General features: G+C 66.4%; 106 protein-coding genes and 2 pseudogenes (1 of these 108 cut by a window edge). 58 read left to right on the top strand and 50 right to left on the bottom strand.

All coding sequences use genetic code 11. The features are described from left to right. Positions 1-178, bottom strand: the start of a protein-coding gene (locus tag ABD231_RS38250; RefSeq protein WP_344163967.1) for a phytanoyl-CoA dioxygenase family protein. It extends 569 nt beyond the left edge of the window; only the first 178 of its 747 coding nucleotides appear in the window; the start codon lies at positions 176-178; its stop codon lies beyond the left edge, outside the window. Between the two features lie 69 nt (positions 179-247). Between ABD231_RS38250 and ABD231_RS38245 the strand changes: the two genes are divergently transcribed. Further along, positions 248-1,048 carry a helix-turn-helix transcriptional regulator gene (locus ABD231_RS38245; protein WP_344163965.1) on the top strand — a complete coding sequence of 267 codons (801 nt, stop codon included), beginning with the start codon at positions 248-250 and terminating at the stop codon, positions 1,046-1,048. On the opposite strand, the gene ABD231_RS38240 is transcribed toward ABD231_RS38245, so the two are convergent. Further along, on the bottom strand, positions 1,027-1,902 hold the full coding sequence (locus ABD231_RS38240; protein WP_344163963.1) for a DinB family protein: 876 nt from the start codon (positions 1,900-1,902) through the stop codon (positions 1,027-1,029). The genes ABD231_RS38245 and ABD231_RS38240 overlap by 22 nt on opposite strands. A 43-nt stretch (positions 1,903-1,945) precedes the next feature. On the opposite strand from ABD231_RS38240, the gene ABD231_RS38235 reads away from it, so the two are divergent. Beyond that, the gene (locus ABD231_RS38235; RefSeq protein ID WP_344163960.1) at positions 1,946-2,908 is read left to right on the top strand and encodes a helix-turn-helix transcriptional regulator; all 963 of its coding nucleotides are present in this window, start codon (positions 1,946-1,948) and stop codon (positions 2,906-2,908) included. Positions 2,909-3,009: 101 nt separating this feature from the next. Here the strand turns inward: ABD231_RS38235 and hrpA are convergent, their stop codons facing one another. The 5 genes from hrpA to ABD231_RS38210 form a co-directional block, all read right to left on the bottom strand. After that, on the bottom strand, positions 3,010-6,942 hold the full coding sequence (gene hrpA / locus ABD231_RS38230) for an ATP-dependent RNA helicase HrpA (RefSeq protein WP_344164229.1): 3,933 nt from the start codon (positions 6,940-6,942) through the stop codon (positions 3,010-3,012). Positions 6,943-7,294: 352 nt separating this feature from the next. Next, positions 7,295-7,702, bottom strand: a complete 408-nt coding sequence (locus ABD231_RS38225) for a universal stress protein (RefSeq protein WP_344163957.1) — start codon at positions 7,700-7,702, stop codon at positions 7,295-7,297. 34 nt (positions 7,703-7,736) lie between these two features. After that, positions 7,737-9,299: a tripartite tricarboxylate transporter permease gene (locus ABD231_RS38220; RefSeq protein WP_344163954.1), complete on the bottom strand. Its 1,563-nt coding sequence runs from the start codon at positions 9,297-9,299 to the stop codon at positions 7,737-7,739. Further along, on the bottom strand, positions 9,296-9,796 hold the full coding sequence (locus ABD231_RS38215) for a tripartite tricarboxylate transporter TctB family protein (RefSeq protein ID WP_344163951.1): 501 nt from the start codon (positions 9,794-9,796) through the stop codon (positions 9,296-9,298). The genes ABD231_RS38220 and ABD231_RS38215 overlap by 4 nt, the downstream gene beginning before the upstream one ends. After that, positions 9,793-10,806, bottom strand: a complete 1,014-nt coding sequence (locus tag ABD231_RS38210) for a Bug family tripartite tricarboxylate transporter substrate binding protein (RefSeq protein ID WP_344163948.1) — start codon at positions 10,804-10,806, stop codon at positions 9,793-9,795. Before ABD231_RS38210 ends, ABD231_RS38215 begins: the two co-directional genes overlap by 4 nt. 131 nt (positions 10,807-10,937) lie before the next feature. Between ABD231_RS38210 and ABD231_RS38205 the strand changes: the two genes are divergently transcribed. The 3 genes from ABD231_RS38205 to ABD231_RS38195 are packed head-to-tail and all read left to right on the top strand — an operon-like array spanning position 10,938 to position 13,730. Next, positions 10,938-11,708, top strand: a complete 771-nt coding sequence (locus tag ABD231_RS38205) for an IclR family transcriptional regulator (protein ID WP_344163945.1) — start codon at positions 10,938-10,940, stop codon at positions 11,706-11,708. 28 nt (positions 11,709-11,736) lie between these two features. Further along, positions 11,737-12,942, top strand: a complete 1,206-nt coding sequence (locus ABD231_RS38200) for a CaiB/BaiF CoA transferase family protein (RefSeq protein ID WP_344163943.1) — start codon at positions 11,737-11,739, stop codon at positions 12,940-12,942. After that, positions 12,939-13,730, top strand: a complete 792-nt coding sequence (locus ABD231_RS38195; protein WP_344163941.1) for a citryl-CoA lyase — start codon at positions 12,939-12,941, stop codon at positions 13,728-13,730. The genes ABD231_RS38200 and ABD231_RS38195 overlap by 4 nt, the downstream gene beginning before the upstream one ends. Before the next feature lie 72 nt (positions 13,731-13,802). Here the strand turns inward: ABD231_RS38195 and ABD231_RS38190 are convergent, their stop codons facing one another. Both ABD231_RS38190 and ABD231_RS38185 read right to left on the bottom strand, forming a co-directional pair. Next, positions 13,803-14,999, bottom strand: a complete 1,197-nt coding sequence (locus ABD231_RS38190) for an RNA polymerase sigma factor (RefSeq protein WP_344164226.1) — start codon at positions 14,997-14,999, stop codon at positions 13,803-13,805. 32 nt (positions 15,000-15,031) lie between these two features. Next, complete coding sequence (locus ABD231_RS38185; RefSeq protein ID WP_344163938.1) at positions 15,032-15,397, bottom strand: YciI family protein; 366 nt, start codon at positions 15,395-15,397, stop codon at positions 15,032-15,034. Positions 15,398-15,540: 143 nt separating this feature from the next. On the opposite strand from ABD231_RS38185, the gene ABD231_RS38180 reads away from it, so the two are divergent. Continuing rightward, positions 15,541-16,911: an alpha/beta hydrolase family protein gene (locus ABD231_RS38180; RefSeq protein ID WP_344163935.1), complete on the top strand. Its 1,371-nt coding sequence runs from the start codon at positions 15,541-15,543 to the stop codon at positions 16,909-16,911. Between the two features lies 1 nt (position 16,912). Here the strand turns inward: ABD231_RS38180 and ABD231_RS38175 are convergent, their stop codons facing one another. The 5 genes from ABD231_RS38175 to ABD231_RS38155 all read right to left on the bottom strand — a co-directional run bounded on the left by ABD231_RS38175 (position 16,913) and on the right by ABD231_RS38155 (position 22,964). Continuing rightward, positions 16,913-18,469 (bottom strand): AMP-binding protein, encoded by a 1,557-nt coding sequence (locus tag ABD231_RS38175; RefSeq protein WP_344163932.1) that lies wholly within the window; start codon positions 18,467-18,469, stop codon positions 16,913-16,915. Further along, positions 18,466-19,356 (bottom strand): SDR family NAD(P)-dependent oxidoreductase, encoded by an 891-nt coding sequence (locus tag ABD231_RS38170; RefSeq protein WP_344163929.1) that lies wholly within the window; start codon positions 19,354-19,356, stop codon positions 18,466-18,468. The genes ABD231_RS38175 and ABD231_RS38170 overlap by 4 nt, the downstream gene beginning before the upstream one ends. A gap of 123 nt (positions 19,357-19,479) precedes the next feature. Next, entirely contained in the window at positions 19,480-20,007 is a 528-nt protein-coding gene (locus tag ABD231_RS38165) for a ferritin (protein ID WP_344163926.1), read from the bottom strand. 51 nt (positions 20,008-20,058) lie between these two features. Further along, positions 20,059-21,951 (bottom strand): DUF2264 domain-containing protein, encoded by a 1,893-nt coding sequence (locus ABD231_RS38160; protein ID WP_344163923.1) that lies wholly within the window; start codon positions 21,949-21,951, stop codon positions 20,059-20,061. Next, positions 21,948-22,964 (bottom strand): hydroxyacid dehydrogenase, encoded by a 1,017-nt coding sequence (locus ABD231_RS38155; RefSeq protein ID WP_344163920.1) that lies wholly within the window; start codon positions 22,962-22,964, stop codon positions 21,948-21,950. The genes ABD231_RS38160 and ABD231_RS38155 overlap by 4 nt, the downstream gene beginning before the upstream one ends. 74 nt (positions 22,965-23,038) lie before the next feature. Between ABD231_RS38155 and ABD231_RS38150 the strand changes: the two genes are divergently transcribed. Beyond that, positions 23,039-24,073 (top strand): proteasome assembly chaperone family protein, encoded by a 1,035-nt coding sequence (locus ABD231_RS38150; protein ID WP_344163917.1) that lies wholly within the window; start codon positions 23,039-23,041, stop codon positions 24,071-24,073. 345 nt (positions 24,074-24,418) lie between these two features. On the opposite strand, the gene ABD231_RS38145 is transcribed toward ABD231_RS38150, so the two are convergent. Beyond that, the gene (locus tag ABD231_RS38145; RefSeq protein ID WP_344163914.1) at positions 24,419-24,856 is read right to left on the bottom strand and encodes a DoxX family protein; all 438 of its coding nucleotides are present in this window, start codon (positions 24,854-24,856) and stop codon (positions 24,419-24,421) included. Positions 24,857-25,066: 210 nt separating this feature from the next. On the opposite strand from ABD231_RS38145, the gene ngcE reads away from it, so the two are divergent. The 4 genes from ngcE (at position 25,067) to thrS (ending at position 31,405) form a co-directional block, all read left to right on the top strand. Further along, on the top strand, positions 25,067-26,479 hold the full coding sequence (gene ngcE, locus ABD231_RS38140) for an N-acetylglucosamine/diacetylchitobiose ABC transporter substrate-binding protein (protein WP_344163911.1): 1,413 nt from the start codon (positions 25,067-25,069) through the stop codon (positions 26,477-26,479). Next, a complete protein-coding gene (locus ABD231_RS38135; protein ID WP_344163908.1) occupies positions 26,479-29,118 on the top strand; it encodes a right-handed parallel beta-helix repeat-containing protein in 2,640 nt (879 codons plus the stop codon). Before ngcE ends, ABD231_RS38135 begins: the two co-directional genes overlap by 1 nt. Before the next feature lie 33 nt (positions 29,119-29,151). Beyond that, a complete protein-coding gene (locus ABD231_RS38130; protein ID WP_344163905.1) occupies positions 29,152-29,991 on the top strand; it encodes an acyl-CoA thioesterase in 840 nt (279 codons plus the stop codon). Positions 29,992-30,127: 136 nt separating this feature from the next. Further along, complete coding sequence (thrS, locus tag ABD231_RS38125; RefSeq protein WP_344163902.1) at positions 30,128-31,405, top strand: threonine--tRNA ligase; 1,278 nt, start codon at positions 30,128-30,130, stop codon at positions 31,403-31,405. A gap of 44 nt (positions 31,406-31,449) precedes the next feature. On the opposite strand, the gene ABD231_RS38120 is transcribed toward thrS, so the two are convergent. The 4 genes from ABD231_RS38120 to ABD231_RS38105 are packed head-to-tail and all read right to left on the bottom strand — an operon-like array spanning position 31,450 to position 35,669. Next, on the bottom strand, positions 31,450-32,304 hold the full coding sequence (locus ABD231_RS38120; RefSeq protein ID WP_344163899.1) for a MaoC/PaaZ C-terminal domain-containing protein: 855 nt from the start codon (positions 32,302-32,304) through the stop codon (positions 31,450-31,452). 1 nt (position 32,305) lies between these two features. Beyond that, the gene (locus ABD231_RS38115; protein WP_344163896.1) at positions 32,306-33,652 is read right to left on the bottom strand and encodes a 3-oxoacyl-ACP reductase; all 1,347 of its coding nucleotides are present in this window, start codon (positions 33,650-33,652) and stop codon (positions 32,306-32,308) included. A gap of 11 nt (positions 33,653-33,663) precedes the next feature. Continuing rightward, positions 33,664-34,941, bottom strand: coding sequence for an acetyl-CoA C-acetyltransferase (locus tag ABD231_RS38110; protein WP_344163893.1), 1,278 nt, complete (start codon positions 34,939-34,941; stop codon positions 33,664-33,666). Next, on the bottom strand, positions 34,938-35,669 hold the full coding sequence (locus ABD231_RS38105) for a TetR/AcrR family transcriptional regulator (RefSeq protein WP_344163890.1): 732 nt from the start codon (positions 35,667-35,669) through the stop codon (positions 34,938-34,940). The genes ABD231_RS38110 and ABD231_RS38105 overlap by 4 nt, the downstream gene beginning before the upstream one ends. Positions 35,670-35,773: 104 nt before the next feature. Here ABD231_RS38105 and ABD231_RS38100 point away from each other — a divergent pair, with 104 nt between their 5' ends. The 4 genes from ABD231_RS38100 (at position 35,774) to ABD231_RS38085 (ending at position 39,694) form a co-directional block, all read left to right on the top strand. Further along, on the top strand, positions 35,774-37,108 hold the full coding sequence (locus ABD231_RS38100; RefSeq protein ID WP_344163887.1) for an acyl-CoA dehydrogenase family protein: 1,335 nt from the start codon (positions 35,774-35,776) through the stop codon (positions 37,106-37,108). 275 nt (positions 37,109-37,383) lie between these two features. Then, a complete protein-coding gene (locus ABD231_RS38095) occupies positions 37,384-37,692 on the top strand; it encodes a hypothetical protein (protein ID WP_344163884.1) in 309 nt (102 codons plus the stop codon). A 94-nt stretch (positions 37,693-37,786) separates the two neighbouring features. After that, positions 37,787-39,331 carry a DUF6119 family protein gene (locus ABD231_RS38090; protein ID WP_344163881.1) on the top strand — a complete coding sequence of 515 codons (1,545 nt, stop codon included), beginning with the start codon at positions 37,787-37,789 and terminating at the stop codon, positions 39,329-39,331. A gap of 90 nt (positions 39,332-39,421) precedes the next feature. Then, positions 39,422-39,694 (top strand): hypothetical protein, encoded by a 273-nt coding sequence (locus ABD231_RS38085; RefSeq protein WP_344163878.1) that lies wholly within the window; start codon positions 39,422-39,424, stop codon positions 39,692-39,694. 78 nt (positions 39,695-39,772) lie between these two features. On the opposite strand, the gene ABD231_RS38080 is transcribed toward ABD231_RS38085, so the two are convergent. Continuing rightward, positions 39,773-40,387: an HD domain-containing protein gene (locus ABD231_RS38080; protein WP_344163875.1), complete on the bottom strand. Its 615-nt coding sequence runs from the start codon at positions 40,385-40,387 to the stop codon at positions 39,773-39,775. Beyond that, positions 40,362-41,486: a helix-turn-helix domain-containing protein gene (locus ABD231_RS38075; RefSeq protein WP_344163871.1), complete on the bottom strand. Its 1,125-nt coding sequence runs from the start codon at positions 41,484-41,486 to the stop codon at positions 40,362-40,364. The genes ABD231_RS38080 and ABD231_RS38075 overlap by 26 nt, the downstream gene beginning before the upstream one ends. A gap of 689 nt (positions 41,487-42,175) precedes the next feature. Here ABD231_RS38075 and tgmA point away from each other — a divergent pair. The 6 genes and pseudogenes from tgmA to ABD231_RS42295 form a co-directional block, all read left to right on the top strand. Further along, positions 42,176-42,553: a putative ATP-grasp-modified RiPP gene (gene tgmA / locus ABD231_RS38070; protein WP_344163867.1), complete on the top strand. Its 378-nt coding sequence runs from the start codon at positions 42,176-42,178 to the stop codon at positions 42,551-42,553. Between the two features lie 16 nt (positions 42,554-42,569). Then, positions 42,570-43,502 (top strand): ATP-grasp ribosomal peptide maturase, encoded by a 933-nt coding sequence (gene tgmB, locus ABD231_RS38065; RefSeq protein WP_344163864.1) that lies wholly within the window; start codon positions 42,570-42,572, stop codon positions 43,500-43,502. Between the two features lie 179 nt (positions 43,503-43,681). Beyond that, the gene (locus tag ABD231_RS38060; protein WP_344163861.1) at positions 43,682-44,656 is read left to right on the top strand and encodes a methyltransferase domain-containing protein; all 975 of its coding nucleotides are present in this window, start codon (positions 43,682-43,684) and stop codon (positions 44,654-44,656) included. Continuing rightward, on the top strand, positions 44,653-45,135 hold the full coding sequence (locus ABD231_RS42300) for a methyltransferase domain-containing protein (protein WP_425554245.1): 483 nt from the start codon (positions 44,653-44,655) through the stop codon (positions 45,133-45,135). The genes ABD231_RS38060 and ABD231_RS42300 overlap by 4 nt, the downstream gene beginning before the upstream one ends. After that, entirely contained in the window at positions 45,128-45,640 is a 513-nt protein-coding gene (locus ABD231_RS38055; protein WP_344163860.1) for a methyltransferase domain-containing protein, read from the top strand. The genes ABD231_RS42300 and ABD231_RS38055 overlap by 8 nt, the downstream gene beginning before the upstream one ends. A gap of 250 nt (positions 45,641-45,890) precedes the next feature. Further along, positions 45,891-46,175 (top strand): annotated as a pseudogene (locus tag ABD231_RS42295) (alpha/beta fold hydrolase); the annotation flags it as partial. Here ABD231_RS42295 and ABD231_RS38050 read toward each other — a convergent pair. After that, positions 46,127-46,555: pseudogene (locus ABD231_RS38050) on the bottom strand (LLM class flavin-dependent oxidoreductase); the annotation flags it as partial. The pseudogenes ABD231_RS42295 and ABD231_RS38050 sit on opposite strands and share 49 nt — an antisense overlap. Before the next feature lie 240 nt (positions 46,556-46,795). Between ABD231_RS38050 and ABD231_RS38045 the strand changes: the two are divergent. The 4 genes from ABD231_RS38045 to ABD231_RS38030 all read left to right on the top strand — a co-directional run bounded on the left by ABD231_RS38045 (position 46,796) and on the right by ABD231_RS38030 (position 50,471). After that, on the top strand, positions 46,796-47,266 hold the full coding sequence (locus ABD231_RS38045; RefSeq protein ID WP_344163854.1) for a DUF6326 family protein: 471 nt from the start codon (positions 46,796-46,798) through the stop codon (positions 47,264-47,266). Between the two features lie 164 nt (positions 47,267-47,430). After that, positions 47,431-47,817 (top strand): DUF4234 domain-containing protein, encoded by a 387-nt coding sequence (locus tag ABD231_RS38040; RefSeq protein ID WP_344163851.1) that lies wholly within the window; start codon positions 47,431-47,433, stop codon positions 47,815-47,817. A gap of 735 nt (positions 47,818-48,552) precedes the next feature. Beyond that, entirely contained in the window at positions 48,553-49,566 is a 1,014-nt protein-coding gene (locus ABD231_RS38035; RefSeq protein ID WP_344163848.1) for an EcsC family protein, read from the top strand. Positions 49,567-49,595: 29 nt separating this feature from the next. Further along, entirely contained in the window at positions 49,596-50,471 is an 876-nt protein-coding gene (locus ABD231_RS38030; RefSeq protein ID WP_344163845.1) for a 1-aminocyclopropane-1-carboxylate deaminase/D-cysteine desulfhydrase, read from the top strand. A 90-nt stretch (positions 50,472-50,561) separates the two neighbouring features. On the opposite strand, the gene ABD231_RS38025 is transcribed toward ABD231_RS38030, so the two are convergent. Next, entirely contained in the window at positions 50,562-52,373 is a 1,812-nt protein-coding gene (locus ABD231_RS38025) for a helix-turn-helix domain-containing protein (RefSeq protein ID WP_344163841.1), read from the bottom strand. A gap of 68 nt (positions 52,374-52,441) precedes the next feature. On the opposite strand from ABD231_RS38025, the gene ABD231_RS38020 reads away from it, so the two are divergent. Next, a complete protein-coding gene (locus ABD231_RS38020) occupies positions 52,442-53,395 on the top strand; it encodes a TauD/TfdA family dioxygenase (protein ID WP_344163838.1) in 954 nt (317 codons plus the stop codon). Between the two features lie 49 nt (positions 53,396-53,444). Here the strand turns inward: ABD231_RS38020 and ABD231_RS38015 are convergent, their stop codons facing one another. The 6 genes from ABD231_RS38015 to ABD231_RS37990 all read right to left on the bottom strand — a co-directional run bounded on the left by ABD231_RS38015 (position 53,445) and on the right by ABD231_RS37990 (position 62,180). Next, positions 53,445-53,927, bottom strand: a complete 483-nt coding sequence (locus ABD231_RS38015; protein WP_344163836.1) for a hypothetical protein — start codon at positions 53,925-53,927, stop codon at positions 53,445-53,447. After that, positions 53,924-55,087, bottom strand: a complete 1,164-nt coding sequence (locus ABD231_RS38010) for a hypothetical protein (RefSeq protein WP_344163833.1) — start codon at positions 55,085-55,087, stop codon at positions 53,924-53,926. Before ABD231_RS38010 ends, ABD231_RS38015 begins: the two co-directional genes overlap by 4 nt. Before the next feature lie 114 nt (positions 55,088-55,201). Further along, positions 55,202-56,746: a glycoside hydrolase family 88 protein gene (locus tag ABD231_RS38005; RefSeq protein ID WP_344163830.1), complete on the bottom strand. Its 1,545-nt coding sequence runs from the start codon at positions 56,744-56,746 to the stop codon at positions 55,202-55,204. A 556-nt stretch (positions 56,747-57,302) separates the two neighbouring features. Then, positions 57,303-58,583, bottom strand: a complete 1,281-nt coding sequence (locus ABD231_RS38000) for a glycosyltransferase (protein WP_344163828.1) — start codon at positions 58,581-58,583, stop codon at positions 57,303-57,305. Then, positions 58,580-60,787, bottom strand: a complete 2,208-nt coding sequence (locus tag ABD231_RS37995; RefSeq protein WP_344163825.1) for a glycoside hydrolase domain-containing protein — start codon at positions 60,785-60,787, stop codon at positions 58,580-58,582. The genes ABD231_RS38000 and ABD231_RS37995 overlap by 4 nt, the downstream gene beginning before the upstream one ends. A gap of 79 nt (positions 60,788-60,866) precedes the next feature. Continuing rightward, complete coding sequence (locus ABD231_RS37990) at positions 60,867-62,180, bottom strand: phospholipase D-like domain-containing protein (RefSeq protein ID WP_344163822.1); 1,314 nt, start codon at positions 62,178-62,180, stop codon at positions 60,867-60,869. Positions 62,181-62,291: 111 nt separating this feature from the next. Here ABD231_RS37990 and ABD231_RS37985 point away from each other — a divergent pair, with 111 nt between their 5' ends. The 3 genes from ABD231_RS37985 to ABD231_RS37975 are packed head-to-tail and all read left to right on the top strand — an operon-like array spanning position 62,292 to position 66,291. Then, positions 62,292-62,807, top strand: coding sequence for a hypothetical protein (locus ABD231_RS37985; RefSeq protein WP_344163817.1), 516 nt, complete (start codon positions 62,292-62,294; stop codon positions 62,805-62,807). Positions 62,808-62,824: 17 nt separating this feature from the next. Then, positions 62,825-63,424: a hypothetical protein gene (locus tag ABD231_RS37980; RefSeq protein WP_344163814.1), complete on the top strand. Its 600-nt coding sequence runs from the start codon at positions 62,825-62,827 to the stop codon at positions 63,422-63,424. A 53-nt stretch (positions 63,425-63,477) separates the two neighbouring features. Beyond that, positions 63,478-66,291, top strand: coding sequence for an AfsR/SARP family transcriptional regulator (locus ABD231_RS37975; RefSeq protein ID WP_344163811.1), 2,814 nt, complete (start codon positions 63,478-63,480; stop codon positions 66,289-66,291). A gap of 17 nt (positions 66,292-66,308) precedes the next feature. On the opposite strand, the gene ABD231_RS37970 is transcribed toward ABD231_RS37975, so the two are convergent. Beyond that, positions 66,309-66,905 (bottom strand): TetR/AcrR family transcriptional regulator, encoded by a 597-nt coding sequence (locus ABD231_RS37970; protein ID WP_344163808.1) that lies wholly within the window; start codon positions 66,903-66,905, stop codon positions 66,309-66,311. Positions 66,906-66,990: 85 nt separating this feature from the next. Here ABD231_RS37970 and ABD231_RS37965 point away from each other — a divergent pair, with 85 nt between their 5' ends. The 3 genes from ABD231_RS37965 to ABD231_RS37955 are packed head-to-tail and all read left to right on the top strand — an operon-like array spanning position 66,991 to position 69,518. Beyond that, positions 66,991-68,403 (top strand): MFS transporter, encoded by a 1,413-nt coding sequence (locus tag ABD231_RS37965; RefSeq protein WP_344163805.1) that lies wholly within the window; start codon positions 66,991-66,993, stop codon positions 68,401-68,403. Between the two features lie 14 nt (positions 68,404-68,417). After that, entirely contained in the window at positions 68,418-68,840 is a 423-nt protein-coding gene (locus tag ABD231_RS37960) for a DUF6153 family protein (RefSeq protein ID WP_344163802.1), read from the top strand. A gap of 57 nt (positions 68,841-68,897) precedes the next feature. Further along, on the top strand, positions 68,898-69,518 hold the full coding sequence (locus ABD231_RS37955; RefSeq protein WP_344163799.1) for a DUF305 domain-containing protein: 621 nt from the start codon (positions 68,898-68,900) through the stop codon (positions 69,516-69,518). A gap of 954 nt (positions 69,519-70,472) precedes the next feature. Here the strand turns inward: ABD231_RS37955 and ABD231_RS37950 are convergent. After that, a complete protein-coding gene (locus ABD231_RS37950; protein WP_344163796.1) occupies positions 70,473-71,060 on the bottom strand; it encodes a TetR/AcrR family transcriptional regulator in 588 nt (195 codons plus the stop codon). A 53-nt stretch (positions 71,061-71,113) separates the two neighbouring features. Here ABD231_RS37950 and ABD231_RS37945 point away from each other — a divergent pair, with 53 nt between their 5' ends. From ABD231_RS37945 to ABD231_RS37930, 4 genes are read left to right on the top strand one after another with little or no spacing between them, the layout of a single operon-like run. Next, positions 71,114-72,529 carry an MFS transporter gene (locus ABD231_RS37945; RefSeq protein ID WP_344163793.1) on the top strand — a complete coding sequence of 472 codons (1,416 nt, stop codon included), beginning with the start codon at positions 71,114-71,116 and terminating at the stop codon, positions 72,527-72,529. 1 nt (position 72,530) lies between these two features. Continuing rightward, entirely contained in the window at positions 72,531-73,715 is a 1,185-nt protein-coding gene (locus tag ABD231_RS37940; RefSeq protein ID WP_344163790.1) for an MFS transporter, read from the top strand. After that, positions 73,716-74,114 (top strand): nuclear transport factor 2 family protein, encoded by a 399-nt coding sequence (locus tag ABD231_RS37935; RefSeq protein WP_344163787.1) that lies wholly within the window; start codon positions 73,716-73,718, stop codon positions 74,112-74,114. It abuts the gene before it with no gap. 46 nt (positions 74,115-74,160) lie between these two features. Continuing rightward, the gene (locus ABD231_RS37930) at positions 74,161-74,520 is read left to right on the top strand and encodes a VOC family protein (RefSeq protein ID WP_344163764.1); all 360 of its coding nucleotides are present in this window, start codon (positions 74,161-74,163) and stop codon (positions 74,518-74,520) included. On the opposite strand, the gene ABD231_RS37925 is transcribed toward ABD231_RS37930, so the two are convergent. Both ABD231_RS37925 and ABD231_RS37920 read right to left on the bottom strand, forming a co-directional pair. Further along, positions 74,513-74,641, bottom strand: coding sequence for a hypothetical protein (locus ABD231_RS37925; protein ID WP_344163784.1), 129 nt, complete (start codon positions 74,639-74,641; stop codon positions 74,513-74,515). The two genes, ABD231_RS37930 and ABD231_RS37925, sit on opposite strands and share 8 nt — an antisense overlap. 129 nt (positions 74,642-74,770) lie before the next feature. Beyond that, on the bottom strand, positions 74,771-75,967 hold the full coding sequence (locus ABD231_RS37920; protein WP_344163781.1) for a helix-turn-helix domain-containing protein: 1,197 nt from the start codon (positions 75,965-75,967) through the stop codon (positions 74,771-74,773). A gap of 72 nt (positions 75,968-76,039) precedes the next feature. Here ABD231_RS37920 and ABD231_RS37915 point away from each other — a divergent pair, with 72 nt between their 5' ends. The 6 genes from ABD231_RS37915 to ABD231_RS37890 all read left to right on the top strand — a co-directional run bounded on the left by ABD231_RS37915 (position 76,040) and on the right by ABD231_RS37890 (position 79,839). Next, positions 76,040-76,222 (top strand): hypothetical protein, encoded by a 183-nt coding sequence (locus ABD231_RS37915; RefSeq protein ID WP_344163778.1) that lies wholly within the window; start codon positions 76,040-76,042, stop codon positions 76,220-76,222. Positions 76,223-76,240: 18 nt separating this feature from the next. Then, on the top strand, positions 76,241-76,549 hold the full coding sequence (locus ABD231_RS37910) for a hypothetical protein (RefSeq protein WP_344163776.1): 309 nt from the start codon (positions 76,241-76,243) through the stop codon (positions 76,547-76,549). 221 nt (positions 76,550-76,770) lie between these two features. Continuing rightward, on the top strand, positions 76,771-77,763 hold the full coding sequence (locus ABD231_RS37905) for a radical SAM/SPASM domain-containing protein (RefSeq protein WP_344163773.1): 993 nt from the start codon (positions 76,771-76,773) through the stop codon (positions 77,761-77,763). Positions 77,764-77,782: 19 nt separating this feature from the next. Beyond that, positions 77,783-78,640, top strand: a complete 858-nt coding sequence (locus ABD231_RS37900) for a hypothetical protein (RefSeq protein ID WP_344163770.1) — start codon at positions 77,783-77,785, stop codon at positions 78,638-78,640. Next, the gene (locus ABD231_RS37895; RefSeq protein WP_344163767.1) at positions 78,637-79,380 is read left to right on the top strand and encodes an AAA family ATPase; all 744 of its coding nucleotides are present in this window, start codon (positions 78,637-78,639) and stop codon (positions 79,378-79,380) included. Before ABD231_RS37900 ends, ABD231_RS37895 begins: the two co-directional genes overlap by 4 nt. Positions 79,381-79,479: 99 nt before the next feature. Further along, entirely contained in the window at positions 79,480-79,839 is a 360-nt protein-coding gene (locus tag ABD231_RS37890) for a VOC family protein (protein ID WP_344163764.1), read from the top strand. 3 nt (positions 79,840-79,842) lie between these two features. Here ABD231_RS37890 and ABD231_RS37885 read toward each other — a convergent pair whose 3' ends face one another. The 11 genes from ABD231_RS37885 to aztA all read right to left on the bottom strand — a co-directional run bounded on the left by ABD231_RS37885 (position 79,843) and on the right by aztA (position 90,527). Beyond that, positions 79,843-82,686 (bottom strand): KAP family P-loop NTPase fold protein, encoded by a 2,844-nt coding sequence (locus tag ABD231_RS37885; RefSeq protein WP_344163761.1) that lies wholly within the window; start codon positions 82,684-82,686, stop codon positions 79,843-79,845. A gap of 32 nt (positions 82,687-82,718) precedes the next feature. Next, positions 82,719-83,441, bottom strand: coding sequence for a hypothetical protein (locus tag ABD231_RS37880; protein ID WP_344163758.1), 723 nt, complete (start codon positions 83,439-83,441; stop codon positions 82,719-82,721). Further along, on the bottom strand, positions 83,441-84,580 hold the full coding sequence (locus ABD231_RS37875; protein WP_344163756.1) for a hypothetical protein: 1,140 nt from the start codon (positions 84,578-84,580) through the stop codon (positions 83,441-83,443). Before ABD231_RS37875 ends, ABD231_RS37880 begins: the two co-directional genes overlap by 1 nt. Then, positions 84,577-85,839: a hypothetical protein gene (locus ABD231_RS37870; RefSeq protein ID WP_344163753.1), complete on the bottom strand. Its 1,263-nt coding sequence runs from the start codon at positions 85,837-85,839 to the stop codon at positions 84,577-84,579. Before ABD231_RS37870 ends, ABD231_RS37875 begins: the two co-directional genes overlap by 4 nt. Before the next feature lie 18 nt (positions 85,840-85,857). Then, positions 85,858-86,730 carry a phage distal tail protein gene (locus tag ABD231_RS37865; protein ID WP_344163750.1) on the bottom strand — a complete coding sequence of 291 codons (873 nt, stop codon included), beginning with the start codon at positions 86,728-86,730 and terminating at the stop codon, positions 85,858-85,860. Then, a complete protein-coding gene (locus tag ABD231_RS37860) occupies positions 86,731-88,218 on the bottom strand; it encodes a hypothetical protein (RefSeq protein ID WP_344163747.1) in 1,488 nt (495 codons plus the stop codon). A gap of 20 nt (positions 88,219-88,238) precedes the next feature. Further along, positions 88,239-88,388 carry a hypothetical protein gene (locus ABD231_RS37855; RefSeq protein WP_344163744.1) on the bottom strand — a complete coding sequence of 50 codons (150 nt, stop codon included), beginning with the start codon at positions 88,386-88,388 and terminating at the stop codon, positions 88,239-88,241. 59 nt (positions 88,389-88,447) lie between these two features. Next, positions 88,448-88,843, bottom strand: a complete 396-nt coding sequence (locus ABD231_RS37850) for a hypothetical protein (RefSeq protein ID WP_344163742.1) — start codon at positions 88,841-88,843, stop codon at positions 88,448-88,450. Further along, positions 88,840-89,322, bottom strand: coding sequence for a phage tail tube protein (locus ABD231_RS37845; RefSeq protein WP_344163739.1), 483 nt, complete (start codon positions 89,320-89,322; stop codon positions 88,840-88,842). Before ABD231_RS37845 ends, ABD231_RS37850 begins: the two co-directional genes overlap by 4 nt. Before the next feature lie 12 nt (positions 89,323-89,334). Then, complete coding sequence (locus ABD231_RS37840) at positions 89,335-89,754, bottom strand: minor capsid protein (protein WP_344163736.1); 420 nt, start codon at positions 89,752-89,754, stop codon at positions 89,335-89,337. Between the two features lie 83 nt (positions 89,755-89,837). Then, entirely contained in the window at positions 89,838-90,527 is a 690-nt protein-coding gene (aztA, locus tag ABD231_RS37835) for a zinc ABC transporter ATP-binding protein AztA (protein WP_344163733.1), read from the bottom strand. A 47-nt stretch (positions 90,528-90,574) separates the two neighbouring features. Here aztA and aztB point away from each other — a divergent pair, with 47 nt between their 5' ends. The 7 genes from aztB (at position 90,575) to ABD231_RS37800 (ending at position 97,310) form a co-directional block, all read left to right on the top strand. Continuing rightward, on the top strand, positions 90,575-91,411 hold the full coding sequence (aztB, locus tag ABD231_RS37830) for a zinc ABC transporter permease AztB (protein ID WP_344163730.1): 837 nt from the start codon (positions 90,575-90,577) through the stop codon (positions 91,409-91,411). Next, entirely contained in the window at positions 91,408-92,574 is a 1,167-nt protein-coding gene (locus ABD231_RS37825; RefSeq protein ID WP_344163727.1) for a hypothetical protein, read from the top strand. The genes aztB and ABD231_RS37825 overlap by 4 nt, the downstream gene beginning before the upstream one ends. Beyond that, positions 92,571-93,488 (top strand): zinc ABC transporter substrate-binding protein AztC, encoded by a 918-nt coding sequence (gene aztC, locus ABD231_RS37820; RefSeq protein ID WP_344163725.1) that lies wholly within the window; start codon positions 92,571-92,573, stop codon positions 93,486-93,488. Before ABD231_RS37825 ends, aztC begins: the two co-directional genes overlap by 4 nt. A 29-nt stretch (positions 93,489-93,517) precedes the next feature. Continuing rightward, entirely contained in the window at positions 93,518-94,669 is a 1,152-nt protein-coding gene (gene aztD / locus ABD231_RS37815; RefSeq protein ID WP_344163723.1) for a zinc metallochaperone AztD, read from the top strand. 194 nt (positions 94,670-94,863) lie between these two features. After that, positions 94,864-95,241, top strand: coding sequence for an RNHCP domain-containing protein (locus tag ABD231_RS37810; RefSeq protein WP_344163721.1), 378 nt, complete (start codon positions 94,864-94,866; stop codon positions 95,239-95,241). A 17-nt stretch (positions 95,242-95,258) separates the two neighbouring features. Continuing rightward, a complete protein-coding gene (locus ABD231_RS37805; protein ID WP_344163719.1) occupies positions 95,259-96,029 on the top strand; it encodes an SDR family NAD(P)-dependent oxidoreductase in 771 nt (256 codons plus the stop codon). Positions 96,030-96,077: 48 nt separating this feature from the next. After that, positions 96,078-97,310 carry a serine hydrolase domain-containing protein gene (locus ABD231_RS37800; protein WP_344163717.1) on the top strand — a complete coding sequence of 411 codons (1,233 nt, stop codon included), beginning with the start codon at positions 96,078-96,080 and terminating at the stop codon, positions 97,308-97,310. On the opposite strand, the gene ABD231_RS37795 is transcribed toward ABD231_RS37800, so the two are convergent. Next, positions 97,291-98,187 (bottom strand): AraC family transcriptional regulator, encoded by an 897-nt coding sequence (locus tag ABD231_RS37795; RefSeq protein ID WP_344163715.1) that lies wholly within the window; start codon positions 98,185-98,187, stop codon positions 97,291-97,293. The genes ABD231_RS37800 and ABD231_RS37795 overlap by 20 nt on opposite strands. A gap of 71 nt (positions 98,188-98,258) precedes the next feature. Here ABD231_RS37795 and ABD231_RS37790 point away from each other — a divergent pair, with 71 nt between their 5' ends. Next, positions 98,259-99,611: an FAD-dependent oxidoreductase gene (locus ABD231_RS37790; protein ID WP_344163713.1), complete on the top strand. Its 1,353-nt coding sequence runs from the start codon at positions 98,259-98,261 to the stop codon at positions 99,609-99,611. Positions 99,612-99,683: 72 nt separating this feature from the next. Further along, entirely contained in the window at positions 99,684-99,941 is a 258-nt protein-coding gene (locus ABD231_RS37785; protein ID WP_344163711.1) for a WhiB family transcriptional regulator, read from the top strand. Positions 99,942-100,157: 216 nt separating this feature from the next. On the opposite strand, the gene ABD231_RS37780 is transcribed toward ABD231_RS37785, so the two are convergent. Beyond that, positions 100,158-101,489: a glycoside hydrolase family 27 protein gene (locus ABD231_RS37780; protein WP_344163708.1), complete on the bottom strand. Its 1,332-nt coding sequence runs from the start codon at positions 101,487-101,489 to the stop codon at positions 100,158-100,160. Positions 101,490-101,621: 132 nt separating this feature from the next. On the opposite strand from ABD231_RS37780, the gene ABD231_RS37775 reads away from it, so the two are divergent. The 3 genes from ABD231_RS37775 to ABD231_RS37765 are packed head-to-tail and all read left to right on the top strand — an operon-like array spanning position 101,622 to position 103,926. Further along, positions 101,622-101,795, top strand: a complete 174-nt coding sequence (locus ABD231_RS37775; protein ID WP_344163705.1) for a CsbD family protein — start codon at positions 101,622-101,624, stop codon at positions 101,793-101,795. A 58-nt stretch (positions 101,796-101,853) separates the two neighbouring features. After that, on the top strand, positions 101,854-103,326 hold the full coding sequence (locus tag ABD231_RS37770; RefSeq protein WP_344163702.1) for a carboxylesterase/lipase family protein: 1,473 nt from the start codon (positions 101,854-101,856) through the stop codon (positions 103,324-103,326). A 30-nt stretch (positions 103,327-103,356) separates the two neighbouring features. After that, positions 103,357-103,926, top strand: coding sequence for a DUF1684 domain-containing protein (locus ABD231_RS37765; RefSeq protein WP_344163699.1), 570 nt, complete (start codon positions 103,357-103,359; stop codon positions 103,924-103,926). Here the strand turns inward: ABD231_RS37765 and ABD231_RS37760 are convergent. After that, positions 103,910-104,257, bottom strand: a complete 348-nt coding sequence (locus ABD231_RS37760) for a YciI family protein (RefSeq protein WP_344163696.1) — start codon at positions 104,255-104,257, stop codon at positions 103,910-103,912. The two genes, ABD231_RS37765 and ABD231_RS37760, sit on opposite strands and share 17 nt — an antisense overlap. Before the next feature lie 113 nt (positions 104,258-104,370). On the opposite strand from ABD231_RS37760, the gene ABD231_RS37755 reads away from it, so the two are divergent. Next, positions 104,371-104,733 (top strand): STAS domain-containing protein, encoded by a 363-nt coding sequence (locus ABD231_RS37755; protein ID WP_344163693.1) that lies wholly within the window; start codon positions 104,371-104,373, stop codon positions 104,731-104,733. Here the strand turns inward: ABD231_RS37755 and ABD231_RS37750 are convergent. Together ABD231_RS37750 and tsaD are read right to left on the bottom strand one after the other, a co-directional pair. Then, positions 104,730-106,973 (bottom strand): DEAD/DEAH box helicase, encoded by a 2,244-nt coding sequence (locus tag ABD231_RS37750; protein WP_344163690.1) that lies wholly within the window; start codon positions 106,971-106,973, stop codon positions 104,730-104,732. The two genes, ABD231_RS37755 and ABD231_RS37750, sit on opposite strands and share 4 nt — an antisense overlap. Positions 106,974-107,325: 352 nt before the next feature. Next, complete coding sequence (gene tsaD / locus ABD231_RS37745) at positions 107,326-108,366, bottom strand: tRNA (adenosine(37)-N6)-threonylcarbamoyltransferase complex transferase subunit TsaD (RefSeq protein WP_344163687.1); 1,041 nt, start codon at positions 108,364-108,366, stop codon at positions 107,326-107,328. 52 nt (positions 108,367-108,418) lie between these two features. Here tsaD and ABD231_RS37740 point away from each other — a divergent pair, with 52 nt between their 5' ends. Genes ABD231_RS37740 through ABD231_RS37730 form a run of 3 tightly spaced genes read left to right on the top strand, consistent with a single transcriptional unit; the run spans position 108,419 to position 111,737 of the window. Continuing rightward, positions 108,419-109,120 carry a lysophospholipid acyltransferase family protein gene (locus ABD231_RS37740; RefSeq protein WP_344163684.1) on the top strand — a complete coding sequence of 234 codons (702 nt, stop codon included), beginning with the start codon at positions 108,419-108,421 and terminating at the stop codon, positions 109,118-109,120. Beyond that, positions 109,110-110,054: a TIGR03621 family F420-dependent LLM class oxidoreductase gene (locus tag ABD231_RS37735; protein ID WP_344163681.1), complete on the top strand. Its 945-nt coding sequence runs from the start codon at positions 109,110-109,112 to the stop codon at positions 110,052-110,054. The genes ABD231_RS37740 and ABD231_RS37735 overlap by 11 nt, the downstream gene beginning before the upstream one ends. Positions 110,055-110,075: 21 nt before the next feature. Then, positions 110,076-111,737, top strand: a complete 1,662-nt coding sequence (locus ABD231_RS37730) for an FAD-binding oxidoreductase (RefSeq protein ID WP_344163678.1) — start codon at positions 110,076-110,078, stop codon at positions 111,735-111,737. Here the strand turns inward: ABD231_RS37730 and ABD231_RS42290 are convergent, their stop codons facing one another. Continuing rightward, a complete protein-coding gene (locus ABD231_RS42290) occupies positions 111,738-113,102 on the bottom strand; it encodes a glycoside hydrolase family 9 protein (RefSeq protein ID WP_425554247.1) in 1,365 nt (454 codons plus the stop codon). It abuts the gene before it with no gap. Between the last annotated feature and the right edge of the window lie 358 nt (positions 113,103-113,460).

The raw sequence follows: 113,460 nt of genomic DNA, 5'->3' as shown, positions 1-113,460 counted from the left end.
GATCATCACTCACCAGCCGCAACCAGAACGGGTCGTCCCGCAGATAGATGTGGCCGAGTTGTTCGGGCCGGACGTCGGGATGGCGTGCCTGCAACCACTCGACATGATCATTCACTTCCTTGATCAGGTCGGAGTCGATGACATTGCGGAAGATGACATAGCCGTCTGTTTCGTACATGCCTCAATGCTCGGGGCGCTCACGACGACGCACTAGCAACGAGCTGCCGAGAATTTGTACTGTGTTGATGTGATCCCGGTACTGCGTTTCGAGCCGCACGCACTCGGTCGTCCGTTCCACGCGGCCCGGGTGCGGATCCCGGCCAGGTCGCGCGACACCGAGTTGCACACGCACGCGGACTTCCACGAATTCATGGGCGTGGTCTCGGGGCGTGGCGAGCATCTGCTGATCACCGGCGCCGAACCGCTCGCGCCGGGCGACGTCGTACTGGTTCGTTCGCAGGATCAGCACGCGATCCGTGGCGCTGCACCGGATGGTCTGGAGTTCATCAACATCGCGTTTCCCAGTTCGGCCTGGCAGGGGTTTCTGGATCTCACGCGCACAAGTTGCCCGACCAGGTTCCACAGTCAGAGAGCGCTCTCCGCGTTCTCGCGGGCGCTGGAACGCTTCCAGGACGAACCGACGTCGTACGATCTGCTCCGGTTCTGGATCGATGTCCTGGAGCAGGTGGTGCCCGATGCTCCGGAGCGCGGGGTTCCCGACTGGCTCGGGAAGGCCTGCACGGCAATGCGTTCCGAAGCCAACCTTCGGGCCGGCCTGCCGCGACTCCTTGAGTTGGCAGCGGTCAGCCCCGCTCACCTGTCCCGCTCGATGCGCAGCAGGTACGGCCTGACCCCGACGGAATTCGTCACCGATCTCCGTCTGGAACACGCCGCCTCGTTGCTAGCAGCAACCAACCTCACGATCGCCGTCATCGCCGACCGCTGCGGGTACACCAGCCAGTCGTACTTCACCCGGTGCTTCACCACCGCCCACGAGATCTCACCCAGAGACTTCAGAAACCGCTCTCAGCGGGCGTTCGTGCCCTGACCCTCGAGATACGCGATCGCATCAGCCTGGTGGAACCACTTCGCCCACCCCAGGACATCGGCATTGAAGCGCGCGTCGGTGATCGACAGATCGGCCCCACGCTCAACCAGGAACCGCAGCGTCGCCAGCGCGCCGTTCCCCGCCGCTAGATGGGCCGCTGTGAATCCGTTGGCCGTCTTCTCATCGAGCCCGAAACCCAACTCAGCCAGCATCGGAACCAGTTCCCATCGCTGAGCCGCCGCAGCCTCAGCCACCAGCGTCGGCTGCTCGGCCGGCGTGATCTCGCCGGAGAGCGCTCCCTCGAACGGATCTTCGGGGTGCAGCCCGCGGTAGAAGTCGCGCAGCGTCCCGACCTCGGCCCCGTGATGGATGAGCTCGTCCAGGATGTGCAACGCGAACGCCGTCCCGTCGTCCTCGGCATGCTGACTCGCGATCGCACCCATCGGCCGATCCAGGTCCTCCTGGCTCAACGAAGCCAGTCGCCGCCGCCACACGTCGTACGAGTGATCCAGCGCAGTCAACGCCTCAGCCGCCGACCCTGGTACCGGCGGCTGCCCGTCCGCAGGATCCACCTCATGCCCGAACCAGGTCGCCGTCCGATCCTCCTGCAGGATGTCGACGATATGCGTGATCCGCCAAGCAAGCGTCGTGAACGGCGGCGGCTCCGGCGCGATCACCAGCCCGTCCTCCGCGAACCCATCCATGGCGAGGCCGTCGGCCGTTTGGCGAACGCTCCAGGTGACGTCGAACGGCTCCCAGAAGTACTCCGCGTCGGTCAGCCCCTGGACCCGGTCCCGCAGCCGTCCCCACGCGAAGTCGGACAAGCTCAGCAAGTTCTGCAATGTCGTGGTCATGAATTCACCGTAGAACGACCTGCGGACAGGATCGGTCCGCAGAATGCGGCAAACTGAAGAAACCATGGACACCGCGACCAGATTGCTCCGCCTGCTGTCGCTCCTCCAGTCGCGCCCGCAATGGGACGGCGCCGAGCTCGCCACCAGGCTCGACATCACGCCCCGCACAGTACGGCGCGACGTCACCAGACTGCGCTCTCTCGGCTACCCGATCGACGCCGAAGCCGGCACCGGCGGCGGCTACCGCCTAGGCCCCGGCGGCCGCCTCCCGCCCCTCCTCCTGGAAGACGAAGAGGCAGTAGCAGTCGCCATCGGCCTCCGCTCCACAACCACCACAACCGTCTCCGGCGTAGAAGAAGCAGCCGTCTCCGCCCTGGCCAAACTGAACCAGGTCCTCCCCGTCCGCCTCCGCGAACAAGTCGGCGCCATCAGCGCCCAAGTAGCCCAGCTACCCCAGGGCGACCTCCCCACCATCGACCCCGACGTCCTCACCACCCTCGCCGCCGCCTGCCGCGACACCGAAGGCCTCCGCTTCGCCTACCGCACCCACGACGGCACCGACTCGATCCGCAGCGTCGAACCCCTCCGCATAGTCCACACCGGCCGCCGCTGGTACCTCGTAGCCCGAGACCGCGACCGCGACGCCTGGCGCACCTTCCGCGTCGACCGCATCACCAACCCCCAACCAACCGGCCAGCGCTACCACTTCGACAACCCGCCCGACCCCCTCGCCTTCATCACCGAAAGCACCGGCATAGCCCCCTGGAACCTGCTAGCCCGAGTCCGAGTCGAGGTGGACGCGGAGACCGCCCGCCAACACCTCCCACCCACAGAGGTAGTAGTCGACCTCGTCGACGCCACCTCTTGCGAGCTCCGCTACGCCGCCAACGACCTAGGCCCCCTCGTTTTCCAAACCACCCGCATCCCGTGGCCGTTCGAAATTCTCGAACCACCCGAGCTCCGAGCCGCCGTCCACGCCATCGGCCGCCGGTTGCTCGACTCCTAACCCCACTGCGGACCCAGATGCCATCACAACTGCGCGTGGATCGTGCGGCCCCCGCTCAACAAGCGGCGGAGCCGCCAATTGTGATGGCCTGCAGGTCCGGGTCAGGCCTGGGCGAGCGCCTTGCGGATGCGTTTCTCGGACACCGGGTACGGCGTGCCGATGGTTTGGGCGAAGAGGCTGATGCGGAGTTCTTCGAGCATCCAGCGGACTTCGAGGAGTTCGGGGGAGGGGTACTTGCCGGTCGGGACGGCGCGCAGGCGGTTCTGGTACTCGTCGGTGAGCGTCTGCACGATCGCCATCCCCGACCGGTCCCGCATCGCGTTCGCCCCGATCTTGTCGAGCCGCTGTTCCATCCCACGCAAATACCGCACCAAGTCCGGCAGTCGCGCAGCGCCGGTCCGGGTGATGAAGCCCGGATTGATGAGCGCCTCCAGTTGCCCCCGCACATCCGACAGCGCCGCCAGCAACGCCGGTGACGACGCCCGTGAGATCGCCTTGTCCACGGTGCGCGCGTGCCCGAGCACCTGCTCCACCTGACGGAGAATCCCGACGACCGTGTCGGCGAGATCAGACCGTACGGCGTCCCGCAGTACCGAGAACGCGGTCAGGTTCCAGGCCGGGCCGTGGGCCGCGGTCATCAGCTGATCGACTGCCGCAGAGATCGCGTCGTCGAGCAGTTCACCGACATTGCGGTGCGGACCCGCCAGGAGCGTGAGCTTCTGGGCGCTGGTCAACTGACGCTGTACGACGTCGATCACCGACGGCATCGTGAGTAGCAGCAACCGGCGGGTGCCGTTCCACATGGCGGCGGTCTGGTCGCGTTCGGTCTCGTGCAACCGGATCGCGACCGTCTTGCCCTCGTCGACCAGGGCCGGGTATCCAGCCACCGTCAGCCCATTGCGGTGTTCGGAGAAGCTCCGGGGCAGGTCGCCGAACGTCCAGTCCGTCAGCCCCGAACGCTCCAGCCCGCTGACCGCCTTCGACGCGACCTTGGAGATCGCGGCCGTCGTCTTCGGCTTCAGCCGCTCCTTCAGCTTGGCGAGATCCTTGCCCTCGGCCACTGTCTTGCCCTGGTCGTCGACCACCCGGAACGTCATCCGCAGATGTTCCGGAACCCGGCTCCAGTCCCAGTCCGTGTCCTCGATGATCACTTCGCGCAGATTCCGCAACTCATTCGCCATCGCGACCGTCAACGGGCCCGACGACGGATCCAGGAACGGCAAGATCTGCCGCGCATGATCCGGCGCCGGCACGATGTTGCGTCTAATGGCCTTAGGCAACGACTTGATCAGCGTGGTGACCAGCTCCTCACGGAACCCGGGCACGCTCCACTCGAACCCGTCCGCGGTCACCTGGTTCAGCACCAGCAACGGCAGATGCACAGTCACACCATCAGCGTCCGTACCAGGCTCGAACGCATACGTGAGATCGAAGGTCATCCCGTTCTGCGACCAGTGCAGCGGGAACTCCTCCTCGCGAACCTCCGCACCCTCGCGCACCACGAGCGACCGCTCGAAGTCGAGCAGGTCGGCATCGCGTTGCCGGGCCGTCTTCCACCACGTGTCGAAGTGGCGCCCGGTGACGACCTCCGCGCCGATCCGCTCGTCGTAGAAGGCGTACAGCGTCTCGTCGTCGACCAGCAGGTCGCGTCGCCGCGTGCGCTCCTCGAGCTCCTCGACTTCCTCGATCAGCTTGCGGTTCTCGTGGAAGAACTTGTGGTGCGTGTCCCAGTCGCCCTCGACCAGCGCGTGCCGGATGAACAGTTCCCGCGACGCCACCGGATCGACCTTGCCGTAGTTGACCTTGCGCCGGGCAACGATCGGTACGCCGTACAGGGTGACCTTCTCGTAGGCCATCACCGCACCGGCTTTGCGTTCCCAATGCGGTTCGGAATACGACCGCTTGATCAGGTGCGGCGCGAGGTCCTCGGCCCACTCGGGCTCGATCTTCGCGTTCACCCGCGCCCACAGCCGGGACGTCTCGACGAGCTCGGCCGCCATCACGAACTGCGGCGGCTTCTTGAACAGCCCCGACCCCGGGAAGATCGCAAACCGCGTTCCCCGCGCACCGAGGTACTGATGCTGGTTCGCCGGATCCTTCATCCCGAGATGCGACAGCAGCCCCGACATCAGCGCGATGTGCACGCTCTGCGGATCGGCCGGCCCACCACTGTTCAGAGTGACGCCGATCTGCGCGGCGACCTGACGCAGCTGCGCGAAGATGTCCTGCCACTCGCGCACTCGCAAATAGTTCAGGTACTCACCGCGGCACATCCGGCGGAACTGGTTCCCCGACAGATCCTTCTGCTGCTTCTTCAGATAAGCCCACAGATTCAAATACCCAAGGAAGTCGCTGTTCGGGTCGCGGAACCGCGCATGCGCCTGCTGGGCCTGGGCCTGCGCTTCGGTCGGACGCTCCCGCGGATCCTGGATCGACAGCGCCGCCGCGATCACCATCACCTCGCGGACGCATGCATGCTTGTCCGCCTCGACGATCATCCGCGCGAGCCGCGGGTCGAGCGGAATCTGCGCAAGCTGCCGACCGATCGGCGTCAGTCGCCGGTGCCGCTCACCGCTCTTCGCCGGCTCGATCGCACCAAGCTCGGTGAGCAACTGGAGACCGTCGGTGATGCTCCGCTTGTCCGGCTCATCGATGAACGGGAACGCCGCGATGTCACCGAGCCCGATCGCGGTCATCTGCAGGATGACCGACGCGAGGTTGGTCCGCAGGATCTCCGGATCGGTGAACTCGTCCCGGCTCTCGAAGTGTTCCTCGGAGTACAACCGGATGCAGATACCGTCACTCGTTCGCCCGCAACGACCCTTGCGCTGGTTCGCGCTCGCCTGCGAGACCGCCTCGATCGGAAGGTGCTGCACCTTGGTCCGATGGCTGTACCGCGAGATCCGCGCCGTACCGGGGTCAATCACGTACTTGATCCCCGGCACCGTCAACGAGGTCTCGGCCACGTTCGTCGCCAGCACGATCCGGCGGTTCCCACTCGGCTGGAAGACCCGATGCTGCTCCGCATTCGACAACCGCGCATACAACGGCAGCACCTCGACCGCGCCCGGCCGACCGCGCTGCGCGGCGTACTTGTCATTCAAAGCATCAGCAGTGTCCCGGATCTCCCGCTCACCGCTCAGAAACACCAGTACGTCGCCCGCCGCCTCGTACTCGAGTTCGCCGACCGCATCCAGGATCGCCTGAGTCTGGTCCCGATCGATCGTGCTCGGATCATCGGGGTCGTTGATCGGCCGGTACCGCACCTCGACCGGATACGTCCGCCCCGACACCTCGACGATCGGCGCCGGCGTCCCGTTGCCATCGGCAAAGTGTTCCGCGAACCGCTCCGGGTCGATCGTCGCCGAAGTGATGATCACCTTGAGATCCGGCCGGCGAGGTAGCAGCTGCTTCAGATACCCGAGAATGAAGTCGATGTTGAGACTGCGCTCATGTGCCTCGTCGATGATCAGCGTGTCGTACCGGCTGAGATCGCGATCCCGCTGCAACTCGTTCAGCAGGATGCCGTCGGTCATCAACTTCACCAACGACCGCTCGCTCACCTTGTCGGTGAACCGCACCGCGAACCCGATCGTCTCCCCGAGCTCGGTATCCAGCTCCGACGCGATCCGCTCCGCCACCGTCCGCGCAGCCAACCGCCGCGGCTGCGTGTGCCCGATCATCCCCCGGATCCCACGCCCCAGCTCCAAACAGATCTTCGGCAGCTGCGTCGTCTTCCCCGACCCGGTCTCCCCGGCCACGATCACGACCTGATGAGCCTCAATCGCCGCCGCGATCTCGTCCTTCAACTGACTGACCGGCAACTCCGCCGGATACGAGATCTCCGGTACGGCGCTCCGCCGCACCTCGACCCGCCGTTCAGCCTGCTCGATCGCCCCGATCACGCCCTGCAGCGCATCAGCCCGCTTCCGAGCCTCCTTGGTCCCCCGAACCCGCTCCAGCCGCCGCCCCAACTGCTCCCGGTCATAAGCCGTCAGTTCGTTCAACCGCGCAACCACCTCGCCGAGGTTCACCTCAGCCAAGCCGCCCGCATCGTCCTGCTCCCGGCTACCTCCGGCATCGCTCCGACGCGCCGGCTCGCTCTCACGCCCTGCACCCCCGTCGCGCGGCGCACCGCCTTTGCCGGCGGGCCTCCGTCGGCGACGCGGCCGAGAGCCGCCACCACCTTGGGCAGGCGTGGGGGAGTCCTTGGCGGGACCGGGGGCTGGGGAAGGACTCGACGACTCGGTCCGGGCATCAGGCATGGCAGGACCAAGTTTAGGCGGCCCAGCCCAGCCGCTCACGTGGTTTACCCATCCGGCGCCCGCAACCGGTCCGGAATAGCCGCCGGCACGACGCGAACCCGTCGTACCGGCGGCCCACTCGTCAGTCGTCGTGGGCGGACGGAGCCTTGACCGCGAGTACCGGGACCGGCGACTCGAGTAGCACGCGCTGGGCGGTGCTGCCGAGGATGAGTTTGCCGACGGGGGAGCGGCGGCGCAGGCCGAGGACGATCAGGCCGACGTCCTCGGCGGCGGCCGCCTTCAGGAGTTCGCCGGCTACGTCGCCGTTCGAGAGGGCTTGCTGGATGGTGACCTCGACGCCATGTTCGCGGAGTTTCGCCGAGGCGGTCTCCAGTTCCGCCTCGTTGGCGTAGCGGGCGTCGATGTAGGCGTCGCCGCGGCTGGTGTTCAGGAGCAGGACCGAGGCGCCGCGCAGGGCGGCCTCGGTACCGGCTGCTGCCAGGGCGGCCTCACCCTCGGGGGTTGGCACGTAACCGACCAGAATCTTCACGAAGCCCAGCCCTTCTCTGACAAAGTGATCAGCATCAGTCGTCCTCACCGAAGGTCAGCCGCTGGTGGGCGGGCTGGGTGCCGCGGAGGCGCGCGACGATTCTCGGCAGATACGGCACGAACAGCGCGAGCACGGTCAGCACGATGATGACCAGACTCAGCGGTCGGGTGAAGAATACGCTGCCGTCTCCGTTGGAGATGACCAGCGCCCGCCGGAACTGCTCTTCCATCGTCGGACCCAGGATCACGCCGAGGATGACCGGTGCGATCGGGAAGTCGAGTTTGCGCATGAAGAAACCGACGACACCGATCAGGAGCGCCATCAGCACCTCGTAGCCCGAGCCCGACAGCGAGTACACGCCAAGGCACGCGAAGACGAGGATTCCGGCGTACAGGAGTGGTCTCGGGACCTTCAGCACCTGCACCCAGAGGCCGATCAGCGGCAGGTTCATGATCAGCAGGATCAGGTTGCCGATGTACAGCGAGGCGATCAGTGTCCAGACAAGGGTGCTGTTGTTCTCGAACAGTTGCGGGCCGGGCTGCACGTTGAAGATCTGGAACGCCGCGAGCATGACCGCGGCGGTCGCCGAGGTTGGCAGGCCTAGCGTCAGCAACGGCACCAGGACGCCGGAGAACGAAGCGTTGTTCGCGGCCTCCGGACCAGCGACACCCTCGATCGCGCCGTCGCCGAACTCGTCGCGACCCTTCTTCCGCGCCTGCCGCCGCTCGATCGAGTACGACAGGAACGTCGGTACTTCGGCGCCGCCGGACGGGATTGCGCCGAACGGGAAACCGAGCGCCGTACCGCGCAACCAAGGCGCCCACGACCGCTTCCAGTCGGACTTGGTCAGGTACCCGGTTCGCAGCCGGCCCTTCTCCAGTACGGCGGGCCGGTCCGGAGTCGACCGCAGTTTCGATGCCACGTGCAACGTCTCGCCGATCGCGAACAACCCGACGATCACGATCACCACGTCGATTCCGTCGAGCAGTCGCAGCGAACCGAACGTGTACCGCGGTGCGCCCGAGAGACTGTCGAGTCCGATCAACCCGATGAACAGACCGACCGTCAATGACAGCAACCCGCGGACCATCGAGTGACCGACCAGCGCGGTCACCGCGACCATCGCGAGCAGCGTGACGGCGAAGTAGTCGGTCGCCTGGAAGTGACTCGCCAGACTGCCGATCGGCTTGGCCACGAACGTCAGCAGCACGGTCGAGATCGTGCCGGCCACGAACGACCCGATCGCCGCCGTCGCCAGCGCCGCTCGAGCACGACCCTTCAAGGCCATCTTGTGACCCTCGATCGCGGTCGCGACCGAGGCCGATTCGCCTGGCGTGTTGATCAGGATCGAGGTGGTCGAACCGCCGTACATCGCGCCGTAGTAGATCCCGGCGAACATGATGAACGCGCCGATCGGGTCGGAGAAGTTGAAGGTGATCGGCAGCAGCAGCGCGATCGTCAGCGCCGGGCCGATGCCGGGCAGGATGCCGACGAGCATGCCGAGGGTGACGCCGAGGACGGCCCACAGCAGGTTCATCGGGTCGAGGACGGTACCGAATCCGTGCAGCAGGTCGCCGCCGACACTCAAGGTGATCACAGGCCCAGCACCCCTTCCGGCAGCGAGATGTCGAGGAAGCGGGTGAAGGCGACGTACACGACGATCGCCAGTACGACGGCCACTACCGCGTCACGCACGAGTTGCCGGCTACCGAGCACCCGCGCCGCCGCGAACATCAGCAGCGCCGTGGCGATGACGTACCCCAAGGGCACCACCAGCAGCGCGTACAGAACCAGCAAAGCCGACACGGTCACCGGTTCGAACCAGCTCCGATCCTGAGTTCGCTGCCCACGCGGCGACCGCAGTCCCTCGATCAGATAGGCGATCGACAAGACGAGCCACGCGGCCGTCACGAGCAACGGAAAGAACCGCGGGCCGGCCGGGTCGAATCCCTTGGGACTCCGGATGTCGAAGACGCCCACCAGGAACGTCGCGCTCAGGACGATCAGCACGATCGCCGCGATGATCCGGACCAGCCTCGACGCCTCGACCTCGACGTCGGTTGCTTTCACTTCAGCAGCTTCCAGGTCGCTCATACGATCCCCAGCTCCTTCAGCAGGGCCTGCACCCGGGTGGTCTCATCGGCGATGAACTTGCTCGCGTCGTCACCGGTCTTGAAGAACTCGGTCCAGCCCTGCTTCTTGCGGATCTCGGCCCACTCCGGCGAGCTGTTCACCTTCGTCACGAACTCGACCAGCCGCTTCCGATCCGCGTCCGGGATGTCGGGTGGTGCCACGATCGCCCGCCAGTTCTGGACCTCGGCGTCGTACCCCTCGGACTTCATCGTCGGCAGTTGCTTGCCGGCGACGGTGACCGGCTCGGTACCGGTGGTCGCGAGCACCCGCATCTTGCCGGCGGTGATCTGCTCCTCGAACTCGCTCACCCCGGAGATGCCGACGGTGACGTCACCGGACAGGATCGCGGCGGTCGCCTCGCCACCACCGGAGTAGCTGATGTACTTCACCTTCGCCGGATCCAGCCCGGCGGCCTTCACCAGCGTGCCCGCCGTGATGTGGTCGGTACCGCCGATCGTGCCGCCGCCCCAGCTGACCTTCGCGGGGTCGGACTTGTAGAGCTCGACCAGATCCTTGAGGGTCTTCAGCGGAGAGTCGGCCTTGACCACGATCACCTCTTGCTCGGCGGTGACCGTCGCGATCGGGGTGGTGTCGGAGACCTTGATCTGTGACTGGTTCAGGGTCAGCGCGCCGACCATCACCAGCCCGGTGATCATCAGCGTGTGCGGGTCCTTGCGGTTCTTGGTGACCAGCTTGGAGATCCCGACCGCACCACCGGCACCGGTCACGTTCACGACCGAGACGGAACGGTCGGGCAGCAGCTTGTCCTCCTGGATCACGTGCTGGAACTGCCGCGCGGTCAGGTCCCAGCCGCCACCAGGGGCGGCGGGCACCATGATCTCGACATTGCGGCTCGGGAAGTCACCGGCGACGCTGCCGCCGTCGAGTGTCTTCGCCAGCGCCGAACAGCCGCTGAGCAACAAGCTGACGGCCAGGCCCGCGGCGACCAGCGCCGTTCTGGTTCGCGCCATGGGATGCCTCCGGAGGCGTCGGGATGAATTGGCGAAAACGTAGCAGCATTCCATCAGGAGGTACAGAGATTCCGTTCTGCGGTACGGCGGGTTATGGTCGAAGCGTCGATCCGGAGAGATGAGGGAGTGGCATGGCTGACGGTGACGGGGTCCGCAGTGTGCACCGGGCGCTGGACCTACTCGAACGCTTCGACGACGAGCACCCGAGCTGGACCCTGGCCGCACTCACCACAGCCAGCGGCCTGCCGAAGACAACCGTCCTGCGACTCGTAACCACACTCGAGCAGCGCGGGTTGGTGGCGGCGATCGGGCCCGGCAAGTACGCGATCGGTCCAGGCTTCCTGCGCTGGTCGCGCTTGAGCAGCGCAACCATGGAGATCCCGCCGGCCGTCCGGGCCGCGATGGCGCGGTTGGCCTCGGACACGGGGGAGACCGCCAACCTCTACATCCGCGTCGGCCGTACCCGCGTCTGCCTCGCCCAAGCCCTTGGCACGTTGAGCATCCGGCACTCGATCGCCGTCGGTTCGTCTATGCCGCTGTGGAGCGGCGCCGCGTCGAAGGTCCTCCTCACCGATCCGCCGGTGCTCGAGGCCGATCCGTCCGTGATCGAAGAGATCGCTCTCGAAGCACCCCGCCCACCCGGCTTCGCCAAACGCCTCCGGGCTGCGGCCGCCGACGCCGCGACCCGCGGGTTCGCGATCAGCCACGGAGAGCGCGAACTCGGCGCGTCCGGCGTAGCCGCCCCCATCCGCCGCCCCGATGGCCGCGTGGTGGCCGCCATCGCCATCGGCGGCCCCACCACCCGCTTCAGCGACGACCGCCTCCCCGCGTACATCAACGCCGTACGCCGGTGTGCAGCCACCATCAACACCACCAACTGGAGCGGCTTCAGTGCAACCTGACAGGGAAGTAACGCCGAATGATGGTTCGGTGGGTGCGGACCTGTTGGCCGGGGTTCGGGTGCTCGACCTCACCAACGTGTTGGCCGGCCCCTTCGCCGGATACCAGCTCGGTTTGATGGGCGCCGAGGTGATCAAGGTCGAGGTCCCGGGAACGGGCGATCTCGCCCGCAGCCTCGGCGGCGATCCGGAACTCTCCGCCTACGGCCTCGGCATCTCGTTCCTCGCCCAGAACGCCGGGAAGCGCTCTCTCACCCTCGATCTCAAGAACCCGGCCGGCCGCGAGATCTTCGAGCGGTTGGTCCGTAAGGCCGACGTACTGCTGGAGAACTTCCGCCCAGGCGTCCTGGCCCGGCTCGGTTTCCCGGTCGAAACCCTGCACGAACTCAACCCGAGTCTCGTGTACTGCGCGGTCTCCGGCTTCGGGCAAACCGGACCGATGCGCGGACGCCCGGCGTACGACCAGATCATCCAGGGTCTCTCCGGCATCATGAGCGTGACGGGAACACCGGAGAGCGCTCCAACGCGTACCGGCTTCCCGATCGCCGACACCCTCGGCGGGTACGCCGCCGCCTTCGCAATCTCGGCCGCCCTCGTGAAGCGCTCCCGCACCGGCATCGGCAGCTTCCTAGACGTCTCCATGCTGGAAACCGCGGTCGCCGCCATGGGCTGGGTCGTCTCCGACTACCTGATCGGCGGCCGCATCCCACAAGCCATGGGCAACGAGAACGCGACCTCGGCCCCCTCCGGCACCTTCCGCACCGCCGACGGCGCACTCAACATCGCCGCCAACAAACAGGAGCAGTACGTCGAACTCTGCCGCATCCTGGACCGCCCAGACCTACTTACCGACGACCGCTTCGCCACCCGCGAATCTCGCAAAGCCCACCGCGCCGAACTCAAAACCGAACTCGAAAAAACCCTGGAACAAGCCTCAGCCGCCCACTGGGACAACCTGCTCGCGAACACCGGCGTACCAGTCGCTCCCGTGCTCACCGTCGAGGAAGCGCTCTCTCTGGATCAGCTCGCCGAGCGCGAACTCTTCCACGAACTCCCCATGCCCGACGGCAGAGAGCGCTCTCTCCGCGTCCTAGGCAGCAGCGTCCACCTCAACGGTCAGCCCGTAGGCCCGTCAACCCGCCCACCCCTCCTAGGCGAACACACCACCCAAATCCTCACCGAACTCGGCTACACCGAAACCGAGATCGAAGCCCTAGCAGCCAAGGGAGCAACATGACCACACCCGACTCGACGGCTGCGGCGGACTGGTGGGCTACCGGAATCTCGGACATCGGTCCCGGGAGTATTCGGTTCCACGGGTATGCGATCGAAGAGCTGATCGGCGCGGTCACGTTCCCGCAGATGATCTGGTTGATGGTCCGCGGCGACCTCCCATCCCCAGGCCAAGCCCACCTGCTGGAGCAAACACTCGTCGCCGCCGTCGACCACGGCCCCCAGGCCCCCTCGATCGCAGCCGCCCGAATGGCCGCCTCCTGCGGTCTCCCGCTCAACAACGCGATCGCCACCGGCGTCAACCTCCTCGGCGACGTCCACGGCGGCGCCGGCCAACAATGCCTCGAACTGCTGTACACCCTCGCCGACTCCAACCAGAACCCCGACAACGCCGCCCGCGACCTCGTCACGTCGTACAAGTCCCGCAAGGCCTACATCCCCGGCTTCGGTCACCGCTTCCACCCGCGCGACCCCCGCCGCGACCCCCTCATCACCGCAGCCGAACAAGCAGTTGCCAAAGGCACCATCGACGGCAAGTACCTGAACCATGCCCTAGCCCTCGAGACCGCCCTAGCCCCCGTCCCCATGAACGTAGACGGCGCCACCGCCACCATCTACGCCGAACTAGGCTTCGACCCCCCACTAGCCCGCGGCCTCTTCGTCCTCTCCCGTTCGGTAGGCCTCCTAGCCCACGCCCACGAACAGTCCCAAGACCCCACCCGCATCAAAGGCCCCCTCCCCAAGACCATCCTCCCCACCTACACCGGCCCCCCACCCCGAACCCTCACCTAGAGCCCAGCTGGGACACATTCCGGGGGTGCGCACTGTCCGCGGGGGCCTTCCCCCAACAACAGAAGCGGCTCGTCACCTGCCGAGGTTGTTGCGGAGGCGGGCGGCTCGGGTGTTGAGGTAGCGCTGCTCGGGGAGGCTGGTGGTTCGGCGGGCAGCGATCAGGTACGCCTCCAGGGCCTGGGGCAGGTCGCCGGCCAGTTCGAGCAGGTGCGCGCGGGCGACGGCTACTCGGTGGTGGTTCGTCAGCCGGGGGTCGTCAGCAACTGAGTCGATGAGCGTCAAGCCGGCTCGCGGACCTTGAACCATCGCCACGGCCACAGCTCTATTGAGCAGGGCAACCGGGGTGTCGTCGAAGCGGATCAGCAGGTCATAGAGGGCGACGATCTGCGGCCAGTCGGTGGTCTCGGCAGTGACGGCTTCGTCATGCAGGGCGGCGATGGCTGCTTGGACCTGATACGGACCGAGCGCCGTACGGGTCATCGCAGCGGTGACGAGCGCGGTTCCTTCGGCAATAGCGTCCGCGTCCCACCGGGTGCGGTCCTGCTCATCCAGCCGGATCAGGTCGCCGGAGGCCGTCGTACGGGCTGCCCGGCGGGCATGGGTGAGGAGCATGAGCGCCAGGAGACCGGCCACCTCGCCGTGGTCGGGGAGCAGGCGGTAGGTCAGTCGGCTGAGCCGAATGGCTTCCTCGGCGAGGTCGACGCGGTCGATGCTCGTGTAGCCCTCGTTGAAGATCAGGTAGAGAACTTGCAGTACGGCGGCCAGTCGCGCCGGTAGTTCCGCGGCGGGCGGCGGACGAAACAATGCGCCCGAAGCACGAACCGCCTGCTTCGCACGGGTGATCCGCTTCCGCATCGTCTCCTCGGGTACCAGCAGCGCGCGGGCGATCTCATCTGTCGTCAGGCCTCCGACCGCACGCAAGGTCAAGGCGATCTGCGCGGCGCGGTTGAGCGATGGATGACAGCACAGGAAGAGCAAGAGCAAGCTGTCATCAGCATCCTGCGGAGTCCCGGAATCCCCGTCGGTCATGGGGACTTCAAGGGCGACCGTCTCTTCACGTCGCCGCCGGGCCTCTTCGCTCCGCAGGTGATCCGTCAACCGCCGCGAGGCAACGGTGATCAGCCAAGCCCGCGGCTGGTCCGGTACGCCGTCGCGCGGCCACTGCTGGGACGCCGCGAGCAGCGCTTCCTGTACGGCGTCCTCACACGCGTCGAAATGTCCGTACCGGCGGACGAGCGCGCCGAGCACCTGAGGCGCGAGCTCACGCATCAGGTGCTCGAAACCCGCGGACGTGCTCACGGTCAGGAGTCCGCCGTACCGTCCATCAGCGGGCGGACCTCGACGATGTCGCCGACCGCGTCGACGATGCGCTGGGCGATTTCGTAGGCGCGATCCGCGCTCACCACGTCGACGATGCCGAAACTGGCGAGCACTTCCTTCACTTCGGCGTACGGGCCGTCCGCGGCGACGGTGCCGCTCGGTGTCTCGCGGATCGTCCTGGTCAGCGACGGGTCACCGAGGCCGGCCGTGTAGACCGCCTCGCCGCTGGCGGTGAGGTCTTTGCCGAGCTGCTCGTAGAAGTCGCACGCCTTCTGGAACTCCTCCGGATCCCAGGTGCCTTCGACCCACGTCTGCGCGTTCGTGTAGGCCAGCATGATGAATTTCATCGGTCGCTCCTTGCCGCTGCGGTGCCCGGGACGGGCCCATTCACCCAGTAGTCGGAGCCTAAAGGCCGGGAGGGACAGAATGTCCCGCGCGTCCGGACGGCTCCGACCTCAGGGTGTATGTCCCCTCTGGAAGGAGCAAGGCGATGAAGCGATTCATCAAGATCGTGGCAGCAGTGGCGGCCCTGTCAATGCTGCTGACGCCGGCCGCAGCCGAGACGTCCGGCCGGCAGACCTACACCGGCGAGATCGACGGAGCGGCGTTCAAGGTCGAGATGCCGGAGCGGTGGAACGGCACGCTGCTGATCTTCAGTCACCCGTACTACCCCGACGGTATGCCGGCGTTCCCGCCTGGCTACGGCAATCGGGTCGACAGCGAGCGGTTCTTCCTGGAACAGGGGTACGCGTTGGCGGCCTCGGACTTCCGAGGGCGGACCGGGTTCGTGGTCAAGGAGGCGGTGCGGGATCAAATCGGCCTGCTGGACTGGTTCGAACAGCACGTCGGCCGACCTCGCCGTACGGTCGCGACCGGGTCGTCGGGCGGCGGAACGATCTCGTTGCTGCTGGCGGAGCAGTTCCCGCGGCGGATCGACGGCGTACTGGCCATGTGTACGCCGATTGATCTCTACGGGCAGCTGAACATGTCTTTGGACATCAACTTCGCCTTGAAGACGTTGCTCGCGCCGCAGGATCCCGCCATCGAGCTGGTGAATGCTCGCGATCCGAAGATGAGCGTTAGCCGACTGCAGGCCGCCATCGCAGCCGGGATCGAGACGCCTCAAGGCAGAGCCCGGATCGCGCTGGCCAGCGCCTTCGGCAACGTGACCGGCTGGAACTCTGCCCTCGATCCGAAGCCATCCTCGATCGAGGGCCAGATCAGGGCGCTCGCGGCCATCACGTCAGGAGGGTCCGTCGGCGTCTTCGGAGCAGTCGGCCAGGCGGATCTGGCGTCGCACGCGGGCGGCAACCCGTCGTACAACGTGGGCGTGGACTACGCGCGGCAACTGCTGAAGTCGGACCAGTCGGCATTCGTCCGTTCCGCGTACCGCGAAGCCGGGCTGGACCTTGGCAAGGACCTCGCCCGGCTCGCGGCAGCGCCTCGGATCAGCGCCGAACCTGCTGCCAGGCAGTGGATGCTCCGGTACGCCGTACCGCGCGGCACCGCGCCCTCGCCGGTGGTCACGCTGCACAACACCGTCGATCTCGCCGTCGCCGACCATGAGCGCTGGTACGCCGAGCAAGTCCGCGCGGAGGGAGAGCTCCGCCAACTGTTCGTCGATCGCGCGACGCACTGCGCCTTCACGGTCGCCGAAGAGTCCGTCGCCCTGGACACACTCCTGACCCGCATCGACCGAGGACGCTGGCCGACCACAGACCCGCGCCGGCTGAACGCCTCGGCCCTCGCCCTGGGCGAGGACTGGAGCCAGGTCTACGACTTCGCCACGAACACCGACGCCGTCCGGCCACCAGCCTTCGCCACCTATCGCCCGAGTCCATTACTCCGGCCGTCCCGCTGACCTAGGCGAACTTGTTGCGGAGGACTTTGCCAGTGGCGTTGCGGGGGAACTCGTCGACGACGATCACCTCACGGGGTGTCTTGTAGCGGGCGAGGTTGGCGCGGACGTGGGCGATCAGCTCGTCTGGCGTCGCCTCGCCCCGCAGTACGACGTACGCCACCAGCCGCTGGCCGAAGTCCTCGTCCGCCACACCAAGCACCGCGGCTTCCGCGACGGCAGGATGACGAGCGAGGCAGTCCTCGACCTCGGCCGGATACACGTTCTCGCCGCCGGACACGATCATGTCGTCCTCGCGACCATCGATGAACAACCGCCCGGCCCGATCGAGATGCCCCATGTCCCCGGTACTCATCCGCCGCCCGACAACCGTCTTGTTCGAACCATCGGAGTACCCGCCGAACACCAACCCGCTACTCACGAAGATCCGCCCGGTCTCGCCAACAGGCACCGACTCCCCGCTGTCAGAAAGGATCCGCACCGAGCTCCCAAGGCACGCCCGACCAACCGTCCCCGGTGCCGCGAGCAGGTCCGCCGACGAAGCGATGGTCGCGATCCCGACCTCACTCGACCCATACGCATCACACAAAACCGGCCCGAACCGTTCAATGAATTCCGCAGCCAGCGGCGCACCCAGCGCCGACGCGCCCGACAACACCACCCGCAACGACCGCAGGTCATGCTCAGTGGGACCAAGATCAAGCATCCGCCGCAACATCACCGGTACGGCGACAATCACGCCCACCCGATGGTCCGAAACTTGGCGAAGCACGGCCGCAGCGTCGAACTTCCGCGCCAGCACCAACGGCGATCCCAGAAACAACGCCAGCATGGAAGTCAGCAACCCAAGCCCGTGGAACAGCGGCGGCCCAATCACCACCGGCTCCCCGGACCGCAGCCCGCACCGCTGCAACGCACTCGCCGTCAACCCCGCGAGCCCGAGCGCGGTCGGCACCCGCGGCGCGGCCTTCGGCGTACCGGTCGTCCCGGACGTCAGGATCGTGATGTGCCCAGGCTTGTCCGGCTTCGGCGCCTCCGATGCGTCCGACGCGGCCAACTCCGAGAGATCCGACAGTACGGCGGGAATCCCAGCCGGTACGTCGAATTCCGCATCATGCACGAGCAGATCCGGCCGATGCCGCTCCAGCACCGCGGCCAGCTGCGGGGGAGCGAACTCCGTGTTCACGAACAGCACATCCGCGCCAACCCGCGACGCAGCCAATGTCGCCTCGAGAAACCCCCGGTGGTTCCGGCACAACACCGCAACCTTGCTCCCGGCAACGATCTTGTGATCCGCGTAAAGCCCAGCCGCGATCCGCGAACACCGCCGATCCAGCTCCGCGTACGTCGTCGTACCGTCCTCATCAATCACCGCCGCGCGATCGGGATACCGCACCGCCGCCACCGCCCCGAGCGCAGCCATCGACTGTCCCCAATGCCGCAACGCCCGCTCGATCCCGACGACATGCGAGGGATGCACCGGCCGCCAGATCCCCGACTTCGCCACCGCCACCGGCACCCCGCCAATCTCGGCGGCATGGCGTAACAACGAAGCGATCACGCCGAACCCCGCGGCTTCCGCGCCCGATCCGACCGCTGGAAATATGCCTCCAGCAACCGATCCGTCGGTACCCGGAACAGATTCCCCAGTACGTCGGCCGGCCGCACCATCGGCGGGGTGATGTTGTTCGGCCGCCGCGCGATCGCCGTACAGACCTGGTCCGCAGCCTGCTCCGGACTCAGCCCCGGCATCTTGTTCAGCAGTGGAGTCGGCTCGCTCATCCGCGTATGCACCAGCCCCATGTAGACGGTCGAAGTCGTCACCCCGTCGCCACGGATCTCCTGCGCCACGCACCGCAACCACACGTCAAAAGCCGATTTCGACGCCAGGTACGCCGACCAGCGCGCCGCCGGGGGCGTCCGCACTCCGGCGGTCGACACGTTGACGATGTGCCCAGAGCGCGCCGCACGCATCGACGGCAACAGCTCAAGCACAAGCTTGGCCGGCCCGAGGTAGTTGACCGCATTCGTCCGCTCGATGTCGTGGAACCGCTGGTACGAATCCGCGACCGACCGCCGGATCGACTTCCCGGCGTTGCTGACGAGCACGTCAACCCGCCCATGCTCAGCGAGAATCGTCCGAACCAGCCCCTCAACAGCCGCCGGCTCAGCCAGATTCGTGGGATAGGCGAACGCCTGACCACCCTCAGCACGGATCTCCGCAGCAACCGCGGCTAGCTGATCAGCCGTCCGCGCCACCAGCAGCACCGTCGCGCCGGCCCGCGCGAGCCGGCGTGCGGTCGCCTCACCGATCCCGTACGACGAACCTGTCACCAGCACGACGCGGTCGCGCACCGCGGCCGCGAGCTGGTCATCCGGGATCCGGGACCGGCCGTTCGTCAGAGCGACGAGTAACGACCATCCGGGCGGGCGCTTCGCGGTCACCATGTGACCGACATTACCCGCAAGTAAGCGCCAGCGACAGGGGAAAGCGTAAACCGGGTTTACAACGCGGAGCTGCCGGGGTCAACGGCCACCAGACCCCGGCCATCCCGCACGAGTTTTGCTGACTCAGACAGTCCCGCCGGCCGCGTTCGGCGCGGTCGGGTCGCTGCCGCCGTCACCGACGGTTTCGCGGGCCATGAAGTCCTCGAGGTGGAACAGGTTGTCACCGGCCCGCTTCGCGACGTTGACCAGCGTGTTCATCGCGGCGACCTCCTCGACCTGCTCCTTGAGGAACCACTGCATGAACTGCTCGCCGACGTAGTCGCTCTCGTCGCGCGCGGTCCGGGCCAGCGTCTCGATCTGCTTGGTGACGGTGATCTCCTGCTGCAGCGCGAGCTCCAGCGGCTCGAGCGCGGACTTGAAGTCCGACGCCACCTCGCCGACGCCCGGGATGTGCGGCCGGATGTCCTTGTCCAGCAGGTACTGGACCATCATCATCGCGTGGTTGCGCTCTTCCAGGGCCTGCTTGTAGAAGTGCGCGGCCAGCTGCGGAAGGTCCTGGTCGTCGAACCAGACGGCGACCGCCACATACTGCTGGGAGGCCGTGAATTCGTTGCGGATCTGCTCCTGCAATAGCTTCTCGTACGTGCTCATGCAGCCAATGTAGTAGCCCCGCGCAGATTTCTCACCGTTGGTTTGGCTCTCCTAACCACCCAGCGTGACGACCTCGGAACCCCCGCCGGGCAGGCTGATCCGCACCGTCCGCCCGTCCACCGCAACATCGATGCCTTCGGCAAGCGCTTCCGGCCGGAGCGCGTCCCGGGTCAGTACGACGGCGCTCACCAGCACGAGCGGTTCGCCCCGATGCGGAGCAGTCAGGTACGGCGTCGCCGAGTGCGGCCCGAACGCATTGGCGCCGAGACCCCGGTGCACGCCAGTGCCGTCGTACCCGTGCAGGCCGACGATCGCGGACAGTAGTCCCGCGTCGTTCCGTGCGGACGCGGCGGCGCCGGAAGCTGTTGCCTCAGGCAATGAGTCGCCCGCGACCGCGAACCCGCCGCTCCGAACGAGCGCACCGGCCGGTCCGTCGACCAATGCGCAGCGGATCTCCCACCCGCCGTGCACCACCGACGTGGTCTCGATCCGCCACGGCCCCTCGGTTCCGAGCCAGGCGTTGTGCCACGACGACGCCGTACGGGCGGTGATCCCCAACCGACGGATTCGCCCGCGTGCACTCGACTTCCCGTCGCTGACCAGCGTGATCAGGTTGTCGATCTGCGGCGCCTCATCGCTCAGCTCCGGCCCGGCGTGGTTCGCATAGGCGAACCGGTTGTAGTGCGGATCGCCGGCAGGCTCAGCACCTGAAGGCTCGGCCAGCGGCTGCTTGTCCGACCCGTGATTGATCAGCTGCACGACCTGGTCGTGCCGACTCGCGTGCACGAGCCACCCCGGCGCCGGCATCGCCCGCACCTGGTCCGCCTCGTCCAGCGGAATCGTCTCCTCGCCGTCCGCCCAGACCGGGTGCTCCGGCGGCAGGATCAGCCCGACGAAACCCTTCGAAGCCCAGTACGGCGAGCCAGGTCCGGAGTACGACTGCGTCGTCGGCAGGAATGTGTCGTACCAGCCGAGTGTCAGCAGCCCACGCTCATCCGGTACGCCGTGCTCCACGAAATGCCGCGCGATCCCGGAGCAAAGCCGCCGCGTCTGACCCGGCGACAGGGGAGTGGCGTCCAGCAGCGCCCCCATCCAGTACGGCGCCGCCGCGGCCATCCGATAAGTCAGCGAACGCCCCTGGTAGATCGGCGCCCCGTCGTTCCCGACCAGGTGAACCGCGTCTTCCAAGAAGAGCGAGAGCCGTTCCTTGTAGACCTTCAACCGGTCCTCGTACGCCGCTCCCGGGGTGGCCGCCGCCATCCGCGCCCACAGCCCCGGATACAGGTGCATCGCCCACCCGATGTAGTTGTCGAACGCCTGCCCGTCGCCATCCGAGTACCAGCCATCGCCGACGTACCAGTCCTCGATGCGGTCGAGTCCGCCGTCGATGTCCTCCTGCGAGTACGGCGCGCCGACCGACGCCAGGAACTGCTCACTCACGACCTGGAACAACCGCCAGTTGTTGTCATGCGTGGTCGACCCGATGAACCCACCGAGCCACTCGGCAACGTGCTGCTGCGCGCGGTCGTCGAGCCGCTCCCAGATCCACTCGCGCGACTCGTGCAACGCCACCGCGATCGCCGCGGCCTCCACCATCTGCTGAGAACGCGGTGTCAGCCGCAGCCACGACTCCGGGTGCTCGGGGTTGGCGCCGTTCGCGACACCCCGTGCGTACCGCTCGATCAGAGCCTCGCACCCCTTGCCCCGCACCCCGGCGATCCGGAACGCGGCCAGCATGAACGACCGCGCAAACCCCTCGAGCTGATCGGACGCCGTACCGGACCGACTCCCTCGCCCCGGCGGCGCGACCAACGCCGAACCAGGGGAGAAGTACGGCACCAGCGAGTCGAGCAAATGATCCGCCAACGCCTCCCAATGCCCTCGCGTCCACCCAGTCTGCCGGGAGAGAACACGGTCGGTGTCGGGCAGGATCAGGCGGTTCATGCGAGCCTTCCGATTTCAGACGGGCTGATGGCATGTTGAAGAGGACGGCCGGCTGCCAGGTGTTCGAGTTCGCTGACGGCCAGTTCGCCGAGGCGGGCGATCTCGTTGCCGACGGCACCGGCGACGTGCGGGGTGATGAAGACGTTCGGGAGGTCGAGCAGCCGGGAGTCCGCGGGCAGCGGCTCAGGATCGGTCACATCCAGTACGGCGTCGATCCGGCCGGACACGCATTCGGCTTCGAGCGCGGCGGCGTCGATGATCTTCCCGCGGGCCGTGTTGATCAGCACCGAACCGTCCTTCAGCAGGCCGAGCAGGTGCGCGTCGACCAGACCGGTCGTCTCCGGCAGGAGCGGTGCGTGCACGCTCAGGATGTCGCTGCGCCGGAACAGGTCGTCGTTCGAGACCAGTTCGGCGCCGAGCCCGGCTGCCTCGTCCGCGTTCAGGTACGGGTCGCTGATCAAGACCTCGAGGTCGTAGGTCTTCAGCCGCTCGGCGACCATGCGCGCGATCCGCGACGCCCCGAGCAGGCCGACCGTCGTACCGTAACTGCCCGGCATGCCGTGCGGGTCCGCCTTGTGGCGCTCGATTCGGTACTGCGCTGCCAGGCGGAAGGCTCGTTTCCCGGCCAGCACGATTGCGGCGACCGTGAACTCGGCCACCGGCAGCGCGTTGGCGAAGGCCGCCGACGAGACCTGGATCCCGCGGTCGAACGCGACCGGATCGACGATGTGCTTCACCGAACCGGCCGCGTGCAGGATCGCCTGCAGCTTCGGCGCCAGCTCCAGCACCTCGGGCCCGATCCGCGGGCAGCCCCAGCCGGTGAGCAGGACGTCCACCTCCGGCAGCGCGGCGACGATCGCGGGGTCGTCGAGGAACGACGCTCCCGGCCCGACGGGTAGCACGGTCGCGACCGCGTCCAGGCGGGCCCGGACGCGCGGAACCAGGACGCGATCGCGGCTGGCGTCGTTCATGGCCAGCATCACGGTCAGGGCAGAGGTGGGTTCGGTGCGCACGAGAGCAACTTAGCAAGCGCTTTCCCAGCCTGTCTCCCGGTGGACCGCATGCCGGGCGTGGCGAGCCTGGAATTTTGTTCAGGTTTTTCGCGCGGACCGGAATGTCCGGCCGGAGTCCGGACGTTGTCACCAGACAGGGCAAGATTGAGGCCGAGCGCCTGACCGCCCGGATGGCGACGATGAAGGAGACGACGATGCTGCGACCGGACGACCTCTACGAGATCGTCGACGAGTCGGTGGCGACCGGCCCGGCGGCGACCCCCAAGGTGCTGGTGCACTCCCTGGACGGTTTCATGGACGCCGGCCAGGCCGGCCGCGTGACCGCGGATCACCTGCTGGAGACGCTCGAGAGCAGCCTGCTGGCGCGCTTCGACGTGGACCTCCTGCACGACTACCGCGCCCGTCGGCCCGAGGTGACGTTCTCCGAGGACCACTTCACCGACTACTCGCCGCCGCAGCTCAACCTCTGGCTGCTCACCGACGACGCAGGCGTCGACTTCCTGCTGCTGGAAGGTCCGGAGCCGGACAACCACTGGAACCGGTTCGCCGGTGCGGTGCGGCAGCTGATCGAGCTCTACAACGTGAACCTGACGATCGGCGTACACGGCATCCCGATGGGCGTTCCGCACACGCGGCCGCTGGGCCTGACCGCCCACGCGACCCGCCCGGAGCTGGTGACCCGCTCGAACATCTGGGACGGCGAGATGCGCCTCCCCGCCAGCGCAGGCACGATGCTGCAGGTCCGCCTCGGCGAGGCCGGCAAGGACGCGATGGGCTTCGCGGTCCACGTCCCGCACTACCTCGCGGAGAACCGCTTCCCGGGCGCGGCCCTGGCCCTGGTCCACGCCATCTCGGCCGCGACCGGCCTGCTGCTCCCTAGCAAGGCCCTGCTCGACGAGGCCGCCGTCACCGGACGGATGGTCGACGAGCAGGTCGAGGCCTCCGAGGACGCTTCCGCAGTCGTCAACGCACTCGAAACCCAGTACGACGCCGCCGCCGGCTCAGTCAGCCGCAAAAGCCTCCTGGCCGACTCCACCCCGTCCGCCGAAGAACTAGGCGCCGAGGTAGAGCAGTTCCTAGCCGAGCTCAACCGCGAAGAAGGCAAGTAGTCCCACAAACAAGCGTCGGCCCACCCCGGGGCGGGGGTAGGCCGACGCTTTTCGTTTGCCCACCCCGCCTCCCATCCCCACCCCGCGCCCCTACCCCACCCGGGGCGGAGTAGGCCGACGCTGTCGTCTGCCCACCCCGCTCCCACCCTTGCCCCCACTTCCGCTCCCACCCCCACCCCGCGCCCAAAGAGCAGCCCTCCGCTCTTTGTGCACGCGTCGCGTCTTTGTGTATCTACCAACCACGCAGAGCGTTTGGAGATGGTTGGTGGGTTCACAAAGTTGGTGTTCGCGCCCAAAGAGCAGCGGACCCACCTTTGGGGGCTTCGGGGGATGCGGCGAGGGTGGTTAGGCGGCGACGGATTCGCGGGCTGGGGTGCGGATGATCAGGCGGTCGAGGCTGAAGCGACCCGGGCCGACCACTCCGATGGTGAGTGCGGCGAGGCCGAGGGTGGCGACCAGTTCCCAGCCGCCGTCGCTGGCGAAGACGCCGTTCGACATGTGTACGAACAGGAACGCGCCGACCATGTCGAGGGTCAGCAGGACACCCGCGATCGGCGTGAGCACACCCAGGATCAGCGCGCCGCCGGCGATGAGCTCGGCTCCGGCGGCGTAGTACGCCGAGAGGGTGGGGGACGGGACGCCCATCCCCTGGAAGGCCTGCGCGGTCGCGTCGAGCCCGTTGGTCTGGACCTTCTGCCAGCCGTGCGCGACGAACACGATGCCGACGCCGATCCGGGCGATCAGCAGGACGAGGTCCTGGGCGATCGGGGGCAGCTTCTTCACAGCGGGTCTCCTTCATTCAATTGCTTGGTTGTTGAGTGTTCAACCATAGTCTACCGAAGGTGACCGAAAGCTCGCCGAAAGCGTCCACGAACACCGCCCGTACACCGTCCTTCGACGAGACCCGAAGGGTTTGACCCCCGCTCGGTGCTGCGTGAACCTGTTCGTTCAGAGGAACTGCGCGCAGTTGAACGCGGCGGAGGTCATGGATCGATGAACAGTTCTCGCAGCACCTCGCGGCGCGTGTTCCTGCGTCAGGCGGCGACCGGTGCCCTGCTCGCCACCGGCGGGTCGTTGCTGGCCGCCTGTGCCAGTGGTGGTGGCCCGGACAGTTCCGGCGGCGGCGCCGCGAAGACGGCCGATAACCCGTTCGGGGTGAAAGCGACGGATCCGCTCGATGTCGTGGTCTTCCGCGGCGGCTACGGCGACGACTACACGAAGTTCCACGAAACCCTGTACCAGAAGAAGTTCCCGGACGCGAAGCTCTCCCACAAGGGCATCACCGACATCTCCGTGCAACTGCAGCCGCGGTTCAACGGCGGCAACCCGCCGGACGTCGTCGACAACTCCGGCGCCGCGGCGATGCCGATGTCGACACTTGCGAGCACCGGCCAGCTGGCTGACCTGTCCGAACTGTTCGACGCGCCGTCGATCGACGACCCCGCGAAGAAGATCCGCGACACCATCGCCCCAATCACCCTGGAGTCGGCTCAACTCGCCGGCAAGCCGCTCGCCCTGAACTACGTGCTCACCGTGATCAGTCTCTGGTACGACGAGACGTTGTTCCGCCAGCGCGGTTGGCAGCCGGCGACGACGTGGCAGGAGTTCCTCGACCTCTGCGAGGAGATCAAGAAGTCCGGTATCGCGCCACTCGCGCACCAGGGCAAGTACCCGTCGTACATCGGTCAACTCGTGCTCGACCTCGCGGTGAAACACGGCGGGCACGACGTCATCAAGGGGATCGACAACCTGGAGCCGAACGCCTGGAAGCACCCCTCGCTGAAGGTGGCAGCCGAGGCGCTGCTCGAGCTCAAGGGCAAGGGCTACATCCTCAAGGGCACCGAGGGGCTGGACCACATCCAGGCGCAGACCAGCTGGAACGAACGAAAGGCCGCGTTCATCCCGAGCGGTTCCTGGCTGGAGAACGAGCAGAAGCCGGTCGCGCCCAAGGATTTCCGGACCACCGCGGTGCGGTCACCGCTGCTGGACGGCGCGAAGCTTCCCGCCGACTGCGTGCAGATCAGCGCCAGCGAGGCATTCATCGTCCCCGAGCGGGCGAAGAACCGGGTCGGCGGTCTGGAGTTCCTGCGGATCATGTTGTCGAAACAAGCGGCGGGCAAGTTCACCGAGCTGACCGGCTCGCAGACGGTCGTGACGGGTGCGGCCGACGGACTCGAGCTGACACCTGGCGCCGCATCGTCGGCGGCTCTGGTGAAGAGCGGCGGGGCCGACAACTGGACGGCGTACTTCAGCAGTTGGTACGCGCCGCTAGGGGAGAAGGTCACCAGCCTGTTCGGTGAGCTGGCGGCTGCCCGGATCAGCGCGGACGACTTCTGTACGGCGGCACAGAAGGCCGCCGACGCCGTCGCCAAGGACCCACAGACCAAGAAGCAGGAGCGAGCCTGATGATGCGCATCCTTCGGTTCACCACTCTCGCAGCCCTGACGGTGCTGCTCGGCACGGCTGTTGTCACGCCGCCGACGTCGGTTGCGCAAGGCAACGACTCGGCGTACACCGTGATCGCCACCGTCAACGGCGACCAGGTCACGGCCGGTGAGCTCCGCCGGGAGATGGCGCGGGGGAGTGGAAGGGCGGCGGCACTGCAGCGGCTGACCGAGATCAAGGTGCAGCAGGCTCTGTTCCGCGCGAAGGGCATCGTGTCGGATACCAGCTACGCGGGGTCCCTCCGCCAATTCGAGCAGGAGAATCAGCGCCGGGCCGCCGCCCGCAGCAAGGGCGAGCCCGTCTACGGCCCGGCTCGCTTCGACGAGGGGCAGTATTTCCGCTATCGGTTCGACACCGAGGTCTTGCAGTTGAAGGAGAAGCTGGCCGGCCGTGAGCTACCGGTCGATGAGAAGGCCCTCCGCGAGTACTACGACTCGGCCGGGCAGAAGTTCTTCACCAAGGAGTCCCCGCGGACGCCGCTGCGGTTCGACGTGGTGCGGGACCGGGTCAAGACGCAGTACCTCGACGAGTCGTATCGCGCCCTGGTACGCCGCTTGGCCCGGCAGGCGACGGTGCAGTTCGACCGCGGTGACACCGCGCTGATTGCTGCGGCACCGGCCGCCGAAGGACCGGCGTACGCGGGATCAACGACGTACTTCGTGGACTCGGCCAGTGGCTCGGACAGCAACAACGGAACGTCGGAGAGTACGCCGTGGCAGTCGCTGGCGAAGGTGAACTCGACGGAGTTCGCGCCCGGGGACACGATCCGCTTCCGCGCCGGCGCATCGTGGAACGGCCAGCTGAGCCCGAAGGGCTCCGGGACCGGCGCCGCGCACATCGCGATCGACCGGTACGGCGAGGGGGCCAAGCCGCGGATCAACGGCGGCGGCAACGAGCAGGGCGCCGTCTACCTGCTCAACCAGCCGTATTGGGAGATCCGCAACCTTGACGTGACCAACAACCGCGGCGACGCCTCGCGCAGTCAGTTCGTCGGCATCAAGGTGCACAACGACTCCGGCGGGCTGCTCAACGGCGTGCTGATCGCGGACAACACCGTGCACGACGTCCGGGGGCTGCAGTCCGGCTTCTACGGGACGAACGGCGGGATCGCAGTCGTCTCGAAGATGAACGGTTCGCGGTGGGACGGCGTCGTCATCGAACGCAACGACATCTCGGCGGTGGACCGGATCGGCATCTTCGTCGGCCCCGCCTGGCAGGAGGGCAACCCGGCCCACTGGCAAGCGCAGGCGCATACGAGCAACGTCACCATCCAGGACAACGTCATCGACGACGCCGGCGGCGACGGCATCCTGAACTTCATCACGTCCCAGGCCGTCGTACAGCGCAACGTCGTCTCGAACAGCGGCGGCCGTGCGCACAATCTGGACTCTGCACACACCGACTACAAGAACACGGCCGCGGCCGGCATCTGGAGTGCCATCGCCGAGAACACGCTGATCCAGTACAACGAGGTCTACAACTTCCACGCGCGCGGCGACGGCCAGGGCTACGACATCGACCTCGGCAGCCATTCGACGTACGTCCAGTACAACTACAGCCACAACAATTCCGGCGGGTTCGTGCTGCTGTGCGAGATCGAGGACCAGGGCGTCGACATCAACGACGCGCGCATCCGGTTCAACATCTCGCAGAACGACGCCGCCGGAGTCGTCCTGTGCCTCTACGACTACCCAAAGGGCCCGGATCACACGGACATCATGAACAACACCGTGTACCTCGGGCCCGGCTCGACCGCGGCGATGATGCTCCGGTACAGCAATTCGGCGGCGTTCCGGCAGGCCTTCGTGTACAACAACATCTTCTACACGCTCGGGAACAACTCCTATCTGTCGCTCCCGGCCACCACCTTCGACTACAACACCTTCTACGGCAACCATCACGCCAGCGAGCCCGGGGACGCCCACAAGCAGACGGCCGACCCGCGACTGGTCCGGGCCGGTTCCGGGTACATCGGCCGGGACACTGTCGACGGGTACAAGCTCGTCGCCGGATCACCGGCGATCGGGAGCGGGACGGACACCGGCATGCTGGGCAGCTCGGACTACTGGGGCAACCCGGTGGGATCCGGCGCACCGAGCCGCGGCGCCTACAACGGGCCTGGTGTCGAGGCCCCGACGCCGAACCTCGCGTTCAACGCGAAGGTGGACTCGTCCAGCTCCGTCGAGTGCTGTGCGTTCTTCCGGCCGAAGCTGGTCGACGGTTCGCGCAACTCGATCTCGACCGAGTCGGCCGGGTTCTCCAGTGCCGTCGGCAACTTCAGCCCGCACGAGGAATGGATCACGCTGACCCTTCCCGAACGCAAGACCTTCTCCCAGATCACGCTCTACCCACGCAACGATCCGGGCGCGGTCGGCCGCGGCTTCCCGCAGAACTTCCACATCCAGGTCTGGAACGGCGCGGAGTGGCTGACCCGCCGTACTGTCACCGGTGCCGGCTCGCCCACCGGACCGCAGACCTACACCTGGGGCCGGTCCGATTTCACCGACCGCATCCGCATCATCACCGCGGGCTCCGATGGTCTGCAACTGACCTCCGAGGGCTATCTCCTGCAACTCGCCGAGATGGAGGTCACTCCTTGACGGACAGGTCGAGCTGATCTGTCAGGATGAGGCATGCCTGAGTCGCTGGAGGATCTGGTCGAGCTGCTCGACCTCGAGATGATCGACGTCGACCTGTACCGCGGGCAGCAACCGCAGACGTCGTTGCAGCGGGTGTTCGGCGGGCAGGTTCTCGGTCAGGCGCTGGCCGCGGCCGGGCGGACAGTCGACGGCGGGCGGATCGTGCACTCGCTGCACGGCTACTTCCTGCGCGGCGGCGATACCGCCGTACCCATCATCTACCGGGTCGAGGGGACGCGGGACGGCGGCAGCTTCTCGAGCCGGCGGGTTGTCGCGTCGCAGCACGGCAAGCCGATCTTCTACACGTCGGTGTCGTTCCAGAAGCCCGAGCCGGGGCTGGATCACCAGGAGCCGATCCCGGCGGACGTCGTACCGCCGGACGAGGCGCCGACGCTGGCGAGTGTGCTGGAAGCGCAGTCGGGTCGCGCGGCGGCTGATTGGGATCGGGAGTGGGCGGCGCTGGATGTGCGGCTGGCCGGGGTGACTGGGCGGCAGTTCTGGATCCGTGCCTCGGGCAAGCTTCCTGATGATCCTGCTCTGCATGCTTGTGTGCTCGCCTATGCGAGTGATCTGACGTTGCTCGGGGCAAGCTTGCTGCCGCACGGCATCGTGATCGGGGACCGGCGGATCCAGCCTGCGTCGCTGGATCACGCGTTGTGGTTCCATCGCGAGTTCCGCGCTGACGAGTGGTTGCTGTACGACCAGACCTCGCCGTCGGCCTCTGGTGCGCGCGGGTTTGCGATGGGTCGGCTCTTTACCGAGGACGGCCGGCTGATCGCTTCGGTCGCGCAGGAGGGGCTGATCCGGCCGATCGGATTGGACTTGAGCAAGTGAACGATTCTGCTAACGTAGGTGACATGTTGCAGCGCGCAGTAGTGACGACGACGCCGGAGTCTGTCCCGGCGCGCTGACACCTGACTGTCAAACCCCGGGGCGATCGCCCCGGGGTTTTTTTTATGTCTGCCTCGAGGTGCCGCCCCATCTCAACGAGGAGACCACCATGTACGACCACCGCAAACTCGGCCGCGAACTCGGCCTGTTCGACTCCGACCCGCTGATCGGCGCAGGTCTGCCGTACTGGCTTCCGGCGGGCGCCGCCGTACGGCATGCCTTGGAGAGCTACATCGCCGAAGTCGAACGACGAGCCGGGTATCAGCAGGTGTATTCGCCCGTTCTCGCCAAGAGAGCGCTCTATGAGATCTCCGGTCACTGGGAGAAGTACAGCGACGACATGTATCCGCCGATGGATATGGGCGGTGAGGAACTGGTCTTGCGACCGAGCATCTGCCCGCACCACGCGCTGATCTACCGTTCCCGGGCACACAGCTACCGTGAGCTCCCGCTGCGGTTCTCCGAGCTCGGCGGTCAGTACCGCTCGGAGCTGTCCGGCGTGATCGGTGGACTGAGCCGGGTCCGCGCGATGCAGCTGAACGACGCGCACATCTTCTGCCGTCCGGACCAGGTCGCCGAGGAAGCCCAGAAAGCGCTCTCTCTGATCAACCAGGCGTATCTCGACCTGGGAATCAGCGCAGCCCGCTATGTCCTCGCGCTCCCAGCTGAGGACGCGGACTTCGGCAGCCCGTCCAGCAAGTACGTCGGGGATGCGGCCGGCTGGGCGCACGCGGCATCCCTCCTGCGTGATGTCCTGGACAACGCCGGAGTCGAGTACGTCGAATCGCCGGGTGACGCGGCGTTCTACGGCCCGAAGATCGACATTCAGGTGATCGATTCGGCCGGCCGGGAGTACAGCCTGTCCACCATCCAGATCGACTTCAACCAGCCGGAGCGGTTCGGCCTCGAGTACATCGGTGCCGACGGCAACAAACACCGGCCGGTGATGGTGCACCGGGCGATCGTCGGGAGCATCGAGAGAGCGGTTGCTCAGGTGATCGAGGTGCACGGCGGCGCGTTCCCGGCGTGGCTGGCGCCGGTCCAGCTCGTGGTGCTCCCGATCTCCGACGACGAGGAGAAGCTCGCCGCCGAGGTCGCCCGTCGCGCCTCGTCACGAGGATTGCGAGTCGAGATCGCCCATGCGGACGAGGGCAACCTCGGAGCGCGGATCCGCGAGAACCGGCTGGCGCCGTACCAGGCCATCCTCGGCGCCCGCGAGGCCGCCGCCGGCCAGCTAGCCATCCGCGAACGCGACGGCAGCCGCCGCGACGCCGCACCCATCGGCGAGGTCCTGGATCGAATCGCGAGAGAGGTGATCCCAGGGGCCATCGCAAATGCAGGCGACGACCTCGGCTGAGCGTGGATGCGACCTTCCCACGCCAGTTGTGATGGCCTGGGGGTTCAGTCCTCCTGCAGTTGACCGATCAGGTGAGTCACCTCGTGCGTCTCGTCGTACAGAACGAAGTCGGTGGTCTTGCCACCGACGGCGTACCCGAATTGGACGCGAGAGGGGAGCAGTAGCGGCTTGCGGAAGTCGACCCGGACGGTGAACGCGTCCGGGAGCTTCCCAGCCCGCTCCAGCGAGGCGAGCGCGGCAGCCTTAGCCCACATCCCGTGCGCGATCTGACGCGGGAACCCAAAGGCCTGTGCGGTCAGCTTGAACAGGTGAATCGGATTCCGGTCGCCGGACGCAGCGGCGTACCGGCGACCGAGATTCCCTCGCAGATCCCACCACGCCTGCGGCGGCAGCTCCGGATCCGGCAGCAGATCGACATGCCCCTCCGAACCCTTCGAACGACTCAGCAGAGTCGTCAGATCGGTCCACACCACGTCACCGTCAACGAGCACCTCGCTGACGATGTCGAAGACAGTCCCCTTCGGGTGCGGGCGCTCCGGCGTACTGTGCACGCGGATCGCCGGCTCCGCATGAATCGGCAGCGGCCGCTTCTGCGTGATCGTGTTGGACAGATGCACGATCCCCATCGGTTTGTAGGGGAACGACGGATCCGACATCAAATCCAAGTGCAGCGGAAACGCCAAGACATGTGGGTACGTCGCCGGCAGCGCCGGGCCCGCCGGGAACCCGGTCACATCCCGGTACGCCGCAAGGTGATCCTGGTCGATCGCCGAATGCGGCAACTCGAGCGTCAGACCGTCCGCATCCGGCGAGTAGTCGGCACGCCGGAGCGTCGCCTTCACCGTCTTCGCGTAAAGACCGCTGAGGCTCGGGGAGTCGTCGTACCGACGGGTCGGCATGTCAGGCGCCCAGCATGCTCTGGCCGCAGACCCGGATCACGTTGCCGGTGACACCGGCCGAGGCCGGATCGGCGAACCAGGCGATCGTCTCGGCCACATCGATCGGCAGCCCGCCCTGCTGCAGCGAGTTGATCCGGCGGCCGACCTCGCGAATCGTGAACGGCACCTTCGCGGTCATCTCGGTCTCGATGAACCCAGGCGCGACCGCGTTGATCCGGATCTGCTTCTCGGCCAGCTTCGGCGCGAGCGCCTGCACGAGCCCGATCACGCCGGCCTTCGACGTCGCGTAGTTCGTCTGACCGTTGTTGCCCGCGATACCGGCGATACTCGCGACCCCGATGATGGAGCCGCCCGCCCGGATCGTGCCGCTCTCGACCAAGTGCTCGGTGATCCGCTCGGGAGCGCGCAGGTTCACATCCAGTACGGCGTCCCACGTGTCGGTGCGCATGTTCGCCAGCCGCTTGTCCCGCGTGATCCCGGCGTTGTGCACGACGATGTCGAGACCGGCGTACTGCTCCTGGGCGTGTGCGGCGATCCGCTGCGCGGCGTCGACCGAGGTCACGTCGAGCAAGAGCTCGGATCCGCCGAGCCGCGTCATCACCTTGCGCAGGGGGTCCGCGTTCTGCGCGACGTCGACCCCGAGGATGGTTGCGCCGTCCCGGGCGAGCGTGTCGGCGATCGCTGCCCCGATGCCACGGGCCGCTCCGGTCACCAGGGCGACCTTGCCGGCCAGCGGGCGATCCGGGTCGTTGCCAACCAGGGGACCGGTCCCAACCCGGGCGACCTGACCGTCGACGTACGCGGACTTGGGGGAGAGGAAGAAGCGCAGGGTCGAATCCAGCTGCTCGTGCGCATCAGGAGCGACGTACACGAGGTTGACCGTCGCGCCGCGCTTGACCTCTTTGCCGAGCGAGCGGGTGAACCCCTCGAGCGCGCGCTGCGCGATGTGCTGCTCGGTGGACGTCGCGAGCTCGGGCGTCCGGCCGACCACGATCACACGGCCGGCCGGTGCGAGCTGGCGGATGACGGGGGAGAAGAAGCGCTGGAGGCTGGTCAGGTCGGCGGTCGAGACGGCGCCGGTCGCGTCGAAGACCAGTGCCTTCGGGCGGATCTGACTCGACGCCACGCCTTCGGTCGCCGTACTGAAGGAGGCCCCGATGTCGCGCAGCAAGGCCTGGATCGCCTTGCCGGCCTCGGTTTCACCGATCGCGCCGAACACCACCGAACCGTCGATGACGCGCGAACCCTCGGTCCAGCGCTGCAGCGGCACCGGGTCGGGCAGCCCGAGGTTCTTCACCAGGGTCTGGCCGAGCGGGGTCCGGGTGAAGGTCTGGTAGCGATCCGTCATGGGTTGCTCTCCTACTTCTCGAGGATGGCGACGACACCCTGGCCGCCCGCGGCGCAGATCGAGATCAGGCCACGGCCACCGCCGTTCTCGTCGAGTTGCTTGGCCAGTGCGGCGACGATCCGCCCACCGGTCGCCGCGAACGGGTGGCCCGCGGCGAGTGAGCTGCCGTTCACGTTCAGCTTGGCACGGTCGATCTCGCCCAGCGGGGCGTCGAGGCCGAGCCGCTCCTTGCAGAAGATCGGATCCTCCCACGCCTTCAGCGTCGACAGCACCTGGGAGGCGAACGCCTCGTGGATCTCGTAGTAGTCGAAGTCCTGCAACGTGAGCCCGGCCCTGGCGAGCATCCGCGGCACGGCGTACGCGGGAGCCATCAGCAACCCCTCGGCACCCTTCACATAGTCGACCGCCGCGGTCTGCGAGTGCGTCAGGTACGCGAGCGGACGCAGGCCGTGCTCCTCGGCCCACTCGTCCGTGCTCAGCAGTACGGCGGACGCCCCGTCGGTCAGCGGTGTCGAGTTGCCGGCCGTCATGGTCGCGGTCTCGCCCTTGCCGAACACAGGCTTGAGCCTGGCCAGCTTCTCGATCGTGGTGTCCGGGCGGAGGTTCTGGTCTTTCTCGAGACCGAGGTACGGCGTGATCAGGTCCTGCTGGAAACCGCGGTCGTACGACGCCGCCAGGTTCACGTGGGACCGATACGCGAGCTCGTCCTGCGCCTCGCGGGTGATGCCCCACTCCAGCGCTGTCAGCGCGGCGTGGTCGCCCATCGACTTGCGCGTGCGCGGCTCGGCGTTCCGCGGGATCTCCGGTACGACGTCCTTCGGGCGGACCCGGGCAAGCACCTTCAACCGATCCTGGAAGCTCTTGGCCCGGTTCAGATCGAGCAGGATGTTGCGCAGCTTGTCGTTGACCGCGATCGGCGCGTCGGACGCGGTGTCGACCCCACCCGCGATCCCGGCGTCGATCTGCCCGAGCGCGATCTTGTTGCCGACCAGGATTGCGGCCTCGAGCCCGGTGCCACACGCCTGCTGGATGTCGTACGCCGGAGTGGTCGCGGCGAGCTTCGATCCGAGCACGACCTCGCGCACCATGTTCCAGTCGCGGGCGTGCTTGAGCACCGCACCGGCGACCACCTCACCGACCTCCTGCCCACCGAGCCCGGTCCGGTCGACCAGTCCGTTGATCGCGGCGGTCAGCATGTCGGAGTTCGACGAGTGCCGGTACGTCTTGTCCTGGCGCGCGAACGGGATCCGGTTGCCGGCGACGACAGCCACTCTGCGGGGCTCGGTCATGATCTGTCTCCTGCTCTCCGTGCTTTCTTCGGACCTTCGTAGGCGAAGCGCCCCACTGCCGTCGCCAATGTCGCGGTGATCGCGGTCGCCCGCACCGTCGCCACCTCGGCATGATGCACCACCGGATGCCCCGGCTTCCCGCTCGACACGATCAGCCCGACCCTTGCCATGTGCAACGACCCGAGCGTCTGCGTGTACAGATGATTGGCCAGGTAAGCGGTGTCCGCCTTCGCGAAGGCACCCGTCCGCTGGCCCGCTTCCAGTACGACGGCTATCCGGCCAAGGGCCGCGGCCATCGCCGTACCGAGGGTGATCATCACCGGCTCGGTGATCTCGCCGAACAACTCCTCACCGGTCCTGCGCAGCAGGCTCATCGCGCAATCGGTGAAGGCCGGGAATTCGAGACAGAAGTCGACGAACACCTCACTCAGCGCCTTGAGCCGGTTGAGCGGCGCCCGCCGCGGGTTGTCGACCGCGCCGAGCCGGTCGTCCAGCTCGCCGAGGTAGTCGACCAGGGTGAGCGCGAACAGCTCCTCCTTGCCGGCGAAGTGCCGGTAGATCAGCGCCTTGTTGATCCCGACCCGCTTGGCGATATCGTCGATCTGAGCGTCGATCGTGCCCCGCTCGTCGAACAACTCCCGGGTCGCCCGAATGATGTCCCGCTCGCGGTCGCGCCGACGCTCCGCCGTGGTCCGGCGGCGTCCGAGCGCGAGCAACGCGGAGCTCATGCCACGATCTTAGCCATACCGGTACCCCTTGGTGCAAACGACGGTTACACTCATCGGTAACATATGCTTCTCGGTACCCCTGTTTTGTATGCCGGAGGATGTTGATGACGATGACCGACCCCAAGCCCGCCGTCTCCACCGACGTGATGAGTCTGGCCGGCGAGCTAGGCGCCGAGCGGTCCAAGCCAGGCTGGAGCCCCTTCTCGTTCGCCCTGAACGACGAACAACGCGAGATCCGCGACTGGACCCACGCCTTCGCCGCCGACGTGATGCGCCCCGCCGCCGCCGAATGGGACGAGCGCGAAACCACCCCCTGGCCGGTCATCCAGGAAGCCGCCAAGATCGGCCTCTACGGCCTCGACATGAACATCAACCTCTTCGTCGACCCGTCCGGCCTGCTGATGCCACTCGTCCACGAAGAACTCTTCTGGGGCGACGCCGGCATCGGCATGTCGTTGAAGGGCACCGGCCTGGCCTCCTCCGCCATCTTCTCCAACGGCACCCCCGAACAGTGGTCCCAATGGATGGCCCGCTGCTACGGCACTCCGGACGACGTTAAGGTCGCCGCCTTCTGCTCCTCCGAGCCAGGCGCCGGCTCCGACGTCTCCGCGATCCGCACCAGAGCGACGTACGACGAAAAAACCTCCGAGTGGGTCATCAACGGCCAGAAGGCCTGGGCCACGAACGGCGGCATCGCCGACATCCACGTCGTAGTAGCCACCGTCGACCCCGCCCTGGGCACCAAGGGCCAGGCCGCGTTCGTCGTACCGAAGTCCGAGGTAACCGGCCTGGAGCAAGGCACCAAGCTCCGCAAGCACGGCCTCCGCGCCTCCCACACCGCCGACGTCTTCTTCGATAACGTCCGCATCCCCGCCGCCAACGTCCTAGGCGGCAAGGAAAAGCTCGACGAACGCCTGGCGCGCGCCCGCGCCGCTGCCTCGGATCCCAGCTCGGCGAAGGTCCGCAACGCCTCCATGGCCACCTTCGAAATGACCCGCCACATCGTCGGCGCCCAAGCAGTAGGCATCGCCCGCGCCGCCTACGAGTTCGCCCTCGACTACGCCAAAGGCCGCGAACAGTTCGGCCGCCCCATCATCGACAACCAAGGCATCGCCTTCAAACTCGCCGACATGGCCATGGAAATCGACGCAGCTAGGTTGTTGGTCTGGCGAGCCGCCAACATGTCAGCAGCCCTCATGCGAGGCGAAACCCCCGACTACCGCCACGGCGAAGGCTCCATGGCCAAGTTGAAGGCCGGCGAAGTAGCCGTCAAAGTCACCGAAGAAGCCATCCAAATCCTCGGCGGCAACGGCTACACCCGCGAGTACCCAGTAGAACGCATGCACCGAGACGCCAAGATCTACACGATCTTCGAAGGTACGTCGGAAATCCAGCGACTGGTCATCGCCCGAGCCATCTCCGGCATGCGCATCAGGTAGGTACAGCCCCCGCACGCGGACCGGCCGCTCCGTTCGTCGCGACGCTCCTCACCGCGCCCGCTCCGCGTGCCCCCACCCACCCCCGGCTACCGCCGTACTTCCCCCAGCCGGCTACCGCCGGCACCAGCGCGCTACCGCGCGCAACCAACGACCCGTGCCTGGCGTGGTCCCGTACCAACCGTGGTCAAGTCGGCCGGTGTCGTCCTCCCGTCCGTTACATCCCCACCTCGGCCCTTAGCCCACGCGACCCTCAATGCGACGCCGTGGTCTGCGACATGGCAGCCACGTCGCCGACGCTCACCTTCGAGGCCGATCCCCAACTCGCCATCCTGAGCACCCTCTCCGACGGCTCTCTCGATGCGGCGCTCGTCGGCCAGGTGGTAGAACGCGTCATCCTCGAAGCCAGCACCCAGAACGTCTCCACCTCGCTGCTCGACCAGGTCAGCGAGCACTCCCACCTGCACTGGCTCATAAACGACCCGCTCGGCCAGTGGCATCGCCCCCAAGCCGTCATCCGCTTCGGCTACGACCCCGCCGTACCGCCCACGCCGCGTCGTCCACGCGGTGACGTTCTGTTGCCCTGAGGGCTTGGCAACACAGAGTGACCACGGCATCCTTGCTGGTTCAGGCAGGTCATCTGGGGGGAACTCACCGCGGACCATCCGTGGTGAGCCAGGTGTGACACTGCCCGAATTGGGGGCACACGTGAAGCTCAACATCTTCAAAATTCCACTCGACCAGCTGGCGCCGCTTCGCGAAGCGCTCGACTCCGCCAAACTCGTGCAAACCAACGCCGTGACCTTGGGCAAATGGACGGGAGAGTTCTACTTCTCCACGGAGCCCAAGCTGAGTCCGGTCCCATGGGTACAGACGTTCGCGGAGTTCATCGGCGACGGAACCTACCTGAATCGGAACTACTTCGGCGCGATGGTCCTCGCTGACGAGACATCGGCCTACGCGATCAGTTTCGGTAAGGCGCACTTTCACATCAGGCCGCATTGTGATTACGACTTCGGAGTCGAGCTCGCGAAACGAATCGCCGACGAGGACGACGTCACCCAGACTGCATCCCGCCGCTACCAGGGCAAGCGCAAGCGGGACATCCAGAGCTACATCGGCCAGTCGAAACTCAGTATTCCGCCGGGGAGTTCTGTCGACTTCCTTCAGTGCCGAGTAGTCGCTGGCAAAATCGCCACCTTCGGGCCCAGCGGCAAATTCGGCACTTCTTGCCTGCTCACACCCGACATCGGTCCTCATCAGATCGGCTCGTTCCTGTCGCAGATCGAGACCGAGTTGGATGTCTCGCCTCGTTTCAAGCTGCCCCGGACACTGGAGCTGAAGGAAGAGGGCGAGATCGCGAAGTATGACGAGAAGCTGATCGACGAGCTGCTGTCTCCGGTCGGCGTCTCCGATATCGCGGTCGACACGTTCGATCTGTTCGGGGTCGATTTCGTCTTCAGCAGTGTCGGCAGCTTCACGGTCCGGTGCGGTCACTATGCGAAGATCGAGGTCGAGCAGCTGACGATGAAGACTATTAAGGACTACCTCAAGGCCCGAGGTGTTCCACGAGACAAGGTCCTCCAGCTGAAGATCAAGCATCATCGCGAAGGTGAGCCCGACTTCACGCAGTCCATCAAGGAAGCCGTGGACTTCATCTCGGACGACGACCACGTCGTGTTGCGCGGCGGGAAGTGGCTCAAGTTCAACCAGGACTACCTGGAGGCGCTGGACGACGCCATCCGGGGTATCGAGGTCGAGCCGACCGAGGCCGGGCTGGAGGCTACGACGTCCGAAGAAGGCGACTTCAACAAGGACCTGAAGAAGCACGGATACATAGTCGCCGACAAGAACTTCGACATCCTGAAGGTGAAGAGTGGTACGCCGGTCGAGGCCTGGGATCTCCAGCGCGGTGACACCGTGTACGCCGTGAAGTTTGGCACGCCACAGAAGCTGAACTATGTCGTCGACCAGGCGACCAACGTCCTGGATTTGATCAGCACAGGTGGATACTTAGGCACGGCTCCGGCCTTCCGGCGGTACTGCCTCTGGTTCGGCTATCGGGCCGCGAAACCAATGCCCAGTGTGGCGGATTCCGGCTCCATCATCTTCAAGCAGAAGATTGAAGCGTGGGCTCGTCGCTGCCGTGAGGCCGGGAAGATCCCGGTGCTCAAGCTGTCACACAAGATTCACGTGAAGAAGAAGGCTGCCGAGCCGACTGACTAGGCCCTTTGGCTCGTGTACGGAGTGAGGAACTCTGCTGGCGCGGAGTGTGGAGGCGGACGATCGACGTGGACCTAGTGAAGGCCGACGACGATGAGCAGCACTCCGCGGCAGGACGAACCGAGCCGACCCAAGGTCTACACAATCTTCGAAGGCACCTCAGAAATCCAGCGCCTCGTCATCGCCCGAGCCATCTGTACCCACCCGAGTGCTGTCCTACTTTCCCGGCCGGCTATCGCCGCCATCAGCGCGCTGCCGCGCGCGACCAACAACCCGCGGCTGGGCGTGGTCCCGCCGGCCGAAGGTGCCACCAGTTGTCGCCCGGAGCCCGAGCGCAGCCGCGCCCGTCGAATGACCCGTGGTTGACGTGATCGCGAATCGACCGCGTTCGGGTCGCCGAGCGACGTCGTGGTCGACTGTCTTGGGAGCTGGGCTAACTGCTTGCTACCGATTCCGCCAGGCGAGGGGTGAGACGGAAAGAGCCGCCTCGGCGAGGCGTTTTCCGAAGGGGGTTTGGATCTTCGCTCGGGAGGATTCGATCCAGCCGTCTACTCGGGTGTAGCCGTACTCTCGGTATTCGACGGCTTGCATGAGGCATTCGAGACGGTCCGCGTCTTTGGCGCAGCGGGCTTCGAGGCTGTCTTGGGCTTCGTATTCGGTTACTGCTTCGCGGATGCTCTTGGCGGCGTTGTCGGGGAGGCCAGCGACCTGGTCTTCGGTGATGCGTTCGTTGGAGGCGACCTCGACGTAGGGGCGGGCGCTGTGGGGGATGTCGCCGATGCGGGTTTCTTGGGAGTCGTGCCACATGCCTAGGTAGGCGGCACGGGCCGGGTCGGCGCCTTCTTCGGCGGCGATGAGGGCTGCGAGTTGGGCTACGCGGAGGCTGTGTTCGGCGACTGATTCGGGGTCGCGGACGCCGGCGTGCCACCAGCCGGCTCGGCGGAGGCGTTTGAGGACGCCCATTTCGTAGGCGAAGGCGATGGTGCCTGCGGCGTCCTTGTCGGTGATGTCGTCGGCCACGGGGGTCCCTTCGTCAGCGGTCAGCGAGTTGTACTGCACATCGCAGGTTAATCAACTCGTCTCTGGTCTGACCGGTGAACCCCGCGTCCAGGGCTTGCTCGACGCGCTTTTGAGTCTGCGCCCGCAGGTTGTGGTGTCGTTTGAGGAGGTCTGGTTTGGCGAGGACAAGGGTCCACATGCTGTTGATGTTGATGGGGCTGTGGACCGGATTGTCTAGATGCGCCAGTAGGTGGGTCGCGACTCGGCTGCCGGACCAGGTGTGGTCGTCGGCGGCTGCGATGAGGTAGGTGTCGTCAGCATAAAGCTCGTTAATCTCGCCCAGCCAGTACGCCCAGTAGGCCAGGTTGGCGGCGGCGTGCTGTTCGCTGCTCAGAGTGGTCTTGATGAAGTGACGAAGAGGCTCGCTGTCGCCGCGACGCGCCAATGCCAGAGTGGCGGACCGTGCTGCGATACCGCCAGGAAGGTCCGTGGTCGGGGTGGCAACCTTAAACGCCCGCTCATGCTCTGCAGCCAGCCATTGGGTGGATGTAGGCCGATGATCGAATCCCAGGAGGTACATCGCCTGTCGCCGGAGTACGGGGGAGCAGACAGCGTCGCGGTTCCCGACGGTGGCCAGCAGATGGTCGAAGAAGCGTGTCTGATCTGTGTGGGCCAAGGTTGGCCGTTTGGCGACCGGGCCTCGACCGGGGGCCTGGGACAGCTCGCGCAAAGGTAGAGGTGAGATGCCGGTGAACGGCCAGGTGATCATGTTGACGAGGCTGCGTCGATGGACTGCTGCGCCGAGTGGGTTCATATCGGCGCCGACTGGACGGTCGCCGGCTGAAATCGCCATCGACAAGATGCCGTCGGCCTCGACTGCGTCCTGGAGGGTGACCACCACCGATGGAGCTGCGCCGAGGGTGATGAGGCGCGTTTTGAGACGTAAAAGGTCGGCGGCGCGCAGCGCGGTGAGGGGTCGCTTGCCGGTTTCCCAGCCTTGAACGGTGCTGATATCAACGCAGAGGCGTTCTGCAAGATCGGCTTGGGTGAGCGTGACTGATCCGCGGATCATTTTCAGGACAAACCCTGAAACCACTCCGATCTCAGAGCCAGGAGTCACCCAACCCCGCATCCCGGTCTGACTATCGGATGGCGTCATCGCCTGCGCTCAACCCTCTCCGCTCGCGAACAACGCGGAAACCCGCACTCACAGTCAGTTCAGCATAGTTCAGCTTTCCGTGATCGTTGACGCATGTCCACACGCCTTGGTGATGTCGTTGAGCCGCAGTCCGACTTGACGCGGAGTGTCTGTGTCTGGCTCGGCCAGCACCTCGTCGTCAATCACCTGACTGACCCGATGAACGCTGCCGAATTCGAGCTAGTTATGCGTCAGCGCTTCGCGAGCCTGCGTGTGACGAACGAACCCGCTGACACATCAGAGATGGCGTCGGTCCTGCCCGCCCCCAAACGAGCTGCCGATCTCGGTGAGCGAGTTGCGCTCGCACCGTCGCGATCGATCTGTCCAAGAGTTAGTGGAATCGGCACGAGATCCTGTCTGCCGCGCGGAGCGACCGCTGCGGAGTGCCCGTCCTGCATTGTTCGTCCCTGCCTGAGCGATGCGACTCCCTGTACGTCGCACAGCATTCAGGCAGGGGCCCGAGTGCCCGGCTGGCGCGGACTGCGAGACGAGTCCGGTCTGCGCCAGCCGTTTCCAAACGGAGTTGGATCCGAACGTGGGTACGGCCCCGGCCGACGCGCATCGGATGCCCTCGGCAAGCGGGAGCCTGCGCAGGTCCAACCGGGGCAGGAAATGGAGTGTGACGGCAGGAACCCTCAGACCGGCGCTCCATGCCTTCTCGGATACCACCAGGGCCCGCACCGGGATGCGGTCGACACGGAGTGGCTCGACGAATGACAAACAGCAAGTCAGCGCGACTGAGAAGAGGGGCAAGAATGACGACAAGCGCAGCTGTACGCCCGTGGGGAGTTACGCGGGTCTCGCCGGTTGAGGAACCAGATGATGGCGTAGCTCCTGCGTCGATGGAGATCGACGGGCTGACTCAAGTCACGGTCTACAGGGATGCGGGCGGGGAGCCGGTGCACGCTGGGCCGCCGAAGCACGGTACGAGTCGGGCGACATTCACGAGCAATCCGACGAGTGGTAGTGACGGCCAGAAGCAGAACTCGCCGGACGACACCAAAGTCCTGACCTACGTTCCGGACTGATGGGGTGGACAGGCCGGTGGTGGTACTGACGGGGATCGATGACCCGACTTCGGATGTGGTGATTGACGAGTTGAACGCACGCGACGTACCGGTGGTTCGGCTGGATCCGGCTGGGGTTCTGATCGGTGATGTTGAGTTGGGGGCGCACTACGGTGATGGCGTGCCGAGCCGGTTGCGTACGCCGACGCGGGAGATGGACCTTGGCGCGGTGCGATCGGTCTACTACCGCCGGCCATCGCCGTACACGGCACCTAAGATGCTTAGCGATCACGACGGCCGGTTCGCGACAGATCAGGCACGGCATGGGATGGGCGGTGTGCTGGGCAGCATCCGCTGTCGATGGGTGAATCATTTGTGGCGTTCGCTGGAGGCCGACTTCAAGCCGACGCAGCTGAGCGTCGCGGGCGTTGTCGGTTTCGACGTACCTCCGACGCTGGTCACCAACAGCCTCGACGAGGCACGGACCTTTGCGAAAGCGCATGGTGCGGTCGTGTACAAGCCACTTCATAACAGCGAGTTGCATGCACCGGATGGAACGCCGTCCGTCATTTGGGTTGGCGAGGTTGATGCGGCTGAGCTGGACGAAGGCGTTCGGAGTACGTTGCATTTGTTCCAGGCTCGGGTGAAGAAGGTAGCTGATGTCAGAACCACCGTCATCGGGAACCAGGTGTTCAGCGTGCGGATCGACTCACCGCACTTGGACTGGCGGCGGGACTACGACTCGGTGAAGTACACCGTCGTCGACACACCGACGAGAGTGATCGATGCGTGTCATCGGTACCTGGAACACTTCGGCCTGATGTTCGGAGCCTTCGACTTTGGTATCCGTGAGGACGACAAGGGCTGGGCTTGGTACGAGTGCAACACGGGTGGACAGTGGCATTGGCTCGAGTTGGAGACGGGGTTGCCGATGACCGCTGCTCTCGCCGACCTCCTGGAGATCAAGTGACTGAGCAGTCAAGTTGGCGGGCTCTCGCCGCAGCGATGGTGGGAGAGATTCAGGCGGATGGGTATCTCCGCGATGAGGCTCTCGCCAGGGCGTTCGCGTCGGTACCGCGGCATGTCCTGGTGCCTGCCTTCTATCGGCTTGAGAGCGACTCGGATGGGCGGGATGTCGTTGCCGGTGTCGTGGATGCGGCGCAGCCTGACTGGTTGTCTACCGTGTACTCGAACTCGGTGCTGGTGACGCAGGTGAAGCCGATCGCTGGGCAATCCGGCGCGGAGGGACTTACATCATCGTCGTCGATGCCCGCGTTGATGGCGGACATGATCGAGGAACTTGGCATCAAGCCGGGTATGAGGGTTCTGGAGATCGGGACTGGAACTGGTTACAACGCCGCGATCCTGTGCCACCTGCTGGGAGACGATGCGGTCACTACGCTCGACATCGACCAGGAATTGGTTGCTCAGGCCAAGGACCGGTTGGCGGGACTTGGCTATCAGCCCTCGTTCGATCCGCAGCCTGCGACGTACGACCGAATCCTCGCGACGCATGCGGTGGCCGAGATCCCTGCCGACTGGATCCGGTGGAGCAAGCCGGGTGGCGTGATCTTGACTGACCTGCGGTCTCCGGCGAACAGCATTCTTGGTGCGTGGGCGAAGCTCACGGTCTCTGACGACGGGCAGACTGCGACCGGTGTCCTGATGCCTGCGCGGGGCTTCTTTATGAGTGCGCGGGTGACGCCGGAACTCGCTGACATCGGCGAGGTCATGCCGGAGTTCACTGCGGACGAGCACGAGCGGCGAGCCGAGTCGATTGAAGCGCGGCCGACTGCTGTGCCCGCGTCGGTCTTCGACAGCGAGGCCTTTGGTCTCTACTTCTGGAGACAGTCGCCCGAGATTTCGTGGTGGGTCGGAGAGGGAACGGCTGGACTCAATGGGCGACGGGCGGAGTCTTGGGCATACGTGGAGGACCTGGTTGTCCACTACGGGGGAGTGGAAGACCTCTGGGTTCAGGTAGAGCGCGCCTTTGCGGCGTGGGCCGCTGCGGGCAAACCCGAGATGCCCACGTGGAAAGTCGTCGTCAACGCTGCAGGACGGCTCACTGTGGTTCTACCCGGCGCTGCGTTGACAGCCGTTCTGGAGAAGGGCGCGGTTGAGTGAGTGCGGCATCTGATGAAGACAGGGCTGAGAAGTTGCGGCGTCAACTGGTCGGCGAGCTGGTGTCTGGTGGGGTGTTGCCGTCGGACGGGTGGCGGGCTGCCGTTGCTGAGGTTCCACGGCATGTCTTTGTACCGACCTTCTATCGTCAGACACCTAGCGAGCAAGAGGCTGTCGATGCGAGCAGTCCTGGCGAGTGGCTTGAAGGTGTTTACGGTGATCAGCTGTTGGTTGTTTCGCCGGATGTGAAGTCGTCGAGCACGGTGCCTAGCCTGATGGCCGTCATGCTGGAAGCGCTCGATCCGGCAGACGGGCATCGGATTCTTGAGATCGGGACCGGGACCGGCTACAACGCTGCCTTGCTGTGCCACCGGCTTGGTGACGGCAATGTCGTGAGTGTCGATATCGCGGGGGGACCTTGTCGGTGCTGCGAGCGAGCATCTGGCCGGGCTTGGGTTCCATCCAGCACTTGGCGTGGGTGACGGAGCGCAGGGGTGGGCCGGCGGAGCGCCGTACGACCGCATCATCGCGACCTGTGCGCCGAATCGGGTGCCGCAAGCGTGGATTGAGCAGACCCAAGTCGGCGGGTGCATCGTGACGCCGATCGCCACAGGGATTGCCGTGATCGATGTCGATGCTGGTCATCAGGGGACTGGACGCTTCCTCCCGGGGCCAGCGTTCTTCATGCCGTTGCGGCCGACGCCGCAGCCGGCCGATCTGGGTAAGCAGATCGCTGAGATCACGTCTGCTGTCGCGACGGCGCGGTCGACCGAGCTGGACGAGTCGATCTGGTTCGACGGCGACTTCCGCTTCGTACAGGCTCTGGCCGTACCGGGTCTCCGCTTCCTGACGAAGCTGGCCGACAGCGGCATCGCGATCTTCACTGTTCCGGACGGATCGTGGGCACGGATTGACAAGGGGGGTGTCGCAGGGCGGACCGCAGATGATTTGGGATCTCCTCGGGGTGGCTCATCGGCAGTGGACTGACTATGGTCGGCCGTCGCGCGAGCAGTTCAGCTTGTCCATCGAGGTCGAGGCCCAGCACGTGCGTCTCAATGGTACAGACGCCTCCTGGCAACTGCCGGACCTCCCGTAGATGAGACTTGAGATGGATATGAGCAATGCCAGCAGTTGCGTGATCGACGGTGTGGAGCTTGCCTACGCATATTAGCCTGGTGGCGGACCATGCCTGGTCTTCATCTCTGGGTTGGGGGAGCCCGGAGCGACGTGGGACGGCGTGGTCGACCGACTGCCTTCGGGTACGGCGACTTTCGTCTACGACCGTGCAGGATGCGGCGCCTCGGGTGCGCTTCCTGTGGACGTTGTTTCCGAGGAACGACCGGTTGTGTGGGGCGCAGCGCAGTTGTTGAAGCTGCTCGAAGTGGTGAACGTGCCGCGTCCCTGGGTTCTTGTTGGGCACTCGATCGGCGGGTTGGTTGCCGATGCGTTTGCGCGACGCTGGCCCGACTCTGTGGCTGGCATGGTGCTGGTGGATGCCACGGCGTACCAGTCACCGTCGGCCGTCACCTCCGCGTCCGCTCTCCACAACTGCCGCAGCAGTGCGATTGCTTCTTCCAGCGCAGCCAACGACTGTGCGGGCGCGAGTCGCTCGACCCCCATCGAAGTCATCGCGTCCCAGACCCCGCCAGCCCCCAACCCCAGCTGAAACCGCCCACCCGACAGCAAACTCAACGAGCTGGCCGTGCGCGCCAACCCCGCCGCCGGCCGCAACGGCAACGGCACCACATCGGGAAACACCTGAATCCGCTCGGTCCTGGTCAGCAGATCAGCAATCAACGCGAACGCGTCCACCAGATGCCCGAAGTACGGCTCATCCTGGATCCCGATCAGATCCAGCCCAGCCCGATCGGCTGCCACCGCCGCGGCCCGCACCTCCGCCACCGCTGTCGTCGACACCCCAAGAACCACGTCCACCTGTTCCTCCTCCACGAGCCGTCATTGACAACCGTGAAGACAGAACACGCCCCTCATCTGTGACCAGAACCAGCGCGTACCGGCCGAAAGTACGAGGGACGGGCCGTGCCATTGGCCAGGTCAACTCCAACCTTCGGGCCGAGGTGTCGGCCGCTGGGGCTCGGCGATGGTGGAGCTACCGATCTTCATCACATAACGGAGCCCATGATGAGTGCACGTGCCACACTGCAGGACCAGCCGATCTCGGTGCGAGCCAAGCTCGCCGCGACGTGGACGAGCTTCATGTTCTTCTACGCCTACGTGGACATTCTGAACTTCTACACGCCCGGCGTCGTCCAAGACATCCTCGACGGCAAGGTCTTCGAGTTCGACCTCTCCCAGACCTTTTCGACCGCGGCGCTGACCCTCGTGGGGATTCCGACCCTCATGGTCGTGCTGTCGGCGACGCTGCCCGCCAGGGCGAACCGCATCACGAACCTCATCGTGGCTGCGCTCTACATCCCCGTCACGGCATTCAATGCGCTGAGCGAGTCGTGGCTGTTCTTCTACGGCCTCGGCATCGTCTTGGAACTGGCCCTTCTCGCCCTCATCATTCGACTCGCCTGGACCTGGCCCCGCACCGCATCGTCGGCGACGAGCCTGGACCGTGAGACCGCACGCGCCCAGCAGCGAGCGTAAACCCAACAGCAGTCGATGTAACGCTCGGTGACTCCGCCGCGATAGACGCAGCAACGCAGATGGTGGCAGGGGGGAACTTGCCACCAGGATGGTGGGGGAGAGCTATGTCGCAAGAAATGGTCGTGCCCGGACGCGTCGGACTGCCGGTGGCCACAGGCCTGCAAATGAAGACCCGTAATCCCGTCGGGGTCTGGATCGGGCTGCCCCTGATCACCTTGGGCATCTACCACCTCGTCTGGTACTACAAGATTCACGCCGAGATGGCGCAGCTTGATCGGCGCCGCGTCGTTCCGGTAGCTGGACCGATGTTGGTGTTGTTGCTGCTGGGATGGACTTTTGTGGCACCACTGGTGTCGTACTTCGGCACTGGTCGGCGAATCGCGAACAGCCAGCGCTCGGCAGGCATCCCGGTGACCTGCAGTCCAGGCGTCGGTCTGTTGCTGATGTTCGTGTTCGGTCTCGGCACCTTGTATTACCAGTCCGAGCTGAACAAGATCACCGCCTCTTACGGCGCCACACCGGTCGGTGCACAGGTCAATCTGTTCGCCTGATCCACGATGAGGCTCCTTCGCCGTCCGCGGGCTGGGCGGCGGAGAACCTTGAGACGTATGGAGAATCTTCTGTGAGTGCCGACTCAACGGTGGCCCCCGAGGTATCGCGCCCGCCGGCCGTGCCCCGTGTCGAGCGAGCGCTGGCGGGAACCGCGGGAGTGGTTACGACACTCGCCAGCGTGTGGGCCCGCCGCTCAGGAGGCTATCGTCGACAGGTTCGAGGAGGAGTTCGAAGCGCGTGGTGTCAGACGGGATCCCAGTGACGCAGTGGAATCGATGTTGGTTCGCTTCGAGCGGTACTCCGGGTTGTCCAACGCTCGTGAAGTGCACGATGCGCTGGTGGCCATGGGCTGGCGGCCCTCGGTGGCCCCCGAAGAGCACCTACATTCGATGGTTCTACACCGGCAGGAAGACGATCAGTCTGTTCCAGCGGAGCGGCTCGCTGGCCGTTGCGACGGTTCAAGCTCGCGACTATGCAAAAGGCCTCCCAGGTGCCACTTCTGGTTCGAAAGACGAAGCCGTCTTCGTTTACGCCGGTGATCCCGGCGTCGCGATCGAGGCTGCTGCCGCCATACTCCGGTTTGCCGACGGCCCGGACCGACAGTCGACCTAGTGGGCTTGGATCGAGTAGCGGCCGGGCTGCCGATCAGTGGGGCGTTGGCGGACGTTCTGCACAAGGGCGCAGCACGCAAGCCTGGTCAACGTTGCTCAGTGTGCGCGAGACGAAGGGGCACTATGGGTTTTGAGGACATGCCGCCGTACGAGCAGGCTGCCTGGAAGCACTCGCTTGCTGTGCTGCACGAATCGGGAAGCCGCGTGACGGTCCCGAAGAAGCTGCGTGAACGGGTGTCGTCGGCTGCTTCCTGGGTCGGTGGCAAGGTTGTCGAGCTTCCCGGGGCTGATGCTGCGCGGGGGATCGCGGAGCGAGTGTTCGAGGGAACGCTGGCATTGACCTTCCAGCCTGCGCTGCGCAGCACGCGACCTGGGTCGATTGCGAAGCGCTATGCCAAGAGACATCCGCAGGTGGTCAGCTACGAGCAGATCCGAGCGTTGCCGCTGAAGGATCGCGACGCGATGCTGCCGCCGAAGTTGGGCTATACCCTGGGCTCCGCTGGTCAGGGCGCCGCGACCGCTCTGGCTGTCACTGGCGCAGAGGTGGCTACGACTGTTACTGCGGGGACGACTGCGGTGGTCGCGATCGGTGCGGTCGCTGCCGACGCAGTGGCCTCGATGGCCATCATGGGGCGGACCATCGGCGCGGTGGCGACACGCTATGGGTACGACGTTCAGCTCCCTGATGAGGAGCTCTTCGCGATGGGTGTGCTTTCGCTCGGGGTGGCCGGGTCCGTGAGTGCAAAGACCCGAGCTCTGGCGGCGCTGTCTCGCTTGACTCAGGAAATGATGCGCCAAGCTACCTGGAAGCAGCTGAACGAGCACCTGTTCGTTCAGGCCATCTCCAAAGTCTATGAACTCCTTGGCCTGCGACTCACCCACAAGAAGCTTGCACAGACCGTTCCGTTGGTGGGCGTTGGGTTGAACGCGGCGCTCAGTGCGGGGCTGACTGAGCGCACCTTTCGGCGCGCCCAGGCGGTCTACCGGCTCCGGGCTCTGTCAGAGATCTATGGAATCGATCCAAAGGAATGGACGATGGGGTCCCCGGTCTCCTCTGCGGACGACGATGAGTCGAGGGAGGGTGCCGTAGACGTGATGGCGATGCTCGATGCCGAGCGGGATCGGCCGGACAGATAGCCGAGCGAAATCAGTACGTGATCGACGCCATGGTGGCAGCGACACGTGATGCTTCGAGCTTCGGCATGTGGTGGATCGCCCGCGGCTGTCATCCTGGTGGTGTGGAGGATGGGCTGATCGGGGCGCTTCGGTTGCCGTCGCCGGTTGTTGAGCTTGAGGACGACCGGCTGACGGCCGCGCGCGTCCGGGTCCTCCTGAAACGGGAAGACCTGATCCATCCTGAGGTGCCCGGCAACAAGTGGCGGAAGCTGAAGTACAACATCGCCACCGCCCGCGAGCTGGGGTTCGGAACACTGCTGACCTTCGGTGGGGCGTACTCGAATCACATCAGGGCGACGGCTGCTGTGGGGGAGTACTGCGGATTCAAGACGGTCGGCGTGATCCGGGGTGAGGAACATCTGCCGCTGAACCCGTCGCTCCGGTACGCCGCCTCCCGCGGGATGCGGCTGACGTATCTGGACCGTACGTCGTACCGGGCGAAGACCTCGGATGCGGTGGTCGATGCGCTGCAGGAAGAGTTCGGCGAGTTCTATCTGATCCCGGAGGGCGGCAGCAACGCTGAAGCCGTTCGCGGGTGTGCGGAGTTGGCGGATGAGCTCGATCCGGCCGTCGACGTAGTGTTCTGCGCGGTGGGAACCGGCGGGACGCTGGCCGGCATCGCGGCGGGCGTGAAGTCGCATCAGTCGGTGATTGGGGTTCCGGTGCTGAAGGGTGGTGCGTTCCTTGAGGACGAGATCGTCCGGTTGCAGAAGCAGGTGTACGGCGTGCGGACCGGATCGTGGCGGCTCGAGGGTGATTACCACTTCGGTGGGTACGCCAAGCGGACTCCGGAGCTCGACGCGTTCATCCACGACTTCGAGCAGAGGCACGGGTCCGCCTCGACTGGGTATGTGAGGCGAAGATGATGTACGCACTTCTCGACCAGGTCGGGCGTGGTGCGTTCCCGCCGGGCAGGACGATTGTGGCCTTGATCAACGAGGCGTCGGAGCAGGCATTCAGGTCCTAGCGCTGGCTCTTCTGTGCTGAGATATGCCGAGCCACCAGACTGCCGCTTTGCGAGCGGCGACGGGATAGCGGGGGTCGTTGGAGATCGGTGCCAGGATGTCTCGGCGATTCTCCACGCCAAGTCCGTAGATGAGACCGCTCAGGGTTTGGTCCGCGAGGCGGCTGGGGGTACTTCGCGACGCCGCCAGGTGTGCCGTGAGGGCTTGTTGCCAGAACGTCGTACGGCCGCGTCCTTCCATGTGTGCGTAGGCCCACACAGCAGCGTTCGCGATGTCGGTCGGCAGCCGGCCGTGCAGAGCCAGCCGTTCCACGATCAGGCGGTGTTTGGCTCGGCCGACGAACGGCAGCGCGCCGAGTATCGCTGTTCCGAGGACAGGTGATGCGACTGTCTCCCGGTTGCTCAGCTCCAGCATCAGGCCGTCTGCGACTGGATACCGGAAGGGTGTTGCTGCGATGGTCTGGGCGGCCATCAGGCGGATGTCGCTGATCGGGCTGTGCAGCATCTCGTCCACGAGGGCGGCCAGGACACTCTCCAGCTTCACGGTCGGCAGGTCGCCTGACATCGAGCCGATCGCCGCAGCGCAGACACGGTTGACCGTGGCGGCAGTGACGTGAGCCTGGGCAATCCGACCCGATCGCAGTACCTGGCTCAGAACGCGGTCGTCGCGTAGTGCTCGTTCGAGGGCTCGACTCCGGTGCGATGTCACTTCGGCCGGCATCATGCGAAGGATTTCGCTCGCCAACGGACGTGCACTCAGGTGGCTGCTCTCATCCGACACATGCTGTACGAGGATGTCGAACAGGTAGGTCAGGTCACTGTCGTCGAAGTGATGATCGCGAACTTTGCGTACGGTGGCCAGCAATGCGCCACGCAGGGCCTGACTGTTGGTCGGATTGATCAGCTGCGATTTGATATGCCCGTTTGCATCGCGGTGGCGAGTGCAGTCGAGGACGGACAGGGGCTCCATGAACACCTGATTGGTCGGGTCATTGGCGAGTGCGACGCAGGCGGCGATAGCTGCTTGTTGACCGCGGGGATGGCCCATGATCCGGCTGAGAGCCTCGAAGCGCTGAAACCAAGCGATGCCTTCGGCAATGATCACCTCCGACAGCAAGCGCTCGGTCATGGCCACCCACACGCCACGCGGCAGGAAGATCGACGGGTGCGTGATCAGGTGGTACGACAACTCGTCCCACGTCGAACCACTCATGTGAGCGTTTGACAGCAGCAGATCAAGCAGAATGTCGAGACGATCGTGGACATCGTCTTCGGACAGTACCTGCGCCTTTTCCAGGGCTGTCGCACCGACTCGAGATCCGGAGTACCGCAGCAATGCATGGGCGAGGCTGGAGAGTAGTGCCGGCTGCAGTCCGAGCATCTCCTCGTATCGAGCGAATACCTCCGCGCTGATCCGGGACTGTCCTGTTTCCCACCGGCTTACTTGGCTGGCGCTGATGGTTCCGGACCGGGAACCACCGGCGAAACCTCGTGCAAACGTTTGGAGGCTGCGGAAGTCGATGGCGCTTGCATACGCACGATTCGCACGCAGTATCCAGGCCAAGCGGTCGCGGCTGCGATAACGAGTCCCATCCGCGACGACCGGCGTACTGTCCCACCCTGCCCCCACTCTCCATGGATACCAGCGAGCGGAGCCGGGGCCCAGTCCCTGCGGACTGTAGCTCGAATTCGAACTCTCGCGGCGGGCATTGCATCGCTGGACGAGTGATGCAAACGGCGGGCGCGGGCGCGTACTTGCCTTCACCCTGAGGCAAATGCCTCGCGACAGGATCGCCGGCGCCATTGGAGGTCACGATAATGCAATCGCTTGTGGAAAAACATCAGTCTCAGGTAGTTCCCGGAGTGCTTACCTTGACTCTCGCAGAGCAGCGGCAGACTGCGCTGCTGGCTCGCTCACTGCACCTCGATCCGACAGGGCAGCCTGAGCTGTACTGTGTCGCCGCGCGGCGCGCTGCGCAGCAACTTCCCGAGCGAGTGCATCATGCGCTGCACAGCTTTGGCCGTTGGGGCAGCGACACCGGCACCCTGCTGATCGAAGGCATCCCGTTGGGACGGATTCCTGCGACACCTGAAGACAACAAACAACACGTCGGTGAGGCCACACTGCTCGCGCGCGTTCAAGCGATGTTCGGGGAGTCGCTCGGTCACCTGATCGCTTATGAGGCCGAAGGCTCCGGCAGGCTCTTCCAGGACATGGTGCCGGCTCGCGCGGCCGCCCGGACCCAGACCAGTCTGAGCTCGCTGACTGAGCTGGAACTTCACACAGAACAGGCGTTCAGCGCTCTGAAGCCCGACTACATCAGTCTCGCCTGCCTGCGTGGAGATCCCGATGCAAGGACGTACACCCTGACCGCGAAACAGGTCAGTGCGCACATCAGTGGTGCCGACCTCGCAGTACTTCGGGAACGACTGTGGATGACCGGGGTCGACGAGTCGTTCCGGGTCGGTGGCCAGCAGTTCGATGACGGTGACGTCCGCGGACCGATGCCGATCATCAGTGGTGCGGCAGGGGATCCGTACATCGTCTTCGACCAAGACCTCATGGCCGGCCGCACGCCGGAGGCGGACGCTGCCTTCGAGAGGGTGCTGAGAATCTACCGAACCCATCGCAATCACCATGTCCTCAAACCTGGTGACATCTTGTTGGTGGACAACAACCGGGCGGTGCACGGCAGGTCGCCTTTCCACCCTCGTTTCGACGGCGGCGACAGATTCGTCGTTCGAAGCTTCGTCACCAACGACCTGGCCAAGTCTCGCTACGCACGGCTGGACAACGGCCGAGCCGTCGGCAGCCGCTACAGCTGACGGCCGGACGGGGCGCTGCACGAGTCGCGGAGAGGGGTAGCCCGCACAATCAGTTCGTCATGGGTGCCAACGTCACGACCACGGCGACGGCCATGACCGTCAGAGCGGCCACCTCGATCAGCAGTGCGGCGAACAACGTCCGGGCTCGGTGTCCGTTCACTCGTCGTAGCTCGGTGACGAGGGCGCTGAGTACCTCGCGCTCGGCCCGTGCAGACTCTGGGTCGTCGTCTTCGCCGGTGGAGATGAGGTCGTTCGGGTCGATGACGGGGACACGAGTCGGCAGGTTGACGACGAGGCCGGTGCCGGCGGCCAGGACCAGTCCGATGAGGGCCGCTACCAGTAGCACCACGACCGTCGTACCGAGCACGTAGTTCTGGCTCCGGGTGGCCAGGGCGACGAAGCCCAAGGTGATCGTGACGAGGGTTCCGGAGGTGGAGATGACCGCGATTCCGCGTTGTTCGAGCGAGTTCTTCTTCGCGCGTTCGTCGGTCAGCTGGTCGGCGAGCAGCGCGCGATAGGTGCTGGCGCTCATCCGCGGCCCATCCGGATCGACGGCCCGGACTGCGGTCGTGGGGCGAAGGCGGTGATCGGCCATCGAAGTCGCCGCCACTCGAGCAGGGCGGTCGGTGCTTCCTCCAGGCCGAGTTTGCCGACCGCGGATCTCATTGCGTCATGTACGTCGAGGTTTCGCAACTCGGTCCACCGCGAGAGCTGATCGTCGTACGCCGACTTGGTCCGCGAAGCGCGCTCTGTGAGAGAGGAAAGGTCGTCGTCTGGCTGCGCCGGCACTTGCGGGGCTTCGCTGATGACGGCACGACGCAACCGCCGTAGGAGTGACCGGCGGTTGCGGGCAGACAGCTGGCCGGTCCGGCCGTGCAGAGTCTCGAACAGTGTCTCTGCGATCTTGATGTCGTGGTCGTCGCACGCCTGATCCAGGCGAAGGGCGGCGGCTAGCTGACGGCACAAGGCGGCCGTCTCCGCAGTGACATCGGTGGCGAGCGTCTCCAGTTCGCCAGCCACTTGCTCCCGCTGTTCGAGCCACTCCCGGTGTTCGCGAGTCGCCTTGAACCATGAACGGGCACGGCGGTTGGCCTCAGCGAGCTCGGCGGCGGCCGGACCCAACTCGTCGGCGCAGGCCTCGAGTTGTGCTGATGCGTGGGCGAAGCGAGCCAGCTCAGGATCAAGCCACGACTTCACAGTCTTCAGTAGTCCATAGACGGTCACCTGCCGGTCCAGCCGGACTGCGACCGCCTGGCGCTCCCTGGTGCAGACGATCACTGCACAGGGCAGGAAGTCCTCGGCGATACCGAAGTACTCCTGCAGTTCGGTCGCGACGGAGCTGACAGCCCGCGAGTGCCGATCAACAGTCATCGGCAGGGTCGACGCAAATCTGCCTGGGGCGTAGCGTCTGCGTTCCCCGGGCTCCACGAACGTGTGATGATCGCCGGCGAACAGTGCAACACCCCGTACGGCGACGCCTCTGCTGATGGGTACGGACCTCTCCGGATCCGGGGTGATCACCGCGATATGGCGCCCGGTCAGATCGTGAATACTCGGCCACTCGCTCAGGTGCCGTCGGTGGAGCAGGCCGTCGCCTTCCTCTCTGGATACGACGAACACCAGCGCGGCGTAGCCGCCCTCTGCCGGTGGAAGTACGCCGTCGAGCAGCGCCCGCACAGGCGCTTCGGTCATCCAGCCCATGAAGTCATTCTCCGCACTCCCGGCGCCACGTCGCCTACCTGGCATCATCATGCTAGGGGCACTTCGTGTGACAACCTATCGGGCTGGGTCGGCCGGTCGGCCGCGTCAGCTTCGGAGTTGTTCGTTCATGATGAGGAAGGCGCCGAGGCCGTGGAGGTCGTTGGTGGCTCGGGCTCGGTCGATGTAGTACTGGTAGTTGCCGACGTTGGTGCCGACGCTGATGTCGTTGAGGTAGGTGCGGCTGTCGTTGCCTAGGGAGATTGTGGCCAGGACTCCCTGGTAGCCGCGGGTGGCGGTTGTTTTGTAGGACGGGTCGATGTAGCCGCGCTGTACGGCGCGGGAGATGGTGAAGGTGTACATCGACGAGCAGGAGGTTTCGGTCCAGTTGTCGGTGCGGCTGCCTTCGTCGACGACCTGGAACCAGCGGCCGGTCTTCGGGTCCTGATACCGCGCATAGCCGGCGACAAGCTTCCGCAGTACGGCGATCAGGTCGGCTCGGCGGGGTTGGTTGGCCGGTACTGCTTCGAGTACGTCGATGACCGCCATTCCGTACCAGCCCTCGGCTCGGCACCAGACCTCCGGCGCGAGCCCCGTGGTCGGATCGGCCCAGGTCTGGGCGCGAGCCTCGTCGTACGCGTGGCGTAGGAGTCCGTTGGACTGCTGGAGGTGTTTCGCGTACGTCAACAGCTGGTCGACGGTCTCCCTCGATGTGTACGTCGAGTCGCCGAACTCGCGGCCGTATTCGGCGAGGAAGGGGTCGACCATGAAGACGCCGTCGCCCCAGAGTTGGTGCTGGCGGTAGGTGGCGGCGTGCCAGAAGCCGCCGTCGGTGGTGCGGGGGTAGGCGTTGAGGCGGGTGCGAATCTTGCCGGCGGCAACTTTGTAGCGGTTGTCGCCGGTTTCGTGGTGGAGCAGGACGAGGAGGCGGCCGGAGAGCATGCTGTCCAAGTCGTTGAAGCTGTTGTTGATGTTCCCGGACGCATCGACGAACCTGTCGACCCAGGACTTGATGTACGTGAGGTACTTCGCCTCATGGGTGCGCTGGTAGACCAGGTACTGCCCGTAGAGGTAGAGGCCGACGGGATACGACCAACCGCCAAGTGATGTCGGCGTGTACCGCGCCATGGTCGAGTCGACCATGGCTTTCGACCAGTCCGTCGCGGCCGCAGTGACGTCTAGGTAGTCCAGGTTCGCTGTGCCGTCGACGGTGGTCGCTGTGGCGCGGACGGTGTTCGAACCGGCGCGAAGATTCGCGGTGGTCACGCGCGTCTTCCAGAGCGTCCAGCCGCCGGTTGACGGGTATGGGACGCCCTTCGCGACCACAATGCCGTTGACGGTGATGTCTACGGAGCGGATGGCGCTCGTGCCGTTGGCGTGACCGAAGACCAGGGTGGCGGGGCCGGCTTGCGAGCGGTTGACGGTCCACTGCACGTAGCTGCCGACTGCGTTGCCGGTATTGACGAAGCCGGTGCCGGAGAAGCCGGTGTGGTTGGTGTCGACCGAGCTACCGGCCGAGTACGTCGCCAACTCCGCCTCGTACCGCGTCGTCGCAGCAGCCGGCGAGGCGTCAGCCGAGGGGAGCGAAGGGGTGATCAGGACGGAGAGGGACAAGAGCGTCGCCAGGGCACGGCGCAGTGTTTGTGCAGGCATCTCGAGCTCCAAAACCGGGGGCGGTCAGAGTTGGACGTCTCGACTGTGACTGGCGCGCTACATCGCGTCAAGGCGCTAATGCGTATTAGTCAAGCCCTTCGCGTAGATGTACTTCCGGCCGACCGACGCCAGGTCCTCGAGACACGCGACAGTCCATTGCCTAGTGCAACTAAGTGATCGGCATCGTCGGGCGACCCTCCTGCCGAAGGACAGGAGGTGTACGGCCGTGACGTCGCTTGCCCGGCAACTCCCCGCTGGCGTCGCGACCTACGTATACGACTACCTCCTGTTCTTCGGAGGATCAGGTCGGCGCAGGTGGACGACGCGGGAGCCGCCGACCGGTCTGACTCCCTGTCGGTGGAGTACATGTCCCTGGGGTGTGAACAGGAAGTGGTGGCCGTGAACAGGGCATAACTTGTTCACGGCCACCGCGTGGTGCGCTCACCCCCGGGAATCGGTGGATCAAAGCGTGACGGTGCAGCACCGGTACGGCGAGGGACCGGCGCCGCGGCTACGTGTCTCCGGAACCTGAATGGCGCGGTCAGCGGGCCCGGGGTCAGGCGACGGGTACGGCGGGTGGGGTGGTGAGGGCGAAGAGGCGGTCGAAGACTTGGGTTCGGTCGAACTGTAGGGCGTGGGCTCGGGCTCGGTCTTCGGCTGCTGTTCGTTGGTTGGGGGTCCAGTCGCAGACGATCTCGTCCAGGACGTTGCGTAGGGCAACTGGGTCTCGGGGTGGGACTAGTTGGGCGGTGTCGCCGACGGCTTCGGGGACGCCGCCGGTGGGGCAGGTGATGATGGGGCCGCCGCCGGCCAGGGCCTTTTCGACTAGGGCGATGCCGAAGGTTTCGACGAACTCGGGTTGTTCGCGGGTTGGTAGGACGAAGGCTGCGCTGCCGGCCATCAGGGCTGGCTTCTCGGCGTCGTCTACGTCGGTGAGGATGTGGACGCGGTCGTCCAGGCCGGCGGCGGTTACGCGGGCGCGTACGTCGGCTTCGTGGGGGCCGCGGCCGGCTAGGACGAGTTGGACGCGTGCGGCTGACCGGGAGCCGGCGTAGGCGTCGATCAGGTCGTCGACGCCTTTGGCGGAGGCGATTCGGGAGAGGAAGAGGACGTAGCCGTCGCGTGAAAGGCCGCGGCTGGTAAGGGTTTCCGTGATCCGGTCGTCGGTGAGCGACAGATAGGGCCAGGAATCGACGGCCGGGTAGGAGATGGCAATCCGCTCACGGCAGCGCTGGGCGAACGTCGTACCGTGCATGGCGTCGAGCGTCGCAGCCGAGGCCACGATCAGGTCGCGGGTGTACTCCGACACGGCGACGCAGTGGTCGGCTGCTAGGTAGACCGACAGGATGTGTGCGGCGGCGCCGAAGCGGCCGGTGTTCACGCACTCGCGTACGACGTTGGTGATGTCGGAGCCGACGGCCTCGGCGATGGTGGTGACCTGGGCGGGGCCGATGCTGCGGGCCACTTGGACGGCTTCCTGTACGGCGATCGCGTGCGGGCTCAGGTAGAGCGACATCGCCACCGTGGGGACGCCGTCGGTGAAGAGTTCGACCAGGCGGCCGATGAGGCCGGACAGGTAGCGGCCGTCGGGGACGCGGTAGTCGCCGACGGGATCGGGGCGCTCGACGGTGATGCCGGGGCTGTAGGGGAGGACACCGTCGAGTGGTTTCAACGGGAGGCCGGCTGCCTCGAGCGCATCGAGGGGCCAGGTGACGATCCGTACGTCGTCGAAGCCGCGGGTGAGCGCGACTTCCGCGAGGCATCGGGCCTCACCGGAGTGCCCGCAGATCACGGGGTCTGCTCGGACGACAATGACCAAGCGGCGGGTGGACTTCATGCCTCACCTCCAGCGGTGTCGGATGTGGATGGTGGCCTGACGCGGGTGCCCCAACCGGAAGGCTTGGGGCCGAGTTCGATGTGCAGGTTGCGGATATGTCGCAGTTCGCGGCCGGAGATCCAGGGGCGTTCGAGGGTCTTGCCGTTGACCGCGATCGACTGGACGTAGGAGACCGGCCCGCCGGCCTCGACCGGTTCGAATCCTGCGGTGGTGATAGACAGGTCGCCGGACGGCAGGTGGACCATGGACTCGGCCACGGCCGGCGCGCTGACGAGGAACAGGTTCTGCCCAGCCACCGGGAACAGCCCGAGCGTCGCCCACACGTACCACGCAGACAGCCCGCCCGAGTCGTCGTTGCCCGGCAACCCACCGCGGCCGGTGCCGAACTGGTTGGCGACAGCGGCATGCACGACCTCTGCGGTTCGATCCGGCCGTCCGGCGTAGTGGTAGGCCCACGGTGCCTCGTAGTCCGGTTCGTTGTTCAAGCCCTCGAACCGGGACAACTCGTACCCGGCGTTCATCTCGGCCACGCTCGGCGCCACCCCGGGCTGCGTGACCGGTACGGCGTCGTACCCGAAGAACCGGTCGAGTAGTCCCACGAACGCCTCGTCGCCACCGGCGAGTGCGATCCGGGCCCGCATGTCGTGCAGCAGCCGGAAGGAGTAGTTCCACCGACCGCCCTCATAGAACGTCGAGTCGCGTAGCAGACCCGTGTTCGAGTCGTACGCCGCCCGCCAGCCCTGCGCGTGGTTGCGCATCTGCTGCGCCAGCGGCCGGTCGCGCACCTTCCGGGCGATGGCCGCGGTGCAGTGGTAGGCGTACGCGAGGTCGAGGGTGTGACTGATCGGATGCGCAACGCCGTGTACCAGGTAGTCCTCGCCGTACGTCCGGCGCAGGTCCATCTCGAGATGCACCATGGCCCAGTCCCAGTCGATACCGGGCAGGTCCAGTTGGCAGAGGTCGGCGAAGAAGGTGTGCGCAAGAGCGCTGCCCTGCCGCGAGAAGCGGTCGGCACCCTTGGCCATCCGGTAGCCGATCGGCAGGTTGCCCTCCTGCTCGGCAATCGACAGGAAGGCGCTGGCGAGCGCGACCGAACGTTCCGGGAACAGCGTGGTCATCAGCGGCAGTTGGGTGCGGTAGATGTCCCACATCGTGCAGATGTCGAACGCGTACGGACCGTCGGTTGTCCACGACGGGCTCTCGTCCGGCGCGAAGCACGGCTTGATCAGCGAGTGATAGAGCGCGGTGCCGAAGATCGTTGCCTGGTCATCGGACTCGGCCTTGATCTCCACCTTGCCGAGGTGGTCGCGCCAGCTGACTGTCGTGCTCTCGCGCCTCCCGCCGAAACTCGTGACGTCCGCATGAAGGTTGGCGCGGGCCGCCTCACACCCACGCAAGGAGAACCCCAGCCGCACCTCGACTGTCTGCTCGGCGCGCGAAGGCCCCATGAACATCAGACCGAACGGCCGCAGGGTGGTCGGCCGGATGTAGTCGAAGTCGAGGCGAGTACCGCCGGGCATCAGCCGCCGGTCGTACCACAGCAGCTGCCGCCAGCCCGGGGCGTCGACCTCCAGGTGGACGGCCAGTGGCACGCCCTCGACATGGATCTCGCCCTGAGCTACCCCCGGCTCCAGCAGCGCCAGGTGCGCCTTCAGCGGCACAGTCTGGCTGCGCGGAATCGCCAGGCCGCCGGTCGATGCGTCGATGACAATCCGGGCGGCATCATTCGCCGGGAACGTATACCTGTGTACGGCGGACTTCGGGCCGACCGTCACCTCGCAGCGGATCCCCGAGCCCAGTGTCGCCGCGTAGTACCCGGGCTCGGCAACCTCGTCGTACAGGTCCCACGTGGTGCCCAGGTCATCGAGCGGGCCGAGCATCGGCGTGACCCGGAAGTAGTTGTAGTACTTGCGAATCGCGCCGGTGCCGGACTGCTGGAAATGAGTGAAGCCGGACGCGACCGGGCGGTCGTACAGCAGGTTCGGCACGCCCTCGGTGTTGAAGTCGTACAACCCGTAGCCGGTCGGATAGGCCCCGGAGTACGGGCAGGCCGACACCATCCCGAAGGGGTGCGTCGCACCCGGGTGCGTATTGCCGACCTGCGGCTTCGGCCACCACCAAGTCCCTGCCAGGCCCTTCGGCGTAGGCAGGTCGGTGGCGCCGGTCCCGATGAACGGGTCAACGTGCTCGTACAGGGGACTCACCGCCTCACGCGCGGCCGATGTGGACTCTCAAAGTAAGAAGCACACATTTCCGCTGCGTTGACCGCAGGAGACGCGGAGGTTACGACGCCTTGCAGTTGAATTCGAGGTCGTCCGGGTCGGTGGTCTCGTACTTGCTCGTCTGCCAGGTGACGGCCGCGGCGGCGCGGACCTTGAAGAAGTGTTCCTTGAACTTCTCGTGGACGTCCGCGTCGGTGATCCGCAGGATCACGTCGTCGTTGTGCCAGGGTGACTTCCGGTTCAGGTTGTGGCTGCCGGTGAAGACAACCTTCTGGTTCGGATTCCCGGCGTAGTGGCCGTCGATCAGGATGTTCTTCTCGTGCGTGCCGCACTGGTTGTTGCTGAAGTCGCGGACCTCAGGTCCGTGGAACTTGCCGGTCGGCGCGCGCAGCAGCCCGCCGCGCAGTGGCCCGTCCTTCGCCTGGCTGATCTTCGAGCCGACGATGTCGACGTAGCAGCCCTCGTTGTCGAGCCGCCACAGTTCGGCGGCGACGGCCGCGCCACCGCCCTTGGCGATCTGGGCCGCGGCCACCCGCACGATGGTGCGGTGCCCGTCGTCGGTACCGCCGGACGTGTTGCCGTCGCACTTCACGTTCTTCAGGATGTTCGCGAAGGTGACCGTGCTACTCGACTCCTTGCGCGGCGAGACATACATCTTGTACTTCGCGTTCGATACCGGGCCGTGGTCGTCGATGAAATGCTGGTACTGGTCGTCGCGCCTCCGTTCGGAGTTGAGATCGAAGAAGTACTCCTGGTACTTGTCGTACAGCCACTTCCCGTCGTCGCCCATCGCGGTGAACGCGGTGTTCCACATGTTCGGGCCGGAGGGGCCGCTGAGATTCGAGCTCGTCTGTACGACGACGTTCGACTTTCCGCCGGTCTTGCTGAACAGGTAGAACTTGTTGTGCATGATGTGGTCCCCGATGCACGCGGTGGCCTTGTTGCCGTCGGACGGCGTCCCTCGTGGGCAGTACTTGATCCAGGACAGCCGGCTCTCGTCCGCGGCCTTCTTGACCTCCCGGTACGACGTCGTGTCGCCGTGCGCGGCGTCGACAATCACCTCGACCGTCACGCGTTTGGTCTTGATCTTGTCGATCAGGGCCTTCGCGACCTCGTAGTCGTCGAACCGGTACGACGCGATGGTGATCTTGGAGTCCAGTTCGGCTCCCTTGATCAGGTTCACGAGGTAGTCGCGGATCCGGTAGCGCTCGCTCGTGGAGCCGTTCGGATCGTTGTCGACGAACGTCGTGGGTTTGTCAGGTGCCTTGTTCTCCTTTTCCTGTGCTGTGCCGGCGGCCTGAGCACCCCCGCCGAACGCCAGTGCGTAGGTCGTCGCGGCGACCACGAGCCCTTTGACCAGATCCGAAGGTTTCATGCGGGCGACGCTAGGCAAGCGGGCTATACACCGGTTATCGCGCGGAGATAACCGCCCTATAGCGAGGGCTCCTACTGTCCTGGAATCGGCAATCCAGAAAGGGGAGTGGTGATGGGCACGCGAATGGTGCTCACCTCGGCGGCGACAGTCGCGCTGATGGTGGGCGGCGCAGGGGCGGCCGCGATGACGCCGGAGAGCCGGCCTGCCGTCCCGGCCGGCGCCGAAGCGGCGCGCGAGAAGGACTGCCGGGCGACTGCGAACAGCCTGCCGAGTAGCGACAAGCACATCTATCTGTACGCGGTGCCGAAGTGCGAAGGCAGTCATGGCGCCAAAGACGACTCGGACAAGGACGGCGACTACGACGACGGCGAGGGCCAGATCAAGCACTTCGACAATCTGACCGTCTCGTTGATCAATCACAGTGACGCGACCGTGGAGTTCTACACACGCACGAAGTACAGCCACGAGGGTGACCGGTTCTGCGTCCGGCCCGGGCATTACGTCACCAAGCTCTACATGTACGGCGACGGCAAGGAGGAGGCGGGCAATTGGAGCAACAGCATCAGCTCGCATCGCAGAGTGAAACCGGCCGACTGCAAGCGTTTCTTCGGCTGGCTCGTCAAATGACACGAGGGGACAAGGAAATGGGTTCGAGGAACAAGGCTCGACTTCTGGTGGCGCTGTCGGCCATCGCAGTCTCGGTGAGCGGCACGATGACCGCAACCGCGGCACCGCTGAACGACCGGGCCGGCTCGGAGGTGGCCCGGTTCGCGACGCAGGCTCGCGACGCGGGACTCAGCACCACGCAGGCGCGGCAGTTGCAGCGCACGATCGACACCAGGCTCGCGCAGATGCAGATCGGGGCGCACCAGGTCGGCTTCAACGAGATCATGACCGATGACGGCAGTGCCAAGGTCACCCTGTCCGTACCGGGCGCCAAGGCCCCGGGGGACCGAAGGTGCAACGGCGGGCGGCTGTGCTTGTGGGCGGGCGACTTCTACGACCACGACAAGGTGACGCTGTACTACTGCAAGTTCACCGACCTCGGCAAGCTGAAGCCCGCATGGAACGACCGCCTGACGTCGTACCTGAACTTCCAGACGAAGGGCACGAAGGCGAAGTTCTACAACTACAAGAGCGGCAAGTTCCAGTTGCGGTTCACCAGCACCGCTCCGCACCGGGAGCCTGATCTGGGGCGCTACCCCGGCTTGAACAACATGATCGACGGCGTCAAGCCCTGCTAGCAGCCTGAGCTCAGCACCCGGGGAGGGAACCGATCGTCGTCTAACCTGAACTGATGGTCGGGGACGGGGTGGAGATCCGGGTGCTGGGCCCGGTCGAGGTGACCGTTGGCGGGAGAGCCGCATCCCTCGGCGGACAGCGTGCCCATCAGGTTCTGGCCGCTTTGCTGATGGAGGCCGGCCGGGCGGTGTCGGCCGAGGAGCTCATCGACGCGGTGTGGGACGACAACCCGCCCGCGTCGGCACGCACGCAGCTGTCGATCCAGGTGTCCACCCTGCGGCGCGCGTTCGCGGAGGCGGGCTGCGAGCGCGAGCTGATCGAGACGACGCGGCACGGCTACCGGCTGAACGACCAGGAGGTTCGGATCGACCTGGCAGAGGCTGAGCGGTTGCACGCCGAAGCGCAGGCTGCGTCCGATCTCGAGGACGCGGCTGACCGCCTGCGGACTGCGCTCGCACTGTGGCGTGGCACGGCGTTGAACGATCTGTCGACGCGTGCGCTGATCGCCGGCGCCCAGCGGGTGGCCGACCTGCGGCTGACGATCGCCGAGCAGCTGTACGACGTGGAGCTCGCCCTCGGGCGGCATCGCCAGGCGATCCCCGAACTGAGCGCACTGGTCGTCGAGCAACCGTTGCGCGAACACCTGCGCGTGCAGCTGATGACAGCGTTGTGGCATTCGGGCAGACCGGCGGAGGCACTCGAGTGCTATCGCGACGGCCGCGACGTACTGATCGAAGAGCTCGGGATCGAGCCCGGCCGGGAACTGCGCGAGCTCGAACGTGCAGTGCTGGCCGGCGCGGCACCGACCGATCCACGAGCGGGCCCGGAGACCGTCGTACCGGCTGAGCTGCCGCTCGGCGTACCGACCTTCACCGGACGGGAGGCCGCAGTTGGCTGGCTCCGCGAGCAGCTGACGTTGGGGCCGCCGATCGCGGCCCTGGCCGGTCCCGGCGGCGTTGGCAAGTCGGAGCTCGCGGTGCACGTCGGGCACCTGGTCGCCGACGCCTTTCCCGATGGTCAGTTGTACGTTGACCTGCGGGGATCCACTCCAGATGTCCCGCCCCTGGAGCCGGCCGATGTACTCGCGCGGTTCCTGCGCTCGCTGGGAGCCGTCGACGCGGCGATCCCGGTGGGAACCGACGAGGCCGCAGTTCGGTTCCGGTCGATGACGAACGACCTGCGACTGCTGGTGGTCCTCGACAATGCTCTCGAGGTCGGGCAGGTCGAGTCGCTGATCCCGGCCGGGCAGAACTGCCGGACGATCGTCACCAGCCGCAGGATTCTGGCGACCCTGCCCGGCGCCGTGCACAAGCCGCTCGAGATGCTGCCCGAGGATGACGCGGTCACCTTGCTGGCTCGCCTGGTGGGCTCGGAGCGGGTCAACCTCGCGGAACCGGCGCAGCGCCAGGCCGCAGCGGACGTCGTACGGCTCTGTGGATTCCTGCCGCTCGCCGTCTCGATCGCGGCGTCCCGGCTGACCTCCCGGCCCTCGTGGACCCTGCGGACGATGGCTGATCGGCTGGCCGCGACCGGTCACGGCGCTGCGTCACGGCGGCTGGCCGAGTTGCAGACCGAGGACCGCGGAGTCCGGGCCAGCTTTCAGGTCAGCTACGAGGAGCTCGGTGAGCCGGAGCAGCGGCTGTTCCGGCAGATCAACCTGGTGGACGCCGCCGACTTGGGGGTGCCGGTCGTCGCGGCGCTGGCAGGAACGGATCTCACTACCGCCGAGGACCTGCTCGAGTCCCTGGTCGACATGCAATTGCTGGAGAGCCGGCGGCCCGGCCGGTACGGCGCACACGACCTGCTGCGGCTGTTCGGCCGCGACCACGCCGGCGCGGCCGACGACGAGGCGAGCCGCACAGGCGCCGTACGGCGTGCTTTGCACTGCTACCTGGCCACGGCCCGCACCGCGTGCCTGCTGCTGAACGCCGACGCGGCCTGGAGAGTCGAGGTCGGGCCGGCCATTCTCGAGGCTGTCGGCGTCGAACTCGGCGATCGTGACGAGGTCTACCGCTGGCTCGACGCCGAGGTCGGCAACCTGTCTGCGATCGTGCGCCAAGCCGCGATCCTCGACCCAGACCTGGCGGCCGCGATCTGCTCGGCGGTCGGCCTCGGGCTGACGCTGCGCGGCCGGCATCGCGACCGGCTCCGGCTCGGTGAGCTGATGCAGGCCGCAGCCAGGGAGCCGCAGCATCACGCGGTCGCGCACGAGAACATCGGTGCAGCGCTACTGCGCTGGGGCGACTACGGCCTCGCCGTCGAGCATCTGTCGCACGCGTTGTCGCGGTACCGGGAGATTGGGAACGAGGCAGGCCAGGCAGTGCAGTTGGCTGGGATGGCCACGTCGTACCGACTGCTCGGCCGGTACGACGAGTCGATTGCGCACTCGCGAGCTGCCATCGAGCTCAACCGCCGTACCGAGCGACCCACCGCCACGGCCGACAGTCTGACGAGCCTGGGCCTGACGTACCGACACGCGGGCCGGCCCGCCGACGAGGTTGCCGCACATACCGAGGCGCTGGTGATCGCCGAACCGCTCGACGAGGCCAACTGGCTCGCGAACATCTTGTGCAATCTGGCCGAGGCGACCCGGCTGGCGGGCGACCCGGATCAGGCCCTCGCCCACTTCGAGCGCGCGCACGAGACCAGCCGGCGTTCCGAGTCCACCCAGACCCTCCTCGACGCAGAGATCTGGTGGGGCCTCGGCCGTACCCGGCACGATCTCGGCACGGCCGGTGTCGCCCGCGACTGCTGGCGCCGCTCCGCAGCCATCCTGCACGACCTCGGTCTGATCTCCGCCGCGGAGAAGCACGAGATCAGTCGCTCCGACATCCCGGCTGTTCCGGACCCGATCGACCGGAACACCTGAGCGGGTCGGCGACTGGGCTACGGCCGCAGCGCTCCGGGGGAGAAGGCGGCCAGTACGGTCGCGGTGATGTAGCCGGCGGCCTCGTCGGGGGTCAGGCGGCCGGCGGTGATCTCGTCGGCGGCGCTGTGCATGATGCTGTGCAGTACGCCGACCAGCCAGGTGGTCGGCAAGTCGGTGCGGAAGACACCTTCGTCGCGGCCGCGCTCGATCAGGCGCTCGACCCGATTGGCCGGACCTGCGTGCAGTTCGCGGATCTTGCCCGGTGGCAGGACGTCTTGAGCGGCGATCAGCAGCGAGCGTGATTGGTTCACCAACTGCCAGCTGGAGTCGACGAGTCGGGCGAGTGCGTCGCGCGGGTCGCCGGACAGGTCCACTGCTTCGAGGCCGGCGTGGCCGTCGTCGATCGCGCGCGTCAGAGCGGCTTCGACGAGGTCGGCGCGATTGGGGAAGTGGCCGTAGACGGTGACGCGGCCGACGCCTGCCGTCTTGGCGATTTCGCTGACGCTCGCCTCCGGATTCCGGCTCAGGCAGCGGATCGCGCCGTCGAGGATCGCCTCGATGCTGCGCTGCGCGTCGGCTCGTTTCGCGGGGGACTTCTCCCGGATCGCGGCCACTCGACCTCCTCTTGTCGAACACGTGTGTACGAGTTACTGTAGCTCAAATAACTCGTACACTGTTGTTCGAATTGGAGGTGTCGTCGTGTCTGATCAGACCGTCGACGAGACCGGAACCGTGAGCGCGGATCCGCGGCGCTGGCGCCTGCTGGCTTTGCTGGGCGTCGCGCAGTTCATGCTGATCCTCGATGTGACCGTGGTCGCGATCGCACTGCCGCATATCGGCACCGATCTCGGTCTGGCGCGTGACACGTTGACCTGGGTGGTCAGCGCCTACACCTTGATGTTCGGCGGCTTGATGCTGCTGGGCGGTCGAGCGGCCGACCTGGTCGGCGCCCGCAGGGTCGTCCTGACCGGCTTGCTCGTGTTCACCGCGGCGTCGCTGGTGACCGGGCTGGCCGACAACGCAACGATGGTGATCGGTGGCCGGATCGCCCAGGGGATTGGTGCGGCGATGCTGTCGCCCGCTGCGTTGTCGGTGGTCACCAAGACGTTCCACGGCGACGAGCGCAACAAGGCGCTCGGGATCTGGTCTGCCCTTGGGGGCGGCGGTTCGGCGATCGGCGTCCTGCTCGGCGGGCTGCTGACTGCGGGGCCGGGCTGGCAGTGGGTCTTCTACATCAACGTGCCGATCGGCATCGTGGTGTTCGGGCTGCTGAGCCGGACACTGCCGCGCGATCTGCCAACGGGGCCGCGCGCGCGGCTCGACGTACCGGGTGCGTTGCTGGTCACCGCAGGGACCGGTACGGCGATCTATGCGCTGATCAACGCGGGGGACTGGGGTTGGCTCAGCGCCAAGACGCTCGGACTGCTGGCGGGTGCGGTGGTGCTGTGCGCGGTGTTCGCCGTAGTGCAGCGGACCGTGAAGTCGCCGCTGATGGACCTGCGGATCCTGGTACGCCGGCCGGTCGCGGCGGGCACGTTCCTGATTCTCGTGGCGACGGCGTTGATGATCGCGGTCTTCTTCCTCGGCTCGTTCTACCTGCAACACCACCAGGGGTATGGCGCGCTGCGCACCGGCATCTTGTTCTTGCCGGTGGCCGTGGCAACGATCGTCGGAGCGCAGGTGGCAGGCCAGAGGATTGGCGGCGCCGGTGCCCGCACGGTCGCCGTGACGGGCCTGCTGATCGCCGCGGCCGGGACCGCGATCGCCGCGATCTGGGCCGGCCCGGTGATGGTTGTCATCGGCATCAGCATCGGCGCGGCCGGTATCGGAGCCGCCTTCGTCGCGTCGTCAGCGACCGCGCTGTCCCAGGTGGCTCACCACGAGGCCGGTACGGCGTCGGGTCTGCTGAGCACCTTCCACGAGTTCGGCGCAGCACTCGGTGTCGCGGTGGTTTCCAGCATCGCGGCGGCGAGTATCGCCGGGACGACCGGAGCAGGATTCACCGGCGGCTTCACCTTCGCCGCCATCACGGGAGCGGTCGCCGCGGTGCTCGCACTCCTCGTCGTACCGACGCACAAAGCCCCGGCCGGGTCTGTACCTCGGGCCCACTAGCTAGTCTTGGGGCGATGAACAGCCAGCACATCCGCGTACGGCGAGCGTCCGCCAGGGCCCTGGTCGCGCTGGTGCTGCTGGCTGGCGTGTTCGTCATGCACGGGCTGACCGGCAATCACGACGTCACGATGGCCATCACTCACCAGATGTCCGTCACCGTGGCGACCGACCATCCGAGCCCTGCCGCCGCTACCTCGGATCACGATGTGCGTGTGGCATCGGCCGATGAGCACGGGCACGAGCACTCGATGACTGATATGTGCCTGGCGATGCTGGCCGCGCTCCTGCTGGCGCTCATCGTCGCGCTCGCGCGTCGCAGTCTGACCGCCGCGCATCCCGTCCAACTGATCGGCGCCACGATTCCCGTGGCGCCCGACTGGCCGTCGCCACTGTGGTGCCGGCCGACCTTGTCGAAGCTCTGCATCCTGCGGACCTAGGCCGACCCCTGCCCAGTTCGCAGTACTCGGCTTCGAAACGACAAGGATTTCAAAACCATGCGACACCACCTGTGGAAGACCCCTGCCCTGACGGCCCTGATCGTCGTCGGCAGTCTCACCCTGGCAGCCTGCAGCGACGACGACGCCATGCCCGGCATGAACCACGGCGCACCGTCGGCGGGCACCTCGACGACACCGGCCGCTGGGTTCAACGATGCCGACGTCACGTTCGCGACCCAGATGATCCCGCACCACCAGCAGGCCGTGCAGATGTCCGAAATGGCCGGCTACACCGCGACCACGCCCGAGGTGAAGAAGCTCGCCACCGCAATCAAGGCCGCGCAGGACCCCGAGATCAAGACGCTGTCAGGCTGGCTGACCAGCTGGGGCAAGCCGGTGCCGACGCCCTCGCACGGCGGTCACGACATGACGGACATGCCCGGGATGATGACCGAGGAAGAGATGTCCGACCTCGGCAACACCGACGGCGCGCTGTTCGATCGGATGTGGATCGAGATGATGATCAAGCACCACAAGGGTGCAATCACCATGGCCAAGACCGAACAGGCCTCAGGCAAGGACGCCGCCGCGATCGCACTCGCCAAGAAGATCGAGACCGACCAGACCCGCGAGATCGCCACCCTGCAACGCCTCCTCGGCCGCCTCCCGATCGGCTGACCCCAAAGGCCGGTTAGCTAGGCGGTTCGGGGTCGCGTCAAGCACGGTCCAGTACGGCGACCTCAGCGAGCCCTACCCCACCCGGAACCGGCCCAGCAGGAACCCCCCGACCTCCCCTCACCCCTGACCCTGGGGTCGGCATCCGCCCCAAACCGGTTCGGGGCGGATCCAGGACGCATTCGGGCGGTGGATCCTCCCCGGACCACCCCTCGTGACCGCGCCGCCCCTCCCCAAACCGGTTTGGGGAGGGTCGGATCGCGGCAGCCCACGTTGCCGCCACCCAACCCGCCTTTGCCGGTATGACGTTGGGCACGGTTCAACCATCTGCGCGGGCTGGAAGTGGTTGAGGAGTGCTCAAGGTGCGCTGGCCGGGGCGACGTTGAGCACGGTTCGACCGTTTCGGTGAGGGGCAGATGGTTGAGGGGTGCTCACGGTGAGTTGGTGGTCCGCGATCTCGGGGCCTCGGGGTGTCTGGCGCGTTGGACGGAACTGTTTCGGCGCCACGACCCGGAGAATCACCGGCTACTGCGCGACCTTGAGCATCACGGACCCCGGCCACAGCCCGGCAGGCCCCAGGCGGCGTGGAGCCGCGGTCGCCGGGCTGTGATTGCGGTGCGGGAAAGAGACCGGCTTCCGGCTGCCCACCTCTCACGCACGCCGGAGTTGTCGATCGCGCGTTGAACGGTCCGGGGAGGATCCACCCCCCGAATACGACTGATATCCACCCCACACCAGTTCGCGCCGGCCGGCATCCTCCCCAAACCGGTTTGGGGAGGACTCACCACCACCGTTCCACCCGGCCGGGGAGCCCTACCCGCCGATTCGGTGGGGTAGCGCTCCCCAGCGGCGCCGTACGGCACCGCTCTTGACACCACCCGAACCGCCCAACTAACCGCCTTTGCGGCTGACCCCACGGACGGCAGGCGCTGCGTACCGGCGCCTGCCGTCCCCGGGTCAGCTACCGGATTCGCCGGCGACGATGCTCTGCAAGGCAGGCTGAAGGATCCGCTCGACGTCGGCCCGATCGGCTCCGGCCAAGACTGGATCTTGCAGGAGGTACCGGGCGATCGTCACGCCCAGCGTGCACGCGTTCAGGACCGCGGCTCGCAGCTCACCGTCGGCACCGCCGATGGTGGAGGCAACCGCCGCCTGAGCCGGGCTCATCACCTGATCGCGCAGGGCAGCTCCGGCGGCAGGATGAGTCAGAGAGCTCCTCAGTAGCGCCGCCGCGCCTTCCCGGCGGCTGGGATTTTCGAAGTCGGCGAACAGGTGGGCGGCCGCCGCGGCTGCTAGGTCGCCGGTCGCAGCACCGGTCAGCGTTTGCAAGTCGACTCCGGAAGACGCTGCCTCCGAGAAGAGGCGTTCCTTGGTGCCGAACAGTTGCATGACCAGCGCGGGATCGATCCCTGCCTCTGCGGCGATCGCGCGAATGCTCGTCCGCTCATAGCCGAGTTCGCCGAACTGGCGACGCGCGGCCGCGAGAATCGCCCCTTCGGTACGGCGGCGCCGCTCGGCACGGGAGATCGATTCTTCGTCCACCACGGTTTCACTCTACACGCGTTGACCGAATTCGCATTTCGCTCTACGGTCGTTGAGTGAATAATCGAGGAGTAGTACAGACCGATGTGCGCGCAGCGGTGGCGCTGGCGGTGCTGTCGGGCAGCCAGCTGCTGATCGTCGTGGACGCGACGATCGTCAATGTCGCGTTGGGGCCGATCCGCGCAGGCCTGGGCTTCACCGATGCGCAACTGCAGTGGGTGATCACCGCCTACACACTGGCGTTCGGAGGGCTGTTGCTGGTCGGTGGCAAGGTCGCGGACCGGTTCGGTCACCGCCGGATGTTCTTGCTGGGGACCGCCGCCTTTGGCGTCGCGTCGCTGATCGGCGGTGCGGCGGGGGAGCAGTTGGTACTGGTCGGCGCGCGCGCACTTCAAGGCGCCGGCGCCGCCATGATGGCTCCCGCGGCGATGGCGCTGGTCATGGATGTGTTCGCGCCGGGCCGCGGGCGAACGTTCGCGTTCGGGATCTGGGCCGGCGTGACGGCCGGCGGTACAGCCCTCGGATCCGTGCTCGGCGGTGTGCTGACCGAGGCGATCTCGTGGCGCTGGGTGCTGTGGATCAACGTCCCGATCGTCGCCGTCGTGGTACTTCTCGGCCTTCTGGTACTGCCCCGATCCGGCGGAGTCCGCACGTCAAGGATCGACGTGGCCGGCGCGGCGACGGCAACCGGCGGCCTGATCCTGCTGGTCTACGGCCTGAGCAGAGCTGCCGACCACGGATGGACCAGTGGAACCTTGCTGGCTCTGTTCGGCGCGCTCACACTCCTGGTGACTCTCGTGTTCCTGCAGGCGACCCGGCGGGCTTCGCTCGTTCCGGTCAGCCTCCTGCGCAACCGGACTGTCGTTGCCGCCGACATCGTCGGACTGATCTTGGGCGTTGCGATCTACGCGCTGTTCTTCTTCGTCAGCCTGTTCCTGTCCACGATTCAGGGCAAGGATCCGATCTACGTCGGTCTGGCCTTCGTGCCGATGACCGTCGCGATCGCTGTCGCTGCACGGATCTCCGGCGCGCTGGCCGACCGGATCAGTCCAGGTCGGCTGTCTGCGGCCGGTGCGCTGTTGGTGGCGCTCGGTCTGCTACTGCTGGTCAGGATCGAACCGGCGTCGAGCTACGCCGCGACGCTGTTGCCTGGCCTGGTGGTCGCCGGCTTGGGCTTGGGTTTGACGTTCGTGCCGCTCACCACGGCCGCGATGTCCAGCGCCGGACCCACCGATTCCGGGATCGCGTCCGCACTCTTCAACGCTGCCCAGCAGATTGGCGGAGCACTTGGTCTCGCGGTGCTGACCACCATCAGCACCGCAACAGCCGGCACCGCAGCTGTCGCAACCGCGGAGTCGACGACCGACGGCTGGAGTTTGGCCTTGGTGATCGCTGCCGCGTTGACCGGTGTCGCCGGATTGCTCGCGGTCACGTTGATCAGGCCTGGCACGCACCAGGTCGACGGGCGATGACGTGGTCGCCGGCTACCGCGCAGCCCTCGCGATTCCTGGCGTCGCCCGCGTGGTGGCCGCCGTACTGGTGTGTTATCTGCTGGCAGGGATGGTCAACCTTTCCCTTCTGACTAGCGCAACCCACGCCACCGCCAGCTACGCCATTGCCGGGGCCGTTGTCGCTGCCTACGCGGCAGCCGTCGCCGTCAGCGCTCCGATCTGGGGCCGGGTCGTCGACCGCCGCGGGCCGCTGTGGACTCTTGCCGCCGCCAGCACTGCCCAGGCCACAGCGTTCATCGGCTACATCACTGTCCTGGTGGTCGACGCTCCTGCACCGAGTCTCATCGCAACGGCTGCAGTCGCTGGATCCTGTACGCCGCCGGCGTCGGCGATCGCCAAGCGAATCTTCGCCAAGTACGACGACCCCGGCAGCCGCAGAGCCCTGTTCGCGATCTCCGGCCTGTTCTCCGAGCTGGTCTTCGTCGTCGGCCCACTGATTGTCGGCGGCATCGTCGCTATCGCGCATCCAACGCTCGCCGTGGCGGTCACGGCTGCCGTGTCGCTGGCAGGCGTCTGGTGGCTACGCGGAGCCCCCGCCGTACGGGAACTTGCCGCTGCCCAAGCGGGCGATCCGTCGGCCGAGCCAAGACGCCGTACCGGGTTGGATGCCGCGCAGTTGCACGTCTTGGCGGTCGTGACCCTCGGCGCGGTCGCCATCGGCGCCCTGCAGGTCAGCGTCGTCGCCCACGCCGCACACCTCGGCCTGAACCCAGGCCTGTTCGTCGCGGGCTTGGCCTGCGGCGGTGTCCTGGCCAGCTTCACCTATGGCGCTCGATCGCTCCCCGGATCACTACCGACTCAGCTCGCTGTCGCGCTGGGCCTGTACGGCGTCCTGATCGTTGCCTTCGGCACCGGCCCCGGCATCGTCATCTCCGTCGTACTGGTGCTGCTGGCCGGTGCGGTCACCGGGCCGGCCGACGCCATCGAGGCGCTCCTCATCGCCGACCACACTCCCGGCCACGCCCAATCCGCAGCATTCGCCGCCCTGACAACAGCCAACTGGCTCGGCTTCGCCGCCGGGAGCGCACTGGCCGGTACGGCGATCGATCGCGCTCCACTGTGGGCGGCGACCACTATCGCCGGCGCGGCCGCGCTGGTAGCCGCTTTGTCGCTGGTCATGCGTCGAGGGCCGGAGCATTCTGGGTAGATGGACGATCGCGACGAATTTCTCGCTTGGGTCAAGGGCGAGTTGTACGACGCGGAGTTCGCGCTTCATAACGGCGACTTCGCCCCACGACGCGCGCTCTGGTCCCGTAACGAACCGGTGAGCGTCCTCGGTGCGTGGCGCAACGCCTACGGACAGCAGGAGATCGACGAGCTCTTCGAGGGGTTGGGCCGGATGTTCTCCGACTGCACGTCGTACGCCTTCGAGTTGCAGGCGTACGACGTGATCGGTGACGCGGCGTACACGGCCGGCCTCGAACACTCGTCAGCCTCCGTCGACGGTGAGCCCCGCACGTACACCCTCCGTGCCACCCAGATCTACCGCCGCGAAGACGGCCAATGGAAGGTGTTCCACCGCCACGGCGACACGGTCATCGAGTAGCACAACCGGACGCAGAACGTCCGGAATCGTGGGTACCGTGCTGGGTATGGCTATCGCGATGTATCCCAGTTTTGTGATGGATTGTCCGGACCCGGCGGTGCTGGCGCGGTTCTACGGCGAGCTGCTCGGCTGGACGGTGAAGGCTGACGAAACCTGGGGCGAGATCCGCCCGGAGGACGGCAGCAATGTCATCTGCTTCCAGCCGGTGCAGGACTTCAAGGCGCCCGCTTGGCCGGGTCAGGACGTGCCGCAGCAGATGCACCTCGACGTGATGGTCCAGGACCTCGATGCCGCCGAGCCCGAGGTGCTGAAGCTGGGCGCGACGAAGCCCGAGCACCAGCCCGGTACGACGTTCCGCGTGTTCCTGGATCCCGCCGGCCACCCGTTCTGCCTCTGCGTCAGCTGACCTCAGCGGTGACTCCGCGCACCAGTTCGCTCAGCTGGGCCAGTTCGACTCGCGTGGGCGGCAGCACTTCGTCGAGGCGGGTGATCGGCTGGTCGACGTCCGGCGGGCGCGATACATCCATGGCGAGGACGTAGACGTTGCTGGTGCACCTGTCGGTCCGTCGAAGCGACCGGGGGCATCTGCATTTCTGGCTACTCCACCCGCCATTCCTCACGGAGTTCGACCGGCACATGCCTGATTGGTCGCTTCATCAGAGCGTGGCGAGTAAGCCCATGCGGTCAGCCAGGCCGCGCAGCTCCCGGCCGCCCGCATCTCGGCGGGCACGGAGCACCATCTCGCTGACGATCTCGCGCGCCCAGACGTTGTGCCGAGTCCGGGTCGCACCCAACTTCTCGGCCTTGGCCAGCAGATGTGTGACCTCGTCGTCTCGCCCCCGGAGTCCGTGCAGCGCGCGAGCATGGTCGACCAGGAACCGTAGGCGGCGGGTCTTGCTCGGGATGTCGCCCAACGGGACCTCGGCAGCTACCTCGGCAGCCCTGACGTGGTCGCCGGCTTCGAGCGCGATCCCGAGCCGCCACAGGTTGACGTTCGCGCGGGAGAAGTTCAGCCAGAAGGCGTTCTCGGGCTCGATTCGCTCGGCGGATTCCTCCGCCTCTCGCAGGGCCGCTTCTGGGTCTTCGCCTGCCATCTCCGAGCAGAAGGCCGTGACCAGCACGTTCATGCCGTAGACCTCGATCGCGGTCACGTTGTCCGGTCTGAGCAGCGAGGCCGCGTTTCGGGCGATGGCGTCAGCACGGTCGTACGCACCGAGGCCGATGAGGGCCTGTGCTCGCGCATAGTCGGCCGCCGCGATGTAGACCGGGTCTTCGAGGATCTGGGCAGCCTGGTGGCCACGCTCGGCCGCGACCCAGGCGAGATCCACGGCACCGAGGTTCTTCAAGAAATGTGCCGTCGAGTTGGTGGCCTGGACGAGTGACTGAAGTGCCGGCAGACGGTCGTTGTTGTCGCTGGTCGCGGCTGCATGGAGGTCGGTCAGGAGCGGGGGCAGAGCGTGGCCCACGAGGGCGTCCTGACAGTTGATCCGCGCCTCTGCCAGGCGCTGAGTCTCACGGCTCAGTTCCTGGACGGAGCGGCTGGGTTTGCCGGTCGGTAGTTCGAGCGTCGTCGATATCAGCGCGATGCGGATATCGGGGATTGCGGCATGGGCCTCGCTGTTGGCGCGGTCCGCGATGAAGTGATCGCCAGTCAGGTCGGCCACGCTGACCCGGAGCGCATCTGCGAGGGCCTTGATCGTCTTGCGGCGTTCCAGGTTGGCATTGCCGTTCTCGATCTTCGACAGGTAGCCCTTGGTGATGCCGGCCTGACCCGCGAGGGCATCGAGAGTCATATTGCGCCACTTGCGCAGACGGCGGATCTCTTGCCCGAGGTTCGCCAGGTCGTTGTCCATGACGGCAACGCTACCTGGTCGGGTTTCCGCCCGGGAAACTTTCTCGCTCCGTGGTCGCTTAGCGTTCCATCTATGATGCAAAGAGCGACGAGGGATCACGTCCTCCGGACCCAGCTTGCGCTGTCCGAGGACGAGATCGCGGACTACCTGGAGCGCTGTCCCACCGAGCATCGCTGGGCATTCGGCCCCTACCTGCGGGGCGAACGGGACCTGGCCGGTGATGCCATCGGCGAGGGAGTGGACTCCTGTGCCTGAGTTGGTAGGTGTTGGCTGATGCGTCGCGGCGAACTCTTCCGATACCGCGACCCGTCCGGCGTCCGTGGGACTGGCGTTGTCGGCCTGGTGGTGGAGTTCCCTCCGAACGAGGACGGCCTGCAGTGGATCGCCCTCAAGTGGCTCGGGAAGTTCCCCAGCCTGACGTTCTGGCCGAGCATCGAGGGCCTGCTTGAAGTGCATGGTCACCTGGGTGCATCCGAGGTGCGCTGGCTCGATCCAGACCCGTTCGACCCAGAGGACGGGGATATGGAGCCTGGCGCCGAGCGCGCGGAGCCGCTGGTCGACGTTGGCATGCACCCCATCTAGTCAGGCGAGGCCGGCGTGCCGATATGCCCCTGAATCCGCGCCGGTCGCGCCCTCCAAACCTCGCGCTCGCAGGCCCCTTCTCCTGCGAGGGGGATCGGGGCCCGTCCGTCTCTACACGAAGGAAGTGACATGTCAATCCCGTACCGCACGGGGGTTCGCTCAGGGGACGGCCCTTTCACTGTCCATCAAGACATCAGCCCGCGGCCCTCAGGAGTCTTGCGATGAACAACATCTCGGTAGACCAGCAAGCAGCGCCAGCCGACGATCTGATCGACTTTGCGTGGTGGGAAATCACTGGCAAGTGCCAGTTGAGCTGCAACCATTGCTATGCCTCGTCTGGTCCGGACGGTACGCATGGCGTCATGTCCACGACCGACTGGCTACGTGTCATCACGCAGACGCGTGAAGCGGGCGCGTCGATGGGGCAGTTCATCGGTGGCGAGCCGACACTCCACCCGGACCTGTCCGTCTTGGTCCGGCATGCTCTCGACGCCGGCATGGAGGTCGAGATCTACACCAACCTGGTCCACGTCACGCCTGCCATGTGGGAGACGTTCCGGCTGCCTGGCGTGCGACTGGCGACCTCGTATTACTCAGACGATCCTGCCGAACATCAAGCGGTCACCAACCGGCCGACCCATCGCCTCACAACGCAGAACATTGCTCTAGCGCGAGAACTCGGCGTCCCGTTGCGTGCTGGGGTGGTCGGGGTCCTGGAGCGGCAGCGCACCGAGCAAGGCATTGCGGTGCTCGAAGGACTCGGCGTACTGGATATCGGCTACGACAATCTGCGAGAGGTCGGCCGAGGAACCCGCGACGCCAACCCAGGAACTGAACAACTGTGCGGCAACTGTGGCGATCGGCAAGTAGCGATCTCGCCTTCTGGCGAGGTGTGGCCCTGCGTGTTCTCACGCTGGCTTCCAGTCGGCAATGTCAGAGTGGCCCCACTGACAGAAATCCTCGGCAGCCCACAGTTCAGCGCGGTCGTGGAGGAACTGGAGGAGTCGTTTGCACCGGCCACCAACTGCGCTCCCAATATGTGTAATCCCAAATGCGGTCCGTCGTGCAGCCCAGCGTGCCGTCCGCAGGGCACGCGGAATCCCTGCGGACCACGCAGTGGTTGCAGCCCCAACTACGGCTCCTGCAACCCGGACAAGACCCTGTGCAATCCTGCTAGGAACTGTGCACCTAACAAGTGCCGCCCCACGACATGAGCAGGACTGAGAGCGAAGCGTGACTGACGACCAGCCCGAGACCAATGGGTCAACTGGGCAGCGTGCCTTTCTTCGCCGTGTCCTCGGGCAGGCGGCCGGCGGGCTGGGTGTCGAGCTGGACGGCGATGTCATCTTTGGCTGGTGGGATCGCACGATCGGATCGGCGGCAATCGGTGGTGACGGCACTCGGCTGTGGCTGCGCGCAACTGCCGAACATCGCGACTGGGCGCGCGGCGAGGTCTGGACCGGCAACGTCGACGCTGCCGTCATCACCGGTGTACCGAAGCCTGAACTCGTTGAACGAGTGGAGTGGACCGAAGAACCGGTAGTCATCTACGCCGAGCTGTTCAGCTACATACCCGACCAGCCATGCTCGCCCACGCCAGAACTGACGACACAGTTGGACCTGTCGGACGCCTGGTGGTCGGAGCTACGAACGGCAGTCGACGAGTTGGCCACCCAGTCCACCTCTCGAGGCGAACATGATCCGGAGACCTATCTTCGCGAACTCGAAGACCTGTACGAGCGACCACTCGGCGTACCGGCTCCGGAGCTACAGACCGAACACACCGATCTGCACTGGGCCAACCTGACTCAACCCCGGCTATGGCTGCTCGATTGGGAGTATTGGGGCAGCGCCCCAGCCGGGTACGGCCCGGCCCTACTGTATTGCCACAGCCTGCTCGTTCCGGCCACGGCCGCACGCGTCCACGATGTGTTCGCCGACGTCCTGGACACCCCGACCGGTCAGCTTGCCCAACTCGCCGCCGCTGCCCACATCCTCAACCGGGCCCACCGAATGGACGACTACCCTGCTCTTCGAGATCCGGTCGGGCAGCTCACCCAGCGGATACTCACGTCGCTGGAGGGACGATGAACCAGTTGCTCATCACGCGGCTGACCTTCGCCAGCCCTCTCGGCGATGGATGGCCGTTCACGCTCCCCGCCGTACAAGCGCTCGACGGCGGGCTTGACTTCACGGCGCCAGTGACCTTTCTGGTGGGTGAGAACGGCTCCGGCAAGTCCACCATCGTCGAGGCCATCGCTGACGTCTGCGGGATCAACTCCGAAGGTGGGAAAGCCGGAACCAAGTACTCCAGCACCGGCGTTCTCACCCCACTTGGCGAGGTGCTGGAGGCCGATCTGACCGGCGCCGGACTGCGGCTGATCCACGGCCCGAGACTCAAACGACGGGCATTCTTCTTCCGAGCGGAGACCTTGTTCAACCTCGGCAACAACGTCTCCGGCATGTACGGCTTCTGGGAAGACGACCTCACCGAGCAATCCCACGGCGAAGGCTTCTTCACCGTCCTCGAAACCATGATCACCGGCCCAGGGCTATACCTCCTGGACGAACCCGAAGCCGCGCTGTCCTTCACCTCATGCCTCCGACTGATCGACCTCCTCGACCGCGTCGCGAAGCAGGGCGGGCAAATCATCTGCGCCACTCACTCGCCCATCCTTGCCAGCCTTCCCGGAGCACAGATCCTCGAAGTCGGCGACCACGGCATCCGCACCACGCCATGGGACGAACTCGACATCGTCGACCACTGGCGCCGATACCTCAGCAAGCCAGGAGCCTATCTCCGTCATTTCCTCGAAGCTCCGCCCTCCTGACCCACGTCGAAGTTCCGCAACTTGAACCCCCCGGGGAACCCGAGCGTCCACCCGCTAACTGGACGCAGAACGTCCGGAATCGTGGGTACCGTGCTGGGTATGGCTATCGCGATGTATCCCAGTTTTGTGATGGATTGTCCGGACCCGGCTGTGCTGGCGAGGTTCTACGGCGAGTTGCTCGGGTGGACGGTGAAGGCTGACGAGACGTGGGGGGAGATCCGCCCGGAGGACGGCAGCAATGTCATCTGCTTCCAGCCGGTGCAGGACTTCAAGGCGCCCGCTTGGCCGGGTCAGGACGTGCCGCAGCAGATGCACCTCGACGTGATGGTCCAGGACCTCGATGCCGCCGAGCCCGAGGTGCTGAAGCTGGGCGCGACGAAGCCCGAGCACCAGCCCGGTACGACCTTCCGCGTGTTCCTGGATCCCGCCGGCCACCCGTTCTGCCTCTGCGTCAGCTGACCCTCATCGCTCGTCTGGGATGACCTCGCGCACCAGGTCGACGAGCTGGGTGACGTCGTGTCGGGCGGGTGGCGGCTCTTTCTCCAGGAGCGAGATCAGCGAGGCGGAGTCGAGGAGCTCCAGATCATCGGTGACCTGGCGGGCCGCTTCGTCCTGGCTCACCGGATCGGCGTTGGTCAGGTACCACAGTTGGACGAAGGCATCGACGTTGGTCATCAGCGTCGGCCAGCGGAGTGCGATGGTGAGGACGACCGCGAGCTGCCGCTGATCAACGGCGTCTCCGCGGCTGCTCGCGCGCTCGAGGCAGAGCTCGAGCAGGTTGACGAAGCGTTTCATCTCTCGCGGCGTGGTCGCGATGTACGGCGTCAGGGTGCCGAGGTTGTCGGCGAGTTCGGCGGTGAGGAGGGTCGTCGCGGGGACGCTCGGCATGCTGAAGGGCAGCGTGATGAGACGCTGAATGGTCGCCTGCCCCTCCTCGCGTCCGAACCGCTCCTCGAAGGCCCGGGACAGCCAGCGCGGATCCACGGCGACGATCAGTACGAGCGACTTCGGCGCCACCGTGTTCAGGGTCAGCAGGAGGTCGACCACGAAGCTGGGTACGCATCGATCCAGATCGTCGACGAGGAGCACCAGCCTGCGCTCGTCGTCGGGGACGGTGGCCGTTGCGTCGGCGAGTTGCTCCCTCAGTTGGTTCGCACTGGTCGCGGCGGGACCGAGCGTGTCTTCTTCGAGCAAGTCGGTGAAGGCGGACTGCGTGAAGCTGATCGGATCGGACTCGCTGGTGGCCCACGCATTCACCTCCGCGAGACGGATCCCTTCTTCGTCGGTGAAGATTTCGCCGAGCATCCGCAGGAAGAAGGACTTTCCGGAGCCCCATTCGCCGAGGATGCCGACGGTCAGGGGTGGTGGGGTCTGCAGGATGGTCCGGACCAGGGCCTGCGCGTGGCTGTTCATGTCGAGCAGATCAGATGACGTGGGGTCGTCCGCTACGAAGGGCACGCTCTGTGGCGCGGTGTTGATATCGAGGGTGAGCTGGATCAGTTGCTGACGTGATCGGGTGGCGACCTCGCGGTTGAGGCCGTGGTCGGCGAGGGCCGTGAACCAGTCGAGGCGGTCGGCGATCTGGTCACGTTCGATCTGTTGCTCGAAACAGATCCGCACCGCGTCGACATACTCCGGCAGTCCCGCCTCGTCGGGGTTCGGGTTCTGCGAGCGGCCCGCGACCTCGATGAGGAGTCGTTCGACGAGTTGCTGCCTTGATGTCGCGGGTTGTTGGCGTGCCGCGGCGACGGCGGTTGCGCGAATGGGGGCGTCGGGCAACAGTAGGCCCTCCACGATGTCGTCCAGGCTCAGGCTGGTGGGAACGGAACTCCCCGGTGCGGCGCCGCTGAGGCGTAGCAGCGGCAGGGGGTCGATCGGGTCGACACCCTCCTCGTCGAAGAAGGGCGCCGTACTGAGAAAACGCATCAGCCCGTCGTCGCGAGCCAGTACGGCGAGCTTGCCCATCAAGCCGCCGTCGGACGCGAGCAAGGAGTCTCGTGCTGTCGCGTCGCGAGAGGCTCGTTCGAGTAGGGCGAGCGGGCCGTCGCGGAGCAGGGAGCGGGGAGTCGAGACGGTGTATTCGAGGACCGTCTCGACCAGGTCCCGCCATTGCGGATGCTCCTGGAGCACGACCAGCTTGGCCAGGTGGAGGTTGGCCGGGCCGCCCATCACCTCCAGCCGGCTGCGATACAGCAGGGCGAACCGCTTCACCGCGCGCGGGTTCGCCGCGAAACCGTCGACACCGATCCGCAGCCAGTCGCGGTCGTCCGGCGTACTGCAGAGTTGGTCGATCAGTCGTTTCGTCGTGACCTCGTCCGACCTCATCGAGGGCAGATGGAAGGGGAACTGGACGATCTTCTCGAGGTACCGGCCGCCGTTCATCGCGGACGGTACGGTCCCGGCGTAGTGCACCTCGACCGCATGCACGAGGGCCGCGACATCGACGCCGAGTACGAAGACAGTGCCCGGTACGCCGAGGAACAGCTTGATCCCTTCGAGAACCTGAATGGCCTTCTCGGGGAGGCACCGGTCCAGGTCGTCGATGAAGATGACCAGCTTGCGCCCGTTGAGGAACTTGTCGACGACGAGCTGGAAGCTGTCGGCGAACTGCTCGATGTGCTCGGCCTTGTAGTGCGTGGTCAGAACGTCGTCGACGACCTCGACCGCCTGGATCAGCTCTTTGGCCTGCCCGCCGAGCTGTTCGGCGAGGTCCGGCTTCTTGGCGTCTCCGCCCGACTTGCCGACCAACTTCATCCCGAACGCCGTGACGCCAGCGCCGCCTAGCGCAACACCGGCGAGCGTCACCTGGGTAGCCACCGGAACCGACACGTGCTCGGCCTGCAGCCAACTGGAGGCCCCGAGCGTCACCGCACTGGTGATGGCGCCGGCCAATCGCACCGGGTCGACACGCACTTTCCGTTGGGTTTTCACGACATCGCGGTACAGGGCCTCGCGCAGGGAACGCAGCTCGGCATCATCAGGCTTACTCTGCTTGAGCAGCTCGTCGAGAATGACGCGCACGAGGGTCCGCCAGAGTGACTGCTCCTGCGCGAACTTCCAGGCCGTGTAAGACACGATCACCGGCGCCTTGTCAGGCTTGGCAGTGAGCTCGGCCTGGATCAGATTCATCAGGCTCGTCTTGCCCGAACCCCACGGGCCGTAGATGCCGATCGTCAACGACGCGGAGTCGGGTGTTTCCGCGATCCGCCGAGCCAGCGGTACGGCGTACCGGGGCACGAAGTCGAACGCGTCATCCTCGATGCGGGTGATCGGCTGATCGATATCCGTCGTGCGCGGTCCGGCCATAGCCCATCATGGCATCGTTCCGGCGACCGCCGTCAGGTCTGGCGTTGGGTGGCGTCCATGGCTATTGCATAGACGTTGCCCGTGCCGGAGGTACGGCGGTATTGGACGGATACTCGGAGAGGGCCGGTGTAGGTGCCGCCGGGGAGGGCGTAGGGACCGCGGTAGTGGCGGCCGAGGCCCGGGCCGTTGGTCCACGCATCGGCCTCGAACTCGGTGCCGCCGACGGGGGTGATCATGATGCGGCCGCCGCCGGTGGTGCCGGAGTCGCAGCCGTCGACGGTGTAGAGCTCGATGAAGGGCTGGGCCTTGTTGAAGTTGGCTTCCCAGACCGTCTCGTAGTTCCCGTTCGTGACGGTCGGCATGTCCTGGCCGCGAACCAGTTCAAAGGAGACCGGAATCCACGGCCGGGCCAGGCCGACGCCAGACTCGGCGTCGTCGGAGACCACGATGTCGTTGTTGCTGTCGGTCAAGGCCCAGTACTGGCGGCCGCTGGACACCGCGTAGGTGTAGAGCACGCGCTTGCCCTGGTCGCGGGCCAGCCGGATCACCTGGCGACCCTCGCTGTCCGGGCCGAAGTACAGGATTTCGGTGCCGTCGGCATCGATCATCCGGATCGCGCCGTCGCCCTGGACGGTGAAGGTGCCGCCGGAGATGGTCGCGTTGCCGATCCCGACCCGTTTCCGGAGTTCGTCGACTTCCTTGCGGAGGGCAACGACCTGGTCGATCAGGTTCGACGGCTGGTTGATCTGTCCCATCAGGTCACGTCCTCCAGCAGCGGGTTCATGGTCAGGGTCACGGACTCCCGGCCGTCGTCGCCGACTGCGACGTCCAGGGCGACGATCCGCATCAGGGTGTCGATGCCGTTGACGTGGAAGGCGTCCTTGATGATCACCCGGGCGTCGTCACCCATCCCGATCTCGGCGACGGTCGGCGGCAACGCGCCGTGCACGCTCAAGGTCGGCAGTACGACGGGCAGCCGGCTGACCTGCTGATCCGACTCGGCGTGTGACTGCAGTTGGACAGGGTCAGTGACCGAGCTGTAGCCGTACTCGGTTTCGAGCAGTGGCCAGCCATCGGCGTACCGGCTGCGGTCCTCGGCGACCCCGATCAGCATGCCGGTCTCGATCCCGTCGCCGGTGGCGAACGTGCGAGTCGCCATCCGGGTGCCGTCCGACGGCCACGTGTAGCTGAGCAGATTGCCGCCGTACTCCCAGACGTGCGCCGAACCGACCTGGCCGAGCCGCGGCGTGCCCAGCCGCAGCCAACGCGCTGGTCGGCCGTTGCGGTCGATCGGGCCGACGTCGAACATCATGTCGGGACCGTCGAGCAGCTGCGACAGCTTGCGGAGGGCGTCACCGGTGTTCGCGTTCTGGTACCCGAAGTACGTGCGTTCGAGGCGGATGGCGGAGTCGCCGGGACCGGGCGGGAAGGTGATACCGATATTGCCGGCCTGGTGGGACTGCGCCAGCGTGATCAGGTTGCGCGCGATCGCGTTCTGATCCATCGACCAGAAGACCTGGCGGTGCGCGACATAGTGCGGGTCGGTGTACGCCTGCTCGGTCAATACCGGGAGCACCTTGCGATGGTCGAAGTAGGACCAGAAGTCGGCACAGCCGAGCGAGATCTGCGCCGAGTTGGACTCGTACCGCCGGGTCCAGATCAGCCCGCCCCAAACCGGCGTCGAGTCGCGCAGGACATAGATGACTCGTCGGCCTGGTGTGGTCAGTTCGTAAGGCTCGATGGTCTGCACCCGCGGATCGCCCAGATGCAGGCTGGCCGAGAGTTGACCGCTGTCGCCGAGCTTCTTCGAGTACCGCACGCCCGTCAGCGGGACCTCGGCCAGCGTCCGGTTCGTGACCAGGTCGGAGATCAGGTACGTGTAGACCGGGGTCACGGCCTCAGCCAGGTCAGCGTGAGGTTGTTGATGTTGACGGCATCGGTCAGGTGCGTGCGGCCGTTGGCGGTCGTGGCCGTTGTCCAGATGAGGGCGCTGATCCGGGTCCCGGCCGTGAAGAGATTTGTGGCGGAGACACTCGCGTTTCCGGTGGAGCCTCCGGTCAGGTAGTGCTGCGCGTTCCCGTAGCGGATCCCGAGGTTCCCGGCATCGACGATGGCGAGATAGAAGTGGTACGCATCCGCGCCACCCGGAGCCCGGAACCGCGCGTTCGTGGTGATGTTCCAGATGCCCGCACGGTTGAGGGTGAAGATGGTGTTCCCGCTCGAGGGAGTGATATCGGGCGAGGTGTAGACCGATGTCGGGAAGGGGAGCCTGGTGTCCGTGCTCGCCGCGAACGCCTGCTCCTGACCGGGCCGAACCTCGTACCGTGCCTCGTGCCGCGTGGTCCCAGTCGGTACGGCGCCGAGCCACGCGCTGCCCGTCCATTTGTAGATCAGCTGATCCGTGGTGCTGAACACCATCTGGCCGATGACCGGATCGGTGATGGTCGCAGTGATCTCCGCGACCGAACTGCACACCGGAATACTCGGCACCCGCCACGCAGCCCCGTCGTGGATCTCCAGCCAGCGCCGATCACGCCGGTACGCCGTCAGTCCGTCGTACGGCGCTGCTGCGTTGCGACCCTCGACGCTCTTGACCGGGACAACTCCGCCGAGGCCGACCACCCAGTTGGGCCGCCGGTCGGTGATCATCTCCGGGGTGATTGTGGTGGCGCCGCCGGGGATCCGCACGGTGGCGAGGAGGAAGTAGTCGGGGGAGCCCGGCACATTCGGCTCGCCCGGGGTCGAGGACGGCGTACCGACGATCTGTTTGACCGCGAACGCGTTGCTCGTGTCGCCGTAGAACTTGTCGGCCTGCTGCACGATGATCAGGTCGATCCGCGCGTCCGACGAGTGGGCCGGATTGTCCGTCAGCAGATCGAGTGTCTTGACCGAGTCCAGCGTCTGCACATAGCTACCGATACCCCGCGATGCCCGCATGAACATCTGGAACGGCTGGACAGTCACCACCTTGTCCGGCGTCGGCGTCGCCGCGGCCACCAGACCCGGATCACCGCTGCCGGCCCGGATACCGTCGCGACTGGTCACCGACGTCGTACCGGACTGGATCAGGGCGCTGACCGCCAGCCGGGCGTCCTCGGTGGTGATCACACCGTTCGGTGAGTCGGAGACGGCCCACGAGTTGCGCTCGGCCATGACGTATCCCTTCAGCAATCAGATGGTGGCGTGTCGCCAGCGGGCCGTGAGCAGCGCGCTCGGATGGTACGACGCAGCAGCGAAATCGACCTGGACCGAGGTGCCGGCGGGGATCGGGAACCACTCGCGAGTGAACAGCCGGTCGCTGCGATTGACGCCGTTCAGCAGAACGGTCCTGGCGTCGGTGTCGATGACCAGCGTCTGTCCGGCCCCAACGGTGAAAGCGGGGTCGAACACCAACCGCTGACCGGTATCGCGGTTGGCGATGATCGGACCGCTGACCGGACCGCGGATCTCCCACACCGGCCAACTGGCGGCCCCACCAGAGTTGACCAGCGTGAGTCTGCCGCCCGGCCGTCCGGTCCCGAACTTCAACGGGAAGACGAGCGGGAACTCCAGTCCGTCGGTCGGCGGCGACGGCAACCCAGTGGCGGCAGTCTGGTCGACGAGCGAGTAGATCCGCGGATCCGTGGCCTGCCATTGGACGGCACCGGTGGTGTAGCCGATCGCGTAGAACCGTTCGACGCTGATCGTCCGCCGAGTACAGCGCGCATTCACCTGCCACGTCTCGCCATCCAGCCGAATCACCAGCGGCTCCTCGACCGGTTGCTCGGTGGGTGCAGTAATACTGCGCAGCTTCGTGATGACCGCGCCGAACTCCTCGATCGGCACACCCTTGATCAGGTACGTCAACGTGATCGTGCGCTTGCCCATCACCTGACTGCCCTGGAACGACCCGTGCCGATTGGGCCGATCCGGGTCGTCGCCGCGCGCGTCGGGCAGGTCCAACCACCCTTGCAGGTTGGTCATCCGGTACGGGCTGTCGGTCCCGAGCAACGTGCCACGCCACTCCAGTTGGCCGTCCGCGGTGATCAGTTCGCCGGCCGCCACTCAGCCACCTCCTCGCGACATCCAGTCGAGTTCGTGGGCGATATCTGCCGGCGTCTGATCCGGTGTCGTGTAGAAGTTCTCGATCCGGATCACCGCGCGCTCCGGTTCCGCCGTACTGGCTGCATTGGATGCGAGCTGGTACGGCGTCGCCGTGGCGAGGCTGAGATCGCCGATCCCGGCGGTGACCAGGCCGGCCAGTTGGGACGAGGCCCGGGCAACCGCGGCACTGGTGTCCTCAATGCCTTTGGCCAGACCCAGGGGGACCCAGCGACCGAGTTCGGCGGCGACCTTCGACGGGGAGCTGATGCCGAGGATCGACTTGATCGGGCCGGGGATGATGTCCTTGATCAGACCGATGATCTTGTCCTTGATCCAGGTGGCCGCGGCCTTCAGACCGTTCCAGAGTCCTTCGAGAATCGACCGGCCGACGTCGAGCAGCAGATTCCCAAGATTGCCCAGGGCACCGAGTATGCGTCCGGGTAGTCCACCGAGCCAGGACAGCAGTTCGCCGAGTTTGCCGACCGCAGCGCTGAGCACGCCGCCGAACCATCCGGCGACCTTGCCCGGCAACTGACCGAGCCAACCGATCGCCGCGAGGACGCTGTCGATCGCTGCCGAGATGCCGGTGACGATGGCGTTCCAGATCATCTTGAGGAAGTCCCAGATGGCCTGGAACGCGGCCTTCGTCCAGGCCACGATGGTGTCCCAGTTCGCGATGATCAACGCGACGAGCCCGACCACGGCCGCGATGATCAACGGGATCGGGCCCATCGCGAGCAGCCAGGCGGCCGCCATACGGGCGCCTTGAAGTAGTGCTTGGGTGCCCATCACGATCCAGGCGCCGACGACCTTGGCCGCGTTGGCGACCGCGGTCCAGCCCATCAGGCCCCACTGCACGAGCATCATGGCGCTCTGCGCGACGAACTGCGCCGCTGCCACGACTGCCTGCGCGGCCATCGTCGCGAACGCCGCAATGGTGGCCGCGGCCGCAACGGCCGCCGCGATACCCAATTGGATCAAGGCAGGCAGGAAGAAGGCGAGGATGATCCCGCCGACGATCATCAGCGGCGTCTGGTTGGCCGCGATCCATTGTCCGAGCGACTGGAACGCCGGTACGACGGTCCCCGTGATGAAGTTGCTGACGGCATCGAATGCGGGTTGGAGCTTGGTGGTCAGGAAGCCGATCGCGGCCGACAGACCGGCTTGGAGACCGGTCGCGAGCAGGCCCATCACCGGTCCGCCGACGAGCGACAACAACCCGCCGCCGAGAGCCACCGCGGCATCCACGCCGATCCCGGCGGCCGCGCCGACGACCGGGCCTTTGCTCTTGCCCAGCGCCTCCGCGACCTTGCGTCCCGCCTCCTCGGCCTTGTTGACGATGTCGGTCTTGGCCTCGTCGAACTTGGACCGCATCTGCGTCAGCGTGTCCTGGAACAACGTGTCGTTGAGGCCGATGTTGGCGACGAAGTCACCGACGGACAAGGCCACCTTTGCTCACCTCCCTCCCGTTACAGGTTGCTGATGACGGATCGTGCTGTGTCGCTGTTCACCTCGACGGGTTCCTTCGCGGTGACCTGGCGCCAGACGCTCTCCGGTGACAAGCCGGACAGCAGCGCGGCGAACTCCCACCACGACAGTCCGTCGTCGAGGTCCGCCATCAGGTCCCGGCCGTACTCGCGCCGCCAGTCCGCGTAGAGCAGCCGCCAGTGTTTGAGGATCAGCCGGACGGTGCCGGTTCCGTCGCCCCCTTCGCGGGGGCCACGCAGTTTCCCGCCGGTGCTTGCCGATTCTTGTAGACCTGCTGACAGGTGCCGAGTACGTCGGGCAGGTCGTCGATCTCGAGGCCGCGGTTCAGGATGTCGACCAGGTTCTCCTCGCCGAGCAGCGCCGACAACATGTCGAACGCCTCCTCCGCAGTGACCTCGTCAGTCGCCGAGCGCCCGTTCTTCTGCGCCGACACCGCGAACAGGATCAGCTTGGCCGGCAGCGAATGCGGCAGCGTGTAGACCTTGCCGAGGATGCGGATCTTCGGTGCGACCCGAGCGGCCTTGCGCTCGCGCCAGGCCTCGTCGAAGTCGTAGTCAACCTCGACGTCTTGGTCGCCATCCGTCACTTCTTGGCCCCTTCGCGTGCAGCGGGAGTCGTCACCGGCGCGGTGGTCGACGCTCCAGACCGGGTCACAGTCGCGGCCCAGGCGAACTTGTCGTTGTTGCCGCCGCCCTGCTCACCCATCGAGAAGGTCGCGTTCCAGACCTTCCACGCGGTGTCCATCGGGTGCCGGAACCGGATCTTGCCGAGGCTCGCGAACCCGACCTGGGTGGCGAGCGCCTCGACCCTGGCCTGACCGGGATCCTGCGCGCCGTTGGCCGGATCCTTGAGCAGGAAGCCCTCGAGTTCCAGGATCGCGCCGCGCTGGATGATCTCCTGCTCGTAGTTGCCCGCCGAGTCGAACGTCGTGGTGTCGACGACCTCCTCGTTCTCACTCGCGTTCGGTACGGCGGAATTCAGCCCGCCGAGCGGGGTCCACGTCGTACCGTTGGCTTCGGCGACCTGGATGATGATGTCGCGGGCGTTGATCTTCACTGCTGGCATGCGCTGTTCCTCTCAGCTGCGGTTCACGGTCGGGCGGTGCAGCTCCATCCGGACGGCGACCGACCACTCGTCGCGCGCGTTGGTGTCGCGACCGGCGAAGATCGGCCCTGCCTGGGTGCCGACACCGAGCACCAGCCAGGTACCGCCGGGCAGCCGCCGGTTGGCCAGCCCGTGGATCGCGTCGTAGATCGCCTGCGCACGAGCCTCGGCGACGGTGGCGTTGTTGGGAGTACCGCGAACACGGAACAGCACAACCGGTTCGTCGTACCCGAGCCGGCTGTCGGACTCCACACCGGGCTGGCGGGTCAGTACCACCGCTGCGTCGGTTGTCGCGGGCATCCCGCCGAGGAAGATGTCGCCGCCGGTCGGCGGGTTGTAGTCGCCCAGACCAAGCTCTTCGAGCAGTCCTGCGACTTCCTCGAGCAATGTCACGCCATTCCTCCCCCAGTAGGACGTGGCAACGCGGACATCGTGCATGCCCGCACACCCGACGTCAAAGGGTCAGAGTCAGAGGTCTAATCGACACGGTGCAAGAGGTCTAGCGAGGTCAGTACGTCGGCCGGTGGGCCTTCGCGCAAGAGCTGACCATCGTGCAGCAGCAGGCAATGGTCGGTACGGCGTGCCGCCGCGAGGTCGTGTGTTGCCTGTACGACGGTGACGCCGTTCGTGGTCACCTCGTCGAGGACCGCGGTGATCGCTTCACGGGCCGACGCGTCGAGGCCGGTGGTCGGTTCGTCGAGCAGGAGGAGGTCGGCCTCCTGCGCCAGGCCTTGCGCGACCAGTGCGCGTTGCCGTTGTCCACCTGATAATTCGCCGAGTTGTCGGCCGGCGAGATTGGTGATGCCGAGCCGCTCCATCCAGGTGTCGACCACCGACCGGTCGTGCGCGGTTAGACGCCTCCACAGCCCGCGATGTCCCCAACGGCCCATCGACACGGTCTCCCGAACGGTGAGCGGGAACGTGTCGGCGATCGCGCTGCGCTGCACGACAAAGGCCGGCCTGGCGTTGGTCCGGTGGGCGACCTGCCCGGCGGTGGCCGGAAGCACGCCGGACAGTACGCCGAGCAGGGTCGACTTCCCGGATCCATTGGCCCCGACGACGGCCGTGGTGGCGAACGCGGGGATCTGCGCCGTGAAGCCGGACAGGACCGGCCGGCCCGGGTACCCGGCCGCCACGGCGGTGAGCTCGACCTGAGAGGCTGCCATGAGACTCCTTTTGAATTGATAATCATTTTCATTATAGGGTCTCGGTCATGGAGTGGTTGACGGCACCCTTCGAGGTGTCCTTCGTGCAGCGGGCCTTGTGGGGCGGCATTCTGGTGTCGCTGATCTGCGCACTGGCCGGCACTTGGGTCGTGCTGCGGGGGATGGCGTTCCTCGGTGACGCGATGGCGCACGGCATGCTGCCGGGTGTCGCGTTGGCCTCGCTCCTGGGTGGGAATCTGCTGATCGGCGCTGCCCTCAGCGCGACGGCGATGGCGCTTGGTGTCACTGCGGCTGCCCGTACGGCGCGCCTGTCGCAGGACACTGGAATCGGTCTGTTGTTCGTCGGCATGCTCTCGCTGGGCGTGATCATCGTCTCGAGATCGCAGTCGTTCGCTGTCGATCTGACCGGGTTCCTGTTCGGTGACGTGCTCGCCGTACAGAACTCGCACCTGACGCAGCTTGCCGTCGCGCTCGGCCTGGCTCTCGTTGTGTCGGTGGTCGGGCATCGGGCCTTTGTCGCGCTCGCGTTCGACGAGCGCAAGGCGCAGACTCTCGGCCTGCATCCGCGGCTCGCGCAGATCGCTTTGCTGGGACTGCTGACGCTCGCGATCGTCGCGTCGTTCCATGTGGTCGGGACGCTGCTGGTGTTCGGTCTGCTGATCGCACCGCCGGCGGCTGCGCTGCCGTGGGCTCGGCGCATTCCTTTGATCATGATCGGAGCTGCTGGCTTCGGCATCAGTGCGACATTCCTCGGCCTGCTGCTGTCCTGGCACCTGGCCACCGCGGCCGGCGCGACCATCGCCGCGGTCGCCGTACTGCAGTTCCTGCTGTCGACCGTTGCCGCGGGCATCCGTCATCGATTCGAATTCGGGCACTCGTCATGAGACTCAGAACGACTGCCGTCGTACTCGCCTTGCTCCTGCTGACCGCCGGCTGCGGCAAGGACGTCAAGGCAGAAGCACCGCATGGGTACGTCGAGGGTGCCGAGGAAACTGCGGAACAGCAGTCGCGTCTGGTGCTCGCGGATACCGGCACTGGCGCCGTACAGATCCTGGACCTGATCACCGAGAAGGTGAGTCCGGCGGGGAAGGTCAGCGACGTACGGGAACTGACCACCGATGGCCGATTCGCCTTCCTGGGAACGGATTCCGGCGCGCAGGTTGTCGACAGCGGCGCGTGGATGGTGGACCACGGAGACCACGTGCACTACTACCGCGCTCACATCCGCTCTGCCGGAGACATCCAAGGAAGACCGCGGCATGTCCACAGCGATGCCGTGATCACTGCGGTGAGTTTTGAGGACGGGAGCGTCCGCGTGTACGACCGCACCAAGTTTGAGGCGGGCGCGGTGGACGAGGGCCGTTCCTTTGTCAGCCGCGCGGAGCCTGTCCCGGTGATCCCTTATCAAGAGCATCTTCTGGTTCCGGGGGCTGGCGGCCGACAGGATGTGGTCGAGGTTCATGACCGCCAGGGCGCGGTGAAGGCGTCACTCGAACAGACCTGCCCGGACGTTCGTGGCGAGGCCGTCACCCGGCGCGGTGTGGTCTTCGGATGCGCTGATGGCGCGCTGCTGGTGACTGCGAAGGACGGCCGGTTCACCGGCTCAAAGATTCCGTACGGCGTGCCTGTCGCCGACCGCGATCGTCCGAGCGACTTTCGGCATCGGGTGGGCAGTACGACGCTCACGGCTGTTGCTGGCAACGACGCGGTCTGGGTTCTCGATATCACCAAGCGGACTTGGAAGCTCGTGCGGACTGGGCCTGTCGTGGCTGCGAACACCGCGGGGGAGGGGGCGCCATTGCTCGCGCTGGCGGCGAACGGCGTACTGAAGGGGTTTGACGTGGTCACGGGGAAGCAGACGGCTGCCACCAAACTGCTGTCCCGGCCGGATCGGCGGGCAGTGATCGAGCTCGACACCAGCCGCGCGTATGTCAACGATCCGGTGGCGCGCAAGGTCTACGAGATCGACTACAACGACGACCTCCGGGTTGCCCGGACCTTCCCACTCGACTTCACGCCGTCGCTGATGGTGGAGACGGGACGATGAGGCGTCGTACGATCGCGGTCTTTGCTGCGCTGAGCTGCGTGCTGGTGGGTCTGACGGCGTGCGCGCCCGGTGGATCCGGCCGCCCTAGCGTAGTTGTCACCACGAACATCTTGGGCGACATCACGCGCAATATCGTCGGCGATCAGGCCGAGGTCACCGTGCTGATGGAGGCCAATGCCGATCCGCATTCGTTCGGGATCTCCGCGCAGCAGGCTGCCCGGATCGAGCAGGCGGATCTCGTTGTGTACAACGGACTTGGGCTCGAAGAGAACGTCCTGCGGCATGTCGAGGCGGCGGGGGAGTCCGGGGTACCGACCTTCGCGGCGGGCGATGCCGTGGACCCGATCGCGTACACGTCGGGCGACACGGCCGGTCGGCCCGATCCACATTTCTGGACCGATCCGGATCGAGTGATCAAGGCAGCAGCGTTGATCGCGGACCAGGTCGTTCAGTTCGTCGACGGCGTCGACTCGACCGCGATTCGGGCGAATGCCGATCGCTACCGGACGGAGCTCGAGGAGCTCACCACCTGGATATCGACGAGCTTTGCGCGGATCCCGGCCGGCCAACGGAACCTGGTGACCAACCACCACGTCTTCGGGTATCTGTCTCAGCGCTTCGGGTTCCGGGTGATCGGCGCTGTCATCCCCAGCGGTACGACGCTCGCTTCGCCCAGCGCGTCCGACCTTCGATCGCTGGTGACGGCCATCGAACAGGCCGGTGTCCGCGCGATCTTCGTCGACTCGTCTCAGCCGGATCGGCTGGCTCAGGTCCTCAAACAGGAAAGCCGGCTCGCGGTGCAGGTCATCCCGCTGTTCTCGGAATCTCTCACCGGCCCGGACCAAGGCGCACCCACCTATGTCCAGATGATGCGCGCCAACACGAAGGCGATCTCCGACGGTCTCGCCCCCTGACCACCCCTTTGAATGACAAGGAAAGCCCTATGCAGAAGAACACACTGGCCGCCGTACTGACCGCGGCCGTCGCACTTACCGCCTGCGGTGCGGAGCCGAAATCAGCCGGTACGCCGAGCAATGCGGCGAACACCGTGAAGGATCCGATCGTGACGACGTACGACGGTGGTCTGTATGTCCTGGACGGCGAGTCGTTGAAGGTCGCCAAGGACATCCCGCTCGACGGATTCAACCGGATCAACCCGGCCGGCGACGACCGCCATCTGATGGTCTCCACCGGGACAGGCTTCCGGGTGCTGGACGCGCTGAGCCCGGAGCTGACGTCGGTCGAGTTCAAGGGCTCGAAGCCGGGGCACGTGGTTCGCCACGCCGGGCGGACAGTGCTCTTCGCCGACGGGACCGGTGAGGTCACGATCCTCGACTCGAAGGCGGTCGCCGATCCTAAGGCCGCCACCCGGACCTACAAGTCGGCCGCGCCGCACCACGGGGTCGCGATCGAGCTGGCGAACGGCGAGCTGGTCACGACGCTGGGGACCGAGGAGAAGCGGGTCGGCATCCTCGTGCTCGACAAGGACCGCAAGGAGATTGCCCGCAACGAGAGCTGCCCTGGCGTTCACGGCGAGGCCACCGCGAAGGACGAGGTGGTGGTGATCGGCTGCCAGGACGGCGTACTGATCTACAAGGGTGGGGTGATCACGAAGGTGAAGAGCCCCACGGCCTATGGGCGGATTGGTAACCAGGCCGGTTCCGACAGCTCACGGATCGTGCTGGGTGACTACAAGCAGGACGCCGACGCCGAGCTGGAGCGTCCTGAGCAGGTTTCGCTGATCAACACCGAGACCGGGAAGCTGCAGTTGGTCGGCCTCGGTACCAGTTACACCTTCCGTTCGCTGGGCCGCGGCCCGCAGGGCGAGGCGCTGGTGCTGGGGACCGACGGCCAGATCCACGTGATCGACCCCGAGGCGGGCAAGGTCACCAAGACCATCCCGGTGCTCAAGAAGTGGCAGGAGCCGCTGGAATGGCAGGAGGCTCGCCCGGCACTCTTCGTCCGCGGCGGAACCGCCTACGTCTCCGACCCGTCGACGAAGAGTCTGCATGCTGTCGACATCGCGTCCGGGAAGGTGCTGGTGACGACACCGTTGCCGAAGGCCCCCAACGAGCTCAGCGGCATTCAGCACTGACTCAACGAGTGAAGGCCAGGTCGCCATCCAGGGAGGGTCTCCGTGATGGTTGGCAACCCTGGACATTAATCGATTGACGGGGCGCCGTGGTACTGGTCTGCTGGAGAGACGTGCGCCGGATCGACCGGTGCGGACCGGAAGGAGGAAGCCATGTCTGTTCTGTCCAGCAGCTTCGCTCTGAAAGGTTCTTCGGTTTGGTATTCGCACGTTCGTTCAACTGTGAGCACTGCGGCGTAGACGTCTCACTCGACGCCCCCGGCACCACCCACCGCAATCACTGCCCGAGCTGCCTGTGGTCCCGGCACCTCGACCGCAACGTCCCCGGCGACCGCAAAGCCGACTGCTCCGCCGGCATGGAACCCATCGCCGTCACCGTCCGCGGCGAAGGCCGCTGGGTCCTCATCCACCGCTGCACCAACTGCGGCCGCCTACGCCTCAACAAAACCGCCGGCGACGACAACGTCCTCCTCCTGATGCGCCTGGCCGCCCTACCCCTCACCATGCCCTTCATCCCCTTCGCCCCCGACCCAGACCCACCCAGCAAACCCCGAGCCCGCAAACCCAAGGCCTAGCGGGGTGACAATGCTGCATGGGCATCTTGGAGAAGTTTTCGTTGGTGGGGCGGACGGCGTTGGTGACGGGTGGGTATCGGGGGTTGGGGAAGGCGTTCGCGACTGGGTTGGCTGAGGCGGGGGCTGATGTGGTGATCGGGGCGCGGGATGAGGAGGCGTCCAAGGTGGCGGCTGGGGAGGTTGCGGCGGCTACTGGGCGGACGGTGGTGGGGGTCGGGCTTGAGGTGGATGATCGGGAGTCGGGGCGGGCGGCGATTGCGGCGGCGGTGGAGGCTACTGGGCGGTTCGACATCTTGGTGAACAACGCGGGGGCTTGTTTTCATCGGGCCGCTTTGGAGGTGCCGGATGCGGAGTGGGACGAGGTGTTCTCGACCAATGTGAGTGGGTTGTGGAAGCTGAGTCAGTCGGCGGCTGTGCACTTCTCGAAGGTGGGTGGCGGGACGATCGTGAATGTGGGGTCGATCTCGGCGCAGATTGTGAATCGGCCGCAGTGGCAGCCGGCGTACAACGCTTCCAAGGCGGCGGTGCATCAGTTGACGAAGTCGCTGGCGGCTGAGTGGGCGCCGTTGAACATCCGGGTGAACGCGGTGGCGCCGGGGTACACCAAGACCGAGATGGCGCCGGTGGACGAGCCGCGGTTCAAGGCTCGGTGGATCGATGACGCGCCGATGCAGCGGTACGCCGTACCGGAGGAGATCGCGCCGACGGTGGTGTTCCTGGCGTCGGAGGCGTCGAGCTTCATGACCGGGTCGGTCGTGGTCATCGACGGTGGGTACACCCTGCACTGACTGGGCGGTGTCAGCGCGGTGTCAGCGGGATCGGGAATCGTCCTCGACATGAACAACACACTCGTGAACGGACATGTTGAGGACGGCTGGGGCAAGGTTGCGGATGCGTTCCGCGCGAACTTCGACGGGAATCCCGGCGAGTCGGGCGCGTCGGTGGCCGTGTACGCCGAGGGTCGGCCGGTCGTGGATTTGTGGGGCGGACTGGCCGACACCGAGGCTGGTCGGCCGTGGAAGCAGGACACGATCGCGCAGGTCGCGTCGACGACCAAGGGTGCGACCGCGATCTGTGCGCACCTGCTCGCCCAGCGCGGGGAGCTGGATCTGGATGCGCCGGTCGCGAGGTACTGGCCGGAGTTTGGTGCCGCGGGCAAGGACCAGATCCCGGTCCGCTGGCTGCTGTCGCACCAGGCCGGGCTGCCGCTGATCGACGGGCCGTTGTCGCTCGAGGAGGCCTACGCCTGGGACCCGGTGATCCACGCGCTGGAAGCGCAGAAGCCGCTGTGGACTCCGGGCACGGAACACGTCTACCACGCGGTGACGTTCGGCTACCTGGTCGGTGAGGTGGTACGGCGGATCTCTGGCAAATCGCTCGGTACTTTCTTCGCCGACGAGGTCGCCGGCCCGCTCGGTCTGCATGCCTGGATCGGGTTGCCGGCGGAGCAGGAAGAGAACGTCGCGAAGATCGAGTACGCCGCGCCGTTCACGCTCGAGGAGATGACCGAAGGAATCCTCGAGACGACCGGGCTCGACGCCGACACGGTCAACGCCTGGATGACCTCGGTGTGGGGCGAAGGCTCGGTGCAGGCCAAGGCGGGCGTACTCGGCGGTGCCTTCGACCCGACCTCGGACTACTTCACCAAGCGCGAGTGGCGGGCCGCCGAAGTTCCGGCCGCGAACATGGTCGCCGACGCCCGATCGATCGCCCGCATGTACGCCGCCACGGTCAGCGACGTCGACGGGATCCGGCTCCTCGATCCCGCCACCGTCGAGCGGATGATCGAGGTCCAGACCGACAAGACGCGGATGCACGGGCTCCCGCCGGGCCTGGACCTCCCGGCCGACCGCTCGTTCTACATGTCACTCGGCTTCTGGCGGTCCTGCCCGCCGCAGCCGATGCTCGGCCCGAACTCGTTCGGCCACCCCGGCTCCGGTGGCTCGATCGGCTTCGCGGACCCAGACGCCGGCGTCGGCTTCGGCTACGCAATGAACCGCTGGTCCTTCCGCGTCGGCGAACCGCGCGCATCGAGCCTGTCAGACGCGGTCAAGGCCTGCCTCGGCTGACCGAACCCCGACGGTAGCGGCCGGGCGTCTGCCCGGTCGCCGCGTGGAAGGCACGCGTGAACGCGGACTCGGAGTGATAGCCGACCCGGCCTGCAACGGTCGCCACGGTGAGGTCCGGGTCGGTCAGGAGGTCGGCGGCGATCATCATCCGGAGGTTCGTGACGAAGGTCGCCACCGGGGTGGCGGTGTGCCGCGTGAAGTGCCGGATAAAGGTTGCCCTGGACATCGATGCGGTCTCGGCCAGCCGCTCGACCGTCCAGTGCGCGGCCGGATCATCCAGTACGGCGCGGAGCGCGGCGGCGATGCGGTCGTCGGTGACGGCGGTCCACGGGGCGGGCGTTCCGCCTGCGCGCAGCATCAGCGCGAGGAGCGCCGTACAGAGGGCGTTGAGGATCGCCGTGCTGCCGGCGGTCTCGGCACGGGCCTCGGCGCGGAGCAAGGTGGCGAGGCTTCGGACGGTCTCGTCGGCCGCGCCGAAGGAAACGATGAGGGGATCGGGCAACGATCTCAGCAGCAGATCACCGGCGCCGGATGCCACGGTGAAGTGGCCGCAGAAGATGTCGGTGTGGACGTCACCCGATGGGCTGCGGACGGAGTCGAACGCCGTACCGGGTGTCTCGACCGACGGTCGCCGGGCGCCCGCGGTGCGGACGATGTGCGCAGGACTCGTCGGCAGCAGTACGGCGTCGCCTGCGCTGAGGTGGAAGCTGCGCCGGCCGAGTTCGAGGGTGCAGTCGCCTTCGAGCACGAAGTGGAACGCGGCCTCGCGCTCGCCGTACGCGCCGACCCGCATCTCGGTCGCCGCCGCGAACAGGCATCGCTTGTCCACAGTCCCGGCCGCACGGGCGAGATCGATGACGTAACTGGTGAGATCCATGAGACGTATCAGCATATATCTGACCCAAAGCGAGCTGTTCCAGATCATTCATCCCGGCGAGACTCACCAGCATGATGAACACACTTCAGGCAGATGTCGCCGTGATCGGGTTCGGTAAAGGCGGCAAGATCGCTGCGGCCGCGCTGGGCCGGGCCGGCCGCCGGGTGGTCCTGATCGAACGCTCCGACAGCATGTACGGCGGCACCTGCCCGAACGTCGGTTGTGTCCCGACGAAGGCCCTGGTCCACCACTCGGGCCGGCGGCGGCCGGACGATTCGCCGCAGGAGTGGTTCGAGCACGCGATCGGCGAAGTGCAGCAGCTGACCTCGACCTTCCGGGCCGGTAACTACGACGCCCTGAACAACGCCGACACCATCACCGTCCTGACCGGTACGGCGTCCTTCGTCGACGACCACACGATTGCCGTTGGCAACGACGTACGGGTGGTCGCGGACACGATCCTGATCAACACCGGTTCCGAACCGGTGATCCCGGACATCCCCGGCTTGCGGGACAGCCCGCGGACCGTGACGAACGTCGATCTCGTCCACGGCACGCAGTTGCCGGGCCGGCTGGCGGTGATCGGTGGCGGCTATCTCGGGATCGAGTTCGCGTCGATCTACCGGCGGTTCGGTTCGCAGGTCACCGTGCTCGAGGCGTCGCCGCGGATCCTCGGCCAGGAGGACGACGACATCGCCGAGGCCGCGGCCGGCATCCTCGCCGGAGACGGCGTGGAGATCGTTACCGGCGCGAAGGTGCTGGAGATCCGCAACGAAGACACGGTCGTCTACGAGAAGAACGGCCGCGAGCACACGATCACGGTCGACGCGATCCTGGCGGCCACCGGTCGTACGCCGGCGACCGCGGAGCTGCGGTTGGACAACGCCGGCGTGCGGGTGTCGGAGCGCGGCGCGATCGAGGTCGACGAGTACCTGCGGACGAGTCGCCCGCACATCTTCGCGCTCGGTGACGTGAACGGCGGTCCGCAGTTCACCTACATCTCGCTGGACGACAGCCGGATCGTCCTGGACCAGCTCCTCGGTGCCGGCAAACGGTCCACGGCCGACCGCGTCGCCGTACCCAAGACGCTCTTCATGTCGCCGCCACTCGCCACCGTAGGCCTGACCGAGGCAGCCGCGCGCGCCGAGGGCCGCCCGTTCAAGGTGGCGAAGCAGAACGTCGCGGACATCATCGCGATGCCGCGCGCCTACATCGTCGAGGAGACGCGCGGCATGATGAAGTTCGTCATCGACGCCGACACCGACGAAATCCTCGGCGCCGGCCTCCTCAGCGTCGATGCCCAAGAGCTCATCAACACCGTCGCCCTAGCCATCCGCCACCGCATCACCGCCACCGAACTCCGCGAGTCCATCTACACCCACCCCTCGTCGACCGAGGCCTTCAACGACGTCCTTGCGATGTGATGCTGGTCGCAAGTAGTCACATCCATGCCGCGGCCGTGGTCTTACCTTCAGGAGCTCATGAAGGAGACTGCGATGCGGGTACGCGCGGAAAGCTGGATCCTGGCGGCCGCCTGCCGAAACGAGGACCCAGAGCTGTTCTTCCCCATCGGTACGACGGGCCCCTCGCTCCTGCAGGTCGAGGCAGCCAAGCGCGTCTGCGCCCGCTGCCCAGTCCGCCCCGACTGCCTGGAGTCCGCCCTCGGCTCAGGCCAAGACGCCGGCATCTGGGGCGGCCTCACCGAACTAGAACGCCGCGAACTGAAACACAGCCGAATCAGACGCAGCGGTTAGTGCTCGTGCACGTGGTCGACCGTTTCGCAGCCGTCGTTCGGGAGGTGTTCGTGGTCGGTGACCTCGATGTGCGTAGTACTCATGCCGCTTCCCCTTCGGAACAGGGGGCGGAACGAGTCCTAGCTTGCTCCCGGGGCGTGGCGGCGCACAATCACCGTCGTGTGTCGGATGGGTGTCACCCTGCGGCGGGCGAGGGCAGTCGCCCGCCGCAGGTTGTCAGGAGATGGTGATGAGGCGGGAGCCGTGGGCGGGGACTGAGTTGGCGGTCCAGGACTTGTTGGACTTGCCGAGGTTTTGGTGGGCTACCAGGTCGCGGATGGTGCGGTTGCCGTGGAGGCCTAGTTGCTGCCAGGTGACGGGGATGTCGGCGGTGGTATCGCCCAGGTTGTAGACGGCTACTGCGAGTTTGCCGTTGGGCAGGCGCTTCTTCCAGATCTGGAGGGTGCCGTCGGTGACTCGGGTCGGGATGACGCCGGCTTGGTCGACGGCGATCACCTCGCGGTTGGTCAGGATCGCGATGGCGCGGGGGTCGATGTTCGCGAGGTCGCCGCCGACGTACAGGGGTGAGGAGGCCATTGACCAGAACGTCATGACGGACTGGCGTTCGGTTTCGTTGATGCCGTCCTGGATGCCGACGCCGGAGTTGTTGTTGATCGGCATCGAGTCGAGGTCGGGCCAGTAGTTCGGGCGGACGACGTCGAGCCACTTGGGGAGGTCTTCCCAGCGGTTGTCGACCGAGCTGGTCCAGGTCGAGACAGTGTTGCAGTAGCACTCGACGTCGGTGTTGACGCGGACGCTGTTCGCCCACGGCTGTAGGCCTTCGCCGGCTTCGCGGGGGATCGGCCAGGCGCTGGCGGTCAGCCACATCTTGCGGCCGCTCTGGTCGATCGCCTTGGACCAGGCCTCGATGTCGGGGATGTTCTCCTTCAGGACGCCGTCGACCTTCACGAAATCCACACCCCACGACGCGAACCGCTGGGCGATCGAGTTGAAGTACGCCTGGGCGCACGGCTTGGTGAAGTCGATCTTCCAGTCCCCGCCCCACATGTTGGTCTTCACCAGCGGGTAGACGGTGATGTCCTGCGTGGTGCAGTTCGTGCCGAGGATCGGCGCGTTCTTGTCGTAGATCGCGGTCTGCAGCCCGGCGCCGCCGTACAGGCCGATCTTCAGGCCCTTGCTGTGCACGTAGCGGGCGAGGCTCGCGATGCCGTTCGGGAAGCGTTCGGGGTCGGCCTCAGGGATGCCGTTGGCATCGGTGCGGAACTCCCAGTTCCAGTTGGCGTTCCAGCCGGCGTCGAGGTTGATGTTGGTGTAGCCGGATCCCCGGAGGTTCTTCGCCATCGAGTCGGCGGCGGACTTCACATTCGCCTCGGTCAGCCACTTGGTGCCGTAGGCGGGGTTGTTCGACGACTGCACACTCCAGCTGCTCCAGCCCATGAACGGCTTGACGCTGAAGTCGCTCTTCGCCTGGGCAGGCACGATCGCCGCGGCGATCAGGACCGGTACGGCGGTCGCCAGCGCGACTGTACGGCGGAGAAAACTGGACACGGCAAACGCCTTTCGTCGCAGGGACTCCCGGTACCGTACGAGCGTTACTTCACCACGTCAAGAATCTAGCCGGGCATGGATGACCGCCCGGTGGGCACCGGCGAGGCTTACCGACCCGCGAAGGAGCGAGTGATGAGCGTCGGAGACAAGATGAAGAACGCTGCCGAAGCCGCCAAGGGCAAGCTGAAGAAGGAGACCGGGGACGCGACCGACAACCGCGACCTGCAGGCCGAAGGCCAGGCGGAGAAGACGACCGCCGACCTCAAGCAGGCCGGCGAGAAGGCCAAGGACGCCTTCAAGGACTGAGGTCTGCGCAGCGCCGGTCCTCCCTTGGGGGTGAGGACCGGCGTGGTAAGCATGAGGCGTGGACGCGATCGTGGTGACTTCGGGCGGACAGGTCAAAGGCCGGACAGATGGCGAGGTGACCGCGTTCCTCGGGATTCCGTACGCGGCCGCGCCGGTGGGGGAGAAGGCCTATCAGGCCCCCGAACCGGTCAGGTGGGACGGCGTGCGGGACGCAACCGCGCTGGGTGCGACGGCGCCGCAGCCCGGCTACGAGCCGCCGTACGACGGCCTACTATCGAACCCGGTCATCCCCGGAGCGGACGTCCTCAACGTGAACGTGTGGACCCCGGGTGGCAGCGGGCTTCCGGTGCTGGTGTGGTTCCACGGTGGCGCGTTTCGCAACGGGTCCAACGCAGTGCCTGAGTACGACGGTACGGCGTTCGCCCGCGACGGCGTGATCCTGGTCAGCGTCAATTACCGCCTGGGGATCCAGGGATTCGGCGTGATCCCGGGATCGCCGAGCAACCGCGGACTGCTCGACCAGGTCGCGGCGCTGAAATGGGTCCAGGAGAACATCGCCGCCTTCGGTGGTGACCCCGACCGGGTGACGATCGCGGGTGAATCGGCCGGCGGGATGAGCGTCGCCACGCTGATGTCGATCCCGGCCGCGAAGGGCCTCTTCCGCCGAGCCGTCGTACAGAGCGGATCGGCACGTGTGGCCGCGCTGGCCGAGGACGCCGGTTCGGTCGCCGCCGAGGTCGCCAAGCGGCTCGGCGTCGAGTGGTCGGCCGCGGGCCTCGCCTCGGTAAGCCTCGACGACCTGCTCGAAGCACAACGCAGGGTCGCGATCGAGATGCGCACCAAGCCCGACCCGACCCGCTGGGGTGTGTCCACGATCGCCGTCGGCGGCGGGATCATGCCGGTCATGCCGGTGATCGACAACGAGCTGATCTTCGACGTACCGATCACCGCGATCGCGGCCGGTGCCGCTGAGGGAATCGACCTCCTGGCCGGCTACACGAGTGACGAGTTCAGCTTCTTCACCGTCCCGTCCGGCCTCGCCGCCGCGGTGACCGCCGAGGCTCTGCCCCATGCGCTCGCCGGGATGGGCATTCCGCCGCAGATCACCGCGGCGTACGTCGCCAATCGCCCCGAGCAGTCGCCGGGCGAGGTGCTCTCCAGCGTGGCCACCGACTCCGTCTTCACGATTCCCACGATCCAGCTGGCGACTGCGCAGCGGCCGCACGGGACGCCGTACCTGTATGAGTTTGCGTGGAAGTCGCCGCTCGATGGGCTCGGTGCCTGCCACTCGCTGGAGCTGGCGTTCATGTTCGACACCCTCGGCACCGCGACCTCCCCGCTGTACGGCGGTGTCGCGCCTCAGGAACTCGCCGACGAGATGCACGCCGTCTGGGTCACGTTCGCCACCACCGGCGACCCCGGTTGGCCGTCGTACGACACCGCCACCCGCCCGGTGATGACCTTCGACCACCCCACCTCGACCCTCAAGGCAGCGCCCCGAGCCGCCGAGCTAGCGGTCTGGGGCGTCTGATGTCTTTGGAAACGGCCGACTGGCGACGGCATGTGTTTGCCCTCTACGAAGAGAGTTCGCGCGCAAAGCGACCCGGCGCAGGCTCACAAGATCTGGCGCACCGGCCGCGACGAGCTCCTGAAGACGCATCCCGCATCGCCGGTCGAGGACCGATCGACGTACGAAGGCCCTGAGATCGGTGCCTACCGCGCCGACCTCCGCTTCGACGTCACCATCGACCAAGACGTCGAGTCGGTCCGCTGGGAGGTTCCCTCGGCAACCGACGGCGTCATCCCGTTCAGCCGCGTCGGCGTCGCACACCTACCGGGAGTCGGCGACCTCGACGTCTGGTGGCTCGAGTCGTACGGCGGCGGCCTGTTCGTCCCCGTCAAGGACGCTCTCGCCGGCAAACAAACGTATGGAGGCGGTCGCTACCTCATCGACACTGTGAAGGGCGCCGACCTCGGCGGTGACTTGACCGCCGGAACCCTCACCCTCGACCTCAACTTCACCTACAACCCGTCCTGCGCCTACAGCCCCCGCTGGACCTGCCCGCTCGCCCCGAAGACCAACACCGTCCCGGTCGAACTCCCGGTCGGCGAGCTCACACCTCGGCCCTAGAGCGTGGTGCCCGCACTTTGGTGAACTGCAGATTCCCCGCTGGCATCATCCACGTCATCACCGTGACGGCCAGCCGCCCAGCCAGTACGGCGGGGTCGGCGGAGGCGTGTGCGCGGGCCGTCTCCTGATCCACCGACCAGATCGAAAACCCGCGGAACTGCGGATCGTCCTGGTCGGTGAACGGCCCCCGCGCCAGGATGATCCCGCGATCCTGCAGCTCGGCGCCGTGCGCGAGGTGCCGGTCCTGCAACTCACCGGCCTCGGCCTCACTCATCACCGGCGCGTCTGCCCTTAACCTCAGCATCGTCACCGTGTACTGGTCGAACTCCATGGCCCGACGCTACTGCTCGCCGGGTGCGAATAGGGAGTGGGTACTACGGTTGTAGGCAATGCGTGAGGAGATCTGATGAAGGTTGATTCGTGATCGGCCGGGTAGAGCGGGCGATGACTCGCCCTGTGGACGCCAGCGGCCCTTTTGTTTGTACGTGGTCCGCGGTCGGCGGGTGCGTGGTGGTGAAGGTCGCCGGGACGGTCGACGAGTCAACGGCGGTCGCCTTCGCCGATGAACTTCGACGCGTGATCACGACCAAGGCCTCGACCGTCGTCGTCGACGTACGGCGGGTGCGCGAACTCGATCCCGCTGGTGTCGACGTACTGGTCGCGGCCGAGGCGTTGGCATCCGAACACGACGGCTGGTTACGAGTGGCCGGTGGGCAGCCGTGGTTGCACGAGCTGCTCGAACCGCACCAGCTCAGGCTCTACCCCGAGCTGGTGCAAGCACTCCCGTCGTACCGGCCCGCTCCCTAGCTGAGCGCGTCGGTCAGCAGCGAGACGAGGGCTTCGAGCTGGACGTCGGCCGACGAGCCGACCTCTTCGTCGGAGCCATCGAGAGCCTTCGCCGCGAGGCCGGCCTTGGAGTCGATCAGGTCGGCAATGCGAGTGTCGATGGTCTGCGCGGCGATGATCCGCCACGCGGTGACCGGCATGTCCTGTCCGATCCGGTGCACCCGGTCGATCGCCTGGGTCTGCTCGGCGTTCGTCCAGGACAGCTCGGCCAGTACGACGTTCGACGCGACCTGCAGGTTGAGTCCGACACCGGCCGCCAGCAGTGAGCAGACCGCGACCGAAACCTCGGGGTCGTTGGTGAAGGCGTCGATGTTCTTCTGCCGCTTGCTGGACGTCTGGTCGCCGCGGATCGAGGCGAACTTGATCCCGCGCTCGGCGAACAGCGCCTCGGCAGTGTCCATCGCCTCGATGTGGCGGGCGAAGAAGACGACCTTGCCGACGCTCTGGGCGAGCTGCGCGGCGTAGTCGGCGGCCAGCCCGGCCTTGGCCAGACCGATCCGGCGAACCAAGGAGAACACGTTCTCGCCGGTCTTCTTGTTGTCCATCTCCTGGCGTTCCCAGCCGGCGACGCGACGGACCAGCTCGTGGTCGATGCCCTCGACCGTGACACCGGACGTACGCGTCTCCAGCGCGGTGTTGTACCGCTGGACCAAGCGCTCGGCGAGCTCACGCTCGGCCTCGCGAATCGAACGCCCGACAGCACCGTCGAGCTCGACCGGCAGGTCGGCGATCCGGCGGGCCGGGATGTCGGCGGCGACGTCGACCTTGCGGCGCCGGACGATGCCCATGTTGATCACGGCCGACCGGGCGGCTGCGTAGAAGCCCGGGTCGGCGGGGACGAGCTCGGTGTCCTCGAGCGACTCCATCAGGTCCGCGCGCGGGCCCTTCTCGTCGATCCAGCCGAGGAACTGCCAGATCGCGGTGAAGTCCTCGATCGAGTTGATCAGCGGCGTACCGGTCAGGGCCATCAGCAGCGGCCGCGTGGTCCGGGTGCGGATCCGCTCCGACAGCTCGAGCACGTTCCGGGAGCGCTGGGACTTCTTGTTCTTGATGAAGTGCGCCTCGTCGACGACCATGCCGCGGAACCCGAGGTCGCCGAGCCAGCCGACGTGCCGGTCGAGCACCTCGTAGTTGACCACGACGATATCGGCGAAGCCGTCGATCGAGTCGCCGTCACCGTGAATGACGGTCGCCTTCTTCTGCGGCGTCCAGATATCGGCCTCACGGGCCCAGTTGGTCTTGACGACGTTCGGTACGACGACGAGCAGCGGATACGCGTTCGCCGCCTTGGCCGCGAGCAAGGCCTGGGCGGTCTTGCCGAGACCGGGCTCGTCGGCGAGCAGGAAACTGCGGTGACCGGCGGCCGCCGAGGCGATCAGGCGGGCCTGGTGCGGCATCAGCTCCTGACCGGCGGCGATCCGCAGATCGGCCGGCTCGGGCAACGGCATGCTCGCGGAAGCAGCGGCGTACTCGAAGGAGCGAAGCAGGGGAGTGATCAGCTCCCAGCCCGCGAGCCGGCGGGCGCGAACCGGCCGGGAGACCGGAGCCGCGCTGAAGTCAGGCGCAAGGAACGGGTTCGCGAGCTGCCTGGCGACGACAGTCTTCGGTACGACGCGGCGCGCGGCGGGCTCAGGCGCAGTCTCCGGCTCCGGGGCGGGCGGCTCCTCAGGAGTCTCCATCCCGGCCGCGGTCAGCATCTCGCGGCGCAGGGCCGCGGCGGACTCGGAGATCACGGTGTCCTCGGCGAGCAGCTGTAGCAGCGCGGGCTCGAGGGCAGCCGTCTTGGCCAGAATCGTGGCCACACCGTCGAGGCGGCGCAGCTGCTCGGCCCGGTGGGCGTCGGTGGCCGCGGCGTCGGCGTTCACCCGGGCGCGCTCCTCGCGGACGAGCAGCGCGACGACCTGGAATTTCGTCCGGGTCGACGGCTTGATCGCGGCCCGCTCAACAGCGCCCTCGACCTCGCGGACGGCCTTCGCCAGGACCGGGATCAGGCCCTCGGCGTCCTTGGCCGGGCGGCGCCGGCGGTTGCCCGCCGCGCCACCGTTGGACCCGCCACTCGAGGCACGGCCGCCGCCGGAACTCTGCTTCCGGGCGTCACCGGACTGCCGGCGGGTATCGCCGGCGTCGCGCCGGGTGTCGCCGGATTGCCGGCGGCCGGAGCCGCTGGCGGCCCCGGACTGGCGCTGACCTCGTCGGGCCAAGGGTCCTCCTCTGTCGTGCCACGGACCACTGTCCAAGGCGAACACGGCACCGCGCGTCACTACGCCGACGGCGACACGTCGCACAGCGGCCCGGTGCGGGCCACCCCCAGGAGCGCGGAACCGGCGCTCCGGCCAGCGATCGAGATCGTGGATTCCGGCGGAACTGACGGCGCTACGCCGATCGATGCGCAGCCGATCACCGTACGGTTCGGCCACAGTCCGGCCGACGACGGAGACGATCGGCCCAGAAAGGCGATGCCGATGTTCGGTGTTGCCAGAATACTACGCTCGGTCCCCGGTCAGGTCACCCACCGGACCCCCATCCCGCACCGGCGATTCTCATTTCACTCCGTCAGACCAGCAGGCTGCGGTCGAGGGGTGCTGAGGAGTCGGCGCCGAAGTCGAGGCCTGACGGCTTGGCGCCGGAGCGCACGATCAGGTCGCCGACGGCTGCGATCATGGCGCCGTTGTCGGTACAGAGTCTGGGGGCAGGAACACGGAGCGTGATACCCGCCGCTCCGCAACGCGTCTCGGCGACCGCACGGAGCCGGGCGTTCGCGGCGACGCCACCGACGATCAGTAGGGTGTCGATGCCATGGTCGCGGCAGGCTGCGACCGCTTTGGTGACCAGAACGTCGACCACCGCCTCCTGGAACGACGACGCCACGTCCTCCGCCCGCATCGGCGCTCCCGTGCGCCTGGCGAGCTGGACATGCCGGGCGACCGCGGACTTGAGGCCCGAGAAGGAGAACGCGTACCGATGGCGCTCGCTCACCTTTCCCAGCAACGGCCGCGGCAGGTCCACCGCGGTCGGGTCGCCGGATTCTGCGGCGCGCTGGATCGACGGACCGCCCGGATAGGGCAGTTCCAGCAGCCTGGCCACCTTGTCGAAGGCCTCACCGGCCGCGTCGTCGAGGGTGTCGCCCAGGTGCACGATCGGGTCGGTCGCGAGATCTTTGAGCATCAGCAGCGAGGAGTGACCGCCGGACACGATCAGCGCGATCGAGCGCTCCGGCAGCGGGCCGTGTTCGAGCGTGTCCGCGGCAACGTGGCCGGCCACGTGATGGACGGCGTACAGGGGTTTGCCGAGGGCGAGCGCCCAGGCCTTGGCCGCGGACACGCCGACATGCAGCGAGCTGGCCAGACCGGGGCCGGACGTGACCGCGATCGCGTCGACCTGGTCGAGGCTGAGGTCCGCGTTGGTGAGCGCCTGGCGCAGGACGCTGTTGACCGACTCCAGGTGAGCTCGGGCAGCAACCTCGGGTACGACGCCGCCGTACCGAATGTGCTCGTCCATGCTCGACGCGAGGGCCTGGCCGAGGAGGATGCCGTCGGCGACGATTCCGACGCCGGTCTCGTCGCAGGACGTCTCGAGTCCGAGGGTGACGCTCATAGCTGGAGGATAGCTTCCATCTGCGATCCGGTCGCAGGTAAGGTCAACGCCGATGAGCGCTGAGCCGGCCCCGGAGCCCACCCCTGTCGCCAAACGTCAACCGGCGTGGCTCGAGTCACGGCTGGCGGGGTTGTTGCGGATTGTGATTCAGCGTGGGGTGCTGAAGCCGTTGGTGCGGTACCTGGTCCGGGTGCAGGTGGTCGGTCGTCCGGCGGTGAGCGGGCCGATGGTGGTGGTGGCTAACCACTCGAGCCATCTGGATGCGCCGCTGATGGTGACGTTCCTCCCACTCGCGCTCACTCGGCGGCTGGCCGTGGGCGCGGCGGCTGACTACTTCTTCGACAGTAAGAAGCGGGCGATTCTGACCGGGCTCGTCTTCAACGCGTTCCCGATCGACCGGGGCAAGAACAAGCCGATGCGCGGTACGTCGGGCCGGCTGCTGGACGACGGTTTCAGCCTGCTCGTGTTCCCGGAGGGAACGCGCTCTCGCGACGGTCTGATGGGTGATTTCCAGCTCGGAGCAGCCGCGCTGTGCGTGAGCAAAGGGGTGCCCTGTCTCCCGATCGGCATCACCGGCGCATACGATGCGATGCCGCGGGGCCGGAACTGGCCACGGCCGGGACGGCTCCCGGTCCGGTTCGCGATCGGCGACCCGCTGACTCCCGGACCGGGGGAGTCCGTGCCTGCGTTCGCCGCCCGGATGCAGGCCGCAGTGACCGCTCTTCACGACCAAGGAGTTCGCGATGCCGGCTGACAAGCCGTTCCGTTTCACGGTGCAGTGTTCCTCGCCGAACGAGGTGACCGCGGCCTCCTGGTCCGCGCTGGCCCGCAAGGTCGAGGACCTCGGCTACTACAGCCTCACCGTGTCCGACCACCTGGACGAGCAGATCGCCCCGATCGCCGCCCTGATGGCCGCCGCGAACGCGACCAGCACGTTGCGGATCGGGTCGATGCTGTTCTGCAACGACTACCGGCACCCCGTCGTGCTCGCCAAGGAGGCCGCGACGCTGGACGCGCTCTCCGGTGGGCGGTTCGACCTCGGGCTCGGCGCGGGCTGGCTGCACACCGACTACGAGCGGGCCGGCATCCAGCTCGACTCGCCGGGGGTGCGGATCGACCGGCTCGAGGAGGCGCTCGCCGTGCTCAAGGGGTTGTTCGCGGAGAAGCCGTGCCACTTCGAGGGCAAGCACTACCAGGTGCGCGGTCTCGAAGGGACGCCGAAGCCGGTGCAGCGCCCGTACCCGCCGATCGTGATCGGTGGCGGTGGCAAGCGCGTGCTGTCCCTGGCTGGGCGCGAGGCCGACGTGGTCGCGATCAACATGAACATGCAGAAGGGCCTGATCGACGCCTCGGTCGGCCCGAACGCGACCGTCGACGCCACCCACCAGAAGATCGCCTGGATCCGCGAGGCCGCGGGAGAGCGCTTCACCGACCTGATCCTGCAGTCCCGCATTCACCTCGCGCTGCCCGGGACCGACCGGACCGAGATGGCCAACAACCTGGCCGCCGGTTTCGGGCTGACTCCCGACCAGGCGCTCGGTACGCCGCACGCCCTGTTCGGTTCGGTCGACGAGATCGTCGAGGACCTGCAGGTACGGCGGGAACTGTTCGGCATCTCGTCGATCGGAATCGCCGTCGACGCGCTGGACTCGATGGCCCCCGTCGTCGCCAAACTCGCCGGCTCCTGACTGTTCTGAGAGGACATGACCATGACTGTGCAGCACATGAAGTGGTGGGGCTGGGGCGTCGACGGCGTCGCGTTCTCGCACGACGACAAGCCTTCGCTGGCGCCCTTCGTCCAGAAGGTCATCGACGTCGACCTGAACGCTCCGGCCGTGGCGCCGCTGGCGTTCGAGGAGCTCGACGTACCGAAGTCGCAGCTGACGGAAGATCTTGAGAAAGCGCTCTCTGGCGTTCTCGGCGCCGAGTACGTCGTCAGCACCGACCTGGACCGCGTTGTGCATGCCTTCGGCAAGAGCCTGCGCGACCTGGTCCGGATCCGCGCGAGCGACCTGCGGCGGATCCCCGACGTGGTCGTGTACCCGGCCGACGAGGAGCAGATCGTCGCCGTACTGGACGCGGTCGTGGCGGCGGACGCCGTACTGATCCCGTTCGGTGGCGGCAGCAACATCGCCGGCAGCCTGGAGGCGCCGGCTGACGAGACGCGCCAGGTGGTGTCGCTCGACCTGGGCCGGCTGAACAAGGTGCTGTCGATCGATGAGGAGTCCGGGCTGGCGCAGATCCAGGCCGGTGCCCTCGGCCCCGATCTCGAGAAGCAGCTCGGTGAACGCGGCTGGACGCTCGGCCACTTCCCGGACAGCTTCACCCACAGCTCGCTCGGCGGCTGGATCGCGACGCGTTCGTCCGGCATGCAGTCCGACAAGTACGGCGATATCGCGGACATCACCAAGGCGTTGCGCGTCGTCCAGCCGGGCCGGACGCTGGCGACCCGCGCGGTGCCGGTCACCTCGACCGGTCCGAGTGTGCGCGAGATGATCCTGGGCAGCGAAGGCCGTCTCGGTGTCATCACCGAAGCGACCGTCCAGGTGCATCGCAAGCCGGCCAAGCGGGTTGTGCTCGGCTACTTCTTCCCGGACTGGAAGCGTGGCGTGGCGGCGATGCGGGCGATCGCGGCGAGCGACGCAGCGCCGTCGATCACCCGGATCTCGGATGCTCGCGAGACGTCGTTCTCGTTCGCGACTCGCAAGACCAGCAAGGGTTTCTCGAAGTTCATGAGCTCGGCGCTGGTCGCCGTACTCAAGAAGCGAGGCTGGGATCTCGAGCAGATGTGCCTGTCGTTCATCGGGTACGAAGGCAGCGAGGAGCACGTCGCGCGGCAGCGCAAGCTGGTCAAGAAGATCGTTTCGGATCACGGCGGTATCGGGGTCGGAGAGGGCCCGGGAGCGCTCTACGACCAGAAGAAGTTCGACACGCCGTACATCCGCGACTTCTTGCTCGACCGCGGGGCGCTGGCCGATGTGTCGGAGACGTCGGCTGCTTGGTCGAAGCTGATGCCGCTCTACGACACGACGGTTGAGCGGGCCAACAAGGCGTTCGCGCAGCTCGGCGTGAAGGGGTGGATCATGTGCCACCTCTCGCACTCGTACCACAGCGGTGCCTGCCTGTACTTCACGTTCGCGTTCAAGGCGGGCGAGGGCGACCCGATCGCGCAGTACGACGTGGTGAAGTCGGCCGTGCAGCAGGCGTTCATCGACTCGGCCGGCACGTTGTCGCACCACCACGCGGTTGGCACGGAACACTCGCGCTGGCTGGGCGACGACATCTCCGAGGCCGGCGTGCAGATGGTCAGCGGCATCTTCAGCGTCGTCGACCCGGGCCGCAACCTCAACCCGGGCAAGATCGTTCAGTAGCTATCGGGCCATGGCGGTGGCGAGCAGGAACCACGCGGTGTGCGGGATCCACTGCTCCGCCCACCGCCACTCGTCACCGTCCGGCGCATCGGGCGGGAGGAACGCGACGTCCTGCTCGTCGGTGAAGCCGGCGGTGATCCCGTTGACGATCCCGCCAGGGAAGTTCGGGAAGTCCGACGCGTAGTCAGGGTTGTTGCGCCCCCGCCCCTGCAACATGCACACGTCGAACGGATTCCGCCCGACGATCCACGCCAGCTGATCGTCGGCGAAGGTGACAAGCCGCTTGGCGTCGTGATTCAGGTGGCGGGCGCAGGCGGTGGCGGCTGCCGCGAGGGAGGCGATGGCGGCGTTCTCGCCTTGCCACCAGTAGCCGGTCTCGTTGGCGTGCGGGAAGAAGAAGGACTCGCGGGGTGACTCGTCGAGTGGTTGGACGAGCGTGCGCGGGTAGCCGAACGGGTTGGGGACCGAGTCGGTGCGCTGGACGATGTCGAGCATCGCCCGGAGAGCGGTCTCGCGTGCCGCATCCGCTTCGGGAGCATCCGGCAGTACGTCGGCGAACCGCAGCAGAGCGAGGATCGGCAGACCAGGCTCAGCCGCATGAAAGAACGGCCGCCCCGCCTCGTCCGCCCTGAACCAGCCTGGTCCCCGGGCAGGTTCGACGTACCGGGCGACGAGTGCTGCGGCCCTGCGTCGTGCTGCCTCAGCAGCCTCGGCTCCGGCGGCGACCAGTTCGGTGGCGGCGAGGAGGGCTGTGTAGTCGTCCAGTACGGATTCGGTTCCGTCGAAGAGGTATTCCAGGTTGTGTTTCTCGAGGTGCGCGAACGCCTCCTGTGCGACCTTGAGGTATTCGGCTCGGGTGAACTCGCCGTCGTCGTCCACGGTCGACGCTCGGGCGAGGGCTGCGATTGCGAGTCCGCCGCCTTGGCGGTAGCCCGCTTGGTACCGGCTCGTGCGCACGCTGTTCTGCAGGGGAGCTGTGACGACCCGCTCCTCGAGGTCCTTCGTGAGGGCGTCGAAAATGCCCGTGTAGAAGTACCCTTCCGGCGACCGGAACCGCATCAGGAAGTCCGCGCCCCACAACGCCTCGTCGCGCAGCCGCGCGCTCAGCATCCGCTCCAATCCCGGGTGCAATGAGTCCCGCGCGGCCAGCATTGCCCATGCACACAAGGGGATCTGCTGCGGACTCATCGTCGACGTGTACGTGAGATGCGACAGGAACTTGCTCGTGTCCCCGCTGGCATCCAGCCACCCGCCGCGTGCATCGACCGTCGTACCGGAGTCGCCCCACAATCGAGCCGCCCGATCCTTGCGGTCGATCTCACCGCTCGACCGCATTGCCTTGAAGTACGCCAGCACGTCCGACATCGTCTGCCGCTGCAACCGCTCCGGTCCGACCGTGAACGGCGGCGAATCCGTCCGGCCGCCCTCGAACAGGACACTGACGACGTACGTGCCCTCGGCAAGGTCATCCGGCAGCGGGATCCGCGCGTACGGGCCGCTGCCCCACCCCGGCACCTCCTCGATCGGCCCCGGCGTCAGCTCGACGGACATCCCCCGACCGGCGAGAGTCGCGCTCACAATCGGATGGGAGCTCACGACCACCACCGACTTGCTCGACCCGCTGCCGAAGCCCAGATGCGGCACGAGCACCCTCGGTATGACGCCGTCCCACGCGATCACCCGCACACCACCCCTCGTCGTCGGACCTCCATCCAACAGGAAC

Origin of the sequence: Kribbella yunnanensis, from assembly GCF_039529655.1 — a bacterium.
In the GTDB taxonomy this organism is placed as follows: Bacteria; Actinomycetota; Actinomycetes; order Propionibacteriales; family Kribbellaceae; genus Kribbella; species Kribbella yunnanensis.
This window is presented reverse-complemented; position numbering and strand designations above follow the sequence as displayed.

Excerpts from the sequence above, each read along its gene's own strand:
- ABD231_RS38240 (WP_344163963.1), bottom strand. The coding sequence starts at position 1,902 with ATGACCACGACATTGCAGAACTTGCTGAGCTTGTCCGACTTCGCGTGG.
- ABD231_RS38235 (WP_344163960.1), top strand. The coding sequence starts at position 1,946 with ATGCGGCAAACTGAAGAAACCATGGACACCGCGACCAGATTGCTCCGC.
- ABD231_RS38215 (WP_344163951.1), bottom strand. The coding sequence starts at position 9,796 with ATGAGCGACCTGGAAGCTGCTGAAGTGAAAGCAACCGACGTCGAGGTC.
- ABD231_RS38210 (WP_344163948.1), bottom strand. The coding sequence starts at position 10,806 with ATGGCGCGAACCAGAACGGCGCTGGTCGCCGCGGGCCTGGCCGTCAGC.
- ABD231_RS38205 (WP_344163945.1), top strand. The coding sequence starts at position 10,938 with ATGGCTGACGGTGACGGGGTCCGCAGTGTGCACCGGGCGCTGGACCTA.
- ABD231_RS38195 (WP_344163941.1), top strand. The coding sequence starts at position 12,939 with ATGACCACACCCGACTCGACGGCTGCGGCGGACTGGTGGGCTACCGGA.
- ABD231_RS38190 (WP_344164226.1), bottom strand. The coding sequence starts at position 14,999 with ATGCGTGAGCTCGCGCCTCAGGTGCTCGGCGCGCTCGTCCGCCGGTAC.
- ABD231_RS38185 (WP_344163938.1), bottom strand. The coding sequence starts at position 15,397 with ATGAAATTCATCATGCTGGCCTACACGAACGCGCAGACGTGGGTCGAA.
- ABD231_RS38180 (WP_344163935.1), top strand. The coding sequence starts at position 15,541 with ATGAAGCGATTCATCAAGATCGTGGCAGCAGTGGCGGCCCTGTCAATG.
- ABD231_RS38170 (WP_344163929.1), bottom strand. The coding sequence starts at position 19,356 with ATGGTGACCGCGAAGCGCCCGCCCGGATGGTCGTTACTCGTCGCTCTG.
- ABD231_RS38165 (WP_344163926.1), bottom strand. The coding sequence starts at position 20,007 with ATGAGCACGTACGAGAAGCTATTGCAGGAGCAGATCCGCAACGAATTC.
- ABD231_RS38160 (WP_344163923.1), bottom strand. The coding sequence starts at position 21,951 with ATGAACCGCCTGATCCTGCCCGACACCGACCGTGTTCTCTCCCGGCAG.
- ngcE (WP_344163911.1), top strand. The coding sequence starts at position 25,067 with ATGAACAGTTCTCGCAGCACCTCGCGGCGCGTGTTCCTGCGTCAGGCG.
- ABD231_RS38135 (WP_344163908.1), top strand. The coding sequence starts at position 26,479 with ATGATGCGCATCCTTCGGTTCACCACTCTCGCAGCCCTGACGGTGCTG.
- ABD231_RS38130 (WP_344163905.1), top strand. The coding sequence starts at position 29,152 with ATGCCTGAGTCGCTGGAGGATCTGGTCGAGCTGCTCGACCTCGAGATG.
- ABD231_RS38120 (WP_344163899.1), bottom strand. The coding sequence starts at position 32,304 with ATGCCGACCCGTCGGTACGACGACTCCCCGAGCCTCAGCGGTCTTTAC.
- ABD231_RS38115 (WP_344163896.1), bottom strand. The coding sequence starts at position 33,652 with ATGACGGATCGCTACCAGACCTTCACCCGGACCCCGCTCGGCCAGACC.
- ABD231_RS38110 (WP_344163893.1), bottom strand. The coding sequence starts at position 34,941 with ATGACCGAGCCCCGCAGAGTGGCTGTCGTCGCCGGCAACCGGATCCCG.
- ABD231_RS38105 (WP_344163890.1), bottom strand. The coding sequence starts at position 35,669 with ATGAGCTCCGCGTTGCTCGCGCTCGGACGCCGCCGGACCACGGCGGAG.
- ABD231_RS38100 (WP_344163887.1), top strand. The coding sequence starts at position 35,774 with ATGACGATGACCGACCCCAAGCCCGCCGTCTCCACCGACGTGATGAGT.
- ABD231_RS38095 (WP_344163884.1), top strand. The coding sequence starts at position 37,384 with ATGGCAGCCACGTCGCCGACGCTCACCTTCGAGGCCGATCCCCAACTC.
- ABD231_RS38085 (WP_344163878.1), top strand. The coding sequence starts at position 39,422 with ATGAGCAGCACTCCGCGGCAGGACGAACCGAGCCGACCCAAGGTCTAC.
- ABD231_RS38075 (WP_344163871.1), bottom strand. The coding sequence starts at position 41,486 with ATGACGCCATCCGATAGTCAGACCGGGATGCGGGGTTGGGTGACTCCT.
- tgmA (WP_344163867.1), top strand. The coding sequence starts at position 42,176 with ATGCCTTCTCGGATACCACCAGGGCCCGCACCGGGATGCGGTCGACAC.
- ABD231_RS38045 (WP_344163854.1), top strand. The coding sequence starts at position 46,796 with ATGAGTGCACGTGCCACACTGCAGGACCAGCCGATCTCGGTGCGAGCC.
- ABD231_RS38040 (WP_344163851.1), top strand. The coding sequence starts at position 47,431 with ATGAAGACCCGTAATCCCGTCGGGGTCTGGATCGGGCTGCCCCTGATC.
- ABD231_RS38035 (WP_344163848.1), top strand. The coding sequence starts at position 48,553 with ATGGGTTTTGAGGACATGCCGCCGTACGAGCAGGCTGCCTGGAAGCAC.
- ABD231_RS38030 (WP_344163845.1), top strand. The coding sequence starts at position 49,596 with ATGGTGGCAGCGACACGTGATGCTTCGAGCTTCGGCATGTGGTGGATC.
- ABD231_RS38025 (WP_344163841.1), bottom strand. The coding sequence starts at position 52,373 with ATGGCGCCGGCGATCCTGTCGCGAGGCATTTGCCTCAGGGTGAAGGCA.
- ABD231_RS38015 (WP_344163836.1), bottom strand. The coding sequence starts at position 53,927 with ATGAGCGCCAGCACCTATCGCGCGCTGCTCGCCGACCAGCTGACCGAC.
- ABD231_RS38010 (WP_344163833.1), bottom strand. The coding sequence starts at position 55,087 with ATGACCGAAGCGCCTGTGCGGGCGCTGCTCGACGGCGTACTTCCACCG.
- ABD231_RS38005 (WP_344163830.1), bottom strand. The coding sequence starts at position 56,746 with ATGCCTGCACAAACACTGCGCCGTGCCCTGGCGACGCTCTTGTCCCTC.
- ABD231_RS38000 (WP_344163828.1), bottom strand. The coding sequence starts at position 58,583 with ATGAAGTCCACCCGCCGCTTGGTCATTGTCGTCCGAGCAGACCCCGTG.
- ABD231_RS37990 (WP_344163822.1), bottom strand. The coding sequence starts at position 62,180 with ATGAAACCTTCGGATCTGGTCAAAGGGCTCGTGGTCGCCGCGACGACC.
- ABD231_RS37985 (WP_344163817.1), top strand. The coding sequence starts at position 62,292 with ATGGGCACGCGAATGGTGCTCACCTCGGCGGCGACAGTCGCGCTGATG.
- ABD231_RS37980 (WP_344163814.1), top strand. The coding sequence starts at position 62,825 with ATGGGTTCGAGGAACAAGGCTCGACTTCTGGTGGCGCTGTCGGCCATC.
- ABD231_RS37975 (WP_344163811.1), top strand. The coding sequence starts at position 63,478 with ATGGTCGGGGACGGGGTGGAGATCCGGGTGCTGGGCCCGGTCGAGGTG.
- ABD231_RS37960 (WP_344163802.1), top strand. The coding sequence starts at position 68,418 with ATGAACAGCCAGCACATCCGCGTACGGCGAGCGTCCGCCAGGGCCCTG.
- ABD231_RS37955 (WP_344163799.1), top strand. The coding sequence starts at position 68,898 with ATGCGACACCACCTGTGGAAGACCCCTGCCCTGACGGCCCTGATCGTC.
- ABD231_RS37935 (WP_344163787.1), top strand. The coding sequence starts at position 73,716 with ATGGACGATCGCGACGAATTTCTCGCTTGGGTCAAGGGCGAGTTGTAC.
- ABD231_RS37930 (WP_344163764.1), top strand. The coding sequence starts at position 74,161 with ATGGCTATCGCGATGTATCCCAGTTTTGTGATGGATTGTCCGGACCCG.
- ABD231_RS37925 (WP_344163784.1), bottom strand. The coding sequence starts at position 74,641 with ATGGATGTATCGCGCCCGCCGGACGTCGACCAGCCGATCACCCGCCTC.
- ABD231_RS37920 (WP_344163781.1), bottom strand. The coding sequence starts at position 75,967 with ATGGACAACGACCTGGCGAACCTCGGGCAAGAGATCCGCCGTCTGCGC.
- ABD231_RS37915 (WP_344163778.1), top strand. The coding sequence starts at position 76,040 with ATGATGCAAAGAGCGACGAGGGATCACGTCCTCCGGACCCAGCTTGCG.
- ABD231_RS37910 (WP_344163776.1), top strand. The coding sequence starts at position 76,241 with ATGCGTCGCGGCGAACTCTTCCGATACCGCGACCCGTCCGGCGTCCGT.
- ABD231_RS37905 (WP_344163773.1), top strand. The coding sequence starts at position 76,771 with ATGAACAACATCTCGGTAGACCAGCAAGCAGCGCCAGCCGACGATCTG.
- ABD231_RS37895 (WP_344163767.1), top strand. The coding sequence starts at position 78,637 with ATGAACCAGTTGCTCATCACGCGGCTGACCTTCGCCAGCCCTCTCGGC.
- ABD231_RS37890 (WP_344163764.1), top strand. The coding sequence starts at position 79,480 with ATGGCTATCGCGATGTATCCCAGTTTTGTGATGGATTGTCCGGACCCG.
- ABD231_RS37885 (WP_344163761.1), bottom strand. The coding sequence starts at position 82,686 with ATGGCCGGACCGCGCACGACGGATATCGATCAGCCGATCACCCGCATC.
- ABD231_RS37880 (WP_344163758.1), bottom strand. The coding sequence starts at position 83,441 with ATGGGACAGATCAACCAGCCGTCGAACCTGATCGACCAGGTCGTTGCC.
- ABD231_RS37870 (WP_344163753.1), bottom strand. The coding sequence starts at position 85,839 with ATGGCCGAGCGCAACTCGTGGGCCGTCTCCGACTCACCGAACGGTGTG.
- ABD231_RS37855 (WP_344163744.1), bottom strand. The coding sequence starts at position 88,388 with ATGGCGGACCTCGACGACGGACTGTCGTGGTGGGAGTTCGCCGCGCTG.
- ABD231_RS37845 (WP_344163739.1), bottom strand. The coding sequence starts at position 89,322 with ATGCCAGCAGTGAAGATCAACGCCCGCGACATCATCATCCAGGTCGCC.
- aztA (WP_344163733.1), bottom strand. The coding sequence starts at position 90,527 with ATGGCAGCCTCTCAGGTCGAGCTCACCGCCGTGGCGGCCGGGTACCCG.
- aztB (WP_344163730.1), top strand. The coding sequence starts at position 90,575 with ATGGAGTGGTTGACGGCACCCTTCGAGGTGTCCTTCGTGCAGCGGGCC.
- ABD231_RS37825 (WP_344163727.1), top strand. The coding sequence starts at position 91,408 with ATGAGACTCAGAACGACTGCCGTCGTACTCGCCTTGCTCCTGCTGACC.
- aztC (WP_344163725.1), top strand. The coding sequence starts at position 92,571 with ATGAGGCGTCGTACGATCGCGGTCTTTGCTGCGCTGAGCTGCGTGCTG.
- aztD (WP_344163723.1), top strand. The coding sequence starts at position 93,518 with ATGCAGAAGAACACACTGGCCGCCGTACTGACCGCGGCCGTCGCACTT.
- ABD231_RS37805 (WP_344163719.1), top strand. The coding sequence starts at position 95,259 with ATGGGCATCTTGGAGAAGTTTTCGTTGGTGGGGCGGACGGCGTTGGTG.
- ABD231_RS37800 (WP_344163717.1), top strand. The coding sequence starts at position 96,078 with ATGAACAACACACTCGTGAACGGACATGTTGAGGACGGCTGGGGCAAG.
- ABD231_RS37795 (WP_344163715.1), bottom strand. The coding sequence starts at position 98,187 with ATGGATCTCACCAGTTACGTCATCGATCTCGCCCGTGCGGCCGGGACT.
- ABD231_RS37790 (WP_344163713.1), top strand. The coding sequence starts at position 98,259 with ATGATGAACACACTTCAGGCAGATGTCGCCGTGATCGGGTTCGGTAAA.
- ABD231_RS37785 (WP_344163711.1), top strand. The coding sequence starts at position 99,684 with ATGCGGGTACGCGCGGAAAGCTGGATCCTGGCGGCCGCCTGCCGAAAC.
- ABD231_RS37775 (WP_344163705.1), top strand. The coding sequence starts at position 101,622 with ATGAGCGTCGGAGACAAGATGAAGAACGCTGCCGAAGCCGCCAAGGGC.
- ABD231_RS37765 (WP_344163699.1), top strand. The coding sequence starts at position 103,357 with ATGTGTTTGCCCTCTACGAAGAGAGTTCGCGCGCAAAGCGACCCGGCG.
- ABD231_RS37760 (WP_344163696.1), bottom strand. The coding sequence starts at position 104,257 with ATGGAGTTCGACCAGTACACGGTGACGATGCTGAGGTTAAGGGCAGAC.
- ABD231_RS37755 (WP_344163693.1), top strand. The coding sequence starts at position 104,371 with ATGACTCGCCCTGTGGACGCCAGCGGCCCTTTTGTTTGTACGTGGTCC.
- tsaD (WP_344163687.1), bottom strand. The coding sequence starts at position 108,366 with ATGAGCGTCACCCTCGGACTCGAGACGTCCTGCGACGAGACCGGCGTC.
- ABD231_RS37740 (WP_344163684.1), top strand. The coding sequence starts at position 108,419 with ATGAGCGCTGAGCCGGCCCCGGAGCCCACCCCTGTCGCCAAACGTCAA.
- ABD231_RS37735 (WP_344163681.1), top strand. The coding sequence starts at position 109,110 with ATGCCGGCTGACAAGCCGTTCCGTTTCACGGTGCAGTGTTCCTCGCCG.
- ABD231_RS37730 (WP_344163678.1), top strand. The coding sequence starts at position 110,076 with ATGACTGTGCAGCACATGAAGTGGTGGGGCTGGGGCGTCGACGGCGTC.
- ABD231_RS42290 (WP_425554247.1), bottom strand. The coding sequence starts at position 113,102 with ATGTCGGACGTGCTGGCGTACTTCAAGGCAATGCGGTCGAGCGGTGAG.